We start from the raw sequence: 115343 nt of genomic DNA on the forward strand, positions 1-115343 counted from the left end.
CGTTGAAGACTACGACGTTGATAGGTTGGATGTGGAAGTGCGGTGACGCATGAAGCTGACCAATACTAATTGCTCGTGAGGCTTGACTATACAACACCCAAACAGTTGTTGTACGAACTTCGAAAGAAGTGAGCATCAATTGATTCGATATTAAGCAAAATAACTTGATTTAGTTAACGCTTAAGAACAAATGAGAGTATAATTAAGCACTGCTTAGTTCTACTCGCAAGAACTCAGATATGATCTGTTAATAACTCATTTGACCAAGCAACGGCACTGAAAAGATAAGACCAAATGCAAAGTCATAACAGTTGTGCTGGCGACAATAGCAAGAGTGAACCACCTGATCCCTTCCCGAACTCAGAAGTGAAACCTCTTAGCGCTGATGGTAGTGTGGGGTTACCCATGTGAGAGTAAGTCATCGCCAGCTCATTATTCGAAACACCCCCTGACTAGTGCAGGGGGTGTTTTTTTATGCATGAAATATTTTAGAAATTAGAAAAATTGGAATGTTATAAATAAAGAATATACAGAAAGAGGGCTTGGAGGCTACTAGAAGGCTGGCTCAGAAAGCGTGTAGGGCAGGGCGAGCTATCAGTGTTGAGGATATGTCCATTGCAGTGTTTTTAACGCTAAGAGGCTCAATAGTATGATCGAGTGAGCTTAGCATCTGCAAATCCATTGATCATTCAGCTTATTATAAAGCAGTTAAAATGATGGCTAATATCAATATATCTGTGTGCTCATAATAATCTTATGAGAGCTATAAGGTTAAATTTATAAGTAATATTGCTCATTTATATTTATGCTATTTGGCATTTTTTAGGCTTTCACATGGTAATGGTATTTATTTTTTTAGGCGAAATCTAGATTTTTTCGCCAAATTTGACGATTTTAAGCTCGTTTTTTACATCAAAAAGAGCAATTTTTTGAAAGTAATTTCATTTTTGTTGCTATCGAGGATAGATTTCAATACGACCAAAGTTATGTTTGGCGAAAAAAACAGCAAAAATTGTAATTTTATAAAGTGCGAATCGTATCTCATTTGTAATGTGAAAAACTATCAATTTAATAAGAAAATGTGAAATATAACCAATAAATAGACTTTATTAATACAAAATGACTATTATTTGAAATAGTATGAACTACATCATATTATTCATATTAAATTTGAATAATGATTCAAATTTATAGATATTTATGAGGGTGTTAATGTTTTTTATATTAATATAAGTTTTTGAAAAACAATAAATAAAAATATTTTTAAGCATTCATTGGTCTTCCGATGAATGGCTTTGATTTTTTAGTTCTAATTAACTTTAATATGCTTATTCCCACAGTATTTAATAGCCAAAGGTGATTTATGAGAAATCTTAATTTTTTAGCGATGACACTAGGCTGTTTGTTGTTTACTGGTTGCATGAGTACTACAAAAATGGGTACGGCTGGTGCTGAGCGTAAACAATTTATGGTGATTCCTGAAAAAGTATGGAATGCACAATCGGATAAATCTTATAAACGGTTTGTGAATCAAGCAAAAGATAAGCAAGTTTTAGTGATTGACCGTAAATTGGATCATGTATTAGAAAATCTTAAATCTGAAGCTGATGTTTTTCGTACTGGGGCGAAAGCTTGGAATTGGGATATCAAAGGGAATTTAAATGGTGAGTTAAATGCACACTCATTACCAGGTGGCAAAATTATTGTGAATACGGGTTTGTATTGGGGATTAAAGTTGAATGAAGATGAGCTTGCATTTGTAATTGCGCATGAAATGGCACATTCACTCCGCGACCATAACCGTGAAAAAGCATCAATTATGTTGGCAAGTAATGTTGCGCTATTAACGGCTACAGCTGGCGTTGGCGGTATTGCTTCAGCAGCGGCAAGTGCTGCGAGTCAAACAGCGATGATTCCACAAGGTTGGAACATTGAGGTTGAAGCAGATCTTATTGGTTTAGATATTATGTCACGTGCAGGATATAACCCTGATGCAGCCGTGAAATTCTGGAATAAGTTCCAAGCCGAAAGTATTCGTCGCAAAGCATATAATGTTAAACCATTAATGAATGATGATTTATTTGCAAAACGTATGGCCAATATTGAAAAAAACCTACCTGCTATGCAAGTAAAATATGAACAAGCTTTAGCAGTGAAAGGGCAGGCAGATCGTTATACGACACAAACAATTGTAAAAAACTAATATGTACATGTTCCAAGTTTAGGGCGCCTCCAGGCGCTCTTTTTTTTATGTGTTGTCTGTATGAAATTATAATTATTAGTTAACAGGTTTTGTATAAATTATAATCAAGCAAGCTGAATGGAATTCATGGTAAAATGATCGGCTTTCATCTTTGATCTACTTTTGATCTTCCATCTGCCAGCCGAGAATTGCTAGCCATGTCTACTGCTTATACCATGCAGACAGCGCCTAAAGCGTTGTTTGATTACGACAAATATTGGGCGTCATGCTTTGAACCAGCGCCTTTTTTGCCGATGTCACGTGAGGAAATGGACCAACTCGGTTGGGATAGTTGTGACTTCATCTTTGTTTGTGGTGATGCTTATATCGATCATCCATCATTTGTGACAGGTATTATTGGTCGTACTTTGGAAGCTCAAGGTTTTCGCGTAGGTATTATTTCGCAACCTGATTGGACTTCTGCTGAAGCATTTAAAGTGCTGGGTAAACCGAATATTGCATGGGGTGTATCGGCAGGGAACATGGACTCTATGATCAACCGTTATACGGCTGACCGTAAAATCCGTTCAGATGATGCTTATTCGCCAGATAATCTGCCAAATAAACGTCCTGACCGTGCTGCAACAGTATATTGCCAACGCGTACGTGAAGCTTATCCTGATGTTCCTGTGCTTTTAGGTGGTATTGAAGGTTCATTACGTCGTATTGCACATTATGACTATTGGTCAGATAAAGTTCGTCGCTCAATTTTGATGGATTCAAAAGCCGATTTACTCATGTATGGTAATGGTGAGCGTTCAATCATTGAGGTGATGCATCGTTTAGCCAAAGGCGAAAAAATTACAGATATTACCGATGTTCGTGGTACTGCATTTATTATTAATAAGCATAATCGCGCGTCAAAAGCGAAGTTTGTAGAAATCGCATCCAATGATGTGGATACTATTGGTCGCGTTGATCCCATCATCAACCCTTATGTCATGACCGAAGATTTAGATGGTTGTGAGATTGAACAAGATAAAGGCAACAGCTTAGCCAATTATCAAAACTTCCAAAAAGAATTGGTTGCTAATCCAATTGTGCGTGAAGGTGATCAACTTGATAGCGACACGCAAATTGTACAGCTACAGCCCTCATCGAAAGCAATTAAACACAAATTACCACCGCGTGAGTTAGCTGTAATTCGTTTGCCTGCTTTTGAAGAGGTGGTGAATGACCCAGTGCTTTATGCACATGCTAACCGTATTTTACATTTGGAAACCAATCCAGGTAATGCACGTGCTTTGGTACAAAAGCATGGCGAACGTGATGTTTGGTTAAACCCACCGCCAATTCCGTTAACTACGGAAGAAATGGATTATGTCTTTGATTTTCCATACGCGCGTTTACCACATCCATCTTATGGTCAAGCACGTTTCCCCGCATTTGACATGATTAAGTTCTCTGTGAACATTATGCGTGGCTGTTTTGGTGGTTGTACCTTCTGCTCGATTACCGAACATGAAGGTCGTATCATTCAAAACCGTTCTGAAGAATCGATTTTGCGTGAAGTTGAAAAGATTCGCGACACTGCGCCAGGCTTCACAGGGATTATTTCCGACTTAGGTGGTCCAACGGCAAATATGTACCGTTTGGCATGTAAAGATCCTGAAATTGAAAAGAACTGTCGTAAGCCATCATGTGTATTCCCAGGGGTTTGCCAAAACTTACATACTGATCACGCACCTTTAACTCAGCTCTACCGTAAGGCACGTGCATTAAAGGGTATTAAAAAGATTTTGATCGGCTCTGGTTTGCGTTATGACCTTGCGGTGCTTAACCCTGAATATGTCAAAGAGTTGGTGACGCATCATGTCGGTGGTTATTTAAAAATTGCACCTGAACATACCGAAAAAGGCCCATTATCGAAGATGATGAAACCTGGTATTGGTACTTATGACCGCTTTAAGCAAATGTTTGATCGCTTTAGTAAAGAAGCAGGTAAAGAGCAGTATCTGATTCCTTACTTCATTGCGGCGCATCCGGGTACAACCGATTACGATATGATGAACCTTGCGGTTTGGTTGAAAAAGAACGGTTTCCGTGCCGATCAGGTACAAACCTTTTATCCATCACCAATGGCAACAGCAACGACCATGTACTACACGGGTAAAAACCCGCTGGCGAAAGTCGCGCGTTATACTGAAGATGTAGATATTGTGAAAGGTGAGAAGCGTCGTCGTTTGCATAAAGCATTCTTACGTTATCATGATCCAAATAACTGGCCATTATTACGTGAAGCTTTGAAAGAAATGGGTCGCCAAGATTTGATTGGTAATTCTAAGCAACATTTGATTCCAACCTATCAGCCTGCAAGTGTAGAAGGTGAATACAAGTCAGCACGTAAGAAAAATTCAAGCGTGGCGGGCGATTCACAAAAACGTACTGGTGAGCAAGGTAATCGCACGAAGGCTGCACAAGGTCAACGTCCTTCAAATACCAAAAAACGCCCAGAACAAGGTCAGATTTTGACGCAGCATACAGGTTTACCACCACGTGAAACAGGTGACAAAAAACCTTTTTCGGGTAGTCAAACGAAAGGAAAGTCTAAGCCTAAATCACGTGCTTAAAGTTCATATTAAAATTTAGAAAAAGGATGCTTCGGCATCCTTTTTTTATGTGCAACATGGGGATGCTCTGCATGAACGCTATATTGGGCTTGGTTCACATGTGTTTTAGCGCTGAAAATGCCGTGAGACTTGCATTTGATATGCAGTTTGTCGGAATTGTGGTTGGGTTTTAAATCTGTGCTTGCCAGCTTTTCTGCGAATGATCTACAGTGTGAAATAGGGCAAATGATTTGCCTTTGCTGTTCTAGTCCAATGGATTGAATATTTGAAAGTTACACTATTTTGTAAATTTAGATATGTTTTTCGTGAGGATTGGAAGCAAATTGATGATTTGGACAATTTAAAATAAAACAGACTGTACACTCGATAGAATATCCCAGCGTTTTGATGGTGGGTAAAGCTAGTGGTGCAGTCCGAATGATTATAAGAAATGTAAAGGATTATGTAACATGGCAATTTATATTGTAATAGGGAGTATTTTACTCCTCTGTATGCTAATGATTGCTTGGAAAAGTTTAGAAACTGGAGACAAGCAACAGGATAGCGCGCTTAAACAACGTGCGATCTTTAATATCAATGAGCAATTGACCTATACACGGCTTAAGGAAATTTTACCGAGCCATATTGTATTGGCACATGTTTCTTTTGATGCCTTATTAACAACCAAATATTATCGGACACGTAATAAATACCGTAATATGGTCGCTGATTTTGTTATTTTAGATCAAAATCAACAAGTAACTGCAATTGTAGCAGTGGATGATCCTATGGTTCTCAAACGTCCACAGCTTGCACAATATCAAGATGCGCTATTGGAAATGGCGGGATACCGTGTAGTGCGATATGACGATGTACCAGAGTATTTTCAACTTCGGGAAGATTTCTTAAATCCGAATGCTCCAATTTTAAATACGCCGACTGTCAATGGTTTAAAGAAATATCACCTTTATTCTGATTTAGAGCGCAAGAAAGTGAAGTTATTGAGTTAGCTGTTCAAGTCGGTATATCAATCATTTTTTTAAAAGCATGCAGAAGCATGCTTTTTTATTTTTAAATTAACGATTTAAGCTGTTGCGACTGGCTTAATAGCCACAACGGTCATTTCAACCAATACTTCAGGTAAATACATTTTTGCTTCTACACAGGTGCGGGGTAAGGCCTCGATGTCTGCTACCCATGCATCCCAAACTTCATTAAAAGCGGCGTAGTCTTGCTCAATATCCTTTAAATATATGGTCACAGACATGATCTGACTTTTATCTGTGCCAGCATCTGCCAAAAACTGGTCAATAATGTCGAGGGTTTGTTGGGTTTGGCCTCGAATATCTAAGCTGGTATCTGTGGCAAGTTGACCTGCCAAATGGACTAAATTTCCAGCGATAGCAATTTCAGAAAAGCGCGAAGAGACATGAAGTCTTTGTATGGTCATGAATTTAGTCCTGTGTTTTGTGCATTTAAGGCCTTAAACAATCTTAACGTAGCCAAATCACCAATTAAACTAGCAAATAGCACATTTCATGCTGATCCAAACGGTTGGCAACCCAAGCAAAAAACAGAATGTTTATACAGTGTATTGCACCCATCATGAGGGATAAAGCTGTAGCAATTGACGATAGTAGTGCTAAACAATTTAAAGCGTCTTTATGCGCATATTTTTTTTAAAGCTGGTTTAGCTGAAGGGGGGAGGCAGGAGACATGCAAGAGAAGTGTTCCATGAATGACAGCAGAGATGTCCTGCAATATTCGGATTGATCGTCACGCCAACCACAGGACATTATGCTGAAAGTAAAGGTGATTTTCAGCATCTCAGCGTATACATGGATAAATGCATCGCGCTGATAGATTACTCTATATTGCAATAATGTGAAGTATAAATTGCTTTAATTTTATTCTTTTGTGTAAAAGTTGAGCGTTAAGAAGGAACTAAAGCAGTGAAAGTTGGGCATCGGCTTGTACTTCACTCAATTGATACACGCCAATACCAATTAAACGAAATTGTAAATTTGGAGCGATATGCATTTCTTCTAATAGTTGCGTAAGGGCTTGATGCAGTTCTTGTTTACTGTGTAAGACGTGTTTAAAGCTTTTACTGTGTTGGATGACTTGGAAATTTTTCAGCTTAAGTTTGGCTGATACACCACGGGCGTGCAGTTGTTTTTTTTCGAGGGCGTTCCAGACTTGATCAATCAATTTGGGCCAATAAGGCAGGCATTGTTGTAGATTATAATTTGCATCAAATGTGGTTTCTTTGGAGATTTGCTGCCGTTGACGTTCACTTTGAACAGCTCGCTCATCAATGCCTTGTGCATATAAAAATAATTGTTTGCCATATTTGCCAAAGTGTTGGATCAGCAGATTTTCATCCACTTGTTGTAAATCGCCAAGTGTTTCTAAATTTAGACTTTTGAGTTTTTCTTGCGTGACTTTGCCCACACCTGGAATTTTCTTGAGTGCCAAGTGCTGGATAAATTGCTGTACTTGATTGGGTTTAATTACACAAATGCCATTGGGCTTATTCCAATCTGAGGCAATTTTGGCCAAAAATTTATTGGGCGCAACGCCAGCAGAGGCGGTGAGTCCTGTGGTATTAAAAATATCGGCACGGATCTGTTCAGCAACCGCAGTTGCACTGGGCAGGTTTTGCAAATTTTCAGTCACATCTAAATAGGCTTCATCTAGCGAGAGTGGTTCAATTTGCGTGGTATAACGCTGAAAAATTTGGTGGATTTGTGCTGATACTGCTCGGTATTTATCAAAATTTGGTTCAATAACGGTCACTTGTGGGCAGAGCTTAAGCGCTTGGCTCATCGACATGGCTGAGCGCAGGCCAAATTCACGCGCAGGATAGGAGGCCGCACAAATCACAGCCCGTGGATGGTGTGAAGATACCACCACAGGTAAATGGCTCAGCTCGGGACGCTCTCTTAACTCGACAGAGGCATAAAAAGCGTCCATATCAATATGGATAATTTTGCGCATAGGCGGATATTAAGTGCTTTGGTCGAACTTATTTTGGAGCTGTCTTTTGTTTAAATTGAGGTGGATAGAGGCCATTTTTGAGTAAAAAAGCCTGCCATTGTTTTTGGCTTCCCTGAAACACATTGAGGTCAACTGTGGTGGCAATCCCGCGTATTTGACCTTGATTGGTATGTTGCCAAAATATCCATTCAGGTTGATCTTTTAAATCAGGCTTGCCTTTGTATTCGCGTACCCAAAGTGGGGTATTGCGAAACTCACCTGCCAACACAATATTATAAAAAGACTTCGACACATAAAAGATGGGCTGCTTACCATAGTGCTGTGCCAAACGATCATGCATGTATTGAATTTCTTGCAACATTTGTTGTTTGCTATACGTATTTATACATTGACTGTCATATTCGAGGTCTATGACAGGGGGCAAGGCATCGTCTTTATTGGGTACGGTCGCAATAAAGTTTTCAGCCTGAATTTTGCCATCACGACATAACCGGTAAAAGTGGTAGGCACCAACTAAAAAACCACGTTCACGGGCTTGCAACCAGTTGTCTTGGAACTTGGTGTCTTTGAAGTCGCCACCTTCGGTGGCTTTCAAGTACACAAATTGAAATTTTTCAGGGGAGATTTTATTCCACTGAATATCCTTTTGATGATGTGAAACGTCGAAGCCTTTGACTGGATACTCTTCTGCACTGGCAGGTCGATGAGGCACCAACAGCATATAAATCAGTAGCGCGATCATCGCTAGACCTGTGACACCGATATAGGGTGTGTATGATCTGAGTGCAGATGATTTTTTCATAAGAGATCAAAGTCTTTTAAAGAGATCTCTATGATAGCGCGAAGTTTCTGAGCACACTATGTACTTTCTGCATCGGGTGAGCCGACAGATGATTTGTCGCCTTAAACCGCCGTATGTTTGGGGATTTGCCAAAAAATAAGCGCAGTAATGAGGTTGATGGCTCCTAAACACATTAGCGTGATATGGAATGCATTGAGCACATGCGAGCTGCCATAATAGGCCATAAACATATTCACCAATGTGCCTGCCAATGCCACGCCAATACTCATAGATACCATCATGATCATAGAAAGGAAGCTGTTGCCACTACTGGCATCTTGTTGTGGCAAATCTTTTAAAGTAAGTGTGTTCATAGACACAAATTGCAATGAATTGAGTAGACCAAAAATAAAGAAATGACTGACCAATATCCACGTTGGGGTCGAAGGGGTGCTTAAGGCAAAACTGGCAATACAAACTCCGACCAGTAAAGTATTGACCAATAAGACATGACGATAGCCAAAGCGTTGGATGATTGGACGAATAAGGGGCTTAGAGGCCAAAGAACCTAAAACAGTCGGAATCATGAGTAAACCCGTCATTAAGGGTTCTAAGCCAAAGGCAACTTGGAGCATCAGAGGCAACAAGAAGGGCATGGCATTACCGCCCAAGCGCGCAAAAAAATTCCCCACAATTCCGATTGCATAAATGCGGTTTTTAAACATTTTACTGCGGAATAAGGCATTTTGGTGGGTGTGGGCATGGACCGCATAAAGCAGTGCAGCGATGAGACCTGCAAACATCAGGCCGAGGCTCCACTGCAGTGAATTTTCCACGCTGGCAAATTGTTCAATACCTAGGGTCAGGCCAGCCATGGCAATCACGAGAAGGATGAAGCCTGCAAAATCAAAACGCTGTACCGTGGGTTCAGTCACATTAGGCATGGCCTTGAATGCAATACAACATCCTAAAATACCCATGGGAAGATTAATCAGAAAAATCCAATGCCAACTGGTATTTTCCACCAACCAACCACCAAGTGTTGGACCTAAAAGGGGACCAATGAGACCAGCCAGACTCATTAAACTCATGGCTGATAAAAACTGCGTACGCGGAATGACCTTCAGCATGGCCAGACGGCCTACGGGTAACAGTAATGCACCACCAATGCCTTGAAGTACGCGAAAAAACAATAGTTCATTTAAAGAATTAGACATTCCGCAGCCCAATGAGGCCAAGGTAAAAATGATAATCGCGCTAAAATAAGTATTTCGAACCCCGAAGCGATCGGCTAGCCAACCACTGAGTGGAATACAGGCTGCCACAGCAAGCACATAAGCCACCACCACGCTGTGTAATTGGAGCGGGTCTTCTTGCAGGCTGGTAGCCATGGCTGGAATGGCTGTATTCACAATTGTGGTGTCGAGCCCTTGCATAAAAAAGCCAATAGACACCAGCAAAACCAAAAGTCTAAATTCGGGCTGTAAGGCTTGATGTGTGGGCGTGGCATTCATAAGCAGGGCAAAAAATAACGGAGAATGATGTATAAGCAGTGTACGCAATGTACAGGGGAATAGACAGAAAATCATGTGCTAAAACCGTATCTTGGTTTTAGGCTTTTTAGATCAATTCCTCAAGTTGCTTGAACAGCAGGGCATGCAGTAGATGAGCTCTTAAATACGCGATTTGGGCTACGTTTCGGTTGTAAATACATAAAATACGAGGCTGAAATTGTTTGTCTTGCTATTTAGCTGTCATAATAGCTTCGAGTCCTTCAGTGTATGAGGGGCTTTTTCTGTACGGCAAAGGTATTCTGTTTTCATGACAATTGAAATCTTAATGGTGATTGGCTTTTGCTTAGCAGCCTATTCCATTGTTGGAAATGACGTTCCGCAAACTTTAGGCACGTTTATTTCTTCCAATGCACACCGCCCATGGTGGGTGTTATGGCTATATATCAGTACGATTTTAGTGGTGGTATTGATGTATGGCTGGTATGCATCAGGTACAGGCGATGCATCATACGGACGCTTGGAAACGATTCCATTCCCGAAAGAAGGCATTACGTGGTTATATATCGTGCCGCCGATTTTACTCATATTATTAACCAAATATGGGATTCCTGTGAGTACAACTTTCTTGGTGCTTACAATATTTTCGCCAAGTAGTTTGGGCTCGATGCTGACCAAATCGATGATGGGTTATGCGGTTGCTTTTGTGGTGGGCATTATTGTTTACCGCTTTGTGATTAAACAGATTTCGGTATATTTCAGTAAGACGCGTGATCAGGAGCCCTCACATATTTGGATTGGCTTACAGTGGATTTCTACAGCTTTTTTATGGAGCCAATGGTTAATTCAAGATTTAGCCAATATCTTTGTTTATCTGCCACGACAAGTGCCCTTAAGTTTTATGATTTTTGCCGTGAGCTTATTTGTGGTGCTTCTCGGTGTGATTTTGTACCAGCGGGGCGGGGCAATTCAAAAAATTATTGATACCAAAACTGGGGTTGCAGATATACGTTCTGCTACGATTATCGACTTTATTTACGCCTCAATTTTGTTGATATTTAAAGAGTGGAGCAATATTCCAATGAGTACCACATGGGTATTCTTAGGTTTACTGGCTGGTCGTGAGTTTGCGATGTCGATGCATTTACATGAGGTCAACAAGTACCGCACTTCACGTAATGTGAGTAAGGATGCGATGAAACTCATGATTGGTCTGATTATGAGTATTGTATTGGCCACCACTTTGCCTTGGTTCTATCAGCTTATTTCAGGTTGAGTCGAATAGATTAAGTTGAATGAAAAAAAGCGGACATGAGGTCCGCTTTTTTGATGTTTCATCTGAGAGGTGATGCTACACCACAAATTGTTTTGGACAATTTAGATTTTTTAAAGCATTTAAAATTTGTTTAGAGGAATTGCACACAATCAGTTTGGCACGATGTTGCGGTGGCAAAAATCCTTCTTGTACGGCATGGTCTAATTGAGCAATCAGTGCATCATAAAAGCCATTCACATTGTAGAGCATCATGGGTTTTTGGTGCTGATTCAGCTGCCCCCAAGTGGCAATTTCCAAAATTTCTTCAAAAGTACCTAAACCACCAGGCAAAGCAATAAAGGCACTGGCACGTTCAGCCATCATGGCTTTACGTTCATGCATGGTACGCACCACATGTAATTCGGTAAGGTTGTGGTGTGCAATTTCATAATCCAGCATAAATTCAGGGATTACGCCGACCGCTTCACCGCCATGTTGAATGACCGCATCGGCTACTTGGCCCATCAGTCCGATACTTGCACCACCATAGACCAAACCAAAGCCATGCTCTGCAATATTTTGGGCCAAAGCCACGGCTTTTTCTAAATAAATAGGGTTGTTGCCCGAGCGTGAGCCACAATACAGTGCAACAAGGGGAGTGGTTGTTTTAGGAGAGACTTCTTGTAATTGATTCGACATATTGAATACGCTGTTCATCATTGTTTTTATTACCTTAGCACGTTATTTTTAACGGCTCTAGCCTAACTTTTAAGGATGACGTATTTATGTCGAAGCGGGCTGTTTTGCACAAAAAAACGCAAATAGTCGTTGCATAAAAAAGATGAAATTTTGTCTCATCTTGATATACTAAAAACTTGTTTCACCAGATATGAACGAACATGGGCAGTGATAGTTGTCACTCGGCACGTATAAAATTTTTAGAAATAAATACTTCAATCGCCTCCGCGCGTCTTTTATTCCTCACACAACAGATTTCTCGTTGCGCCATTCAGGCTGAAATTCAGGAGCATCACTCATGATCTTTGAATGGATGTCAGACCCTTCTGCATGGGTAGGCTTACTCACCTTAGTGGTTTTAGAGATTGTACTGGGTATTGATAACCTCGTCTTTATTGCTATTTTGGCGGAAAAATTACCACCAGAACAACGAGATAAAGCACGTAAAGTCGGTTTGTTGCTCGCGCTATGTATTCGCTTAGTGTTGCTGGCATCGATTGCTTGGGTCATGACGCTGATCACACCACTGTTCCATGTCTTTGAGCATCCTTTCTCGGGACGTGATCTGATTCTGTTATTTGGTGGGGTATTTTTACTGTTTAAAGGCACGATGGAACTCCGTGAGCGCCTTGAAAACAAGCCAATGCTCAAAGAAGAAAATCCTGTGCATGCGACTTTCTGGATGGTGATTATTCAGATTGTGGTTCTTGATGCAGTGTTCTCGTTAGATAGCGTGATCACGGCAGTGGGTATGGTGAAGCAACTCCCCGTGATGATGATTGCGGTGGTCATTGCCGTTGGCATCATGCTCTTAGTTTCTAAACCGCTGATGAATTTCGTCAATCGTCATCCGACTGTGGTCATTTTGTGCCTATGTTTCTTAATGATGATTGGTTTTTCGTTATTGGTTGAAGGCTTCGGTTTCCATATTCCAAAAGGCTACTTATATGCTGCAATTGGTTTCTCTGTACTGATTGAATTCCTGAATCAGACTATGCGTCATAATCAGGAAAAAATGGTGACTACGACTGATTTACGTTACCGGACTGCTTCAGCTGTCATGCGTATGTTGGGCGGGAAAAGTGCCTCAGAAACTCAGAACGATAATCATGAAGACGTTTTGGCGACTCGTGCATTTGCCGATGAAGTCTTTGATGAAGACAATGGCGTGTACCACAGCGTGATGGTGCAGGGGGTATTGGGTCTGTCCGAGCGTCCTGTGAAATCAGTGATGACACCTCGTCCAGAGCTGGAATGGATTGATTTAGACGAAGATGCTGAATTTATTCGTGAGCAGTTATTAAGTACAACACATTCACGTTTGATTGTGGCACATGGCGAATTAGACAATATCGCAGGTGTGGTGTTAACGCACAAAATCATGAACGAATATATTGAAACAGGTGAGGTGAACTTTGAAAAGCACCTGCGTGAACCTGTGATTGTGCATGAAAATGCACAAGTGTTGATGGTGATGGAACAAATGCGTCAAGCACCGCTACAAATGGCGATTGTGTTAAATGAATATGGTTCAATCGAGGGGATTGCAACACCAATTGATGTGCTCGAAGCCATTGCAGGTGAGTTCCCAGATGAAGATGAACTCGATACCGTTGCAGAAAGTTTAGAAGATGGTACGTTGATGCTGGACGGTTCAACTGATATTCGCCATGTGTCCTTATTATTGGGCTGTGATTTGGTGGATGAGTCAGAGCAATATTCGACACTTTCTGGTTATATTTTATTTCACTTAGGGCGTTTGCCTGAAAATGGTGAAAAATTAACAGCGGATGATCATATTTTTGAAGTGGTGACGATGGACGGTCATAAAATTGACAAGGTTCATGTGATTAATGTGCATAACCCGAGTGAAGAGCACTAAACTTCAAAGTTAAATGGATCTATGCTTTTGCCCAAATAGCCCACTCAGTTGGGCTATTTTTAATTCAATATTTGCAGAGTAACAAACATGTCAGAAATACAGTGTCCATGTGGTTTAGGCGTGTATGCCGAGTGTTGCCAGCTTTTACATACAGGTCGTGAACAAGCCCAAACCGCTGCCCAGTTAATGCGATCTCGTTACAGTGCTTTTGCCTTACAGCAAATTGACTATATCGTTGCGACGACGGCACAAGGTCAGCAAGCCTTCTTAGATGTCCCTGCGATTACAGCTTGGAGTAAGGACAATCAATGGTTGAAGTTAGAGGTGGTACAAGCCCAAGAAAAGCTCGATAAAACGCATGCGCAAGTCGAATTTAAAGCGCATTATCATGATGGTCAGCAAGCACATATACACCATGAAATTTCACATTTTGTGAAGCACAATACGGCTTGGTATTTTCTCGATCCGACTGTAGAGATGCAAATCACCATGAAACAGCCGTGTATTTGTGGTTCAACGAAAAAATTTAAGCAATGCTGTGCGCAATTTCTGTAACTTTTTCTAAAATTTGACTTAGAATAGCGCGCATCTTTTACCCATCAGCGGATGAAGGGCAATGTTACTCACCATTATTTATATCATTGCAATTACGGCAGAGGCCATGACAGGAGCGTTGTCTGCGGGACGACGTAGTATGGACTGGTTTGGGGTAGTTCTGATTGCTTGTGTGACTGCCTTAGGTGGTGGCTCAGTGCGTGACGTATTGCTGGGACATTATCCGCTGACTTGGGTGAAACATCCCGAATACCTGATTCTGACTTGCTGTGCAGCTTTTGTGACCATTTTAATTGCGAAATGGATGCGTCACTTACGCAATATCTTCTTATTACTGGATGCCTTAGGCCTGATTGGCTTTACCATTATTGGTTGCCAAATTGCATTGGAAATGGGACATGGTTTTGTGGTGTGTGCAGTTGCGGGTGTTTTAACAGGCGTATCTGGAGGGATTTTACGTGACATTTTATGTAACGATGTTCCTTTAGTCTTCCGCCGTGAGCTGTATGCGTCTATTTCCTTTGTTGCAGTCATTTGCTATTGGATCTGTCTAGAACTTGGTTTGTCTCTAGAGTTAACCGTCATTGCCACCTTAGTCTTTGGTTTTAGCTTACGTGTTATTGCTATCTATTTTGGCTTAGAAATGCCGAAATTTATTTATAAAGACGATGACGAACAGTCAGCATCTTCTAAAGACCTATCTTAGTTTCATAGTAGAATGGCTGTGAGTGATCACGGTCATTCTGCATCTCGCACAATACTTAAAATAGCAAAATCATAATTCCTGTTGTGAAAGCAGCATACATTCTTTCACCCCATCAGAGATCTTGTTATGGATTTAGTCTCACGCATACAGCGTCTGCCAATCGGACGCTTTCACTACACTTTATTGTTGGTCATCGGGCTAGGTTGGATGTTTGATGCCATGGATACGGGGTTAATTTCCTTTATCTTGGCCAAAATGGCTGAAGACTGGGCCATGACGCCTGCTGAAAAAGGCTGGGTGGTATCTATTGGTTTTGTGGGTATGGCGATTGGTGCCGTGTGCTCAGGCGCTTTAGCCGACCGTATAGGACGTAAAACTGTTTTTGCTGTTACTTTAGTTATTTATAGCCTTGCGACAGCGGCCTGTGCCTTTGCTCCCAATTTAACTTGGCTGTTGCTGTTTCGTTTTGTGGTGGGTCTAGGTTTAGGTGGTCAGCTTCCTGTTGCCGTGACTTTGGTCAGTGAATATATTCCTGCTCATGTGCGTGGGCGCTTTATTGTATTACTAGAAAGTTTTTGGGGCTTGGGCTGGTTGGTGGCAGCTTTGGTTTCTTATTTTGTGATTCCAAATTTTAATTGGCATGCCGCCTTTTTAATCGGTGGCCTACCTGCACTATATGCCATCGTCATTTGGAAATTTGTGCCTGAGTCTATTCCGTATTTAATTAACCGTGGTCGTCATGCTGAAGCACATGCCTTGGTGAAAAAAATTGAAGCCAAGTGCGGTGTAGAGGTGATTGAAATATTTGAAGTGAAGCCCGTAGCACAGCAACAAAATGTGTCATTTAAACAACTCTGGTCGGGTGTATTCGCACGCCGTACCCTGATGCTATGGCTTATTTGGTTTGGTATTGTGTATTCGTATTATGGCATTTTTACTTGGTTGCCAAGTTTGCTGGTCAAACAAGGCTATACCATTGTGCAATCGTTCGAATATGTACTGGTGATGATTTTAGCGCAGTTGCCTGGTTATATTGTGGCTGCTTGGTTGGTCGAAAAATTAGGACGTAAAGCCACTTTGGCAGGCTTTATTGGCATGTGCGCAGTATCGGCTTATTTCTTTGGGCAAGCTGAAACGGTGACTATGATTGTGGTCTGGGGCTGTTTAATGTCTTTCTTCAATCTCGGTGCATGGGGCGTACTGTATACTTATACGCCAGAACAATATCCAGCCAACATTCGCGCTTTTGGTTCAGGTTGGGCGGCAGCCATTGGTCGTATGGGCGGTATTGTTGCACCTTTGGCGGTAACGCACATGATGGTCATGAACAATGGCTTTAGTATGGTCTTTACCATGTTTACCGCTGTATTGTTTGCAGTTGCCTTTGTGATTTTGGTGTTGGGTGAAGAAACCAAAGGTAAAACGCTTGAATCTTTAGGTTTATAAGAATGATGGGTTTTATTTGTTAAGACCCGTTTGACGGTCATTGATGGTTCGCGTGAAAAAAACGCAATGCTGACCTAAAGCAACGAACAGCAGGTGTTATAGATGAAATGCTATGGCCTGCTGTTTTTTTGTGCTGTAAAAATTAAATTAGAAGTTGAACATTTATCATAAAGTGGATAATTTTACGGCAATAGAACTGTCTGAAGACAATAATTGTCGCTGTGTGTAAGTTTCGCCACTTGTGTCCAGCACGGTAGAGACATAGCATAAGAACCCATATACAAAAACGAATTTATTAGGATTAAAGGTTGTTATGACAAGCCTTGCGCATCATGCGACAGAAAACCGTTCCGTAGCAGAATTTACCGAACAAGCTTATCTTAATTACGCCATGTACGTGATTATGGACCGCGCTTTGCCCCATATTAGTGATGGTCTTAAACCTGTACAACGCCGTATTGTCTATGCCATGAGTGAGTTAGGCCTCAAGCCTACAGGTAAGCCAAAAAAATCTGCACGTACTGTGGGTGACGTCTTGGGTAAATATCACCCACATGGTGACTTGGCGTGTTATGAAGCCATGGTGCTGATGGCGCAGCCATTTAGCTATCGTTATCCATTTATTGAAGGGCAAGGCAACTGGGGTTCACCCGATGATCCGAAGTCTTTCGCAGCCATGCGTTATACCGAGGCCAAGTTATCGGCATATAGTGATTTATTGCTCTCTGAATTGGGTCAAGGCACTTGTGATTGGCAGGACAACTTTGATGGTTCAATGAAAGAACCTGTGAATTTGCCTGCGCGTGTTCCTAATATTTTGTTAAACGGAACAACGGGTATTGCAGTCGGGATGGCTACCGATATTCCACCGCATAACTTACGTGAAGTCGTTAAAGGTACGATTGCGCTGATTCGTAATCCAAACCTAACGGATGAGAAAGTTGCAGAATATATTCCTGCGCCTGACTTACCAACCAAAGCTGAAATTATTACTTCACCCGATGAACTGCTGAAGATTCAAATTACAGGTCGTGGTAGCTACCGTACACGCGCAGTTTATACGATTGATAAAAACGAAATCGTGATTACTGAGCTACCGTACCAAGTTTCTGGCTCTAAAGTCATTTCGCAAATTGCAGATCAGATGCAGGCGAAAAAACTGCCATTGGTCAGTGATTTACGTGATGAATCAGACCATGCAAATCCTACGCGTTTAGTGATTGTCTTACGTTCAAATCGTATTGATGCTGAAGCGGTCATGAGCCACTTATTCGCAACAACTGACCTTGAGTCTAGCTATCGCGTCAACATGAATATGATTGGTGCAGATGGCCGTCCACAAGTGAAATCGATTCGTCGTATTTTGTTGGAATGGATTGAAATCCGTAAGACAACGGTAACGCGTCGTTTGCAATATCATTTAAATAAAATCGAAAAGCGTTTGCATATTTTGGGTGGCTTGATTGTGGCCTACCTAAATATTGATGAAGTGATTCGAATTATTCGTGAAGAAGATCAACCTAAACCGGTATTAATGGAACGCTTTGGGATTGATGAGATTCAGGCAGAAGCCATTTTAGAACTTAAGTTACGCCATTTGGCCAAACTTGAAGAAATGGAAATGCGCCGTGAGCAAGAAGAGTTGGAAGCTCGTGCAGCCATTATTCGTGAACAATTGGCCAATCCTGAATCACTCAAATCATTAATTATTAACGAACTCAAAGACGATGCGAAAAAATTTGGTGATGATCGACGTTCGCCAATTGTGCAACGTGAAGATTCACATGCGATCAATGAGCAGGACATGATGCCAGCTGATCCTGTAACGGTCGTGTTATCGGAAGCAGGTTGGATTCGTTCAGCGAAAGGCCACGACGTTGATGCCGAAAATCTAAATTTCCGCGCTGGTGATCAATACTTAAGTCATGCACAAGGTAAGTCAAATCAACGTGTATATGTCTTGGATGAATCTGGCCGTAGTTATGCTTTAGCGATTAATACTTTGCCATCAGCACGTGGTTTAGGTGAGCCTTTAAGTTCAAAATTATCTCCTGCAAGTGGCGTTGGCTTTAAACAGGTGTTTATGGCAGAGGATGATGCTGAGCTTTTAGCACTGAGTAATAAAGGTTATGGCTTTAAAACCCAAGCCAAAAACTTAGACACCAATGCCAAAGCTGGTAAGGCTTTCCTAACGTTATCTGACGATGCAAATCCATTGCCTTTACATGCGATTGAGCAATATACACATCTTGCACTGCTCAGTTCAGCAGGCCGTTTATTGTTAATTGACCTACAAGATTTGCCAAGTCTGAATAAAGGTAAGGGTAATAAATTGATACAACTTGAAGGCAAAGATCAAATTGTATCCATGACAACACTTAACCTAGATGAAATAATTCAAGTGCTTGCAGGAAATCAGCAATTAAAGCTAAAAGGTGATGACTTGCAGAAGTATATTGGGAAGCGTGCCTCTAAAGGTGTGCTATTGCCTAGGGGATATCAAAAAGCAAATAAACTGTTGATTCAAAGATAACACTAGCATCCATTGATCGAAATACGTTATATATGCATATATTCGAGAAATGGATGCGATATTAAGCAGTAACAAGTTAAATAAAGAATGCTTAGTATTGAGAAAAACAGTTGAATTATTAAGGATTTGTACAGGAGAATTGGGCATTATGGAAAAGATTTGGTTCGCAGAATACCAAAAGACAGGAATTCCAGAGACTGTAGAGTTACCGCAAGAAAATAGCTCATTGGTAGATATTTTTGAACGTAACTTCCAAAAATTTGGTTCACGTGATGCCTTTATCTTCATGGATAAAACCATCACTTTCGACCAGTTAGAAGAAGCAAGCCGTAAATTCGCGACATACTTACAAAGTTTAGGTTTGGCAAAAGGCTCACGTGTTGCCGTTATGATGCCAAACGTACTGCAATACCCAGTCGTGGCTTTAGGTGTATTCCGCGCGGGCCTCGTTCTTGTTAACGTAAACCCACTTTATACCGCACGTGAATTAGAGCATCAATTAAATGACTCTGGTGCAGAAGCATTAGTGATTGTTGAAAACTTTGCTTCTGTATATCAAGCAATTATTGGTAAAACGCCAGTGAAGCATGTGGTTATTGCTTCTGTTGGTGACATGCTTGGTGTATTAAAAGGCACATTAGTGAATTTTGTATTACGTTCTGTACGTAAGCAAATTCCAGCATGGAATATTCCAGGCCACATTCGCTTTAATGCGGCAATGGCAAAAGTGAGCGCGAGCAACTATAAACGTCCAAACTTAACCTTAAGTGATACAGCTGTATTGCAATATACAGGGGGTACAACGGGCGTTTCTAAAGGTGCTGAGCTGACTCACCGCAACCTAGTAGCAAACATGTTGCAATGTGATGGTATTTTCCAAAGCAAATTTGGCCAACAAGATGGCCAGCCAGATGATCGTATCTTCTGTGCATTGCCGTTGTATCACATCTTTGCATTTATGGTGTGTGCACTTTACGGTATGTACAAAGGTCAAGCCAACGTACTTATTCCTAACCCGCGCGATCTTCCAGCAGTCATTAAAGAATTACGTAAATACCAGCCGACGTTCTTCCCAGCTGTAAACACATTGTTTAATGCATTGGTTAACAATGAAGAGTTTAAACAGCTTGATCACAGCAAAATGAAGATGGCGATGGGCGGTGGTATGGCTGTGTTGCCATCTACAGCTGAAGCGTGGAAAAAAGTCACTGGTACGAACATTATTGAAGGCTATGGTCTTTCTGAAACTTCACCTGTTGCAACGGCAAATCCGCCTGCATCAATGGAGTTTAGCGGTACAATTGGTATTCCATTGCCACTAACTGAAGTTGCAATTTTAGATGATGATGGCAATGAAGTTGCTTTGGGCGAGCAAGGCGAAATCTCGATTCGTGGCCCACAAGTGATGAAGGGCTATTGGAACCGCCCAGACGAAACTGCCAAAGTAATGTTTAATGGTTACTTCCGTACGGGTGACATCGGTGTGATGGATCCACGTGGTTATGTGAAGATTGTTGACCGTAAAAAAGACATGATTTTGGTATCTGGTTTTAACGTGTATCCAGCCGAAATTGAAGAAGTGATTGCCAAACATCCAAAAGTGCTAGAAGTGGCGGCAATTGGTGTGGCTGATGAAAAATCAGGTGAAGTGCCAAAACTCTTTGTTGTGAAAAAAGATCCATCTTTAACGACAGAAGAGATTCTTGCATTTGCGAAAGAAAACTTAACTGGCTATAAACGCCCTCGTTATGTTGAATTTATGGATGAATTACCAAAATCGAACGTAGGTAAAATTCTACGTAAAGATTTGCGTAAAACTGCCTAATCTTTCCGATCTAAAAAAAAGCGCCTAAGGGCGCTTTTTTTGTTCATGATGTTAAATACTTTTTTTCATTAGCCAGCGATCGAAGTAGCGTCGGCCTACACCAAAAACACCCAAGAAAATAAACATAGTGCCAAATTGGCGACTGAATCCTGAGCGGTTAAAGGTGCCATAACTTAAAATATTATCGATCAGGCAAAATACTAAAATGGCCAGTGCCCAATGCCAAAGAGGCCAGCGTTTAATGGCTGTGGCATAAAAAGAAATCCACATCATCACAAAGGTCAGTAGGGTAGACCATACATTGAGATTGGCACAAATCACACACAATAAGAAGGCCGCAATGGGAAGAACGACTTTTAATACACGATCAACTTGCTTCTGATGACCGCGTTGTTGCGCTAGTGCATCATAAATTTGCTGTTGTTCTGGAGTGACCATGGCAGAACCTATATACACAATTTAATAAAACACTCTATTTAACAAAATTTATTCACTAAATGCCATGCTATGATGCTTTTAAATACTTTTCATTATGAGAAAAAACAAATGCAAAGCATAAGTGGGATCATTTATCTCATTTTGGGGGCTTGTCTACTCCCTTATGTTTTTACGATGATTGCCAAAAAAGCGGCGGGTTTTACAGCCAAAGATAACCAAAACCCACGAGAGGCATTAGCAAAATCAGAAGGTTTAGCCAGTCGTGCCCATGCCGTACAGCAAAATAGCTTTGAAAGTTTACCTTTATTTATTGCAGCCGTACTGATGGCTGAATATATGGTCATGCCACAACGCTTGATTATGACCTTTGGTATTGCATACTTGGTATGCCGGGTAATCTACGGAATTTGCTATTTAAAAAATTGGGCAGCTTTACGCACAATCGTGTGGTTACTGTCGATGCTGTGTCCTGTGACCTTGTTGTTATTGATTATCAAATTGACGTCTTAAGTTTTTTTAGATGAAATTTTAAGACGAAGATGCAAAATCACAAAAAATGAAACAAAAACCGTTATAATTATGTCGGTTTAAAAAGATTTAACTAGTTTAAAGAGTGATGCTATGAGCTACAGCAATATCCCTGCGGGTAAAGATGCACCAAACGACATCTATGTAATTATTGAAATTCCTGCAAATGCAGCACCAATCAAATACGAAATTGACAAAGATTCTGATGCTTTGTTTGTAGACCGTTTCATGGGTACAGCAATGTTCTACCCAGCAAACTACGGTTATGTACCAAATACATTGTCACTTGATGGTGACCCACTAGATGTATTGGTTGTAACTCCACACCCAGTTGAGCCAGGTTCTGTAATTCGTTGCCGTCCAGTGGGCAAATTGAATATGGAAGATGACGGTGGTGTAGATGCGAAACTTGTTGCAGTTCCACACGACAAATTGACTCCAATTTATAAAGATATTCAAGAATATACTGATCTTCCTCCGTTATTGATCAGCCAGATTGAACATTTCTTCCAACACTACAAAGACTTAGAGCCAGGAAAATGGGTTAAGTTAAGTGGTTGGGAAGGCGCTGATGTTGCAAAACAAGAAGTGTTAAGCTCAATTGCTGCATACCAAGAAGCAAATAAATAATTCCATTTGGAATGAGGCTGGATCAGTTTAATTTTGATTAGGCCAAAAAAACCTGCATCATGATGCAGGTTTTTTTATGTCTATCTTAAACAGGCTGCAAACTTAGAAAAGTTTTACAGGGATGTCTAAGAAGATACGCCATTCATTGGTGTCACCGATATATGCGCCATCGTATGCATTATTTGCACGATAGATTGAGTTGCGTAGACGCAAGCTTGCATCTTTAGCAAAGCCAGATTGAACTGTGTATTTCACTTGGTTGAAGAACTCTTGTTCTTTCCCTTCTTCTGTAGTGCCTGCAACTTTAATATCCCATCCATAAACATAAGCAGATGTCCAGTTCAAGCCAGGAATACCATAGTCAGCAAAGTTCAAATTGTATTGAACTTGCGCTGATTTTTCGTGGTTACCAATAAAGTCTGATAAGTATGAGTTTGCAACGTAAATTGATTGCGCACCATCAGCATTTTCGCCGTAGTCATAACCTGTGTTACCCGTGTTTTGTTGGTAAGCCAACATTACAGAGTGAGCACCTTGGTTCAACGTACCAGCAAGTGACCAAATACTGTTGCTACGGTCATCAACATTTTCATTACCAATTGTAGATGAGTAAGTACTTGCTTGTTTGTCCCACTCTGTGTGATAGCCATTAAAGTCTAAAGTTAAAGAGCGTTGTTCAGCTAAAGGAATTGTATAGTTGGCATTGATGTAATGGCGATCGAGTTTATTTTTAGAATCCATGCCATAGTAAGATGCATTCAGTTGATCATCAAACTTATATTTAGCACCCCAAACGACAGCGCTGTCCAAATGACGGGCATCTGTGCTGATTTGGTCTGAGTATTGGTTTTTGGTAAATTTACCCGCAATAACTTCTAAATTTTTAATTTCACGGCTTTTAATTAAAGTACCTTCAAAGTATTCAGGTACCATACGCGCAGTGTTGCTGGCCAATACAGGCAGGTCTAACACTTGAGTACCGTAACGCACTTCAGTATTTGAAAAACGTGCTTTTACATTTGCGCCACCACGTGCCCAATGATCGTAAGTATCGCCAGCCCCTTTAGTTAACTGACCTTTGCTATTTAGGCCTGTTTCACGTGGAATCATGCCGTTACCTGCATGTTTATTATCGCCCAATTTAACGGATGCATCACCAACAACGCCAACACCAAAACCGACGATGCCTTTAGTATAGCCAGACTCTAAATTGAAAATAGCTGATTCTGCTGTAGAACGGGTATCTTGTACGCCATTTTTTTTGTCACGGTCAATAAAACCAGTACGGAACAGCACAGTACCTTCAGCATCTTCTACAAAGCCTTTAGCTTCGCTTTGTTTGCTCGCGTATACAGAGGAGATTAAAAAGGCATTTACAAGTAAAGCCAGTGTCAATTGTTTTGATTTGAGCATTGGGAGAGAGCCTCATGCAAAAAAGTGTTGTGAAAAGGTATGTCGATTGTATAAGTATTCTATAAAAATACATTACTTTTATTGAATTTATACAACTAAAGTCATGCATTTTTTAGATAAGAAGTATTTGTGATATTTCTAAGCTATTAGAAAGATTGGAAATGTTTTTTTAATAATGAGTAAAAACATAAAGATAATTGAGCTTAATAGTCGCTGGTTTGTAAGTCTTATCATTGCTGGGACGACTAAGCTATAGAGTGACTGATAAGGTATTGAATTTTTTGCTTAATCCTATTTTTATAAAATAAAAATTGAATATTTAATAAAATTTAACGCCATGATTTAAATCATAGCGTGTATTCAATAAATAGAGATAAATAACATAAAATAAATCATTAAAATCTGTACTCATATTCGCACCAGCATTAAAAATCTAAAGCTTTGTTATAAATATCAAGGCTGTTTTTAATTGCTGAACTTTACTCAATGGTAAAGTGAGAATAGAATTCGCACGAAAATTGATACGAAAAAATGCGATAGCACATTTGAATATTTGGGGGGACTCTATCATGCCATTCATTTCACCACGCCGTGCGTTATGTATTGCACTTTCATTTTACGCACTTCCAAGCTTGGCCGCAGAAACGACGGATGCAGAGCCTCATGCGATTTCAGGCAGTGTATCTGTGGTAAATAAATATATTTACCGTGGTGGTGAAGAAAATGATGATGTGACACTACAAGGTGGTGTGCAATATGATCATCAAAGTGGTGTATTTGTGGGATATTGGGGTTCAATGTTGGGCTATGATCCCACAGATGAAACACAAAACAGTGGCTTTGAACACGATGTTTATATTGGCTATGGCGGTCAATTAAATGATCAATGGAGCTATAGTAGCCAAGTAACTGCTTATATTTATCAGGGCGGTGGTTCAGTTTATAACGATGATCGTTCATCGAAGCGCCGTACCACAGGCATAGAGTTGAATAATACACTGAATTACCAAGACCTCAGCTTAGGTTTAGGCGTGTTGCTATCTGATGTGAATTACGGCAATGCTGGCGATGTATATGTCAGTGCGGGTTATCAATATGCGCTTCCTTATGATGTTACTGCAAAAGCATTAGTGGCTGCCTACATTTATAATGATCATGGCGATGATGATTTTGTAGAAACACGCAAAAGCTTCCGCTTTAATGAAGCTCGCTTAGGCTTAAGCAAAGCTTTAGGCAGTACAGGTGCAGACGTTTTTGTTGAACAAGTGTGGGGAGGCAAAGATCGTATGGGTGAGAAATTTGATAATCCAACCTTGGTTGGCCTGAACTATAATTTTTAGTTCATAACGATGATGTGACTAAAACATATTGCTTTTGAGCGTAGAGTGCATAAATGTGAATTTATGCACTTTTTTTATGCATTTTTACAACACTTTGATGAAAAAGTGTGCATTAAAGGCGCTTTAATATATAAATAGTTACATGTTGTCATCGCATTGAAACTTTGGTCGACTTATCCAAATGGATGCATCGAAAAAATATGATTTTAGATATTAAGATTTATTTTTTTATATAAATAATAATAAAAAACAATATTTTATTTATTTCAAAGAACAACTTGAATGCTGAGCTGAGATTTATGAACTCAAAGTTGGCACAGCACTTGCTAATCCCTGTTGAGTATTCAAAATAAAATCGGGTGGGGATTTAAAATGTTAAAAAAACTATTAGCTGTATCTGTATTGGCAACAACATCTGGCGCTGTATTGGCAGAAGATAAAGCTGCAATGCCATTTGGTCTATCTTTTAGCGGTAATGCAGCGATCACAACAGATTATCGTTTCCGCGGTATTACACAAACAGAAACAGATCCAGCATTACAAGCAGGCTTTACTTTAGCGCATGAGTCAGGTGTTTATGTTGGCCTTTGGGGTTCAAGCGTGAACTTTGGTTCAGGTACGCCAAGCTTAGAATTAGATCCTTCTATTGGTTATGCAACAACTTTAGAAAGCTTTAGCAGTAAGCCAGTATTGGATGTAGGTGTGGTTTATTATAACTACCCAAGCGCAAGCGATTTAAATTGGGCGGAGTTATATGGAAAATTAACTTTTGCTGATGTATTTACGTCGGGCGATAGCTTACTCACCAACATTAACTATACCAATGATTATGCTGCATTCGACACCAGTAGCTGGAATTTCACTGCAGGTTATTCGGCACCCATTGGTGATACGGGCTTTGGCGCTGTGGCAGGTGTTGGCTATACTGTTGTAAATGATGAGAAAAAATATTCATTCAATGGCGATGATAATTACATCGATTGGAAAGTCGGTGTGAACTATGGCTTTAAGTCTATTCCAGGTGCTACGGCTGAATTGGCAGCAGTGGGCACAAACATTGATACTAAAGGTTTCACACATGCTCAAGAGCGTGGCGTAGAAACTGGTGCAGTATTTACGCTAACGAAGACTTTCTAATAAAGCTCAGCGTAAACTAGCTTTTAATAAGTTATAACAAAAGCCCTGAATACATTGTGTATTCAGGGCTTTTTTAGCATTGTATTTTTGCTAAGCAAAGATTGATTAGGATGGACTGCGATAGGACAAGGCTTCTGTTAAATGCGCCGTTTGAATCTGCTCGGCCTGTGCGAGGTCTGCAATGGTACGTGCAACGCGTAGAACACGATGATAGGCCCGTGCCGATAAATTGAGTCGTTGTTGGGCCATAGCCATGATGCTTTGCGCTGCCGTATCCAGCTGGGCAAATTGTTCTAATTGCTTAGGGCTAAGTGCCATGTTCACCGTATTTTGCCGTTGTATTTGATATTCGTAGGCTTGTAATACACGTGCGCGAACTGTGGTCGAGTTTTCTACAGCTTGTTGATTATTTAACTCATGTGCATGTAGTGGTGGTACATCAATATGCAGATCAATGCGGTCGAGTAAAGGCCCAGAAATCCGATTTTGATAGCGTTTAATTGCATCGGGTGAGCACTGGCAACGCGCATCTTGGTTAAATGCATAACCACATGGGCAAGGGTTCATGGCAGCCACCAACTGAAAGTTGGCTGGAAAGGTAATTTGGCGTGATGCCCGTGAAATGACAATCTCTTTAGATTCCAGCGGTTGTCTTAAAACTTCTAAGACTTTGCGGTCAAACTCAGGGAGTTCGTCTAAAAAAAGTACCCCTAGATGTGCCAAGGTAATTTCCCCAGGTTTTGGGTTTGAACCACCTCCCACTAAGGCAATTGCAGATGCCGTATGGTGTGGGGCTCGAAAGGGGCGTTGTCCAAAATGATGCTGACTATTGGCGATAGAATAAATACTGGCGACTTCAATGTTTTCCTGCATATTCAGTGGCGGTAATATGCTTGCCAAACGTGAAGCCAATAGGGTTTTTCCAGTGCCTGGTGGACCTTTAAACAATAATGAATGTCCACCTGCAGCGGCAATTTCGAGGGCACGTCGTGGGCGAAGTTGGCCTTTAACATCGGCCAAGTCAAAATTGTATTGACCTATAATGGATGTTCTCGGTGCTGTATAGGCGGTAATGGGTGCTTTTTGGGCCAGATGTGCACATACTTCATTTAAATGCCCTGCAGCAAAGACTTCAAAATTAGGGAGCTGCGCAGCCTCAGCGGCATTTTGTTGGGGCACAATGAGTGGATGTCCCAGTTGTTGGCAGGCAATAGCGATACTTAAGATGCCTGTAATTGGGCGTAAATGGCCATCGAGGGCCAACTCGCCAACAAATTCTAGCCCCTCTGCAGCCTGTTCAGGCAATTGACCAGAGGCAATCAAAATCCCTAAAGCAATCGGAAGGTCTAAACGAGAGCCATCTTTGGGGAGATCTGCTGGGGCTAAATTAATCGTTAGTCGCTTGTTTGGAAACTGAAAACCACTATTGATAATGGCAGAACGGACGCGGTCTTTACTCTCACGAACAGCGGCTTCTGGTAGTCCCACAATAGTTAAAGAGGGCAAGCCTTGACTCAAATGCACTTCTACTTCAATTAAAGGTGCATGTAAGCCCAAGAGCCCTCGGGTATAGATTTTGGCAAAAGACATATTGTTGTTCCATTATAGTGCGTTTTTTTTAATCATTATGCGTCTGTTGCTGCACCTATTTGGTGCTTATTTTTTTGTTCTGTAATTCTTTTTCGAGTTGCTCAACGTGTGCCAAGAGGGCATCTAAGCGTGAATTTGCATGATTTAAAGCTGTACGTTGGCGTTCAATCTCTGCTTGTGAGACCAAATCCATTTTGCTGACAGTTTCATTTAATAGTGCTCGTATATTGTGTTCAATATCTTTTTTGGGTTGTTCAATTTGCTCAAGAATAGCTTGTAATAAGGTTTCAATCATTTTATGTCTAATCCAATCATAAAATAGCGAGTGTAGCATTCACACTGGTTCGGCTATAGCCTTCGGCCGATTATATCGTATGAATCGATACTTAAAATCGTAATTCTTATGGTAAAAACGTCTAATTTTCGCGTTCAAGACGCAATTAAACGTATAAAATAGGTTATACATAAGCTTCGTGTTCAAAGTTTCTATTTTCCCCCGACCTTAGTAACTTTGGCATGAAAATTGAACATAAAACCTTACAGGTGAAATAAGCCGAAGGAAAACAAACATGAAACTTGTAACTGCTATTGTAAAACCATTCAAATTAGATGACGTGCGTGAAGCATTGTCTGAAATTGGTGTTCAAGGGATCACGGTAACTGAAGTCAAAGGTTTTGGCCGTCAAAAAGGTCATACTGAATTGTACCGTGGTGCTGAGTATGTAGTTGATTTTTTACCTAAAGTAAAAATTGAAATTGCGATTAGTGATGAAATGGTTGATTCAGTGATTGAATCAATTACCCGTGTTGCAAGCACAGGTAAAATTGGCGACGGTAAAATTTTCGTGACTAACTTAGAACAAGTTATCCGTATTCGTACCGGCGAAACAGGTGCTGACGCTGTCTAATTAATTGGCACGAAGTTTGCTGAGTACCTAATAACTCACAAAAACTAGGTTGGGGGATACGAATGAAAAAGATGTTGCTTGCGCTCAGTCTATCTGGCGCACTCTTAGGCGGTTCTGTTGCGTGGGCTGAAGAAGCTGCAACAGCGCCGACACCTACAGAAGAAATTTCAGTTGTAGAAACTGAGGCTACTTCAGCGGCACCAGTCGCTGAAACCGTTGCACCGGTGGAAGTTCCACCAGCACCAGCAAAAGAAGAAGTAAAACTGGACACAGGTGATACGGCTTGGATTTTAGTGTCTACTGCACTTGTTTTATTAATGACTATTCCAGGTTTAGCATTATTCTACGGTGGTATGGTTCGTAAAAAGAACGTACTCAGCACTATGGCACATAGCTTTGTAGCAGCTGGCATCGTAAGCTTAACATGGGTTGTTATTGGTTATTCGCTCGCATTTAGCTCAGGAAATGCCTTCATTGGTGGTTTAGATAAAATGATGCTTTCAGGCATTACCACTGATGCACTCACAGGCACAATCCCTGAAATTCTATTTGTTATTTTCCAAATGACGTTTGCCATCATTACCGTTGCAATTATTAGCGGTTCGATTGCAGAACGTATGAAGTTTGGTGCATTCGTTGCGTTCATTACGCTTTGGAGTGTAATCGTTTATGCCCCAATTACACACTGGGTGTGGGGTGGTGGCTGGTTAGGTAACGATGGTGCGCTTGACTTTGCTGGTGGTACGGTCGTTCATATTAACTCGGGTGTTGCAGGCTTAGTGGCTGCATACATGCTCGGTAAACGTATGGGGCTAGGTCGTGAATCTATGGCACCACACAACTTAACTTTAACTGTGATTGGTGCAAGCTTAGTTTGGGTGGGTTGGTTTGGTTTTAACGGTGGTTCTGCATTAGGTGCAAATGGTTCAGCTGGTTATGCACTCGTAGTGACACAAGTGGCAGCAGCAGCAGCAGCTATTGCATGGCTCATCACTGAAAAAGTGGTTCGTGGTAAATCATCGGTACTTGGTGGTGCATCTGGTGCGGTTGCAGGTCTAGTGGTGATTACACCAGCTGCAGGTTTTGTCACTGTAGGCGGTGCCTTAGCAATGGGCTTGATTGGTGGTGTAGTATGCTTCTGGGGTATTACCGCATTAAAACGCGTATTAAAAGCCGACGATTCACTTGATGCATTTGGTTTGCACGGTGTAGGCGGTATTGTGGGTGCGATTTTGACAGCATTCTTTGCCAGCTCTTTCATCATGGGCGATAAAGCACCAACAGACGTGATGCATCAATTATGGGTACAAGTAGAAGGTGTACTTGCAACCGTCGCTTACTCTGCAGTATTAACATTCATTATTCTTAAAGTGATTGATCTTGTGATTGGTATCCGCGTTGAAGCTGATGACGAACGCATGGGTCTAGACTTAAGCCAACATGGCGAACGTGTAGAATAATAATTCGACATTATACTGATGATCTAATATCAATATATTGTGTAAAACAGCCCGAAAGGGCTGTTTTTTTTCTATATGTTGCGTAATGCTCTACAAAGCTCAGAATTTTTGCTACACTCTGAGGCCATTCAAAATTGTTCAATTAACCCGCTATGCATTGTCCATTTTGCAACGCTGCAGACAGTAAAGTGATTGATTCGCGCTTGGCTGCTGAAGGCTGTCAAATTCGCCGACGCCGTGAATGTATTTGTTGTGGCGAGCGTTTTACGACTTTTGAAAGTTATGAAGTGGTTATGCCACGTGTTATTAAGTCAGATGGTAAAAATGAGCCTTTTGATGAGGCCAAATTAAGACGCTCATTGCTACATGCTTTACAAAAACGTCCCGTGACTCAAGAACAAATTGAAACAGTATTGAGTGACATTCAACTGCAAATTCGTCGTTTAGGCGAGCGAGATGTGAAATCACGAACCATTGGTGAAATTGTCATGCAGTCTTTATTTGCCTTAGATCATGTGGCTTATGTACGATTTGCATCGGTTTATCAAGATTTCCAAGATGTGGAAGCATTTCGTCGTCAAATCGAACAGATGCAACACCGCGATCAGTAAGTGAAAGATATAGGAATACGCACAACATGTCAGAGCTGAGCCCAGACCAAATATGGATGCAACGTGCGATTGCATTGGCACAGCTTGGGCAATACTCGACACGCCCAAATCCCAATGTTGGTTGTGTATTGGTAAAAGACGGCCAGCAGGTGGGTGCAGGTTTTCATCCTAAAGCGGGGCAACCGCATGCAGAAGTGTTTGCCATGCGTGAAGCTGGCGCTTTAGCCCAAGGTGCGACGGCTTATGTGACTCTAGAACCTTGCGCGCATTTTGGACGTACGCCTCCATGTGCCAAAGGTTTGGTTGAAGCAGGTGTTGCAAAAGTAGTTGTGGCTTGTCCAGACCCGAATCCATTGGTTGCGGGTAAAGGCGTTCAAATTTTAAAAGATGCGGGTATTGAGGTTGAAGTTGGGGTATGTGAAGCAGAAGCCCACCAGCTTAACTTGGGCTTTTTGAAAGCCATGGCGACAGGTCAGCCTTATGTACGTTTGAAAGTTGCATCGAGTTTGGATGGTCGTACTGCGATGGCTTCGGGTGAGTCAAAGTGGATTACAGGCCCAGAAGCACGCTTAGATGTACAACATTGGCGGGCAATTTCGGGTGTGGTCATTACAGGAATTGAAACGGTATTGGCGGATGATTGCCAGTTAAATGTACGCCAATTATCAGCAGATATAGATCTCAACACAGTTGTACAACCCAAGCGTTTAGTCTTAGACCGTCAAGGTCGCTTAGCTTTAACGGCTAAACTATGTGAACAGCCTGAAACTTTAATGGTCATGGGGCCATATCGTCAGGAACTTGCAGATTTAGGTGTAGAACAAATCGAGGTTCAACCTTTAACGGATTTAATCTCGCTTCTTGCGCAGCAGTATCAAATTTATGACGTGTTGGTAGAAGCAGGTGCAACATTATCGACTGCCTTTTTACAAGAAAAACTGGTAGATGAAATTATTAGTTATGTTGCGCCGACCTTTTTAGGGTCGTCAGCACGTGCCATGTTTAATGCTGAATTTAGTGTGATGGCAGAACAACTTCGCTTTAAGCTCAAACATGTTGCCCAATTCGGTCAAGATGTTCGCTTGAGCCTTATTCCAGAGTCAGTATGAGTACAGAGTCTACGTCTACGGTTTATCATAAACGTCGCCATGCAGCACGTACCACAGATGAATATCTTTTTCATCAATTGGTGCCGTACTTAGGGAACAAACGTCGTTTACTGCATTTGATTTTAGAAGCCCTTGAGCAAACAGGCACATTGAATCGTGAAGATGGTCGAGCACCTATTTTTGCCGATTTTTTTGCAGGCTCAGGTGTAGTTTCACGCTTAGCACGACAAAATGGTTATCGTGTGATTGCCAATGACTGGGAACCATATAGTCATGCATTAAATAGCGCAGTATTATCTTGCGTTGAAGCACCTACATTTAAAGAATTGGGTGGCTATCAAAAAGCTATTGATTATCTTAATCGCCTACCTGAAGTGAAGGGTTGGGTGACGCATAATTTGTGCCCGCGTAATGATGAGATTTACGATCCTAGCCGTGACCGTTTGTTCTTTAAACGCCGTAATGGTATGCGTATTGATGCTATTCGCCAGCAAATTGCCACTTGGCAAACTCAAGGTGCAATTAATGACGTCGAAATGTCGGCACTGTTGGCGCCTTTATTATATTCGGCAAGTTTTGTATCAAATACTTCAGGGGTGTTTAAAAGCTTCCACCATGGTTGGGGCGGTAAAACACAGACTGCATTAGAGCGTATTGAATCTTTATTGTGGTTAACGCCAAGTCGTTTTTGTGAATTGGGTGATCCGAAAAAGCCTGCCGCTGAGATGTGGTGTGTTGATGCACAACATTTGGCAAATCAAATGAGTGGCTTTGAAGTGGATGTGGCTTATTTAGATCCACCTTATAACCAACATGCGTATAGTTCTAACTATCATGTACTTAATGCGCTGACTTTGTGGGATCAGGTAGATTTACCTACACCAGATACCAAAGGCTTTAAAAGTGGTATTGACCGTGCATGGCGTAAAGAGCGTCCGAGTCCCTATAACTCGTCTAAGCATGCCCAAGAAGCTTATGAAAAATTAGTCGAAACAATTAATGCACGTTATATTTTGACTAGCTATTCAACGGATGGAAATATTAGTGCGACAGACTTGTTGCAAGCCAATTTAAAACGTGGCCGTGTGACCTTATTAACACAAGATGTACCACGTTATCGTGTGAGTAAACAGCGTCAGTCTGAGCGTGCACGTGTACTGGAATTTATTGTGATTACAGATACGCATGCAAAGTCAGGCCCACCAATACGCCAATTACTTGGGCAGTTGCATCATTTTGCAGAGCTTGGCGGGGTAGATACAACCGATGTCAGCACACAATTGGCATTGTGGTAAAACAAATACAATTTAGAGAAGCGTATGTTTACAGGCATTATTGAAAGTTTAGGTCAGGTCGAAAGTATCCAAAATGTTGGGGGCGATGTACGTTTACGCATTCAAACTGAATTGGATATGTCGGATGTGCATTTAGGCGATTCAATCGCAACCAATGGGATCTGCTTAACCGTCATTGATTGGGGCTCAAATTGGTATGCAGCCGACGTTTCACGTGAAAGTTTGAATCGAACAACTTTGGGCGCATGGCAAGTAGGCCAGCCTGTGAATGTTGAAAAAGCAATGCTTCCGACCACGCGTTTTGGCGGGCATATTGTCTCTGGTCATGTTGATGTCGTCGGTGAAATTACCTTAGTACGCTCAGATGCACGCTCATTGTATTTTGAAGTGACTGCACCTGCTGAAGTGGCAAAATATTTAGCAGAAAAAGGTTCAATTACAGTCGATGGTATTAGCCTGACCATCAATCATCTCAATGGCAATGTATTGAGTTTAAATTTAATTCCACATACTGCTGAGCGTACCAATATTGGTACATGGAAAGCAGGCACGCGTGTGAATTTAGAAGTTGATGTGTTGGCACGTTATATTGAGCGCTTATTGCTGGGAGATAAAGCAGCAGAAGCCAAGGCAGAATCTAAAATTAGTCTCGATTTTTTGGCTGAAAATGGTTTCCTAAGATAAAAAAATAAAGCGGTAAAAACGAACAGTTTGATTGAAAAATTGGACTGTTTTTTTTATTTTAGGTCATAATGCGCTCGTGATGAACGTGATTGCAGAAATTGGATTGGGTTGATGATTGATTTTTTACTGAATTTAGAACAATGGTTGCCCATGCTGTTAGAGCAATACGGTTTGTGGATTTATGCCATTTTATTTTTGGTGATTTTTGCAGAAACTGGTTCAGTATTTATGTTTTTCTTGCCAGGAGACAGTTTGTTGCTGGCGATTGGTGCGCTGTGCTCAACAACAGAACTAATACATTTACATTATATGATCCTACTTTTGTTTATTGCATCGGTATTGGGATATAGCGTGAATTACTACACGGGAAGTGTATTGGGACTCAAATACTTCAATCAGCATAATCGTTACTTTAAGCCAGAATATTTAGCAAAAACCAATCGTTATTTTATGAAGCATGGTGGCAAAACCATTTTAGTCGCACGTTTTGTTCCGTTTGTACGTTCATTTGCACCTTTTGCAGCAGGTTCGGCGCACATGAATTTTGCCATGTTTAGCTTTTATAATGTGGTAGGTGGTCTGATTTGGATTGGGTTGCTATTGGGAATTGGTTATGGCTTAGGTCATACAGTCTCGGCGGTGGCGGAGCTGATTCCCTAACGGATTGGTGACGGATCAAAAAATTGAAAGCCTGCAATGTTGCAGGCTTTTTACTGTATTAATGTTTGATGACTTGCAGTGATGCAGTGGCATCAGATGTCATGTGGTCAATATTTTGAATTGAAAATAACCCTTTTTCAGCTTCACGTGTTAAAAAAATACGAATGGAGTGAAAGTCGGAGTGGCTCAGCCATAGTGAGCGTGCCGAAATTTCCCAAGTTTCCCCAGTCGGCAATGCCGAAATTTTTTGAGTAATGTCGCTTAAGATGTCCATTTTAGACTCCTGATGAAAGGATGTGGCCAGGCTTAAGGCTGGCCTATGAACATTTTGTTGCAATCATGTGTCAGTTTGATGACAAATAATCTATCCCAAAGAATTTTTTAAGTTGATTTTAAGATTCAATTTTTTTATCTGAAAAATTTGAATTTTTTAAAATATATTCAATTTCTTCTTGGGCTGCAGCTTTGAGTTCTGCACGAAATGCATTGACTGACTTTTCAATCAGGCTGTCTGCCTCAAGCTCTAAACGAACACGAACACTTTCTAATTCTGACAACATGGCATGGTCAGGTATAGATAAGTTTTGGGCAAAATTGAAGGCAATACCTTCAGGGTTTTTATGATAGCGTGCCGTATAAGTCTGAATTTCACGGTCAATATTTTGACGAATCAGCGCGAGGGTTTGGCTCTGCTCAGCATATTGGCGAATTTCATCTTGTTTCAGTCGTTCAACATAAGCCAATTGTTCAGCACGTTTTTTATCCAGTTTTCTTTCAAGTGCGAGCTGTTTACGCAAACGTGCTTCTTCAATTAATTCCGCTTTGCGCTTGGCATAAGCTTCTTCAATAATCTCAAAGGACATTTGCTGTTGCTTTTGGTCGGTGATCAGCCATTCCTGAATTTGACTTTCTGGCTTCAGCACATCACAGATGCGGCTGAGGTCATCAATAAAGGTCTGACGTACAGCATCAGGCACGTTTAACCAGCGCTGTTTAAAATCGGGACCAACATTTAATGCCATTGCAGCATCTCCTTGTATGAGTAATTAAAAGTCGTGTTAAAGCTTATAGGTTTGTGGTGCTATGCCTAAACGACGGTATTGTTTAAACTTTTCACGGCCAATTATTTTGGCGTCGTCATTATTTTCTATAATTTCAATAATGTGACTAAAATGTGAACATTGTTCAAGCGCTTGATTGTTAAAATTAAATACAATCCAGTCATCTTGCTCTGGCAAATGCTCTGAAATGCACACGGGTGCATGGGGTTGGTCTATGCCATGCGGGATGAAGCTGGCTTCGTCAAAAGTCCACAAGCGTTCATCCAACTGTTGTCTTAAGCCTTGGTCACTGCAGTAAAACCAAATACGTGCAGATTGACGAAGGATTTTACGACTTAAACGGCAGGCACTTTCGACCTGCCGTTCGGGACTCTTTTCAAACAAATAAAAGCTAATTTTAGCCATTCGTTACAACGCGATTTGCGAGGAATTGAACCAATAACGGCACAGGGCGACCTGTCGCACCTTTATTTGCACCTGAGTTCCATGCACTGCCTGCGATGTCTAAATGCGCCCAGCGGTAGTCACGTGTAAAACGTTGCAAGAAACATGCTGCAGTCACTGCACCTGCTTTAGGGCCACCAATGTTGGCAATATCAGCAAAAGGTGAGTCGAGTTGTTCTTGGTAGTCTTCAATGACTGGCATGCGCCATACACGGTCAAATGCGGTTTGACCTGCAGCCACTAAGTCGGCAGCCAATTGATCATCTGAACTGAACATACCTGTAAGTACTGAGCCAAGTGCAACCACACATGCACCCGTTAATGTTGCAATATCAATCACAAGGGCAGGGTTAAAGCGTTTGACATAGGTCAGTGTATCGCACAGCACTAAACGGCCTTCGGCATCGGTATTTAAAATTTCAACCGTTTGGCCACTCATTGTAGTCACAATGTCACCTGGGCGTGTAGCGTGGCCAGATGGCATATTTTCCGCAGCTGCAATCGCACCGACAACATGTAATGGCAGTTTCGCTTCACAGAGCGCACGAAGTGTACCCAGTACAGAGGCTGCGCCACACATATCGTATTTCATTTCATCCATGCCAGCGCCTGGTTTAAGTGAAATGCCGCCTGTATCAAAGGTAATACCTTTACCCACTAAAACGACAGGTGCTTCACTACGCTGTGCTTGATATTCAAGTGTGATAATACGACCTGGACGATCTGAACCTTTGCTTACCGCAAGGAATGCACCCATGCCAAGGTCAGCAATTTGTTGCTCATCAAGTACCGTAACTTTGAGTAGCTCTGGAAATTCAGCAGCAAGCGCCAAGGCTTGATCGGCTAAATATTCTGGGAAGCAGATGTTACCAGGGCGGTTGCCAAGGTTACGTGCAAGGCTTTGACCTGATTGGATGGCATGTACCAATTGTAACTGTGTGTCTGTCAGTGGGCTTGATGCTGTGATGAGATTCACTTGCTCCAATGCAAACTCATTTTTTTTCGATTTGTATTCATCAAATGCATAGCCTGCTTGCGTTAGGCTTAATGCAAATAAATAGTGTAGCTCTTGTGGTAAGGCTGAAATATCAACACTGATCTGTTTGAATTTTTTTTGTGAAGTTTTGATAATCGTTTGAGCTAATTTCGCGAGTTTCGCAGGATTGAGTTCAGTCGATTTTGCAAGCCCCACTAAGCTACACATGCGACTTTCAGCGACAACACCATTGAGCGCTAAACTTTCATTGAAGCTTGCTTTAAATTGTGCTGCTTCTATAATATTATCTAAGTCATTGATTTTGTATAAAGTTGAAGCATTTTGAAGCTGCTCAGAATCTACTAATATCAACAAAAATTGGCTAGACGCATTCTCTTGGAATGACGTATTAATAGTGAGTTTCATATGCGGAATTCATGCCTTTTAAAATTTGCAAACCATTAAACCATTGAAACATTTTCATGAATAGAGTTTCAATGTGCAACATGGGTATAGGTTTTATATTTTCAACATTCGGGTAAAATAGCGCTAGTCTTTATTACCCAATTTTCTGGAAGAATTAATTTGATTATTCGGCGTTATTTGGTCAAGCAAGTTGTGTCGACGTCCTTGGTAGTGATTGCTTTACTGACCTTAATCATGATGGGCGGCCGGCTAATCAAGTATTTTGGCGTCGCAGCGCAAGGCCGTTTGGATGCGGGAATTTTATTTAGCATTATTGGTTATCGCTTACCTGAATTTCTCACCTTAATTCTTCCACTGGGCTTTTTTATTGCGCTCATGCTGGTTTTTGGGCGTATGTATGTCGACCATGAAATGGCCGTCATGAATAGTAGCGGTGTCAGTCGCAACCAATTGGCGCGAATTTTAGTGCCAATGACAGCGGTTTTTCTGGTAGCACAAATGTTTTTAATGATGTGGGCCTCACCTTGGGGATTACGTCAGTTCGAAGCATTGACCACCACACAAGCAGTACGTGCAGGTTTTGACTTGGTCCGTCCTAAAGAGTTTATTCCTTCGGGGCCATATACTATTTATGCAGGTGACTTATCTGAAGACCGCAAAAATTTAAAAGACATTTTCTTTTATCAGCGCTCAGCTAAACCAGATAAACCTGACGTGATTATTTTGGCCAAAGAAGCAACTCGTGTGGATGTTGAAGATAATGATGGCGCCAATGTCGTGGATTTGGTCGAAGGGCGTCGTTATGAAATTTACCCTGGGCGACCACGTTATTCGCAAGTGGAGTTTCAAACTTATCGTTTACGCTTAGAAAATAACAAAGAAGCGCAATTTGAAAGTACTGAAGTTGAAGCATTGCCGATGTCACAACTGTGGCATAGCCGTGATGATGCTGTAGTTGCGAGTGAGTTAGGTTGGCGTATATTCGTGCCATTTTCAATTGTGGTGGCATTGATGTTAGCAACCGCTTTATCTGAAGTGAGCCCACGCCAAGGACGCTACTTAAAACTTTTCCCCGCTTTACTAATTTTTGCCAGCTTAATTGTTGCACTTATGGCGATTAAAACGCGAATATCGAAAGGGGAGATGGGCATCTTCGCTTATCCATTGGTGCTGTTGGTGTACGCCGTGGCAGCCGCACTCTTTTCGCGTAAACAAAAATTGGCACCTAAAATTAAGAAACAGATTCAGCGAGTGAGGTCGTAAAATGTTAGCACGCCGTATTGTTGCCAAACATGTGACTAAAACGACTGCACTTGCCATGTTAGGTGCAACCGCCGTTTTGTCGAGTTTGCAGGTTTTATTTACTTATTTAGGCGAATTAGGATCACTGCAACCGAATTATGGGGCTTGGGATGCCTTTATTTATGTGTTGTGGGGTGCGCCGTATTATTTGAATGAAATCCTCCCGATTTCTGCTCTGATTGGTGCAGTACTGGGTTTAGGTACGCTGGCATCCAATAGTGAACTGATTGTCATGCGCTCAGTTGGGGTGAGTCTTTGGCGAATTGTGGGATGGGTGATTCGTTCTGCTTTAATTTTGGTGGTGCTGTCATTTGCATTAAGTGAATGGATTATTCCTTATACCAATGAGCAAGCCAAAGGGGTGAAAAGCCACCGCTCTGTTGCAGAATTAGGCGAGGTCAATGGTTATTGGACTCGTGAAGGCCAACGCTTTATTTATGTGGATTATGCTAACTCAAAAGGTGAGCTTAAAAATATTCAAGTCATTGATTTTGATAATGCATATCGCTTGCGTGGCACGATTGAAGCCGAGCAAGGCCAGTTTGTGTCAAATGGCACATGGAAACTCAACACTGTGCAACAAATGGATGTGTTAAAAGATGGCGATGCCACTTTAGCAAAAAACGCTGAACACCCTTTGTCTTTGGCTTTACAGCCGAAATATGTGCACATGGTGACCCTTGATCCAGAAGATCTTTCACCGAGCCAATTGATTAGTTTTATGAGCTATATGCATGAATATAGTCAAGTTCCAAAAACTTATCAGCTCGCATTTTGGCAAAAAGTCGGTTCTCCATTTGCATTAATTGCTTTGGTAGTGATTGCCTGCTCATTTATTTTTGGTCCCTTACGTCAGCAGTCAATGGGCTTTCGTTTGGTAATTGCCTTATTTACAGGCCTAGGGTTCTTCTATTTACAGGATTTCTTAGGTTATGCCAGCTTGGTGTATTCACCATCTCCAGCATGGTTCGTATTTGTTCCTATTGTATTGATCTTTATGGGTGGTGGTTATTTGCTCCACCGTGCACGTTAGATCAGGAAAAATCGGGTAAATCTATGTTCATGAACAGCATTAACCATGCCTTGAACATAGAGTCTTGACCGAAAATTCGGTAAGATAGCATGATTAATTTATAGACGAAAAAGAGTGTTCAATTATGACGGATGCAAGTGCTCGCAAAATCCCTCACGTTTTAGTCATTATGGATGGTGTGGGTCATCGTGAAGCGATTGAGGACAATGCTTTTTTAGCAGCTCAACGTCAAAATTTAACCGCGATGGAAGCAAAGCATCCGCATGGTTTAATCTCTGGCTCTGGTGAAGACGTTGGCTTACCAGACGGCCAAATGGGTAACTCTGAAGTGGGTCACATGAACTTGGGTGCTGGCCGTGTGCTGTACCAAGACTTTACCCGTATTACCAAAGACATTCGTACTGGCGCCTTCTTTGAAAATGAAGTACTGGTGGATGCTGTAGAAAAAGCCAAAGCAGCCAATGGTGCAGTCCATCTGATGGGCTTGTTGTCTGAAGGTGGTGTACACTCGCATGAAGACCATATTGTGGCGATGGCTGAGCTTGCGTTAAAACGTGGTGCGAAAGTCTATTTACATGCTTTCTTAGATGGCCGTGATACACCGCCAATCAGCGCACAGCCATCTTTAGAAAAATTAGATGCATTGTTTGCTCAATATCCAGGTCAAGGTCGTATTGCGACTTTAATCGGTCGTTATTTTGCAATGGACCGTGACAACCGTTGGGATCGCGTTGAACAAGCTTACCGTTTGTTGACAGAAGGTGAAGCTGTACGTACAGCCCCTACTGCGGTTGCAGGCCTAGAGTTAGCTTATGCAGCTGATGAAAAAGACGAATTTGTGAAAGCAACGCGTATTGGTGATGCAGCTCCAGTTCAAGATGGTGATAGCGTTGTCTTCATGAACTTCCGTGCTGACCGTGCACGTGAAATTACCAAAGCCTTTGTAGAAAAAGACTTTGCAGGCTTTGAGCGTAAAGTTGTACCTGCATTGTCTAAGTATGTGATGTTGACACGTTACCAAGCGACGATTGATGCACCTGTTGCATACATGCCAGAAGCGTTGGTGAATTCATTGGGCGAATACTTGTCGAACTTGGGTAAAACCCAGCTACGTATTGCGGAAACTGAAAAATATGCCCATGTGACTTTCTTCTTTAGTGGCGGTCGTGAAGATGAATATCCAGGTGAAAAACGTATTTTGATTCCATCTCCAAGCGTTGCTACGTATGACTTAAAACCAGAAATGAGTGCATACGAAGTTACAGATGAGTTGGTGGCTGCAATCAATTCAGGCGAATATGACTTGTTGGTGGTGAACTATGCCAATGGTGACATGGTTGGTCATACGGGTGTATTTGATGCTGCAGTAAAAGCTGTTGAAGCTGTAGATACTTGCTTAGGTCGTGTGTACGACGCAGTCATGGCGAATCAAGGTCACATGATTGTGACAGCCGATCACGGTAATGTTGAACAAATGCAGGATTATCAAAGCGGTCAGGTACATACACAGCATACAACTGAATTAGTACCATTCATCTATGCAGGCCCAACGTCAGCAACGATTGTGGAAGGTGGTGTTTTGGCCGATGTTGCGCCTACATTACTTCACTTGATGAAGCTTCCAGTTCCTGCTGAAATGCAAGGTCGCAATCTAATTCATTTAGATGCATAAATATTGATGAAAGGGTAGATGTATGGCGCAAGCACGTTGGATTTCTGGGGTAATTTTTGGCTCACTTCTAATGTGCTTTAGTCATACCACATGGGCTGTTGGCAAAAAGTCAGCAGCCCTTGATTTTGATGGCGATTATGAACAAAGTAATATGGAAGTTCCGGTGGAATCCATACAACAATTTGTTCAAATTTATGGCATTGTTAAAGACAATTATCTCAAAGAAAAATCAGACGATGATCTGTTTCAGCAAGCGATACAAGGCTTGGTCAGTGGTCTAGACCGCTATTCACGTTATCTTTCTCCTGAAGACTATAAACAGCTTTTACAATATACCGAAGGCGATTTGGCAGCAGTCGATTTTGACTTGCACTATGACACGATCGCGCAGCACTGGGTCATTCATAATCTCAAAAAAGATGCTGACTCTGCAAAACAGGGTTTAAGTAATGGTATGGCTGTGTACAAAATGGATGATCAAGAGCTGAAAAAGCTAAGTCATGTACAAGTTAAACAGTTATTAGATGGGGCGATTGGTTCAACATTGAGCCTACAACTGACCACACACAGTAAGCCAATTTATATTGTGCGTAATACCAAAATTGAAACCGATATTGAATCCCGTTTACTCAATAATCAGGTTTTGGTCTTAACGGTAAAAGTATTCCAGCAAGACACGGCCAATGAGATCAAACGCATTATTGAAAGCCATAGTGGGTCGAAGGTCAAAGCAATCTTATTTGACTTAAGAAATAACCCAGGGGGCTTATTGTCGGCAGCGGTAGAAACGGCAGATTTATTTCTCAACCAAGGCGTGATTGTTTCGACGCGAAGTCGCTCCGAAGGGGATCAGCAGTTTCAAGCTTTACCGAGCTTTGAATTTCAAAATATGAAAGTGGGCATTTTAATTAATGGTCGATCTGCCTCGGCAACGGAAGTCTTTACGGCAGCGTTAAAAGAGCATGGGCGAGCATGGGTCGTGGGTGAAAAAAGCTACGGTAAAGGTGTAGTGCAGAAGCTTTTTCCATTATCCAACGGTGCTGCTTTACAAATGACCGTATCGCAGTATTACACGCCCAATGGTCGAATGATTGAAGGCATTGGGGTGCAACCTGATTTTAGCTACCCACAGCATGAGATGAGTGAGCAGCAATATCTTGAGCATGTGACAGAGCAACTGCTCAATAAAAAATAATACTTATTCTTCGTCGGTATCGAGCCCAAATTTCTTTAAACGATAGCGCAAAGAGCGAAATGACATCCCCAGCTTTTTAGCAGCTAAGGTTCGATTCCAGTGCGTCAGATTGAGCGCATTTAGTAGAATTTCTTTTTCGATATTTTCTAGATAAGGCTCTAGTCCTTCTTCAGGCAGTTTCTTTAATGGCATACTGGTAACAGAGGCCATAGCAACAGCCTGAGAGGCATCTGTGTGATCCAGCACAGGTGCACTACGGCGCAGTGGGGCACTTTGCAAATGAGGTAAATCTATGCTGTCTGTGTCGCTGAGCGTGATGGCACGTTCAATAATATTGCGTAGCTCTCGCACGTTGCCTGGATAATATTGATTGAGTAGAAAATCTTGCGCGCGCTCTGTGAGGGCCTTGGCTTTAATATCCCATTCTGAGCAAATTTTTTGAATAAAATGCTGCGCCAATAACAAGATGTCATTGCCACGTTCACGAAGCGGTGGCAATTCTAAGTCCATCACATGAATACGGAAGAATAAATCCTGACGGAAGCGACCCTGTTGCACCAGTCCATCTAGATCTTGATGACTTGCACTGATAATGCGGAAATCGACATCAATTTCATGGTCTGCACCGACGGGACGAATCCGCTTTTCTTGCACAGCGCGGAGCAATTTTACTTGCATGCTTAGGGGTAATTCCGCAATTTCATCGAGGAATAAACTACCACCGTGTGCGGATTGAATCAGACCTTGCTTATCTTGGGTTGCACCTGTGAAGCTGCCTTTTTTATGGCCAAAAAGCTCACTTTCCATTAAGTCGCTCGGAATCGCACCGCAGTTAATGGCAATAAAGGGGCCTTCATTTCGATTACTTAGGCGGTGCACCAAATTTGCGACAACTTCTTTACCCGTACCTGATTCACCAGTAATAAAAACAGGTGCTTGTGAGCGAGCAATTTTTTTCAAAGTGATACGAAGCTGTTGAATTGGCAAGGATTGTCCAATCAACATTTTGTATTCTAGTGTGTCTTCTTGTGGTGCTGTAGAAGGAATTGGTTTATTGAGTGCTTTTTGTAGTAGTTGCTCTAAGTGCTTTGGATTAATGGGTTTGTTGACAAAATCGAAAGCGCCTGCTTTGAGCGCTGCAATGGCAATTTCCATGTTGCCATACGCCGTTAAAACGGCTACAGGCAGGCTTGGGCAGTGCTCATTCATCCATTGTAACAGTTGTAAGCCATTACCATCAGGAAGGTTGAGGTCAGTTAAACAGGCATCGTATTGGTGTTCTGTTAAGCATTGGCGAGCTTCACTGAGTCGGTGTGCAATGTGTGTACGAATCCCCATGCGTGATAAAGACATTTGCATGAGTGTACATAAGTCTTCTTCATCATCGACCAACAGTACCAATGGTTGCTGTTCTGCCATATTTCCCCCCAAATAAAATCGATTAAACGGTCACGGCTAAGCAAGAAACTCTAAAACAGGCCCCTTGTTCTTTTTGTTCTACGTAGGTGAGCTGTGCTTGGTTTGCTTCGCAAAAACTGTGCGCTAGGTACAATCCTAAACCAGTTCCTGTGATTTCGGTACTGAAAAATGGTTGAAATAATGCAGATCGATCATGTTCTGCAACACCAAGGCCGAAATCACGCACATCAATATGTATATATTTTTGATATGTATAAATATTTAATTCGATATGCGGTGTGCTGGGGTCATTATGTCGGATGGCATTGCGCACCAAATTAATCAGGACTTGGCGCAATTGACCTTCATCAAAGTGAATCGCCACAGGCTCTCGCATATTCAGTTGAATTTTATCTTGAATATCCGAAAGATCATCTTGAATGAGCTGAGGCATAAAGTGTTTTAATGGAATCAGTATTGGGCGCGTTTCTTTATTTTTCACCATATTGAGCGTGTCTTGCACAATACGGTCAATACGCACCGATTGTTTAGCAATCATGCTATGTAATAGTTTTTGTTGTGATGGATCACTATCTAAAAATAGATCATTGGCTTGAACGATGGCCGCCAATGGATTACGGATTTCATGTGCAATACTGGCAGAAAGCTGACCAAGGGCTGCTAATTTTAGCTGTTGTACATGCTGATTAATTTTTTGTGCATCCTGCAAGACCAGTAAGGTTAAGGTCTGGTGCGGCACATTCAGTTTTTGTACCCGAACATGAATATGAAAGCGACTTTGTTGGGATTGAAATTGGAATGTATCGCCATCGGGCAGTTCTTCAAATTTCATCAGCTCAAATAAGTCGGGTTGGGTTTTATACAGTGGATGTGTTTCATAGCGATACATCGGCGCAATGCCCAATAAATGACAGGCTTCAGGGTTGCTGAGTACCACATGGCAGTTTTGGTCGAGCACCAAATAGCCCGTTTGAATTTGCTCTAAAATATAACGGTTAATATTTTGCAGTTGGTTTAATTCTAGGGACTGTGAAAAGTTCAAATTTTCCATGATCTGGAAGCGACGAATCGCAATTTGTCCACTTCCATAGACCACAAAAAATAAGAAGGCCAATAGAGCACTATTACCAATATTTTTCAGTGAGGTCAGCTCGAAAATGGAGCCAATAAATACTTGGTAAACGACACTAATGACGGCAATCAGTGTAATGAGTAGAGCTTTTTGTGCATTGAGTAAAAGCGAAGCTGCAAAAATACAAATTACGAACAGCAAGCTGATATGTAAATTTGGACCATCAAGTGCCAAGGTTAATAAGCTAAGCGCTGTAACATCGACAACAAAGAGGCTTACCAGTTGCTTTGGAATATAAGCACGCACGCCACGCATTAAAAAAAACTGTAGGCTACTGATTAATGCATAAGCGCTAAGGACGTATAAGTAAAAGCGCGGATACTGATATTCGACACTTAACTGCCGATAAGTCAGCATAAAAATCAGCAATAAGCCCGTACTGATAATGAAGCGATATGCGCTATACCACAGCCCGAGATGATACTGATTTAATTCCGCATGATAAGAAGGCTGGGGCATAAAGGATGCACTGGTATTTTTTAAGGTTTAATAAGGCCGTAGCGAATGGCTAGGTGAGTTAATTTGACGTCACTGTCTAAATTTAATTTTTCAAAAATACGGTAACGGTAAGTGTTGACGGTTTTTACACTCACAAAAAGCTTATCTGCAATCTCTTGTGCGCTAATACAATTGACCACCATCATCGCCACTTGCATTTCACGTTCTGAAAGTGCATCAAAAGGAGATTGTTGAGTGTCAGATAAATACGAGCTGGCCAATTGCTCTGCAATGTCGGCACTAAAGTATTTACCGCCTTGCATGACTTTGTTAATGGCACGCACCATTTCTGTAACAGGCGCACCTTTGGTGATATAGCCCTTCGCACCTGCTTTTAGGAGTAGGGAAGGATAAGGCTCTTCAGCAAGACCACTTACGGCTAACACTTTGGTATCAGGCGCTGTTTGTAAGAGACGTCGTGTGGTTTCTACACCCCCAATACCTGGCATATTCACATCGAGAAGTACGACATTGGGGTGATGCTGACGCACCAGAGAAATCGCTTCTTCACCAGATTCGGCTTGCCCAATCACTTGTACATCCACATGGTCTTCTAACATTCGACAAATACCTGTACGAACCAACTCATGATCGTCCACCACCAAAACTGTGATCACTGACATTCTCCCTCTGTTTTATACATGTCTTTTTTGTTACATAAAGCAAAATAAGCTTGCAATGAAACGACAAAATTAGCAATCCTATTCTTATCTACGATGAAAATATTTGATACACAATGTCGTGGGTAAAAATTGTTCTGCTATGTGCCTAAATGTAAGGCATATTTATGGTAATAGGCAAATTTTTAGCTAAATTACTAAGATAGAGTTGAGTAAGTAAAAGTGAAGAATTTAAATAAATCATTCGCACACGTGTTGGGCTTTTCATTTTTATTTGGCATAAGCACCGTAAGCTTTGCTGAAATTATTATGAATCCAAACACGAGTCAATCGAATTTGAGCTGGTCATCTGATGATGTCAGCCAACTTTTAAATCAAGATGTTTCATCTGCTACAGATGAGCCATCACCACAGGGTTCGACCAAAATCACCACCAGTGTGCGTAGTTCGAATGGCGTAACGACACAAAATGCACCGTCACAAACGGTACGTATTGTGGATACCAATAATTATGCCAACCAACCGAGCATTAATGCACGTGCGGCGATTGTGATGGATGGTCAAACAGGCGAAGTGCTGTACAGTAAAAACAGTAATGTTGCGCGTTCTATTGCATCGATTACCAAGTTGATGACTGCTGTGGTTATTTCAGATGCCCGCTTAAACATGTCTGAAAATATTACCTTACAGCAAGGTGATTTTTCATGTTCTGGCTGTAAGAGCTCAAGTTCGACTTTACGTGCCGGCGATAGCATGAATCGTGCAGAAGCATTGTTACTGGCGCTAATGAAGTCAGAGAACCCAGCAGCATCGGCTTTGGCACGTACTTATCCGGGTGGTCGTAGTGCATTTTATAGCGCGATGAATGCCAAAGCGCGCTCATTGGGCATGACCAGCACGCATTATGTAGAGTCTACAGGTCTACATCCGGGCAATGTTGCTTCAGCGCGTGATTTGGCGATTTTGGTGAATACAGCATCGCAATATGGTTTAATCCGTCAGTTTTCTACCACACCAAGTTATGACTTTAACTTGGGCTACCGTGTATTAAAATCCAATAATACCAATGCCTTGGTGCGTAATGGTGGTTGGAATATTAATATTTCTAAAACAGGCTATATCAATGAAGCAGGGCGCTGTGTTGTGATGCATACAACATTAAATAATCGTCCAGCTGTTGTTGTGTTACTGGGAGCCGATACCTCTCAAGCACGTACAGATGATGCAACGCGCTTAATGACTTGGGTAACTCAGTTACCAAAACGAATTTAAGGCTTAACTTCTTACTCAACTTGAGCTTTTTATTTTTAGGCTAAATTTAGCCCATAAAAAAACCCTGCTAGTGCAGGGTTTTCTTTATTCAATCAAATATGTGATTACATATTTGACAAAATTGAATCACGAACTTGATCCATTGTTGCATCGATTGACAACATTACGGCATCAGAGCATTGTTTGATTGCAGTATCAGGGTCTTTCAAACCATTACCTGTTACGGTACATACAATCACAGAACCTTCAGGGATTTTACCTGCTTTAAGGTCGCGGATTGCACCACCAATTGATGCTGCAGATGCAGGCTCAACAAATACGCCTTCATACATCGAAAGCATACGCTGTGCATCTAAAATTTCAGCATCAGTCAGTTCATCAAACCAACCTTGAGAATCGCGTACAACTGCTTTTGCATGGTTCCAGCTTTGTGGGTTACCAATACGAATTGCTGTTGCAATTGTTTCTGGATTTGCTACAGGTGCGCCACGTAGGAATGGTGCGGCGCCAGATGCTTGATAGCCTACCATCACTGGTAAACCTTCTGGTTTAGGGCCAGTGAAGGCGTCAGTTGCCGCATCGTAAATCACTTGTTCAAACTCACCTACAGGTTGGTTTGCAACAGCTTCTGTATAACCCATCCAGTGTGCAGTGATGTTACCCGCGTTACCTACAGGTAAGCAGTGGTAGTCTGGTGCACGACCGAGTTCATCAACGATTTCGTAAGCAATGGTTTTTTGACCTTGCAAACGGTATGGGTTGATTGAGTTTACGATGGTTACAGGTGCTTGGTCTGCAACTTCTTTCACTAGGCGCATGCCATCGTCAAAGTTACCGCGGATTTGCATGGTGATAGCACCATACATCATTGCTTGCGCCATTTTACCCATGGCAATTTTGCCTTCTGGGATTAAAACGAATGCTTTGATGCCAGCGCGAGCAGCATAAGCGGCTGCAGCTGCTGAGGTATTACCTGTAGATGCACAGATAATTGCTTTTGAGCCTTCTTCAACAGCTTTTGTTACCGCCATGGTCATACCACGGTCTTTAAATGAACCAGTCGGGTTTAAGCCTTCGTACTTCACATAAATTTCAACATTTTTGCCAATTAAACGCGGAATATTTGCAAGTTTAATCAGTGGGGTATTACCTTCACCTAAAGAAATCGCTTTAGTAGTGGCAGACACTGGTAAACGGTCGCGATAGCGGTCAACTAAACCAGTATAACGATTGGCATTCGACATGATGATGTTCCAATTGTGTATAGAGCTTGGTAAGGGGAGAATTTCCCCTTAACCCGATTAATTATCAAGCGATTCTAAACGAATTCGTACAATTTCGCCATGAATGACAGGCAATGCTTGAATTTGTTGAAGGGCTTCATCCATTTTAGATTCTTTCACTGGATCGGTCAGAATCACGATAGGAATAAGGTCTTTTAAGCGCGATTGTTGCATGATGGCATCAATGCTAATGCCTGCACGGCTTAAAATAGTGGTCACTTCAGCTAAAACACCAGTTTGGTCTTCAGCATTAATACGGATGTAGTAACCTGTTGTCATTTCTTCGCGTGGCAGAATAGGTAAATCGCTTAAGCTTTCAAAAGCTAATTGCGGAATAGTCCCTGCACCATCTTCGGTATAAGAGATGTCACGTACGATATCGACAACGTCAGCAACAACTGCAGAAGCTGTAGGGCCTGCACCAGCGCCAGCGCCATAGTAAAGTGTTGGACCAACGGCATTGGCTTGTACTAATACAGCATTTTTCACGCCATTTACATTGGCAATCAGCTGTTCTTCTGGAATCAGCGTCGGGTGTACACGTAATTCGATACCGTTTGCTGCACGGCGTGCAATACCCAAGTGTTTAATGCGGAAACCTAAATCTTCAGCATATTTCACATCTTGTGCAGTCACTTTGCTAATGCCTTCAGTGAAGACTTTGTCAAATTGCAATGGAATACCAAAAGCGATAGATGCAAGAAGTGTCAGCTTATGTGCAGCATCAATGCCTTCAACGTCAAAAGTTGGATCTGCTTCTGCATAACCAAGCTCTTGCGCTTCTTTGAGTACATCGGCAAAGGCACGGCCTTTTTCGCGCATTTCAGTCAAAATGAAGTTGCCTGTACCATTGATAATGCCAGCTAACCAATCAATTTTGTTGGCAGCCAAGCCTTCACGCATGACTTTAATAATTGGAATACCGCCAGCGACTGCAGCTTCATAGGCAATTTGTACATGATGATCATCAGCCAGTTTGAACAGCTCATTACCGTGCTCTGCGAGCAGGGCTTTGTTGGCTGTCACAATTTGCTTACCGTGTAAAATAGCTTCTTTGATCACTTCATACGCAGGGTGAATACCCCCCATAACCTCAATGACAACATCGACATCAGGTTGGCGAACGATCTCTAAAAGATCTGCGCTTTGTTGAACTGATGCAGGTAAATCAAGGTCAGGACGCGGGCGACGCGTTCCCACATGGGTAATTTCAATTTCACGACCGGTGCGACGTTTAATCTCAGCAGCATTTTCTTTTAGTAGTTTAAGGGCACCACCACCCACAGTACCAAGACCGAGGATTGCCAGACGAACTGGTTTCACGTCACACTCCATTTATTTCAGCAAATTTTTTAAGTGAACCTAGATCATAGCTAAAAAAAGCCTATGACTCTAGGAGATTCACAAATTTATATCTATCTATAAAAAACAGTAATTTAATCAATAAATTTTATTTATTTAAGCGTCCAATTAATTCGCTAGGCTCCATGTAGCCACCCAAATAAACACCGTCGGTATTATAAATTGCAGGAGTGCCATTTACGCCAATATTCAGACCCAATTTGTACATGTCGCGGACTGGGTTTTTGCATGATGCAGGAGGGAGTTGAACCCCTGAAATCGCTTGATTGAAGGCTTCTTGACGGTTTGCACTACACCAAACACTTTCCATTGCCGGCAAAAATTGGTCACCACGTGGCCATGCAATATAGCGAACTTCGATGCCTTTGCTGGTAATCTCATCTAAATGTTCATGCAGTTTATGGCAATACGGACAGCTTGCATCGGTAAAGACGTAGATCACATGCTGTGTTTTACCTTTTGCTTTGTAAACAATGAGATCTTCAGTTTTGAGTTTTGCTAATTCTTTTTTGGTCACTTCAGACTGCAAACTTTCGCTGACATTATGCAAAGTTTTGTCACCTAAGCGGATGACATCACCTTGAATAATGTATTTGCCGTCGGCTGTGGCATACACAGAAGACATGCCTTCAAAGCTTACCCAGAATAAATTTGGGACTTCGGTGGCTTTTACACTGCTAATTTTGGCAGTAATGTTGGCTTTTTTCAGGCCTTCTTGCAGGGTCTGAATGAGACGTTGCTGTTGATTGCGTTCTGAAAGGGTAGAGGCTTCGCCCGTTGCTGGCGCACTTGCGGTTAAAGGCGCTTGTTTTTCTTCATCATTATTTGATTTGCTGCAAGCACTTAAAGCAAGGCCTGTAGCAAGTGTACATGCGATCACAATTTTTGAACGGGTAAATAGCATAAAAAACCCTTTTCTTTTCGCTTTTTAAAAAACAGGTGAGCTAGCATAGCAAAAAAATCGGGTGTGAAAAAAACTTCTTGGTCTGATATGCCATACCGTTAAGCGCGTGGATGAAACTGAGCATGGAGCTGTTGCATACGGACTTGCGCCACATGGGTGTAAATTTGTGTGGTTGATAAATCACTATGACCTAATAACATTTGTACCACACGTAGGTCTGCACCATGATTCAGTAAATGTGTTGCAAAGGCATGGCGTAATGTATGTGGTGAAAGTTCTGCTTGTATGCCTGCTTGTAAGGCGTAACGTTTAATGGCGTACCAAAAATTTTGTCGACTCATAATCCCGCCCAGTTGCGTTAAAAACACATAGTCAGTCGCAGTTTTATAGAGTTGTGGTCGTGATTCATTGAGATATTTTTCGACCCATTCACAGGCAGCCTGACCCATGGGCACCAAGCGTTCTTTATTGCCTTTACCGACAATGCGAATATAGCCTTGCTTCAGATTCATCAACTCTAATCTTAAATTTAAGAGTTCCGTCACACGTAGGCCACAGGCATAGAGCACTTCTAACATGGCACGATCACGTAAACCTAAAGCGGTTTGAATATCGGGTGCCAAAATAAGTGCTTCGACATTGGCTTCAGACAAATCCTTGGGCAGAGCTCGACCGAGTTTTGGGGTTTTATGTGTGCTGACAGGGTTGTCACTGCGCAGTTTTTGCTCCCGCAGAAATTTAAAAAACGAACGCATGGCAGATAAGCAACGAGCAATTGAGCGAGGGCTTTTACCCTGTTGCGTTAGATGTAATAAAACATCAGAAATATCGTCTGCAGACCACGTCGGCATTGGGTGAGTAAGGCATTCACTACATTGGATTAAATCCGATAAATAGGCATTTCGCGTGTGCGGGCTAACGGTCTGTGCGATTAAATCGTCTCGATAACCTTTTAAAAAACTATAGTGTTCCGGAATGCTAACAGGAGTTGGAATACGAGGTTTTTTATTTAGCATGACGCACTCAGAATTAATGAATATAACCGATGGTGATGATTGATTTTATCAAATGTATTGTAACAATTCTTAGTAATCAATGTGCTATAACAGATGCGAATCATTATCGTATCTGATTTGGTAATTATTCTCATTTGTTTGTATACTGTTCAAAATATTTAAGGGTTGGATGCGGTGCGTTTATCTGATTTAAAAGTCAAACAAACTGCCATCATTAGCAAAGTAAATCGTACTTTGGATGGCGAAACTCAGACTGATTTAGTAGCAAGTCGCCTAGAAACGTTGGGTTTTGTTGCGGGTACGAAAGTACAAGTTATCACCAAAGGCATTTTTGGTGGTGATCCTATTTTAATTCAAGTTGGATTTACGCGTTTTGCTTTACGTAAAGTCGAAGCCGAAAAAATTGAAATTTTGCTTGAAGGAGCGTCAGCATGAGTGATGCTCTTCGTATTGCTTTAGTCGGGAATCCCAACTGCGGTAAAACCTCATTATTTAACCATTTAACGGGTACGCGCCAAAAAGTTGCGAACTATGCGGGTGTAACCGTTGAGCGTAAAGTTGGTCAATTTGTATTGCCTTCAGGTAAGCCTGTACGTGTGTTAGATTTACCCGGTACATATAGTCTGAATGCGACCAGTCCCGATGAAGCGATTACCCGTGATGTGGTACAAGGTAAAATTGCAGAAGAAGGCCAACAAGATGCATTTTTATGTGTGGTGGATGCCACAAACTTAAAACTGCATTTGGGCCTTGTCATGGAAATGATTGAGCTGAAACGTCCTATTCTACTGGTATTGAATATGATGGATGAAGCACGTCGTCGTGGCATGCAGATTAATACGCAAAAACTTTCTCAGCGTTTGGGTATTCCAGTGGTAGAAACAGTGGCTGTACGTAATGCAGGCATTGAAAATCTCATGGGTGCGCTGGATGCAGGCACCTTTAGAACACCTGATGCTGCGTTGAGTGACGTGGGCAAAGCAGATTCTGTTCATGCACAAATCGAAAACATCTTAAAAGATGTAGTGGTGTATGTAGACCAAGAAGATAAGCGTTCTGACTTTTTAGATAAAATATTTTTACATCCTGTGTTTGGCTTGATTAGCCTTGCTGTGATGATGTTTGTGGTATTCCAAGCGGTCTTTGCATGGGCTGCGCCATTTATGGATGGTATTGAAGGCTTCTTTGGTTGGTTTGGCGAAACCGTTGGTGCTTATATTTCACACCCAATGCTCAATAGTTTGGTGGTGGACGGCATTATTGCGGGTGCAGGTGGTGTTGTAGTCTTCTTGCCACAGATTTTAATTCTTTTCTTCTTTATTTTGGTTTTAGAAGAATCGGGTTATTTACCTCGTGCCGCATTCCTTTTAGACAAGTTGATGTATAAAGCTGGCTTAAGTGGCCGTGCCTTCATTCCATTGCTATCAAGTTTTGCATGCGCCGTACCTGGCATTATGGCAACTCGAAGCATTAGCGACCCACGTGACCGTTTAACCACGATTTTTGTTGCGCCACTGATGACCTGTTCGGCACGCTTACCTGTTTATGCGCTACTGATTTCTGCTTTTATTCCAGAAAAAATGGTTTGGGGAGTGTTCAATCTACAAGGCTTGGTACTGTTTGGCTTATATGCAGCAGGGATTGTGAGTGCTTTATTGGTTGCGACCGTACTTAAATTCTTCCAAAAAGATAAATCACAACATGCACTTTTAATGGAATTACCAAGTTATCGTATTCCAGATTTTAAGAGTGTTTGGATTGGTCTATTGGATCGCGCCAAAATCTTCTTAAAGCGTGTGGGTGGTATTATCTTTGCGCTTTCAATTTTATTGTGGTTCTTGTGTACCTTCCCTCAACCGCCAGAAGGTGCAACGCTGCCAGATATCGATTATTCATTTGCAGGGATGCTTGGGCATTTAATGCAACCTATTTTTGCACCACTTGGGTTTAATTGGCAGATTTGTATTGCCTTAATTCCAGCAATGGCTGCACGTGAAGTGGTTGTGGCTGCTTTAGGTACGGTATATGCCTTATCTGCAGCAGACGATGATGCTGTGGCACAAGGGCTATCAACACTCATCAGTACGGGTGACTTAAGCTGGTCATTGGCAACAGGTTTGTCACTGCTCGTTTGGTTTATTTATGCACCGCATTGCTTAGCGACATTGGCAACAGTGAAACGTGAAACAGGCTCAATGAAAACAGTTACATTCATGACGATTTACCTGTTTGGTTTGGCATATTTCATGTCATTTTTGACCTATCAAATTGCATCGCATTATTTAGGTTAAAAATTTAGATTAAAACATTTTACTTTGATGGTAAAAGGAGATTGAGATGATTGAAATTCTAATTGTGGCTGCTTTGGTCATTTGGAGTGCTGTCGTGGTGTTTAAAAAGGTATTTCCTCAAACATCGAACTCAGTCTTCACGTCTATTTCAAAAGCTTGTGCACGCCGTGGTTGGTCAAAACTGGCAACATGGTTAAAACCTGCTGCGGTTGCGGGTTGTGGTGGGAGTTGTGGTTGTTCTGCTACAGAAGAAGCACGCCCTCAAAAAGAGCAAGTACAGGCGGTTAAATGGAAGTAATTGCTTTAGCCATTGAAAATATGCTGTGTAAAAGAAAACCGTCATTTTTATGACGGTTTTTTTACGCGCCGACACAAAAAAACCATCATAAAGTTAAAACAGAAAAAGCATTCAAAACAGCAAAGTGCTAACATTTCCACAGTTGTAAAATAGACCATAAACAGAGGCAAAAATGTTAATACAACGTGGTGGATTAAAAGTCGTTGCTGGGCTCGGAATATCTGGTGTTGCAGCAGTTAATTTCTTACATGACAAAGGCTACCGTGTTGCAGTAACAGACTCTCGAGAAACGCCACCCGGACATGACCAAATCCCCAGTGATGTGCAAACCAGTTTTGGTCAATTAGATCAAGAATTGTTATTACAAGCCGAAGAAATTGTCATTAGCCCAGGGCTTGATCCAAAATTAGTAGAAATACAAGCTGCGGTTGCAAAAGGCATTCCTGTGGTGAGTGAAATTCAAATTTTACGCCGCGCAACAGATAAACCGATTGTTGCCATTACAGGTTCAAATGCGAAAAGTACCGTAACCACTTTATTTGGCTTAATGGCTGCTGATGCTGGTAAAAAAGTGGCTGTGGGTGGTAACTTGGGTCGTCCTGCTTTGGACTTAACCAAAGATGATCCTGAGCTTTATGTGCTTGAACTCTCAAGCTTCCAACTCGAAACCACATCCAATTTGGCTGCTGAGGTGGCTGTAGTGCTCAATATGAGTGAAGACCATTTAGACCGCCATGGCGATATGATGGGTTATCACACAGCGAAGCACAGAATCTTTCAAGCTGTGAAAAAAGTTGTATTTAACCGCGACGACTCTTTAACACGTCCGTTGGTGCCAGATGCTACCCCAATGCAAAGCTTTGGCTTAAATGCACCTGATATTAATCAATTTGGTGTGTTGAAAGACGATGATGGCACTATTTGGTTGGCACGTGGTCGTGAGCGTTTACTCAATAGTGCAGACATGTATATTCAGGGCACGCATAATGTAGCGAATGCATTGGCATGTTTAGCATTAGGCGAAGCAATTGGCCTAAGCCTAGACAGTATGTTAAATACCCTAAAAACCTTTAAAGGTTTAGAGCATCGCTGTGAGTTCGTGAAAGAATTGCATGATGTGCGTTATTACAACGACTCAAAAGGCACCAATATTGGCGCGACATTGGCCGCAGTGGATGGCTTAGGGGCTGCCATTGAGGCCAAAGGCGGTAAAGTGGTCATTATTTTAGGCGGTCAAGGCAAAGGGCAGGATTTTACTGCACTGCGTGATTCGCTACAAAAATATGCCAAGGTTGCAGTACTCATTGGTGAAGACCGCCCAATTATTGAAAAAGCAATTACAGGAACAACCACATTAGTACATGCTGAAACTTTAAAACAAGCAGTTGAAATGTGCCAACAACATGCTCAAGCGTATGATGTCGTACTACTATCACCTGCATGTGCAAGTTTTGATATGTTTAAAGGATATAGTGAACGCGGCCATCAGTTTGTCGACTGCGTGAACGCATTGGCTTAAAAAAATGATAAGGAAAGTTGTATGGCTGGGTTAGCTCAGACGACCATAACTAAAATTACCGAGGTATATGAGCGCTGGGCACCACGCGTGCCCGCCGAAATTACCACACGTAATGTGCTCATATTTAGTGTATTGGCATTGCTGTGTATTGGTTCAATTATGGTGGCATCGGCATCTATGCCGTATGCTGCACGTTTACATGAAAATCCATTTCACTATATCACGCGACATGGGATTTCAATTTTAGCTGCTTCTATGGCGGCTTATGCAGTATATAAAGTCCCTTTAAATGTCTGGTTTAATAATACTTTTCCATTTTGGATATTAACCATTTTACTGCTGGCCGTGGTGTTGGTCGCTGGTACAGAAGTCAATGGTTCCACCCGATGGATTAAAATTGCAGGCTTTACCTTACAGGCTTCTGAAGTGGCGAAGGTGATGATGGCCATTTTCACCGCCGATTATGTGGTACGAAGGGCAGAGGAGGTGCGTAATAGCGTCTCTGGCTTAGTGCGCTTAGGTGGGGTCATGATTATCACGGTCGGCCTGATTTTGGCTGAGCCCGACTTAGGGGCAACCGCTGTAATTGTCTTGATGATTTTAGGCGTATTCTTTTTGGCAGGCGCGCCTGCTGTACAGTTTATCGCGTTCATGGCCTTTATTGTGGTGGGCTTAATTGTCGCGATTGTCTTTGAGCCATATCGTTTACAACGCGCCTTATCGTTTACCAATCCTTGGGCCGATCCGCTGGGCACAGGTTATCAGCTCTCTAATGCGTTGATGGCTTTTGGTCGTGGTGAATGGTTTGGGGTTGGTCTCGGTCATAGTATCCAAAAAATGTCCTATTTACCTGAAGCACATACTGACTTTATGTTGGCTATTTTGGGTGAAGAGTTCGGCTTTATGGGGATTACCACCGTGATGATTCTGTCATTCACACTGGTGGTCTGCAGTATTAAAATTGGTCATCGTGCCTTACGTAATCAATACTTGCGTGCAGGCTATTTGGCTTATGGCATTAGTATTATTTTCTTACTGCAAATTTTGGTGAATGCGGGCATGAACATGGGGATGCTACCAACAAAAGGTTTAACCTTGCCTTTTATTAGTTATGGTGGTTCATCTTTAATTATGTGTGCGGTGATGATGAGTTTAATCCTTAAGATTGAAAGCACGACCAATCAAGTAAACCCAAGTAAAGAAGAATCGAGCTTCTAAGCCGTTTAAAGTTGAATCGATCAGCCGAGTAGGGTGAAAACCGTACTCGGCATTTTTATGCCCGTGTGGGCGAATGTTCAGCTTTGCCCTAGGTGTATACACAGAATGAGCGTAATAAGCGCCGTATAAAAGATGGATACAGTTTAAAAAATCTAGGTTATAACAGTATAGAAAGGTAATACACAGGCGTAGCGGTGTGTTTTTAGGTGTAAATACCTTCGAGCATAGTTTGATGTGGAATATATGTACTTGACCACTGTGCAACCGCTTGTTGGAGCATACGTGCAGGGCGGTCGAGTTCTACTTCGGGTTGATGTAAAGCTTTGAGTGCACGTTGTAGCAATTGCGAAGGTTGGCTTAAATCTAAAGCTTCGGCCATATTTTGCTTAGAAAGTTTTTGCCTTTGATCATTCATGGCAAGCGGCAAGTGCATATACTGCAGTGGCGCATAGCCCAAAAGTTGACCCAACCAGATTTGTCGCTCGGTGTTGTCGAGTAAATCGGCACCACGCACCACATGCGTGATCCCTTGCAAATGATCGTCGACAACAACAGCCAATTGGTAATTAATAATGCCGTCACGGCGTTTTAGCACGAAATCACCTAAATCAAATTTTAAATTCGATTGATGCGTACCTTGAATTGGATCTGTAAATTGGATGACTTGATCTGACACTTTAACCCGAATGGCTTGATGGGCTAAATCGAGCTGTAGATCTCTGCACGTGCCTTGATAAATATGATTAGAACCGAGCATTTTACGTGTGCATTGGCAAGCATAGACCAAGCCTTGAGCATGTAATTGCTGAATCACGTCTTCATAAATGTTTAAGCGGTCTTTTTGAAAAATGATGTTGCTATCTGGATCAAATTCAAAGGCATCTATGGCACGTAAAATATGCGCTTCACTGCCAGGATAAATGCGGGGGATGTCGGTATCTTCAATCCGAACCAGCCATGAACCTTGCTGAGCGCGGGCTTCGCAATAGCTTGCAACAGCAGTAATTAAAGACCCAAAATGCAAAGGGCCGGTTGGCGATGGCGCAAACCGACCCACGTAATTCACTTCTTTCCCTTCCTGATTTAAAGGAAGGGGGAGGGATGCATTACTCAATAACATGAATTAACCGTTATTTTGCTTCTCTTTGATCTCTGCCAAAGTCTTACAGTCAATACAAAGAGTCGCAGTTGGGCGTGCTTCTAAACGACGCAAGCCAATTTCGATACCACAAGTTTCACAAAAACCGTAGTCATCGTTTTTAATTGCTTCAATTGATTGCTCAATTTTACGAATCAATTTGCGTTCACGGTCACGTGTACGTAATTCAATCGCAAACTCTTCTTCTTGTGTAGCACGGTCGTTAACATCAGGAAGTGCAGTGTTTTCATCCTGCATTGTGTTTAGCGTACGGTCAACTTCAGACATCAACTCAGATTTCCACGCAAGTAAAATATTGCGGAAATGTTGAAGTTGGCCTTCTGACATGTATTCTTCATTTTTCTTCGGCTGATAAGGTTCAATACCAAATAAGCTTGCAGTAGAACCGCCATCAGCCGACTTTGGCTTAGTTTTGCGTACGCGTTTTACAGACTTCTCTTCTGCAACATCAGTTTGTTCGTCTAAAACTTGATTTTGGTTATCATTCGCCATATAGGGCATTCCTCATCATATACGTAAATGGTTATACGCAAAAAATATGGTGATATGCATGTTATATCCACCCTTTCAAGGAGTTTCCTCCTGTGGGGGTCGTCATCATATAGACTTTTTTTCCTTTTTGATAGTCCCAGATGTCTGGATGTTTTATATCACTTTTCCATTTGAGGACATAAAGTAATAGAAAAAAAACAAATTGAAAAGTTAATAACCTGAAATTTCGACATTTATTTGTGGCTGCGATAAAGCAACACGATGTACTTCGGTTTCAAATTCGCCATTATTCTTTAAGCGTATCACTCTATATCCAGGTAAAACTTGATCTAAAGCAAAGGTTTGGCTATATGGTTTAAACTGGATACTGGTCGAAGGTGTCGATAAAAATTGAATATTATTCCATGTATTCATTGAATCTTGATGCACGTGTCCACAGATCACAATTTTGACATTACTGTGCTGTGAAATCACATCCATCAAATGTGTCGCATTTTTAAGTTTATGCTGATCAATCCATGCAGATTCCATCGCAAAGGGGTGGTGATGGCAAGCAATCAAAATATGCTGTTGTGGGTGATCACTCAGAAGCTGATGTAATTGTTGTAACTGTGTTTCGCTAATCCAGCCATCGACTTTGTCTTTGACTGCACTATTGAGCAAAATCGCACTCCATGCACCATAATGTAAAATGTGTGCTTGATCTTGCTGCAAATGGAATGGAAAAATTTCTGTACAGTCATGATTGCCTGGAATTTGATAGTGGGGAATATCTAATCCAGTCATAAACTGCAAATAACGGCTATAGGTTTCAGCAACAGGGACTTGTGCGAGGTCACCTGTGTGAATAATCGCATCGATATGTGGCACTTGTTGCTGAATGTGATGCATCACTTCGTGAAAACTTTGCTCAGGGTTGACTGAGACAAAATCTAACTCGTGTTGATCCATCAGATGTGTATCTGATATTTGAATGATGGTCCAATCAAACACGGAATCGTGTTTGTGTTGATCATTATTATTAATGAGAGGCATGTCTTTCCCCTTAGACATTCTTCATAGTATCTATCTGCATTTGTAACCATTGCAAGGCCATTATGACAGGCGCATTCTTTAACCGACCATTGGTTAATAATGCTGGAATATCAGTGTAATCGATCAGATGAAGCTGAATATTTTCACCTTCTTCTTCTAAGCCAAAAATACCACCTTGTTCGGGTAGTTGTGTGGCTGCAGCATATAAATGAAAAATTTCAGAGCAAGCACCCGCAGAAGGATAGAAGGTAAATAAATGCTGAAGCTGGTCGATTTCACAGCCTGATTCTTCAAGGCTTTCACGGCGAATACAACTTTCAGGTGATTCTTGACCATCTAATACACCTGCAATGACTTCGAGTTGCCATGCAGAATCTACATCATCAATTGCACCGATACGAAATTGTTCAATTAAGCCAATTTTTTGTTGTGTTGGGCTATACAATAACACGCCTGCGGCTTCTTTGCGTTGAATGAGTTCACGCGCCAAAGTGCGACTATATTGTTCTTGATTAAATAAGCGGTAACGTAAGCTGACTTTTTCAACTTGAATAAATCCTTTGAAGACGTGCTCACGGCTTTCTATCGTAAAATTATTCTGATTATAAGAGGCTTGTTTAATAATATTCATAAGCTTTATTAGGATGAAAAACAGCTGTTTTTCATCCTAACTGAGAATCACTCGAAGATAAAAGATTTTTTGCGTCAATTATACTTTGGAGTATAGTTTTTGACCATGTTCCTGATAAACGGCTTTCATTTCATTAAATCCATGTTCAATTTTTTGATTTAATGTATGCATTTCAGTGCTTTGGCTGGAATTATTTGCCTTGGCATATTCGCGTACATTTTGTGTAATTTTCATAGAACAGAACTTAGGTCCGCACATTGAACAGAAGTGTGCAGATTTATGTGCGTCTTTTGGCATGGTTTCATCATGCATGCTTCGGGCTGTGTCAGGATCTAAGCTTAAGTTGAATTGGTCTTCCCAGCGGAATTCAAAACGGGCTTTAGAAAGCGCATTGTCACGTGCCTGCGCACCCGGATGGCCCTTGGCTAAGTCGGCAGCATGGGCTGCAATTTTGTAGGTAATAATGCCGTCTTTTACATCTTTTTTATTGGGTAAGCCCAAGTGCTCTTTCGGTGTAACATAGCAAAGCATGGCTGTACCGTACCAACCAATCATGGCTGCGCCAATTGCGGAAGTAATATGGTCATAGCCTGGTGCAATATCAGTGGTTAAAGGGCCGAGTGTATAGAAAGGTGCTTCTTGGCAGACTTCAAGTTGTAAGTCCATATTTTCCTTAATCATGTGCATAGGTACATGGCCGGGGCCTTCAATCATCACCTGAACATCATGTTCCCATGCGCGATGGGTTAGTTCCCCTAGGGTGCGTAATTCACTAAACTGCGCTTCATCATTGGCATCTTGTATGCAACCTGGACGTAAACCATCACCTAAACTAAATGAAACATCATAGGCTTTCATAATTTCACAAATTTCATCGAAATGTGTGTAGAGGAAGTTTTCTTGATGATGTGCCAAACACCACTGTGCCATGATGGACCCACCACGAGAGACTATCCCTGTGAGGCGGTTAGCGGTCATTGGTACATAGCGCAATAGCACTCCAGCATGAATGGTAAAGTAATCGACGCCTTGTTCGGCTTGTTCAATTAAGGTGTCTTTAAAGATTTCCCAGTTTAAGTCTTCTGCAACACCATTTACTTTTTCTAAGGCTTGGTAAATTGGTACTGTGCCAATGGGTACAGGAGAATTACGAATAATCCATTCGCGGGTTTCATGAATATTTTTGCCGGTTGATAGGTCCATAATCGTGTCGGCCCCCCAGCGGGTAGCCCAAGTCATTTTGGCAACTTCTTCATCAATGCTTGAACCCAATGCCGAGTTGCCAATATTGGCATTAATTTTGACTAAAAAATTACGACCAATAATCATCGGTTCAATTTCAGGGTGATTAATATTGGCTGGAATAATCGCGCGGCCTTCAGCGACTTCTTTACGCACAAATTCAGGTGTGATTTCCATTAAATTATGTGCGCCAAAGTTTTGACCTGCATGCTGGCGCATATCCACACCTTCGCTTTGGCGTTGGTTTTCACGAATTGCGATGTATTCCATTTCTGGGGTAATAATGCCTTGTTTGGCATAATGCATTTGCGTTACATTTTTTCCAGCTTTTGCACGGCGTGGTTTTTGTATGTGTGCAAAGCGAATCTCTGCCGTACGAATGTCACGTAGGCGTTCTTGGCCAAATTTAGAGCTGAGTGTGTCTAAACATTCTGTGTCGTTACGCTCGGCAATCCAAGCTTCACGCACGTGAGGTAAGCCGACATTGAGATCGATATTGACATTTGGGTCGGTATACACGCCAGAGGTGTCATAGACCATCAGTGCCGGATTTTTTTCCAGGCCTTGCTCGGTTGGTGTATCCGTTAAAGAAATTTCACGCATGGGAACTTGTATATCTGGGCGTGAGCCTTGGAGATATACCTTACGTGATGCAGGTAAAATTCGAGTGAGATCTTTAGCATCTTGCTCATGTTGAGCAGAAAGATCTGTAGCGGTGAGATTCGTTAATTGGTTCATTACAATGATCCTTATGAATGACATCAACGAATCAAGCACGACCAAAAACAGGGGGCAAGTTGTACTTATGGCGCGCCTGAACATATAAAAATATGTAAAAAGCAGGGTATTTCTACCGACCAATAGACAAGATATAGGCTTTCAGTTTTTAGCTGGCTTGATTCCTACGCAGGTATTAACCTGATCAGGTTCAACGGTACTCACCTTTAAAAGCATGTAATGCTTTTAAGTGATCTCAGCGGGAGATTACCCGCGCTCCGTCAAGCGATGCTCTAATTTTAGCGGAGTTGTACTGAAAAACAAAGCACGAAGCGACAGTAATCAGTACGATAAAAATGCTTTGCGAAGATTTAACAAGGTGATGATGTGTATACATCACAGACAGATAGCATCACTAAAACAGTCTTTGCTAGAGTTTTGGCGTGTTAAATCAAGATAATGTATCAATTGTTGTTCGGCAGTTGCAGATGCAGGAATCTTTTGTCTACGTTGCTCTTCGCTCATGTGATAGAACTGAATAAATTTCTTCGCCAATTTTGATAATTCAGAATCATGGCGTTGGGATAGTTTTTCAATTTCCTCCCAAGAGCTTACTCGTACAGAATATTGGTCATGATAGCCTTCTGATACGGGGCTTTTGGGTGCACCAATAAATAAAAAATAACGATATTGTGCGAGAAGCAATTTAGCATCACTTAAGTAGCTACTTTGTGGATATTGTTGAATATAATCTTCCCAATAGAGCGCGCGCCGTGCCACTTCAAAGGGTTCAATGAGCAGGCTTTTGTCTTGAATAGCAGTTTCAATATTTTGATGCGCCAAGTTTTCAATAAATACTTTTTCAGCCTCTGGCATATATGGCGCAAAAATCCGGGCCAGATATTCAGGGCTACGACGGTAGCTCAGTTGTTCATTGCCTGCATCCACCACTTCAACATAGGCTTGTCCTTGGTGTTTGAGTAAGTATTGATCACGGGCGGTCAGCTGTTCAAAATGACTCTGATGAATGGTGGGGTGTTGTGCCATATCAAACGCATAGCGCTCAAAGGCGATTTGCTGTGCAGGGGTACGGGTAACTTGTAAAAAGTTATCGTACATTTTTAAGGATAGGCTTAATAAGGCTTTTTGTTGCTCAAGATTAAGCAAAGGCAAGCAAACTTTTAAATCTTGATTAATTTGTTCTAGGGCAAAAGTGGTACGCTGATCATTAATCTCAGCCATATTTTTTTTAATATTTTGGCACATGAGCGTGAGATCAACTGCCGTATTTTGTACTTTAGGTGTTTCAATTTGCTCTTTAATTGGGTGTGGCTCATCTTGTTGCTGACAGGCAACCATTGCAATTATGCAACCAATAAGGAGAATTCTGTATGGAACAGAAAAAAAAGAACGTAAAGACACAGTCACCCAGTCACAAAAAATTGAAATTTGTCCGATAGAATGTCGGTATTTTATAGCGCCAAAAGCATGAAGAATGTGTAGTATTGTGCATTGCTTTGTTACAGCGTTGTCAGCGTTTATGATTATTTCAGGAAAATACGCTAAATTATAAGAATCACTGTAAAAAATTAATAAAAATCATACGGAAAATTGCATAAATCGCTTTAGTATTTGCTTTGACTTCAGATTGAATGTCAAAGAAGCGATAAAGAATTGCAGGGATTTGCCAAAAAAAATGAAGATAAATTACTTACTCTGTACGTGTGCGTTGTTCTTAAGTCCATGGGCCACTGCCTTGGATTTGGTCGATGCTTATGAACGAGCAAAACAGTCTGATCCTACTTGGCAAGCCAATCAGTTGCAGTATAAAGCCGATCAATTGAACCTTGGTATTGCTTCAGGCAATTTATTGCCCACGATTAGCTTATCGGGCAATGTGACCCGTAAAAACCAAGGTGAAAATACATCAGGTGCATCGGCAGGGTTGAATATGCCTAGCAGTGTGACCAGTAAACAAATTGCTTTAACAGCTCGCCAGCCACTTTTTCGCTGGGATGCATGGGAAGGGTTAAAGCAAGTCAAAACCTCAATTAATTTGAGTGAAATTAGTCTTCGGTTACAACGACAAGATCATATTTTAAATGTCGCGGATTCCTATTTTAATGTACTGCGTCAGCAAGCTTTAACCGTGGCTAATTTACAAGAAGAAAAAGCACTATCTGAACAGCTCAAAATGATGGATGCCAAGCTCAAAGAAGGCTTAGTGGCTAAAAGCGATGTGAGTGAAGCCAATGCGCAGTATCAAAATGCGCGGGCGAACCGCATGGCCACACAAGTACAATTGGTGTTGGCACAAGAAAAACTCCAGCAAATGATTGGCCCTTATACTGAAAATTTAGCCGTGCTACGTGATGATTTTGAATTTCAGAAACCTGTTCCAAGTAGTATGCAGGCTTGGGAAGATTTAGCCATGGGGCAGAACCTCGGTATTTTGCAAGCACGTATGCAACAACGTTATGCCGAAGATAAAAAGCGTGTCGAAAAAGCGGCACTTTACCCACAAATTGAAGCTGTTGGTACGTATGGTTATGCCAAGCAAAGCCCAAACTCGATCATGTCGCAAGATGGTCAGTTTAACCAAGTGGGTGTAGAAATGAATTGGAATCTGTATACGGGTGGGCGTACGCAGAAGTCGATTAAACAAGCCGCAGTGAATGTGCAAAAAAGTGAAGCAGAATTAGACGCAGCTGTCCGTAAAGCCACAACGGATGTCAAGCAAGCCTATATGCAGGTAGACACAGATCAAACGAAGATCCAAGCGCGTAAAGCTGCAATGGAGTCTTCTGCAACGGTGTCGAAGGCTTCACAAGCACAGTACCGTGAGGGCTTAAAAACCATGGTCGATGTACTATTGGCGCAGCGTAACGCTTTTTCTGCTAAGCAAGATTATTTAAATACCAAATATGATTATTTGGTCCATGTATTGAAGCTTAAAGCGGCTGTGGGTAAGTTGAGTGAAACTGACCTTGAAGAAATGAACATCTGGCTGTCTCAACCTACGGTCGATATGCGTATAAATAAACCTTAAGTCGTCATAAAAGCTTCATAATGGATATGTTCTAATAGAGCCTATTAAATTCTCTAAATTTGTTGCTGTGGAGTGCATGCATTGAGCCCAAACAACCCAATTTTAAATCACCATATTTCGTCTCAATTTAATGAAGATTTACAGGGTGTAAACACGAAGTTTATGACCATGGGTGGTTTGGTTGAACAGCAGGTGGCAAATGCAATCCATGCTTTATTGGATACCGATGCCGCGATGGCGATTGATGTGCAATTTCAAGACAATGCAGTAAATCGTTTAGAAACAGAAATTGATGAAGCGCTGACCTTAATTTTGGCACGTCGTCATCCTGCAGCTATTGATTTACGTATGGTGATTGCAATGTCCAAAGCCAATACAGATTTAGAACGAATTGGTGATGAAGCTGCAAAAATTGCCCGTATTGCACAAAGCTTATGTGAAGAGGGTGGTTCACCTCGCGGTTACATGGAAACTCGTCATATTGGTAACCAAGTGCGTGTCATGATTCATGATGCCTTAGATGCTTTTGCACGTTTAGATGTAGATCAGGCTTTAAAAGTACTGTTGGCTGATGCCGATATTGACCGTGAATATCAGTCTGCAACACGTACTTTAATGACCTATATGATTGAAGATCCGCGCCATATTACGCGTGTGATTAATGTAATGTGGGTACTTCGTTCTTTGGAACGTATTGGTGACCATGCACGCAATATTTCAGAGCAAGTGATTTATATGGTGAAAGGTCTTGATGTGCGCCATACCAGTGTAGAAGAAATTGAGTTGAAGGTTCAGCGCTAAGCGACTGAATGAAGCTTAAAAGCCTGCGAATTGCAGGCTTTTTTATTTTTAAGTGCGTATGGTTTGCTTAACTATGTGTTTCTTCTTCACCATCTTCTTCAAAGGTTTTGGCAATTTTTTCAATATTGAGGCTCTTGGCCATCGCATCAAAAATATCTTTATACACACCTTCTTGATGATAAAGCTGATGATGTTCGCCATGTTCTGCAATACATCCATCTTTCATCACATAGGTGTAATCAGCATCAATAATTTGCGACAAACTGTGGGAGATAATGACCACAGTACGGCCTTGCTTAATTTCATCGAGGCTGTGTTTGATTTGCTCAGTGGCAATCGCATCTAAGCTGGCTGTAGGTTCATCTAAAAAAATAATCGGTGGATTTTTTAAAAACATTCGTGCTAAGGCAATGCGTTGTTGTTGGCCACCGGACAGCATAAGTGCATCTGTGTCATAGCTATGTTCGAGTTGCAAAATTTGCTCATGAATTGAGGCTTTTTTTGCAGCTTCAATGACATCGTCTAAGCTGGCATGGGTTTTACCATAACGAATATTTTCAAAAATTGTGCCTTGGAAAATATGATTTTTTTGCAAAACTAAACCAATATGTTCACGTAAATAATGCGTATCGATGTCTTGCAGGGGAATCCCATCAATCTGAATTGTTCCTGCTTGAGGTTGGTAAAATTTGTCTAAGAGACTAATTAAGGTCGATTTTCCTGCACCCGACAAACCGACTAAGGCAGTAATTTTATTGGGTTGAATGGTCATATTGATCTGTTTTAAAGCTTGATGACCATTGGGATAGGAAAAGTCGACATTTTGTAGTTTAAATTCACCCTGAATTGATGGCTTTAAGGGGCCAGAATGTTCAATTTCATCATCCGCTTCAAGAATGCCAAAGAAGCTTTCGGCATAAATCATGGCATCATTCACTTCATCATAGATGCGATGCAAAGAGCGAATCGGAGCTGAAACATTATTAAAGAGTAAAACATGGTACATAATCATCCCAATGGTCATTTGTCCATCGAGCACAAAATAGGCTGTTAATATAATAATGAGCACAATGCCAATTTGTTCAATAAAGGTTTTTAAGCCATCAAACACAAAACTGGTTTGGCGCGTGCGCATTTGGTTGTGGGTGAGTTCTTTTTGTAGTTTTAGCTGTTTTTCTGCTTCAATCGATTCGCGATTAAACGACTTAATGACGGTAATTGAATTAATAATACCTAAAATCCCTTGGCTTTTTTTCTCACGACCGTCACGTAAGTTTCTACGCCATCCCCCGAGCTTTTGCGCTTGTTTATAGGTCAGCCAAAAGTAAATTGGCACAATGCTAAGGGCGACTAATCCGACATAGATGTTGGCATAAAACATGAGCCCGAGCGCAACAATGGCACTGGTAAATAAGGGCAAGATATCAATAAAAAATATTTGCACTAAGCGGGTGAGAGAGCCAATCCCACGGTCAATACGAGTTTGTAATTTACCCGCTTGGTTTGCATCGTGATTAAAAAAAGCCAAGCGATAGGTGAGAAATTTTTCAATAATGCCTTGAGCTAAATCTTGCGATACAAAAATGCGCAGTTTCTCGCCATAAAATTTTTGACCAAATTGCACCACCGCATTGAGGATTTCTTTGCTTAATAAAATGATGCTAATGGTGATTAAGATGCGCCAGCCTTCGGCGAGACCCTGACCAGCCTCTAACAGCGAATTGATCCGATCGACGGCATATTGCAAGGTGAGTGCATTGACTTGTGTTGTTAAGGCGCCAATAAGCGTTAAAATTAAGGTCGCGATAACCAATAATTTATAAGGATGCACAAAGGGGCGTAACTTATGAAAGAGTTGCCAAAGGCTCATGGGCAGTTATTTTTATTGTTGAATTGATTTTAGTGTAAGTATTTCAACCCATACCAACAAGCGACTTCCTTGTATTAAATTGTGAGCAAAATTGCATAAGTATAAGTCTACAGTAGGCCAGACAAAACAAAGTGCCCTCGACCAGAGACATTACTTTTATTGAGACAAGAAAAAAGCCCATAGAAACATGAGCTTTTTACTTCTGAGGAGTGTCTTCTTTATATCGCACAAAGATGTCATGGAACATTATGGTTGATGAAGAACAATAATCATATTATGAGAATCTATCTAAATATTCAACTATTTTTGTGCAATCAAAGATGCTTTTATAGAGGTGAATGCTGTGTTTGCTCAGCCAGTGTATTGACCTTTTTCTCAATTAAACTGGCATTTTCTTGCAAAATCTCAATGAGTTTTTGTAGATTAACAAACTCAAAGCGGTTTTTAGATGCTAACAAGGTCAGTGCGAGTGGTGGTTCTTTGCTGGAAAATTTGATCGGCACGGACAAACCAGAAATATTAGGATCGAGTTCACCTACAGAAAAATAATAGCCTTGCTTTTTAATCTTCTTCATTTTTTCTAAAAACTCATGCTGATCTTGCGCAAAATTGACTGCTGATAATTGTTCTGCAAAGCGTTGATAGTAATCCAGCATCATCTGTTTAGGTAAATGTGAAATCATAACTTTGGCTGATGAACCGACAAAGACAGGACGTGGACAACCGCGACCATACGACAGCAGCAAGGTGTTTTTATACACTTCATCATGTAGATCAATGCAGGAATCATGATTTAAATGCGTTAATAGGCAAGAAAACTCTGTCCGTTCGACAATATCTTGCATAAACGGCGTGCTGATTTGGACCAAGGGATCTGTGGTACGTGAAATATAGTCCAAAACGGCTATTTTTGAGCCCAATGTATAATCGCCAGAGGTTCCACTTAGGCGTTGTAATAGTTCTACAGAGACCAATTCTTTTAAATAGCGGTAGCTCGTGGGTTTTGATAAGCCAAGTTCTTCACTGATGATATCGACATTAATGACGGGACGTGAAATAGAGAATAAGTCCAAGACAGTAAGAATTTTACCAAAACTGGATAGGGCCATAAAAAACCTACTTGCTCAAAATAAGCGGAAAATTTCAAATTAAGAGTTACTTTATAACAAAAACACTGCTGCTCTGCAGGAGTTTTCGACACATTCTGTATGTCAGCTGTGAGCTTCAAAGGAGAATCTTTGGCTCTTGGATTGCATTTTAATTAGAAAGTATGAAGATAAAATAAGTTAAATTATCACTATTGGATAATTTATATTGACTTTAAATGCTAAATTTGAAAAAATGCAACCAAAATATCTAATGGCGAATTATTAACCTTTATTTGGGTTGGTGCATTCTTTCGCCAAATTTCTTTGCTTTTAAACCATATCTACGTAGGCATCGTATTGGATGTTGGACCTGCTCAGGTCGAGTCATCCCTGTGAGTTCGTGGTTTAAAAGCATCATCTTTGAGAAAGACATGTTATTAACCAAACAATTACTTGCATTTCGTCCGAATAAAATGGACTGGATTTTTGCGACTAAAACGTTTTTAGCAGGCATGCTTTCACTTTATGTTGCATTCGCTTTAAATTTGGCCTATCCCATTTGGGCGATTGGCACTGTATTTGTTATTGCCAATCCTTATGCAGGCATGACGTCTTCTAAAAGTTTGTATCGCGTTTTAGGGACGCTATTGGGTGCGGTCGTTTCCGTTGCTGTTACACCGTTTTTAATTAACACCCCTTGGCTATTTACTTTCTTTTTAGCCTTTTGGGTGGGTTTTTGTCTTTATATTTCACTGTTAGACCGAACCCCGCGTAGTTATGTGTGTATGTTGGCGGGCTATACCACGGTGATTATTTGCTACAACATTATTTATAACATCGATACCAGCTCTATATTTGATATGGCTGTAGGGCGGTTTTTAGAAATTACGGTTGGGGTGGTGTGTAGTGCGATTGTGACGACCACTATTTTTCCAATGCATATTGGGCCTGCTGTAAAAACCCGAGTGTCAAAAGCACTTTTAGATACAAAACAGCTTTTTGAAAAAATATTAATAGATGAAAAAGCATTAGAAAATTACAGCACGGCGCTGAGTCATATTGCACGTGATATTGCTGATATTCATGTCATGGCCGTGCATTTGACTTATGAAAAATCAACTTTGAAGGGGATGACCAAACCCTTACAAGAGTTATTGCATCAGCTCAGTATGCTGGTGAGTAATATGGTTGCCATGGCAGAACGCATTAAACAACTCGATGAAATTGATACGAATTATCGACCACAGCTAGAGCTTGCAAGACAACATATTGTTGAATTTTTGGATACACATGAAGATTTTTCTGAGCGTGAATTAAACACTTTACCTGAAAGTTTTGAACAGGATTTTGCCAATATATCGGCGGTGGCAACCTCATCACAACAAGTGGTTATTCAGAGCTTTAAAATGGATATTCGCCATTTTATTCAGAATGTACGTGCAATTAAATTGATTTGGCAGCGCATACAAAAAGGTGATGCATCTTTACCTGAGAGTGTTGCGCCCTTAACCACTACTTATCCAAGTCTACATCGAGATCATGGGATGGCGGTGCGAGGAGGAATTTCTGCATTTTTAATTGTGCTGATTGCCACAGGTTTTTGGATTATGAGTGGCTGGAAGGCCGCATTTATGTTGGCTGAAATGGCGGCAATTAGTGCATGTATTTTGACGTCGATGGATAACCCTGTGCCTGCTTTGAAAATGTTTATTCGTGGGAATATTTATGCAGGGGTTATGGTGTTTATTTATGCCTACGGTATTTTTCCGCACGTCACCGAGTTTTGGCAGTTGGCCTTGGTTCTTGCGCCATTTGTAATGTATTGCTTAATGATGTTTCCTCATCCGCCCTTAACTGGCTTGGCTTTACCTGTCCTTATGGGAACGATTATGGGACTTAACTTTCAAAATCGTTATTCGTTAGATCAGATCTTCTTTTTTGATGCGTCTATTGGCACGGTACTTGGTCCAATTATTTCTGTTTATGTAATTCATTTGGTTCGAGCGATGTCGCCAGATATTACGGCACAGCGTATTTTGGCCTTACATTACAAAGATATCAGGCAAGCCTTATATATCCCTTATGGAGTGAACTTCCGCATTCACCTACGTGGCATGTTCGATCGGATTGGTATTCTCAATACCAAAGTAGTGCAATCAGACTTATTAAAGAAAAAGATTAATTTGGCCCTGATTGAGTCCAGTGCGGTTATTGATTTAACCCGTCTTCAAGAGCTGATTTCTAAGTTGAATGACGAGCCTGAACTTTGCCTAAGTTTGGCAGCGTTACAGTCTCATTTAGATGATTACTTCCGTGCGAAAGAGCTATATCAAGCAGAAGGTCAGTATCGAAATGAAATATTAAGCCAAATTCAAACATTAAAAATTCGAGCTTTAGATATGGAAAATTCGGATCTTTCTCAGCGACTACAGATTTCACTTAACAATATTCAAAGCAGTTTGTGTCATGCAAGTTTTGATAAAACTGAACAAACACATTGGGTGGGAGCATAAATATGGGTGAACTCAATATCTATGGTGTTTATGTCCCCATGCTTTTAGTGCAGAGCGTAATTGCTTACGTTGTGCTGTGCTTAGCGATGTTAGTAATAGACCCCTTAATCGCAAAAGGGTGGATCCCGTTACCTAGCGTTTTCTATTTATGTATTTATGTCATTTTACTATGGCTAATCCATTGGGGTTTTATTGTGTGTTCTGTTTAAGCACACAAATAATTGAAATGAACGAGGTAAAATGAAAATGGCATCTTTTGATTTGCGTAAAATCATACGACCCGTAGGTTTACTGGTTGTTGCGATTTTCGCGATATTGGCAATTACACATATTTGGAACTATTACAATGCAGCGCCATGGACACGTGATGGACGTATTCGAGGTGATGTCATTCAGGTCTCTTCGGATGTTTCAGGTTTAATTACTGAAGTTTTGGTTCAAGACAACCAAACGGTGAAAAAAGGGCAAGTTCTATTTAAAATCGATGTTGCACGCCAATCTCTTGATGTTGAGCAAGCGAAATCTGATTTGGCGAAAGCGAAAGCAAGCCTAGCCTCGGCGGAAGCCTCGTTACTACAGGCCAAAGCCAATGTTATAAAATCTGAAGCCACTAGAAATTTAGCAGACAAAAATGCAAATCGTTATTCAAACTTAATGGATGGCGCAATTTCAAAACAAGAACAAGACCAAATGTTTGCGCAAAGAGACCAATCTCATGCAGAGCATGAACAAATGCAGGCATCGATTGAGCAAGCCAAAGCCAATATTGTTCAGCAAAAAGCATTAATTGAAGTGGCAACCAGTAATTTGCATTTAGCACAATTGAATTTAAAGCGTTCAGAAGTGGTTGCACCTGCAGATGGCACATTATCCAACTTTGAATTAAAAGCAGGTAATTATGTCAAAGTAGGTCAAGCTGTTGCAGCTTTACTTGACCGTGAAGAACTTTATGTGGTGGGTTATTTTGAAGAAACTAAATTGAATAAAATTTATGTGGGCGCACCAGCATCTATTCAATTAATGGGGGATTCTCATAGCTTAAAAGGGCACGTTCAAGGGATTGCTTCAGGTATTGAAGATAGGGAAAGAACTTCAACCACAGGTTTGTTGGCCAATGTGAATCCAACCTTTAGTTGGGTGCGTTTGGCACAACGTGTTCCGGTAAAAATTGTTTTAGATGAAGTTCCTAAAAATGAATTGGCATTTGTTGCAGGTCGTACTGTGACAGTTCATATTTTAGAAGATAAGCAATAAAAAATCGTTCATTTCAAATATTCATCTAAAAATGAAAAAAGCATCTGATTCAGATGCTTTTTTTTATGAATGAAATCTGATTTAAGGTGTTAAACCTTCAGGGTTTCGATACCAACTTTCAATAAATAAAGCAGCTGCAATACTGTCTGCAGAGAGCTTTTTAGCGCGACCTTGAGCTTGATAATGATCGAGTTCATCCCGTGCTTCACGTGTTGTTAAGCGTTCATCCACCATTAAAGTTTCAATATTGGTTTGGTGGCGTAAGCGGCGGGCGAATTTACGTGCTCGTGCAGAAAGCTCTGATTCGCTATCATCCATATTAAGTGGTAAACCCACCAAAAATAAAGTCGGTTGGTATTGCTTCACAATTTTAAGTAAATCATCCCAAACCGGAATTCCATCTTTCATGGGAAATAACGGTAATGGATTGGCACTTTCAATAAGCGATTGGCCAACAGCCATGCCCATTTTTTGTGTGCCAAAGTCAAAGGCCATAATTAAATGCGGTGAAGATAAATCAGGCATGTCCTATCTCGGAAGAAAGCCAATTACGGTCGACGCCCATTTTTTTGTAGGCTGCATCCCAGCGGTCACTGTATGGCAAGTTAAAAATTAAATCCATATCGGAGTCACAAATGAGCCAATCACCACGAGAAATCTCTTGTTCTAATTGGTTTTTGCTCCAGCTGGCATAGCCTAATGCAATTTGATAACGACCAACACCTTCATTGTGTGCAATCGCATCTAAAATGTCTTTTGATGTAGTAATACAGACATTTTCACCTACCGCAATGGATGAATGCCATGTGGGTTGTCCCGTATGAAGTACAAAGCCTGCTTCTGGACGTAAGGGACCACCTTGCAAAACTTCATGCGGATTGACGTTATCCGCATTAATTTCCAGATCGTTGAGCAACTCTTTAATTTGCAGGCCAGAAGGGCGGTTAATGATGATGCCTTGCGCGCCATCTTCATCGTGGCGTGCCAAATAAATCACCGTATTTGCAAAAAATTCATCTTGCATATCTGGCGGTGCAATCAAACATTGATGCGTCAGATATTGTTTGCTCACCGAAGGGCGTCTCCCTATCTCTATGATTGTCTTTATGATCTTTAATTTATTACACGTTACAAGAGGAATAAGATTTCGCCAAATACTTTTTGCATTTGGCGCGTTTTAATTCGTATCTTTTGCTGATTTGGGCTTAAGCGTGTTGAAATTTTAGATTGCGTAACTGTTTAGCATGTTGGAGTGTTGTTTCGCTAATTTCTACACCACCTGTCATACGCGCTAATTCTTGAATACGGCCGTCTTCTTCTAATTCTAAAATTGTACTGCTGGCTGGGTCAGTCTGACGCTTTTTAACCAATAGGTGTTGGTCTGATTGTGCGGCCACTTGTGCCTGATGAGTAATACATAAAATCTGCACATGTTGTGCCAAATCAGCCAATAAACGACCGACGATTTCCGCTGTACCACCGCTAATACCAACATCAATTTCATCAAAAACAATAATTTCGGCATCGGTTTTTTCGGCATTCATCACCTGCATCACCAAGGCAATTCGCGATAATTCACCACCAGAAGCAACTTTTGCCAAGGGCTGTGCAGGAATGCCTTTGTTTGCGGTAAAGAGCAACTGAATGAAACTTAAACCTTCACTCGAGGCTTGCTCGAGTGGTTCAAATTTAAATTCAAAATGTGCTTCAGGCAACGCCAACTGTTTAACTTGCTCGGTTAATTGTTTGGCTAATGGTGTCGCTGCTTCACGGCGAATATGGTCTAAATGTTCAGCTTTTGCTAAAAAGTCTTGGTAAGACAACTCCACTTGCTCTGCAAGGGTTTCAGGGTCTTCCAATTCATGCAATTGCTGTAGTTCAGTTTGCCAAGTATCAAATTGCTCTTTTAAAAGTTCAGGTTGTGTACGGTATTTACGTGCTAAACGATGGAAGACTTCAAGCTGGGTATTGAGTTCTTCCATTCGTTCAGGATCAAAACTTTGACGGTCAATGAACTGGCGCAAGTTTGCTGTCGCATCATCTAATTCACTTTGCGCATTCAGCACAGCATTGTAAATTTCAGACAGTTGTTCACTACGCCCTGCATGCGACTCTAAACGGCGCAAAATAGATGAAATTTCTTGATTAATGTTTTGTTCTGCATCATCTAGGGCAGCCAGACCATAACCACAGTCTTGCATAATATGTTCATGATGACTTAAACGATCGAATTCTTGTTCAATCTCTTTGTAGTCTAGCTGTACAGGTTCTTCGAGTTCTTCAAGCTGTAATTGTAAGGTTTCAATTCTTTGCTTACGTGTCGCTTGTGCATCGAGTGCAGTTTGATGCAGTCGAATATTTTTATGCCACAGGCTATATGCATCACGTACTGCTTGAGCGGGTTCATGGAAGCTACTATAACGATCGATCCAGTGTTTTGGATAGGGCGGTTCGAGTAATTGTTGCTGACTATGCTGGCTATACAGTTGAACCAGTAAGCGCCCTAACTCTTTGAGCTCAGATAGACTGCTTGGTCGGCCATTAATCCATGCTTTGCTTCGACCCGTTGCAAAAATCACACGACGTAAATGGATTTCCCCTGACTCATCATCTAACTCCTGCTCTTTTAGCCAAAGCGCTTCTGGTGAGCCTTCTTGATAACTAAAGGTGGCTGTAACATCGGCTTTATCTGATCCATAACGCACATAATTGGTATCTGTACGTTCTCCTAAACACGCTGAGAGGGCATCCAATAACAAGGATTTACCTGCGCCAGTTTCACCCGTTAAAACGTTAAAACCTTTTTCAATATCAATGGCTAAATGGTCGGCTAATGCAAAATTGATCAGAGTTAAATGTGTCAGCATACACGCATCCGAGCTGCGAAGAGTTTGAGTTTTAAGATAGACAAGTTTTGTTTTTCTCACAAGACGGCTTAGTTGAGATAAGACCGAAAAACAGCATCATTTTAACGCAATTTGGACAAGATGATATAGGAGAAGTGATGATGATCATCATCGCCGATATTTCATGGGGTTAAATATGAGTATTGATCACAATACTGTCATGTTTTGGTCACTTAACTTAGATATAGCTACAGTAATTTTACAAAAAATAAGCTGTTGGTCTAATTTTGGCATGTTCTTCGCTAGTTTATTTTATGATAGCTTCAAGTCCAATGATTCTTTAAAGTGCTCATAGACAAAGTTTTACATGTCATATTTTTGTATCATAAAAAGTGATTTGAGATTCAAAAATAGTTGCTTTAGACTCAGTCTGCTTTTGAAGCAGAATCGTCAATATGGATATGAGCTTTGGCGATGAAGGCGGCATGATCACTTGATTCCGTCTGTGCATTCATTGATTGATTAGTTCAAGTGGCGGAATTAAACTAACTCAATCTAAATATTATAAATATGCTTTATCTGGAGAAATACGCATGTCAGCGCAGTTTGATCATGTATCAGTTGTAAAAAAATCAAATGTTTATTTTGGTGGTCTATGCATTAGCCATACCGTTCAATTTGAAGATGGTACCAAGAAAACATTGGGTATTTTGCTTCCAACGGAAAAGCCACTGACATTTGAAACACATGTCCCTGAGCGTATGGAAATCATTTCAGGTGAATGCCGTGTACAAATTGGCGATAGCGAAGAAAGCGAATTGTTCCGTGCAGGTCAGTCCTTCTATGTACCGGGTGAAAGCCGTTTTAAAATTGAAACAGATGAAGTGTTAGATTACGTATGTCATTTTGAAGGCTAAGCGATTCCGTAGCCAAATTGAAGTAAGGCAAGGAAATTTTGCCCTGAATCAGTTAAACTAATGCTATCGCAAAAATCCTGTAAAGCTGGCTTTGCAGGATTTTTTATTTTATATCTCTCCAATTGTTGTCGTTAAGAGGCCGTTCATGGCAAAACCTGAATATTATTATGGCGTTCATGCAGTGGAATCATTGCTTGAGCTAGAGCCAGAGCGCGTTTTAACTTTATTTGCTTTAAAAGGCCGTGATGATCAGCGTTTACAGCATGTATTTGAATTGGCTGAACCGTTTGGTATTAGCATTCAAAAAGCGAGCCGTGACACCTTAGAAAAGCTAGCAGGTCAGCCTTTCCATCAAGGCGTTGTGGCCGCTGTGCGTCCATACCCTACGCTCAATGAAAAAGACTTAGATACGTTGATGGCTGCTTCAACACAGCCGATCTTGTTGGCGTTGGATCATATTACAGATCCTCACAACTTAGGTGCATGTATCCGTACTGCGGCCGCAATGGGGGTTGAGGCGGTGATTGTACCTCGCGATCGTGCAGCGAGTCTTACACCAACAGCGCGTAAAGTGGCAGCGGGTGGGGCAGAAAAAGTTAAATTTATTCAAGTGACCAATTTGGCACGTACCTTAGCGCATTTAAAAGAAGAGTTTAATGTGCGTGTTGTGGGAACTATGCTGGATGAAAAAGCATTGCCAATCCAACAGTTTGATTTTACAGGCACACCAGTTTGTGTAGTGATGGGCGCTGAAGATACAGGCTTACGCCCAATTACGCAGTCGCAGTGTGATCAAACGGTATATATTCCAATGAATGGTAATTTACAAAGTTTGAATGTCAGTGTTGCTACAGGTATGGCTTTGTACGAAGTATGTCGCCAGCGTAATCACTAATACACTCATATTGAGTGAGTTTGACTTAATTTAAGAAATAAAAGTTTATGTCTCCCCAAAAACAAGGTTATCTCTATGTTCTGATTACAATGTGTATTTGGGGGGGATTTACTCTGACTGCACGGCTCAGTGCAAACTGGGGAATCGGCGCATGGGATATTACCGCACTGCGCTTTTTATTGGCCTTTTGCATATTAATGCCGATCTTAATCTATAAAAAAGACACCGCTTTTTTATGGAAAAAAGAACCTTTTATTTTGGCCATGATTGGTGGTGTAGGATATTGTTTAACCGCATATTCAGCATTTCATTATGCACCAGCTGCACATGCAGCTATTTTTCTCAATGGCTTTATTCCGCTGTGTACAGCAATCGCTGCCTTCGCTTTATTTAAGCAGGCTTTTGATCGGCATACTTGGGCGAGTCTAGTCATTATGATTGGTGCGATTAGTGTCATGAGCTTCTTAATGTATCGTGAAACTGGGGTCGCATTTGGTCTAGGGGATCTCCTATTTGTCATGAGTGCCATTTGGTGGGGTGTTTTTAGCGTATTGCTAAGACAGTGGCAATTAAGCGCATGGCATGCGATGGCTGGGGTTGCTGTATGGTCAGCGATCGTATTTGTGCCAATTTATCTTTTATTTCTGCCTAAGCATTTAAGTGAGCCTGAGCCGATGCATTTGCTGGCTCAAGTTTTATATCATGGCATTTTTGTGGTGATTGTTGCGACCTTAACCTATGTGGAAGCAATTAAACGCCTTGGAGCCTTTAAGGCGGGCAGCATTGTCACACTGGCACCATTTATGGCTGCAATTTTGGCCGTTCCATTGCTGAATGAGCCTTTAAGTTTTGCGATTATTTGTGGTTTATTCGGGATGGCAATAGGTGCTTTGCAGCCATGGCGTTGGTTGCGCCGTCGTTAAGTTGCCGAATGATCTGTGAATGAATGTGCAAAAAAAGCAGTCTGTATTAAGACTGCTTTTTTTCTGCGCGTTTTAAGTATTGTTGATGTAGGGGCGTTAACTGTTGATATAAATGATCGAGATGACCATCATTCACAACAATATCATCAGCCAAGGCGCGTTTATCTGCCCGTGACATTTGTACCTGGATAATATTTTGAATTTGTTCAACACTTTGGCCATCACGTTGGCTGGCACGTTGAATTTGTAGGGATTCGCTCGCATCAATTAAAAGGGTGTGATGGGTCAGTTCATGCTGATTGGTTTCAAACAAAAGTGGTGAAACCAAGATGACATAAGGACTGCTGGCATGCTGTAGTTGCTGAATAATGGATTGGCGAATGGCAGGGTGAGTGATCTGTTCTAAGATTTTACGTGCTTCAGGTGATTTAAAAATATGTTCACGTAAAGCAGGGCGGTTTAATTCGCCATTGTCGAGTAAAACCCAATCACCAAACGCACGTTGAATATCGAGTAATGCACCATGCCCAGGCGCTACAACTTCTCGTGCCACAATATCGGCATCGACTACAGTGATATTTTGAGATTCAAACCATGCACTTGCAGCAGATTTACCGCTTCCAATACCACCTGTAAGACCCAAAATAAATGTCATGCCGAGATTACCTTTATGCTTGACCGAGATAGATTTTCATAATTTTCTCACCCCATAAAAACGCAATCCAACCAGCAATGGCAATATAAGGGCCAAAAGCAAATGGCTGGTTTTCTTTACGAACTTTGAGCAAAATAATACCGATAATCGCACCAACAAAAGAGGATAAAAGCACAATGAGAGGCAACATGAGTGGCCCCATCCATGCGCCTAAAGCCGCTAATAATTTAAAATCACCATAGCCCATGCCTTCTTTGCCTGTAATGAGTTTAAATGCGTAATAGACAGTCCATAAGCATAGAAAACCCAGTAAATAACCCCAAATCGAAGCGGTCGGAGAGACATAAATGGCATAGCTATTAATCCCTAAACCTAGGGCAGCTAGGGGGAGGGTGTAGCGATCTGGCAAAAGCTGTGTATCAAAATCGATAAAAGTCAGTGCGATCAGCATATAAGTCAGCACCAGACCAAAGAGCATTTGTAACGTTGGGCCAAAGACAGCAACAACAATTAAAGCACAGACAGCTGTGAGTAATTCGATACAAGGATAGCGAATACTAATTGGGTTATGGCAACTCCCGCATTTGCCTTTTAAGCTTATCCAGCTGATCACGGGGATATTTTGATACCAGCGAATTGGAGTGTGGCACTTAGGGCAGGTTGAGGCAGGCTTGCTTAATGTGATCTTTGTTTCATCAATGATAGGTTGTTCAGGGTGAAGGAAAAGTGTGCAGTCAGTTCGCCATTCCTGTTCCATCATTTTTGGGGTGCGATATATAACGACATTTAAAAAACTGCCGATACAGAGACTAAAAATCCCAACAACGCAATAAAGCGCTGTTGGGTTTTGAATTAAATATTCTACTAAATCTTGCATTAAACCACGGAACCCATTTGGAAGATTGGTAAATACATGGCAATTACGAGACCACCAACAAGTACACCTAAAACTGCCATAATTAGAGGTTCCATCATTGCTGTTAAGCCATCTACGGCATTATCTACTTCATTTTCATAATGGGTTGCAACTTTGTCTAACATTGAATCGAGAGCACCAGATTCTTCACCAATCGCTACCATTTGCACCGCCATGGATGGGAATTTATTGGTAACGCGCATGGCAAACTGCAATTGTTGACCAGTTGCGACATCATCGCGGATTTTTAAGACCGCTTCTTCATAGACACAGTTGTTGGTTGCGCCTGCGGTAGACTCTAGCGCATCAATTAAGGGTACACCCGCAGCAAAAGTAGTTGCCAGCGTACGACTATAACGCGCGATAATCGCCTTATAAACTAGGTCACCAAAAATAGGAGCTTTGAGTGCAGCTTTATCAAGAAAATCACGGAATTTTTTACTACGTTTTTTCGCTTCAAGAAAACCAGCAATAATGGCAGCAATAACAATAATTAGAATAAACCAATATTGTTGTGTCCATTGTGACATATTCACAACCATTTTGGTGAAAGCTGGAAGGTCTGCACCAAAAGAGGTGAAGAGTTCTTCAAAAACTGGAACAACTTTGACCATTAAAATGATTGTAACAATCAGCGCGACAACAACGACTGTCGCAGGATATTTCATGGCTTTTTTAATTTTTTGTTTGAGAAGTTCACTCTTCTCTTTATAGATGGCTACACGATCCAGCATGGTTTCTAGTGCACCAGACTGCTCGCCTGATTCCACCAATGAGCAGAATAGGTTATCAAAGTATTGTGGATATTTACGTAAAGCACCAGCGAAGGTATTACCACCTTCTACTTCTCCTTTGATCCCTAATACAACTTCGCGCATGGCAGGGTTTTCTAAGCCTTCAGCGACGATTTCAAAACCTTGAACCAATGGAACACCAGCTTTCATCATGGTGGCCAACTGACGGGTAAAGATCGTGATATCTAAGGTTGTCACTTTCTTTTTCATAAAGCCTTCAAGAATATTTTTACGCTTTTCACGAATATTCTTGATGGTAATCCCTTGCTTACGCAAAGTGACTTTTGCCAGCGCCATATTGCGCGCAGGCATTTCCCCTTTAATTTTGGCCCCTTTACGGTCAACCCCTTCATAACTGAAGGTTGGCATCATCTGCCCTTTTTTGACAGCCATGATTTATCCTTATTTTATAAATACTAAATTATTCACTGGTTACACGATTGACTTCTTGTAAGGAAGTCACCCCCTGCATAACCTTAATGAGGCCAGAACGGCGTAAATTATTAAACCCTGCTTTGTCTGAGGCATCTGCAATTTGTATGGCGTTACCATCTTCCATAATAATGCGAGAAATTTCAGGTGTCACTTTCATTACTTCATAAATACCGACACGGCCTTTATAGCCTTCTCGACATTCTGAACATCCGACGGGTTGATAAAGCTTAAAATCTGGATTTGCGAGATCTTCTTCGGTAAAACCAAGCTCGATTAAGCTTTGGTGTGGAACTTCAACGGGTGCTTTACATTGTGAACAAAGACGACGCGCCAAACGCTGTGCAATCACTAAATTGACTGAAGTTGCAATATTAAAAGAAGGTACACCCATATTACGTAAGCGGGTTAGGGTTTCTGGGGCGCTGTTGGTATGCAGTGTTGACATCACCATATGGCCCGTTTGCGCAGCTTTAACCGCAATTTCTGCTGTTTCAAGGTCACGAATCTCACCAACCATGACAATGTCTGGATCTTGACGCAGGAATGACTTTAATGCTGCAGCGAAGGTTAAACCAACTTTGTTATTGACGTTAACCTGATTAATGCCTTCCAAGTTAATTTCCACAGGGTCTTCGGCTGTGGAAATATTGGTGTCCTCTCGGTTTAAAATATTTAAACCCGTATAGAGCGATACGGTTTTACCCGAGCCTGTTGGACCTGTGATGAGTAGCATGCCTTGGGGTTTATCAAGTGCTTGCATGAACAATTCTTTTTGCTCAGGCTCATAACCTAATGCATCAATCCCCAGCATGGCACTAGAAGGATCGAGAATACGCAGTACCAGTTTCTCACCAAATAATGTTGGGAGTGAGTTGACACGGAAGTCGATGGATTTTGTTTTTGATAGCTTGAGTTTAATACGGCCATCTTGTGGGATACGTTTTTCGGAAATATCCATCTGTGACATCACTTTTAAACGTGATGCCAAGCGATTGGCCAATTGTAGGGGAGGGTTGGTGATATTGCGTAATACACCATCTACACGATAACGGACACGATAACTTTTTTCATAAGGTTCGAAGTGTAAATCCGATGCGCCCATACGAATCGCATCAACCAGCAATTTGTTAATATATTTAACAATTGGTGCTTCTTCGCCTTTTTCTTCATCTTCAGAATCTTGTGGCTGGGGTGTACTGGTTCCATCGTCAAGATCTAAATCAAAATCATCATCAAATTCAAAGGTACTTTCTTCGGCAAACTGTTGTTCGATTAGTTTTTCTAGTTTGGCATGTTCAACAATAATGGCTTCGGTCTGCATTTTACTGCTGAATCGAATGGCATCAATTGCATCAATATTGGTTGGGTTACTCGTTGCAACAAAAAGAACATTGCTATGTTTAAAAATAGGTAAGACCCGAAAGCGCGTAATGAGCTTTTCATCTAAGCCCTCACGAATGATTTGGCTCGCATCGTAAGCACTAATATCAAAAACAGGTTCAGCGAATTCAATAGAGATCGTTTCAGCAATGGTGAGGCCAGATAGTCCAATTTCGCTGACAAGATAGGCTACGATGTCTTGGTTGGCTTTTTTTGCACTCAACATAGCTTGTTGCATGTTTTCAGCAGAAATGTGCCCTTCGTCGACTAAGCGACGAATAAATCCTGTAAATCGTGGAGAACCTTGTAATGCTGTCATGCGTAAATAAACCTATGCTTCAATTTGTTTATAATTGGTTTTATTGAAATTATACTTTCGTTAAATAAAAATACCATATCTGAAAATGATGTCACTACCTTAATATCGGGAAAAACTTTGAACTGGGCCTTAATCTAAGCAGAAAAAATGTAAAATAAATTGTAGTCAGTGGGCTCAAATAAAAAAATTATCCTCAAATGTCAGTGGAAATTTTCATTAAATTTCACAATTCCGTGTAGAATGTGCCCGTTTTCATCGAAAGTTTTTATAGGTTATATATGTCGGGTTCGACGATTACGCCTTGGGTGGTTGGCAATTGGAAAATGAATCCAATGCAAGCAGATGCCAAGCAGCTGGTTCAAAACTTAAAAAAATTATTGCAAGATCAAGAAATTGCTGAATCTGCATGTCAGATTGGTATTGCGCCAATCAGCATTGCACTTCAAAGCATTCAAGCAGAATTACAAAGGGCAAATCGTCATATTGCAACGGTTGCACAAGATGTTTCACGTATAGCAGGTACAGGTGCATATACAGGTGAGGTGAGTGCTGAATTACTTAAAGATAGCCAAATTGAGTTTGTACTGGTAGGTCATTCAGAACGCCGTGAATTTTTTGGTGATGCCCCAAATATTTTAAATGAAAAAGTTAAAAATGCGCTTAATGCAGGTTTAACCGTCATTTATTGTGTGGGTGAGAGCCTTGAACAACGTGAAAATGGTCAAGCTGAACAAGTGGTATTACAGCAAATTTGTGATATTGCAAGCGTGGTAAATGCTCAGCAATGGGAAAAAATAGTTATTGCCTACGAGCCAATTTGGGCGATTGGCACAGGTAAAACTGCATCGCCAGCAGATGCGCAAGCGATGCATGCAACTATTCGAGAAGGCATTAGTCAGATCACGCCTATAGGTCAAACAATGGCGCTATTATATGGCGGTAGTGTTAAACCTGAAAATGCAGTAGAGTTAGCTGCTTGTCCGGATATCAATGGTGCACTAGTAGGTGGTGCTTCTCTGAATGCCGAATCGTTTTATAAAATTGCTCAGGCATTTGCGAATACAAAATAATTAGGAGTGCAGCATGCAGACTTTCGTGTTGGTAGTACACATTATCTTAGCCGTTTTGATGATTGTTTTGATTCTGGTTCAGCATGGTAAGGGTGCTGATGCAGGTGCATCATTCGGTGGTGGTGGTGCTGCGACCGTGTTTGGTGCATCAGGTTCAGGTAACTTTTTAACGCGTTTAACGGCGATTTTAACGGCGTTATTCTTCGTAACAAGCTTAACTTTGGCCATTTTTGCGAAGAAACAATCTACAGATGCGTATAGCTTAAAAGCAATTTCGAATGTACCTACTGCTCCTGCTAAATTGCCTGAAACTTCGCCAACTGCACCAAAAAGCGCAGACTAATCAGAATTAGTTCTTTCTTTTTTTGAGTGATGCGTCTAGAATGCGACACAGCTGCGGTGGTGGTGGAATTGGTAGACACGCTACCTTGAGGTGGTAGTGCTTTCGGGCGTGGGGGTTCAAGTCCCCCCTTCCGCACCAACTTATAATCCAGAACATAAGTTGGTGCTTTGTAGCTAAAATCTGTTGATGCGGGATGGAGCAGTCTGGTAGCTCGTCGGGCTCATAACCCGAAGGTCGTTGGTTCAAATCCAGCTCCCGCTACCAATCAACTTTATTTATGAAAACAACATGAATAAACAGCCAATTTGGTTGAGATAAATTGCATGTCGGTGCGGGATGGAGCAGTCTGGTAGCTCGTCGGGCTCATAACCCGAAGGTCGTTGGTTCAAATCCAGCTCCCGCTACCAATTTCTGATCTTCGGTGCAACGCGATCAGGCAAATCATTACAATGTTTTCGATTGAAAATTAGGAATGAATTGTATATAATTTTTGCACGTTGATGCGGGATGGAGCAGTCTGGTAGCTCGTCGGGCTCATAACCCGAAGGTCGTTGGTTCAAATCCAGCTCCCGCTACCAAGTTTCTAAAAGGCTCACAAAAAGGTGGGCCTTTTTGCACAGTGGACTTTAGTTTTCTGTGCAATACTAGGGGCGTTTACGCCCTTTTTTATTGGCTATTGTGCAGTGTCGACATGATTTGGTCATAAAATGACGCTTCACTATAGGTTGTTTTCTGGCTGTTTCTGGCCAATGAATCGCACAAATTTAACGAGAGTAAATGAAGCTATCAAATAAAACTCAGGCACTCCAGGATCTAATCGCTCCAGCAGTGCAGGCATGTGGTGTAGATCTTTGGGGTATTGAATTCATGCCTCAAGGCAAGCGTTCTTTATTGCGTATTTACATCGACAAAGCAGTGGATGACGGCGCAGAACCTGTGATCAATGAAGATGGTGAAGTTGAACAAGGTCGCGGTATTGGCGTGCAAGATTGCGTACGTGTAACGCAACAAGTTGGCGCAATGCTGGATGTGCATGATCCAATTTCAGGTGAGTATGCACTTGAAGTGTCTTCACCTGGTTGGGATCGTCCATTCTTCCAACTTGAACAAATGTCGGGATATATCGGTCAGCAAGTGGCTTTACGCTTAATTAGTGCTGTAGAAAACCGCCGTAAGTTTCAGGCTAAATTGGTGGCTGTAGATCTAGAAAATGAAATCATTCAAGTGGAAGTCGAACAGCAACAAGTGCTTGAAATCGACAGTCATAATATTGATAAAGCAAATTTGATCTACCAAGATTAATTCTATAAATAAGAATCTGAACGAATAGGTGACTTATGGCACGCGAAATTCTTACCGTGGTAGAAACGGTTAGTAACGAAAAAGGTGTACCTCGTGAGGCGATCTTTGAAGCGCTAGAGCAAGCATTGGTTGCAGCGACGAAAAAGAAATTCTATGAAGGCACACATTCGGAAGAAGCGCGTTTACGTGTGGAAATCGACCGTAAAACTGGCGATTACAGCACTTTCCGTCAATGGGAAGTTGTTGCCGACGAAGATCATGAAATGCCTGCATGTCAGGATGCAATTTCAGATGTAGATCCAGCAAAATGGTCTATTGGTGATATTCGTGAGCTTGAAGTTGAATCGATTGATTTTGGCCGTATTGCAGCGCAAATTGCGAAACAAGTGATTGTACAAAAGATTCGTGAAGCTGAGCGTGCATTGGTTGCAGATGCTTATGAATCAAAAGTGGGTGAGTTAATCTACGGTGAAGTTAAAAAACAAACCAAAGATGGCTTTATCATCGACTTAGGTGACAATGCTGAAGCATATCTTGCACGTGAAGAAATGATTGCAAAAGAAATTTTGCGTCCTAAACAACGTGTAAATGCGATTTTATATAGTGTGAACCGTGAAGGCCGTGGTGCTCAATTATTATTGTCACGCTCTAAGCCAGAAATGCTGATTGCTTTAATGAAAAAAGAAATTCCAGAAATTTCTGAAGAAATCATTGAAATTAAAGCAGCAGCGCGTCAACCAGGTGTTCGTGCTAAAATCGCTGTGAAAACAAACGATCATCGTATTGATCCAGTAGGTGCTTGTATTGGTATGCGTGGTACACGTATCCAAGCGGTACAACAAGAGCTTAATGGCGAACGTATTGATGTTGTCGTGTGGTCAGATGATCCAGCGCAGTATATTGCAAGTGCGCTTGAGCCAGCAGATGTATCAAGTATTGTCATTGATGAAGATGCACATACTGCAGATATCATTTTCGCTGCGAGTGATCAATTGGCTCGTGCTATTGGTTCTCAAGGTCAAAACGTACGTTTAGCATCTGAATTGACTGGCTACAAGCTAGACATGATGCTGGAAGAAGAATACTACGCGCGTCAACAAAACGAAGCACAACAATATCTAGATATGTTTGTGACTCGTTTAGATATTGCTGAAGATTTAGCAATGGCGCTGGTAGAAATGGGCTTCACATCTCTCGAAGAAATTGCATATGTTCCTGCAGAAACATTTGATGAGATTGAGCTTGATGCTGAAACTGTTGAATTATTGCAAAGCCGTGCGAAAGAAGTTGCATTGGCAGATGCATTACAACAACAGGAAAATGTTCAAGAGCCGAGCCCAGAGCTAGCTGCAATGGAAGGCATGACACAAGAGATCGCGTATGCGCTTGCTGCTCGCGGTGTGGTAACTGTAGATGACTTAGCTGACCAAGCAACTGACGATATTTCAGATATCGAAGGTTTAGGTTCAGAAAAAGCGGGTCAACTAATTATGAAAGCGCGCGAATCATGGTTTAACTAGGAGGTAATATATGGCGGACAAGTCGATTAAAGAGTTAGCACTTAGCGTGGGTCGCCCCGTTGAGACGCTGCTGGAACAGGTTCGTGATGCAGGTCTACCGCAAGGTAAATCTGATGATATTATTACCACCGAACAACAAGATGTTCTCGTTAACCATTTGAAGAAAGTTCATGGTCAAGACGATGGACATGCAGGAAAAATCACGTTGAAACGTAAAACTACCAGTACTGCTAAAGTGGCAAGTACATCAGGTAAGGCAAAAACGATTAATGTAGAAGTTCGTAAGAAGCATACATTTGTTAAGCCTGATCCAGAACAAATTAAAGCGGAAGCTTTGGCTAAAGCTCAAGCAGATCAAAAAGCGCGTGAAACTGTTGCTCCAGTTGCATCTGCAAAAGAAGAAGCAACTGCTCAACCTGTATCTAAAGCAAAACAAGCTTTAGAAGCAATGCGTGCGGCAGCGAAGCAAGAAAGCGCGAAACAAGAAACGCCTAAAGCGGCGGTTGTTGTAAAACGCAAGTCAAACAACAAGCCGATTTCTAAACCAATTGAAACATTGGCACAGAAAAAAGCGCGTGAAGAACAAGCGGCTCAGTTAAAAGCAACTGAAGAAGCAGTACGTCGTAAATCTGCTGAAGAAGCACAACAACGTACGCTTGAGCAAATGCGTCAAATGGCATCGAAATATTCTGCTGAAGATACGACAGCAACGATTCGTGTAATTGACGATTCTCCATTAGCAGCTGGCCTTGTTGGTCAGGCTTATGAAGATTCATTTGCGAAAGAAGACCGTGAAATTAAACGTGGTACAAACACGAATAATACACGTTCACCTAAAAAAGGCGGTCGCCGTGGTGAAGAGCAGTCTTTCCGTGATAACTCACATAAACGTGGTTTAAAATCAAGCCAAGCAAACAAACATGGCTTTGAAAAACCAGTTAAAAAACAAGTTTATGATGTAGAAATTGGTTCTACGATTGTTGTTGCTGACTTAGCTGCAAAAATGGCAATCAAGGTGCGCGAAGTTATTAAATCACTGATGAAAATGGGTGAGTTAGTTACGCAAAACCAAGCGATTGATCAAGAAATTGCTGCTCTTGTTGTTGAAGAAATGGGCCATAACCCGGTTCTAGTTTCTGAAACTCAAGCAGAAGACAACTTATTTGAAGCAGCTGAAGAAGCACGTGGTGCACAATCTACGCGTGCGCCAGTGGTTACGATCATGGGTCACGTTGACCATGGTAAAACATCGCTTCTTGACCGTATTCGTCGTGCCAAAGTTGCACAAGGCGAAGCGGGCGGTATCACACAGCATATCGGTGCTTACCACGTTAAAACTGACAAAGGTATTATCACTTTCCTAGATACTCCGGGACACGCAGCATTTACTGCAATGCGTTCACGTGGTGCGAAAGCGACAGATATCGTGGTTCTAGTTGTAGCGGCAGATGATGGTGTAATGCCACAAACTGCGGAAGCGATTGACCATGCGCGTGCTGCGGGTACTCCAATCATTGTTGCAATCAACAAGATGGATAAAGAATCTGCAGATCCAGATCGCGTATTGAACGAATTGACAACCAAAGAAATCGTGCCTGAACAATGGGGCGGTGATGTACCGGTTGCAATGGTTTCAGCACATTCTGGCCAAGGTATTGATGAATTACTTGACCTTATTTCAATCCAAGCTGAAATGCTTGAGTTGAAAGCATCTGAAGAAGGTGCAGCGCAAGGTGTTGTAATTGAAGCACGTGTTGATAACAGCCGTGGTGCGGTAACGTCGATTCTTGTACAAAATGGTACATTGAAAGTAGGTGATCTTGTTCTTGCAGGTGCATCTTACGGTCGTGTACGTGCAATGACAGATGAAAATGGTCAACGTATTAAATCTGCTGGTCCTTCGATTCCTGTTGAAATCTTGGGTCTTCCAGAAGCGCCAATGGCGGGTGACGAAGTTCTTGTTGTAAGCGACGAGAAAAAAGCACGTGAAGTTGCTGATGCGCGTATGGATCGTGAACGTCAAAAACGTCTTGAACGTCAATCTGCAATGCGTCTTGAAAACATCATGGCGTCTATGGGCAAGAAAGATGTTCCTATTGTTAACGTTGTTCTTAAAACAGACGTACGTGGTACTTTAGAAGCACTACACGTAGCACTTGCTGATCTTGCAACTGATGAAGTGAAAGTACGTATTATTGGTTCGGGCGTTGGTGCAATCACTGAGTCTGACGTAACACTTGCAGAATCTTCTGAAGCTGTACTTCTTGGCTTTAACGTACGTGCTGACAATACTGCACGTCAAAAAGCAGATGCAGATGGTATCGACATTCGTTACTACTCAGTTATTTATCAATTGATTGATGACGTGAAAGATGCAATGAGCGGTAAGCTTGCACCTGAACACCGTGAAACAATCCTTGGTGTTGCTGAAGTACGTGAAGTGTTCCACTCAAGTAAATTTGGTGCAGCTGCAGGCTGTATGGTACTTGAAGGTATGCTACATCGTAATAAACCAATTCGCGTATTACGTGATGATGTGGTTGTCTTCCAAGGTGAACTTGAATCTCTACGTCGTTATAAAGATGTGGTTGAAGAAGTTCGTGCCGGTATGGAATGTGGTCTTGCAGTTAAAGGCTATAAAGACATCAAAGCTCAAGATAAGATTGAGGTTTATGATGTTCAATTGGTTAAACGGAGTCTGTAATGGCAGGCAGTCAACGTCTGAAGCGAATGGCGGATACAGTACAACGCGAGTTGTCTGAACTGATTCGTCAAGAGCTGAAAGATCCTCGCTTAGGTGGTCTAGTGACCATCTCTGCGGTGAAGGTCAGTCCTGATCTAGGCTATGCAGAAGTTTATGTGACCGTAATGGGTCGTGAACTTGGTGATGACCAAAACGAAGAGGCGAATAAAGAGACTTTAGATGTTTTAAATAAAGCATCAGGTTTCTTACGCCATGAGTTGGGTCACCGCATTAAGACGCGTATTACACCGCGCTTGCGTTTTCACTACGATAAAACCAATGCGTATGGTAACTATATGTTTGGTTTGATTGCTGAAGCTGTGAAGGATTTACCTCCTACAGATGCAACACAAAAAGATGATGAATAAGATCTCATTTGAGATCACATAAAAAAAGCCACCTTCGGGTGGCTTTTTTATGTCAGCAATTATTATTAAATCACAATCGCCAGTAAATTAGAAAACGAAGCTATTTCACTTCATCCTGAGATGTTTTTTGATGAAATGCACGACGGCGCGTACGTTGCCAAGGCAGCGGTCGGTCTAAAGCTTCAGGCACTTCGCCACCTTTTGAGCGTAAACGCAGGTGTAAAGCTGCTTGTGCCATTAAATTGGCAGAAACTGGCGCAGTGATGAAGGCAAAGAGTGTGAGTAGAAGTTCAGGAAAGCCAAACCGGCCTTGAAATGCAGAATAAATCATGGCTGCAATCAAGAAGCTACCGAGACCTAATGTACTTGATTTGGTCGGTGCATGTAGACGCATAAATAAGTCGGGGAGGCGGACCATGCCAATGCCACCCACCAACATAAAGAAAGCGCCACAAATGAGAAAGAACGAAACCAAGATTTCCATTAACAATTGCATGATGGTTGCTCCTTAATCGATCACATGGCCAGTGGTAAAGTAGCGTGCAAGCGCTGCTGTAGAAACAAAGCCTAGCATTGCAACCAATAAAGCACCTTCAAATAAAGACGTACTCATCCAATAAATGCCCAAGATCACAATCAGGCAAGTCGCGTTTAAAAATAAAGTATCGAGTGCCAAAAGGCGATCGACGATTGATGGTCCCATCACTAAACGGATGAGACATAAGAGCATAGAAATGGTCACTGCAATGAGGCAGATTCCAAGTGCATAAGGCAAGATCATCATGCATGCTCTCCTGACTGAACCCCAAAAATTTGCATCAGTGGTTGTTCATAACGCATTTTGATGGTGTGAATTTCTGATTCAGTGTCATCTGTGCTAAGTGCATGAACCAAAATATCACCACGGTCTTGATCGATCCCTGCAGAGACTGTGCCTGGTGTGGTGGTAATGATCATCGCTAATAAGGTGTTAACTTCCTCATGCTGTGTTTCTAAAGGCACACGAAACCATTTTGGGTGCAATTTATCAGTCGGCCCAAGCACCAATTTAGCTACGTGGATATTACTGACAATAATATCCCATAGCACCACAAGGCCTAATTGAATTGCCTTTACCCAATTAATATTGGGTGTACGAGCAATAAAGGGTTTGACTAAGTAAGGAATACCAATGGCGAGGATGACTGCCATGAGTAGTGATGCAGGATCAATACTGTGCGCCAACATCAACCAACTTAAGCCCGTGATGATGGAGACGAACGGATGTGGAAAACAGCGTTCTAGAAACGAGGTGTTTTTCATATTCAAGGTGCCTCCATCGGTTTGAGTTGGTCATTCTCTGGTTGTTCATCTGCTTGATGTTGTCTCTGAATTTGACGCTGTTTAAATTCTGAAATATGCCCACCTTTTAAGGTTTGCTCAGGAATTAAATATGGAATTAGATGTGCATTCGGGTCAACAACTTCACCGCCATACTTGGTCTCTGGAAGATTTTCTGGATCAAACGGTTGTACGCTAATCACTTCACCTGTTTCATCTTTTTTCAATAATAGGCCTTCATACAGGGCATTATTTTGAATCTGTACCGCTGTGCTATGCGTATATTGATAGATGGGTGCGGCAAATGCCATATAGGCGATTAAGCCAGCCAGAAGGACATAAATGGTTTTATCGTTGCGCTTAGGTGCAATTGCGGGCAAGACTTGATAATTGGTATAGGCTTTTTCAGCAGGATTGTCTTCTGGTTGGGTCGCACGCCAAAAAAGAATAAAACCAACACGTGTCATGGCCAAAATACTGAGTAAGCTGACCAAAAGCACCACCAATATAATCAGCAATTGATATGGAGAGTTTGCAGTCGCTTGTAAGATAAAGACTTTACCTAAGAAGCCACTAAAAGGTGGCAACCCCGCCATCATCAGCGCAATAATAAAGTAGGTGAGTGCAACCACTTTGTGCTGTTTCATCTGTGGCGCAATTTTAAAATGATCTTTAAATTCGCCACGCTGAGAGGTAATCCAGCCACAGAGCAAATAAAAGGCTGCACCAATGATAGTACTGTGAACTAGATAATACAGTGCAGCGGCCCAAGCTTGTGTATTCATGAGTGATAGGGCAATTAAGATCGTACCGATAGACGATAAAATCATAAAGCCAACAAAGCGGCGCAGACGTTCTGCACCAATTGCGCCAATCACGCCATAAACAGAGGTGACTAAACCAATCACAAGTAATAAGGCTTGTAGAATGCTGTGGCTCACAGCATCATCAAATACCGTTCCATTAATACGTAAAATCGCATAAATGCCGACTTTGGTCATAATGGTAAATAATGCCGCAACGGGTGTAGTTGCTACGGCATAGGTTTTTGGTAGCCAAAAGCCCACTGGTAACATGGCTGCTTTAATGCCAAATACTACAAAGAGAAGTAATCCACCAGCAACAGCCAGACGATGCTGATCATTTTCTAATAAAGGCATTAAACGTGCGACATCGGCCATATTTAGACTGCCGACACTGCCATAAATTAAGCCTAAACCAATTAAGAACAGTGCAGAAGCCAATAAATTAATGGTGACGTAGTGAATACCCAACTGGAAGCGTGCTTTGCCTTGACCATGTAGGAGCAAGACATAAGATGCCATGAGTAGGATTTCAAAAAAGACGAATAAGTTAAATAAGTCGCCTGTAAGAAATGCACCACATAAGCCCATCAATAAAAAATGGCACATTGCATGGAAGTAGCGTCCACGTTCATCCCATTCTTTACTGGCAAACCAAATCACTGGGAGGGCCAGTGCATAGGTTAAAACCAGCATAAATGCAGACAGTTGATCGAGTACCAAAACAATGCCAAACGGCGCTGCCCATTCGCTCAGATTATAAATATGTACCTCACCTGTACTGGCAAGGATTAAATAATAAACTGAAGTTAAAGCACCTAGAATGAGTGAGAGTAAGCTGAGACCACGGCGCCATGGTTGACGGCGGTCTTGTGCTAATGAACCAGAACCCGGGTTGCCGAGCAAGACCAACAAGAACGCTGTAAACGCAGGAATTAAAATACTAAAAATCGGTGTGTGTTGCGTAAAGAAGTGCATAAAACTAGTCATTATGGCTCATCCTCACGCGAATCGATTGGTGGTATTTCTTCTTTAGAGTCAACGTGGTCTGTTCCTGTTTCATAACGGCTACGCAGCGCCAATTGCACAATAAATGCCGTAGTGGCAAAGCCGATAACAATGGCAGTGAGTACTAAAGCCTGTGGAAGTGGGTCAGTTGCTTTGGTGGTTTCAGTCAATACCGCTGGAGCATTGATTTGAATACGGCCCATGGCAAATAAAAATAAATTCACGGCATAACCAATCATGGCCAGACCAAGAACCACAGGGAAAGTACGTGCACGGAGAATTAAGTAAATGCCTGTTGCGGTCAGTAAGCCAATCGCAGAAGCCATTAGAAGTTCTAAACTGATCATGTGCTTATCCTTTTGGTACTGGGCCAGACATACTTGAGTGACGCGAATCGCCCAAGACGGAAATCATCAACATTGTGGCACCGACGACGGTGATATAAACACCGACATCAAATAAGGCAGCCGTTGCTAAATGCATTTCACCAATGAGTGGTGGCGACACATAAAAATGTGCACTGGTCAGGAAGGGGCGACCAAAGAACCATGCACCGATCCCTGTTAGGCCTGCAATCACTAAACCAATGCCAATCCAAACTTCGTATAAACGTCCTGATTTTGCTCTGAGCAATTTCTCGGCATGGTCTTGACCCAGTGCAATGTACTGAATTACAAAAGCTAAAGAAGTAATTAAACCTGCAATAAAGCCACCGCCTGGTAGATTGTGGCCACGTAAGAAAATGTACAGGCTAATTACAAGTGCTAAAGGTAAAATCCAAGAGGCTGTAATACGGAACATCAGGGGTGATGGATTGAAACGATAGGTCAGGCCTTGTGTAATGCTAGTACCGTGGGTACGCATACCGTCCATCAAGCACAGCGTGCCAATGGCAGCAATGCCTAATACCGTAATTTCACCGAAGGTATCGAATCCACGGAAGTCGACCAAAATGACATTCACGACGTTGGTACCACCACCTAGTGGAATCGATTGTTGCATGAAGAACCATGAAATTGAATTATGATCGCGGGTCAAAATGAGCCAGCTGATCCATGCAATACCTGCACCACCTGCAATTGCAATCAGGGCATCACGCCAACGACGAGAAACACTCGACTCATAAGGTGTAAGCTGTGGTAAAAGCGATAAACTCATGAGGAGCAATACCGTAGTGACCACATCAACAGTGATTTGGGTGAGTGCAAGGTCAGGTGCAGAGAAGCAAACAAAGACCATGGTCACCACAAGACCAACTGCACCACTAATCAATACAGCTTTAATGCGTTCGTGGTGAAACCACAACATCATCCAACATGCAGAGAACAACAATAACCAAAGCACAATCGCAATCAATGGAGCACTGGTTAGCTCACGCGTACCTGTCATTAAGCCTTGAGAAAAGAGCGGTAATGCCATCACAAAAATACTAAACACCACAATCCACATGAGGTAGCGTTGGAGTGAACCTGTTTCAGTGGCGCGTTTAAATTTGCGTGAATTTAATAATAAATGTTTTAAGAACAGCTCAAACAGAACTTTACCTTGGAATTTGCCTAAGATAGGATCAAGGTCAATTTCTCGAATACGCCCATCTTTGGCCAAGGCAAAATAGAAAATAATCCCGCCGACCAAAGCAATGGCACTCATCAGTAATGGCAAATTAAAACCGTGCCAAATAGCCAGATGTGTACCTTCAAAGGCAAAATTTTGTGTACTGGCCTGTGCGGTACGATTAACAATATTTTCGACCAAGAGGGCAGGGAATAAGCCCACTAGAATACATAAAATGGCCAACAATGTTGCTGGTGCACGCATCCCAAAAGCAGGCTCGTGAGCATCTTTATTAGGCACTTGCTTGCCGATTGGGCCATCAAAAAATACGCCGTGAACCAAACGAATAGAGTAAGCCACGGCAAAAATGCCAGCAAAAGTCGCAACCACCGCAGAACCAAACATGATTGGACCCGTTAAATTTGCCAACAGTTCCGTAAAGAACATTTCTTTGGATAAGAAACCGTTGGTCAATGGTACGCCTGCCATAGAGGCTGCAGTAATCATGGTAAGGGTTGCGGTGAACGGCAGTAATTGCCATAGACCACTTAATTTGCGTAAATCACGAGTGCCTGACTCGTGGTCAATAATCCCAGCAATCATAAACAGCGCTGCCTTAAAGGTCGCATGGTTAATGATATGGAAAATGGCTGCGGCCACCGCCAAAGGTGAACCGATACCAAGCAAGCACACAATAAGACCCAAATGACTAATGGTTGAATAAGCCAGTAGGCCTTTTAAATCTTCTTTAAAAATGGCGAAGAATGCAGCCATGCAAAGGGTAAACAACCCGATAAAGGTCACGAGATTATGGTAAAGCGCAGCTCCTGCAAAAATTGGCAGTAAACGGGCAAGTAAGAAAATACCTGCCTTGACCATGGTTGCGGAGTGTAAGTATGCAGAGACTGGCGTTGGTGCCGCCATTGCATTGGGTAGCCAAAAATGAAAAGGGAACTGCGCACTTTTGGTAAATGCACCCATGAGGATAAGTAGGAGCATTGGAACAAAGAGCGCATGACTTTGGATTAAGCCACCCATCGTTAAAATTTGATCTATTTCATAGGTGTCAGTGATTTGTCCGAGCAGGATAAATCCACCCAGCATACACAGCCCACCCATTCCGGTAATGGTGAGTGCCATGCGTGAGCCACGTTGTGCAGCCTCGTAGTTACTCCAATAACCAACCAATAAGAAAGAAGAAATACTGGTCAGTTCCCAAAACACTAACAGCAACATTAAGTTATTGGATAATGAAATCCCCAGCATGGCCGCCATAAACAACATAAGGAGCGTATAGAGTTTGCTGAGTGAATTTTTTGGGCTGAGATAATAATAGGCATAGATAAAGATGAGTGTTCCAATGCCAGTAATGAGCAAAGAAAACAACAATCCTAATGCATCTAAACGAAAACTCAGGTTCAGCCCCAATTGCGGAAGCCAATGCCAAGTTTCTAAAATCACTTGACCATTAAAAACAGCTTTGGCTTGTGTCAGTAGTAGCGTGAGGCTACTTAAACTGACAGCAATTGCCCCAAAGGCTGTCGCTCCTCGTGAGAATTGTTTCAGCCATGGGATAAGGATTGTGCCTAAAACTAAAGGTAATAAGATAATAATCGGCAGCACACTCGTATCCATTGTCGTGATTAGGCCTAAGCCTAGAGTGAATCTCAATCTTTCAAGGACTGAAGGACCGCAAAGAGTAGTCCAAAACTTAATCTTGAAAGCATTTATGTGTTTAAAAATATAAAGTGCTGTATTGCGCAGCAAATAAGCGATAGCAAATTCCGATTTTAATATGAAATTTGCAAGTAAAACCGATCATATTACAGGCAATGCACAACTTCAATCTTTTTATGCAAGAGAAGGTCATTATATACCGCATGCTTCAGTGCATGGGGTGGTGTATTGTACAGTCCGCAAGGCATTTTGGCCGTATTGTAAATGTTAAACTCAAAGTGGCTTGATGGCTTTGGATTTAGAGCAAATGTTGTTGATTGGAATTGTCATCTTCAAATTGTAAGCGTTGTATAAGTTCTAAACGCTGTTGTTCATTCAGTTGTTCGCTAATTTGATTCACTAGACTTTGGATCGGGTTAACGTCGGGTTGTAAGATTTCGATAGGCAGAGGAGTAGCATCCTCTGTTTTAGGGTGATCTTCTAAATGTAGACTTGCATAAATATGTTCAAATTGCTGTTGCCATGCTTCAGGATGAAGACTGTATAGCTGTTTATTTTCCAATTTTAAACATTGAAAACGTGATGCGCGCTCTAAAAGTTCAGGGCGTTCGCCTGTAGCGAGAATTTGTAAGCGCGGAAAGGCTTGATGTAAACGCTCTAAAATTACAGCTGCCATATTGCCATCCAATTGATAATCAATGGCATCAATCATCAATACACCATCACCCTCATCGCAAGGATAGAGGCTGGCAGGGTTTAATAGACATAAGCGTCGAACGATATCGCCAATCAGTGCAACAAGATTGCGGATGCTGTTGGAGAGTTGCTGAAACATCATGATTTGGCCGTCATAATTCACCATAAACTGTAGCTTTGGGTGATATTGCAACCAAACATTGCTGATTTCAGGTAATACGATACGAATGGCATGTCTTAAAGCCGCCAGAGCAGGCGCGTGCATTTCACTATGCGCTTGAAGTAGTCGTTGTTCTATAAAGTGTTGTGATTTATCTGACTCAGTTGCAGTTTGGCTTTTGGCTAAAATCTGTTGGACCAATTGCGCACTTTGAGCATTTTCAATATCACTTACTTCACGGAACCATTCAAAGAAACGGCTAAACGTTGTAAATGGAATAGCCGAAACTTCGTAAGCATAGGCGGCCTGAAAAATTGCTGGATTATTTTTATTTAGCAAATTCACATCATTGACAAAGCGCTCTGCGGGGTAATAAGCAATTAAAGGCATGCCCAAAAGTGGGTCATCACGCATGGCACGTTGATAGATCAGCACCAAATCTTCAAGTTGTTGGGTATCTACCTTACTAATGCCAATACCTTGGCTATTGATAGTTTTGTATAGTTGCCAACGACACAGCTGAGGATCTTCACTGCTTGTATCTGGGCTTTCTGGAAAATGCCCAATATCTTCTGGAAAGCGAATTTGAATATCAATTTTAGACTGCAATCGCGTGAGCATAATATCTTGATCAAGCATCACGACGCCTGCTGTGCGCAGGTCTTTATAGCGGGCCGCAAACCATGTGAGTGCTTGATAGCTCAGACGTAAAAGAGAGGTTTTACCACTACTTTGCTCGCCTAAAATTAAGCTAATAGGCAGGTCGTGGTAATTAAATTCGGCTTTTAGGTCGGTAAAGTGTAAAGCGTGCTTAAGTTGAATTGATTGTATTTTCATAAGACACCTGTTTCTGGCTGGAGCAGGTTATCGGGCGACAGGTCTTAGCTCACAGCTTGGCGCAGTGATTTCGGCATTTCTCGTTTTAATATCTGCACCAAATCATAAATATGATGGATGTTTAAGCTTACTTTAGCACGTGTACAAGCCACGTAAAGTAATCTTAACTCTTCATCACTAATTTTATAGTCTTTCTCATTAAGTCGAAATTGGTAGTCGTCTTCTATATGAACCCGATCCCACTCTAAGCCTTTGGCTTTATGGGCGGTCGAAATAATATAGTCGGCTTGCTCAATAGGGGTGATTTTGGCCAAGGCGCGCTTTAAAGGATCTGTACCATGATCATCCACCAGTTTGACTAAGGGCTTAATGTCGCTACCGTCATTGGTTTCACAGTACTCGTGTACATCGTGCCAAGAGTTAAACCATGCCAATTCAGGTACATCCACGACACGCTTACCTTGTTTTAACATGGCTGCTGCATCGACAAAACGATTAAGCTTGGCATGGTCGGCTTGTAAACTGACTTTGTCACCATGGACTAAGCCTGCCAATAAAAGTTCCATTGCCCGTGCATTGGTACGACACAAAATAGCATCACGTTGCTTGGTATGAGGTTTGTTGACTACTTTGGAATTGAGCAGGGGGTTGCCGAGTAAGGGCACGGTTTCATGCAATGCACCTAAAATGGCATTGGCATTGAGTGCAATTTCTTCACCAAAACGAAATGAAGTGGTGAGACGAGACTCAGGCAAAGGTAATTGCTGCATAGCATTGACTGCGCCACGCCATGCATAAATTTGCTGATGGGCATCGCCCACATAAATCACTTGCGTATTGCGCTGTTTGAGCAAAATGCCCAGCATCAGTGGGTCTGCATCTTGTGCTTCATCAAAGAGCACATAGTCTGCGGGAATATTAGGTTCAGACAATGCCCACAATTTTAAATAAATATCATGCCCAATCCCTGCTTGATGGTGAGGGTCGATTGATTCTAACCAACGGCGTTCAACAGCAGGGTAAAGGTGCTTTTGTAGCGTATCGATATCATCTGCATGTAACCAGCTAGGCGCTTGAATGTGGCGCGGTGCAGGGTACTGCGAACTGGTCGAGCAGAAATAGCTGACGGCATTGGCCACAAGGCTAGCCAAGCGAGAAGGCATCAGCACATATTGTTCATAACGCCCACCCATCATTCGACGTAGCGTAATTGGCGTTAAACGATATTCTTTCGCGATGAAACTTGGGCTTAAACGAGGCAGGCGAAGCTTGTCTGTGACTCCACGTGGAACGCTACGAAAGGCCAAGGAGTGAAAAGTTCGACAGTCGACATTACCATGAAACTTTTGCTGTGCTTCAGTTGCTATGGCTTTGTTAAAGGCCAAGTACATGCCACGTCTTTGTGGCATGGCCTCACTGATCATTTGTAAAGTTGTGGTTTTACCTGTGCCAGCATAGGCAATGACTTTAAAAGATTTCCCCAGCCGTGCGTTATCTATCGCAGTGGCTTGCTCATAGGTTGCGCTCGGCTTTTTGGGATTAGTCACTGTTCAATGCCTAGTTGCTTAGTGGCTACGATTGGCTTTTTCAACCAAGCCTGATAGGCCTTGGCGACGTGCCAATTCGTTTAAAACCAATTGTGGGTCTAGATCGAAATAACCCAACATCACAATGGTATGGAACCACAGATCAGCCACTTCGTAGATTAGGTCGTTTTTATTATCTTCATTGGCTTCAGTTTTAAAATCTTTGGCTGCAATGATGGTTTCAACACTTTCTTCGCCAATTTTTTCTAAAATTTTATTCAAGCCTTTGTGGTATAGCTTAGCCACATAAGAAGAATCTGGGTCTGCAACTTTACGTTCAGCCATCATTTTGCCTAAGTAGTCGAGCACTTCCACTTGTTCAGACTGTGCATTTGAGGCATTCATTGCAATGGTATGTGGATTTGCAGACTTTTCACCATAAATTGCAGATGGATCTTTAAGCTGCGCATCAACAATTTCCCAGCCCGTTGCTGTCAGTTTACGGTAAAAGCAAGATTCACGGCCTGTATGGCAGGCAATACCACCGTGTTGTTCAATTTGAAGCACAATCACGTCAGCATCACAGTCTAAACGGATTTCGTGTACCGTTTGAAAATGACCAGACTCTTCGCCTTTGTGCCACAGTTTGCTACGTGAGCGAGAGAAGTACACCGCTTGATTTTTTTCAGCTGTTAAAGCCAGTGCTTCGCGGTTCATCCACGCCACCATCAAAATACGTCCAGTTTGATGATGCTGAGCAATAGCAGGCACTAAGCCTTGTTCGTTAAATTTTACTTCATCGAGCCATTGCAGATTGTTCATGTGGATTACACCTAAATTTGTTCAAATAAATAAAGTTACTCAATCGAGTCACGATTTAAAAATCGCGAACCATAGTGTACGGCATCATGGCGTAAGAGAGTAACTAAAACTTAAGCAATTTTTAAAGTGTCGAATATTGCCAAAATATTCATAGACATAAAAAAGCCCAATCGAAATTGGGCTTCACTTAAATAGGCTTAGTCATGTAGACCTACAGACTAGCGAAACTTACCAGTGCTCGCCTGGGAATAAGCGCGCGTATGCTTTTTGCACCCAGTTGAGTTTCTGTTGTTGACCCACCGAAGCGCTTGAACTTGGGAAAAGGTTATAACCAATCGACATCAATTTGTTGTTAATGTCTGGCGCAATCGAATAGGTAATCGAGGCTAAACGGCCAAGATTTGTCGCCACTTTTTTCGGGCGCTTCACAATGGCATAGGCAATGAGGTCAGCTGCTTGTTCAGGAGAGAGCGTTGGCACATATTTGTAAATTTTGGTTGGCGCAATCATTGGCGTACGCACTAAAGGCATATAAATCGATGTGATTGCAATTTTATGTGAATGCACTTCTGCAGATAAGCAACGACTGAATGCATCGAGCGCGGCTTTAGATGCTACATAAGCCGAGAAACGGGTCGCATTTGCTAACACGCCAATTGAACTGATGTTAATAATGTGACCATCACGGCGAATCATCATTTGCGGTAAAATGTTCATCACCAAACGAATTGCACCAAAGTAATTCAGCTGCATGGTACGTTCAAAGTCATGGAAACGATCAGTGGATTCGTGCACGGCACGACGGATTGAACGTCCTGCATTATTAATCAGAATATCAATATGATCGACAGAGGCGAGGATTTGCTTTGACACCTCATCAATAGAATCCATGTTGTTTAAATCACATGGAAAAACTGAAGCTTTACCACCTTTGGCTTCAATTTCAGCTTTGACTTCTTCTAGGGTTTCTTGGGTGCGCGCAACCAAGAGCACATGTGCACCTGCATCGGCGAGGCGATGTGCTGCTGTAAGGCCAATACCGCTGGAAGCGCCGGTAATCAAAACAATTTTACCGTTCACTTTGTCTTGAAAGCGTTTTTCTAATCTTTGGTTCACGTTTAATACCCTGATTGAATAAATGTGAGACTGTGCGTTTTTTTTATTACGTGGCTGGCTGTGCTTGGTTAGAGACAGTGGCAGCGAAAATATGCTTGCAATGATAACGTATTTAAAAAGAAAAGATAGGATTTAAGCTATTGAAATTTAAAAATATTATTAGAGTAATTGCTCTAAAATTACTCATTGTTGTGATTTACTTTTAACAATATTTAAGTGCGAAGACAAGGGATAAAATGAGAAAGATCACAGAATAGTGTGGAAAGCATAAAAAAACCCTCTTATAGGGGTGCATAAGAGGGTTTTGAATTGATTTTTAGGGCTGTAACCTACTTGGCAAAGAAAATAAAATTAAACTTGTGCCAGCGCTTGTTCTAAATCAGCAATCAAATCATCAGCATGCTCGATACCCACGGACAAGCGCACCATGTCGATACTCACACCAGCTGCTTTTAACTCTGACTCATTGAGCTGACGATGCGTGGTGGTTGCGGGATGGCAAGCTAAACTTTTGGCATCGCCAATATTTACGAGGCGAGTAAACAGTTGTAATGCATCGATGAAGCGTGTGCCACCTTCAAGACCATCTTGTACGCCAAAGGATAAAATCGCGGAAGGTTTACCTTTCACATATTTTTGTGCTAATGCATGCTGAGGGTGATCTTTTAATCCTGCATAGTTGACCCATTTTACTTTAGGATGAGCTTGTAAATATTCCGCCACCTTTTGCGCATTTTCAGTATGGCGTTCCATACGTAGACTTAAAGTTTCGAGGCCTTGCAAAATTAAAAATACATTTTGTGGGCTAATGGCTGCACCAGTATTGCGTAGCGGTACTACGCGAGCGCGGGCAATATAAGCTGCTTCGCCCAGTGCTTCTACATAATTCACCCCGTGGTAGCTTGGATCAGGGGTATTCAGTGATTTAAAGCGTTCGGGATATTTGCCCCAAGGGAATTTGCCGCTGTCGACGATGATGCCACCGATCGAGTTGCCGTGACCACCAATATATTTGGTGAGTGAGTGCACCACGATGTCGGCACCAAATTCAAATGATTTTTGTAAGACAGGTGTAGCAACGGTGTTGTCGACAATCACTGGGACGCCGTATTCATGTGCAATTTTAGAAATCGCCTCAAGGTCAATAATATTACCCAGTGGATTCCCAATTGATTCAACAAAAACCAGTTTGGTTTTTTCATCAATTAAACCACGCAGTGCTTCTGGGTCTTGGTAATCAAAAAAGCGCACTTCAATCCCTTGTTTCGGTAGAGTATGTGCAAAGAGATTATAAGTTCCACCATATAGGGTTGAAACTGAGGCGATATTATCACCCGCTTCAGCAATGGTTTGAATCGCGTAGGTAATCGCAGCCATACCAGAGGCTAAGGCCAAAGCGCCAATACCGCCTTCAAGCGCAGCTACACGTTGCTCCAGTACCGCAGTGGTTGGGTTCATAATACGGGTATAAATATTACCTTGAACTTTTAAATCAAATAAATCAGCACCATGTTGCGTGTTGTCAAATGAATAAGAGGTGGTTTGATAAATCGGCACCGCAACTGCTTTGGTGGTTGGCTCCGGTGTATACCCCGCGTGAATTGCTAAAGTTTCGTCTTTATAAGTCATGATTACTTCATCTAAGAGAGCTAGTTTTTAAACAGTCTATCACTTATATATATGAATAAAAGTGCTTTATTTATAAAATGAATATCATAATTATTAATATTATTGAAAAATTTTCAGCTAAAGATGAGCGAAATCATGCTTAAAACAGCATGTTTAAATTTTGTTCGCCATTAAACTTGTAACAATGCATTGAAGGCGTGTGCGAAACCTTATTTTTTCACGACTTTATGCGTATAATAGCTGATTATTTTTTCGCTCAATTGAGCAGGGACAACTTTGTGTTGTTCCGTATATGTTTTGACTATTGAGGAGTCCTAAGTGGCCCAATATATTTACACGATGAACCGTGTGTCGAAGATGGTTCCGCCTAAGCGCGAAATCCTGAAAGACATCTCTTTATCATTTTTCCCAGGCGCAAAAATTGGTGTGCTTGGTCTAAACGGTGCAGGTAAATCTACCTTGCTTCGTATTATGGCGGGCGTAGATAAAGATTTCTCAGGTGAAGCACGTGCTCAACCGGGTATCAAAATTGGTTACCTTGAACAAGAGCCGCCATTGGATGAAAGCAAAGATGTTCGTGGTAACGTTGAAGATGGTTTACGTGAGCCGCTTGATGCTTTAGCACGTCTAGATGAAGTTTTCGCTGAATATGCAGCTGAAGATGCAGACTTTGATGCACTTGCAAAAGAGCAAGAGAAGCTTGAAGCAATTATCCATTCATGGGATGCACATAATATTGTGAACCAAATGGATCAAGCGGCTGCAGCTTTAAACCTTCCAGCTTGGGATGCAGACGTATCTAAACTTTCTGGTGGTGAACGTCGCCGTGTCGCACTTTGCCGTTTGCTATTGTCTAAACCAGACATGTTGCTTCTAGACGAACCGACGAACCATTTAGATGCTTCATCTGTAGCATGGTTAGAACGTTTCTTGAAAGACTTCACGGGCACAATCGTTGCGATTACCCATGACCGTTATTTCTTGGATAACGTTGCTGAATGGATTCTTGAGCTTGACCGTGGCATGGGTATTCCATACCAAGGTAACTACTCTTCTTGGTTAGAGCAGAAAAATGCCCGTCTAGAACAAGAGAACAAGCAAGAAGAGTCTTTTGCTAAAGCATTGAAAAAAGAACTTGAATGGGTTCGTTCAAATGCAAAAGGTCAGCAAAAGAAAAACAAAGCGCGTATGGAGCGTTTTGAAGAGCTTAACTCGCGTGAATTCCAACAGCGTAACGAAACGTCTGAAATCTACATTCCACCTGGCCCGCGTCTAGGGAATAAGGTTGTAGAAGTTGAAGGCATCAGCAAATCGTTTGGTGATCGTACGCTTTATAAAGATCTAAGCTTCGTTGTTCCACCATGTGCCATTGTAGGTATCGTGGGTGAGAACGGTGCGGGTAAAACAACTTTATTCCGTATGATGACTGGTGAACAGCAACCAGATACGGGTTCTGTTGTGCTTGGTGAGTCAGTTAAAGTGGCTTACGTTGGTCAGATCCGTGACACGCTTGATGACAACAAAACTGTTTGGGAAGAAGTTTCTGGCGGTTTAGACATCTTGCGTATTGGCGAATACGAAATCGCATCTCGTGCGTATATCGGCCGTTTTAACTTTAAAGGTCAAGATCAGCAAAAACGTGTAGGTCAATTGTCAGGTGGTGAGCGTAACCGTTTACAGCTTGCGAAAATCCTGCAAATGGGTGCAAACGTAATTTTACTCGATGAACCATCGAACGACTTGGACATCGAAACTTTACGTGCGCTTGAGGATGCGATTTTAGTATTCCCTGGTACTGTAATGGTGATCTCGCACGACCGTTGGTTCCTAGACCGTATTGCAACGCACATCTTGTCATTTGAAGGTGAAACACCTGAATTCTTCACTGGTAATTATGCAGAGTTTGAAGAATATCGCCGTAAACGTGATGGTGATGACCTTGTGACTAAGCGTCAAAAATATCGCAAAATTGGCGTTTAATTGCCGATTTTGATGTAAAAAAATCAGCCTTCGGGCTGATTTTTTTGTGTTTTAATTGGTGCTATTTAAGACAAGTCATGAGGTTAATTAAAATTATACAAAAGCGAGTACTGCTATTTCTGCTTCAACGTATGTGATGATGTTTTAAATTCAAGTTTTATGGTGTTCATGTTTTTGATTGGCTGTTTCAATATGATACATAACTGATCTGTTGTTGTAATGGTATTACATCGACAGAAGTTGTTATGCTCAAGTTCGCTCAACGAGTAGAAGGATAATTGAATGTCCGAGCATCATGATCATAGTCATGCCGTTGTAACAGATGAAAATTCGAAAAAATTAACCTTTGCATTATTACTGACCAGTAGTTTTTTGGTGGTCGAAGTTGTGGCGGGCTTTATTACACAAAGTTTGGCTTTGCTTTCAGATGCCGCGCATATGTTTACCGATGCAGCAGCTTTAGCGATTGCTTTAGTCGCAATTAAAATTGGCAAATTACCTGCAGATAATAAACGAACCTTTGGCTATCAGCGTTTTGAAATATTAGCAGCTTTATTTAATGCGCTCATGCTATTTGCCGTGGCTATTTATATTTTGTATGAAGCTTATCAGCGCTTTTCAACCCCTCCAGAGATACAAAGTATGGGGATGTTGATTGTGGCGAGCATTGGTCTTGTCATTAATTTAATTTCCATGCGTATCCTATTTTCTAGCTCTCAAGACAGTTTGAATGTGAAAGGAGCATACCTTGAAGTTTTAAGTGATGCTTTGGGCTCTGTAGGCGTGATTTTGGGTGCTGTGCTGATTTATTTCACCGGCTGGATGTGGGTGGATACAGTGATTGCTGTGCTGATTGGTTTTTGGGTTTTGCCACGCACATGGGTACTGTTAAAGCAGAGTTTAAATATATTATTAGAAGGTGTACCAGAAGAGATTGATATTAAAAAGCTACGTAAAGATTTATTGCAATTGAATGGTGTAGAAAGTATTCATCAACTTAAAGTGTGGGCGATTAGTTCTAAAAATATTCATTTGACAGTCCATCTTTATGCGCCGGGTGCTGATCGTACCAGCTTATATAAAGAGGCGATGGAGATGTTAAGCCATCAACATGGGATTACTGAGATGGTTTTACAGATTGAAGAAGAGGCATGTCTGGCAGAAGAAGGACATCATCATGCCTTGGATGAACATTCACATCAGCATTAATGCTGATGTGAACAAGTGTGGGAATTAAACTTCCCACTCATGATTACAATCGCGGCATTTCCATTTTTTTTGTGACTGCATGAAGGCTTGCATTGAAATTTTGAAATCAGGTAAGTCGCGATAAAATAAGAAACCTGCAATCACGCAAATGATAAAAACCACAACGGTTGCTGTTTGTATGGTGCTTCCTGCACCATTGCCAAATAACCACATTGCAATACTAATGATGACCAGGAGTAACAACACGAAAATTGCAGGGATTAAAAATACCAAACTTTTAGGCACAACAGGGCGTGCAGCGGGTTGGCCTGCTTGCGCAATGGGCATAATTTTAGGGCTTTGACATTGAGGGCAACGGTATTGCATTACAGTTCCATAATTTTGAGCTGAGTATTATTTTAATCGGAATAGTACAGAAAGCAAAAAATACTCAGTAACAGTATAAGATTCAGTGTCTTAGTAAATAGATAAGCAATAAAAAAAGCCCAAGTCATAATGCTTGGGCTTTTTTATAAGCAAACCATATTGATTTGCTTGAATATGGCGTCCCTACGGGGATTCGAACCCCGGTTACCGCCGTGAAAGGGCGATGTCCTAGGCCTCTAGACGATAGGGACAAGTGAGGCAACAGGATCAGTGTTTAACACTGTGTCTCTGTATGGGCGCTATATTATGGATATAAGGCTCATGCGTCAACTAAAAATTCAATTAAGCTTCATCAACTGCGTCATTTTTCGGCAATTTTAAGCTTTCATTGAGTTTTTCCCAAACTTTAAGTTCTTTTTTGCTTGGACCACCAACAATTTCAAGCGCATGGCGTAAGCGAGCGAAAGTTAAATCTGGACCAATCGTGACCATTGTTTGCATGACAGGTGTAGATGCTGTTGAGCCCGCAATCGCAATAAAGAACGCAGGCATGAAATCACGTAATTTCACTTCCATTTGCGCAGCTAAGTCCATTAGCGTTTGGCTAACAGTGTCGTTATTCCAAGTGAACAGACTTTCTAAGCGCCAAATCGCAAATTGTAAGCTTTGACGAACTTGTTCGTCAGAGAGTTTTTTACTCACAAACTGCTCTTGGCTCAGTGTAGGGAAGTGGTTGAAGTAATGTGCAGACCAATTCACAGCTTCTGAAAGTAAGTTAATACGCGGTTGAATGGCAGCAGTAATTTCTTCTAATTTGGCACGATCGGTTTTCCAAGCCAATAATGTATCTAGCAGATCGCTTGGAGAAAGCGCTTTAATCCATTGACCGTTTAACCAGTTGAGTTTTTCAACATCAAAGATTGGGCCACCAAGAGATACGCGTTGAATGTCGAAGTGTGCAATCATTTCTGCCAAAGTGAATTTTTCACTTTCATCCGGCATTGACCAGCCCATACGGCCGAGGTAGTTCAACAAAGCTTCTGGTAAAACGCCGATGTCTTTGTAGTAGTTAATTGACGTTGGGTTTTTACGTTTAGATAGTTTTGATTTATCTGGGTTGCGCAAAAGTGGCATGTGGCAAAGCACAGGCATATCCCAACCGAAGTATTTATACAACAATTGATGTTTAGGCGCTGATGGAATCCATTCTTCACCGCGGATCACGTGCGTGATTTCCATTAAATGGTCATCGACTACGTTTGCTAAGTGGTAAGTTGGCAAGCCGTCAGTTTTAAGCAGAATTTGCATGTCGACTTGTGCCCATGGAATTTCAACTTCACCACGTAGTAAGTCATTAAATTGACAAATACCTTCTTCAGGCACTTTCATACGAATGACATGCGGTTCGCCAGCAGCTAAACGACGTTGTACTTCTTCTGCAGTGTGTTTTAAACCACGACCATCGTAACGTGGAGATTCACCACGTGCTTGTTGTTCTGCACGCATTTGATCCAGTTCTTCACTTGTTGCGAAGCAATAGAACGCATGACCTTTTTCAACCAATTCCAGTGCATATTGCTTATAAATGCCCATACGCTCTGATTGACGGTAGGGTGCATGTGGGCCACCTACATCTGGACCTTCAGACCAATTTAGACCTAACCAACGCAATGAATCTAAAATCATTTTTTCAGATTCAGGTGTAGAGCGAAGTTGGTCGGTATCTTCAATACGAAGAATAAATTCGCCACCATGTTGCTTAGCAAAACATAGGTTAAACAAAGCGATATAGGCAGTCCCTACATGAGGGAAACCAGTAGGAGAGGGTGCAATACGAGTACGAACAGTCATAATCAATTATTAATCAGAATGTAAATTGGGATCTATTATAACGAAAAAGCCTGATCACTTAATGCTTAATTTATCATTCAGTGATCAGGCTTCGAGCCCAAGCAGGGGAATGCATGGGCTTAAAATATGTGCGTTAAAGACTTAAGATGGATTTGTAGAGAATAACGCTTGAACAAAACGGCTAAAACTTTGGTTTTGTGAGGCAAAAAAACTTTGAGCAGGTGCAGTTTTAAGCGATGTAAGTACTTTTAAGCTGTCATCAGATGATTGCGCTTTAGAAGACTCATTTTTTTGTTGTGTTAAGGCTTTTTCAATCGGCGACGTTTTATCACTTGGCAAAGTTACTTTTGCACTGGTCGTCTTGTTGATTGCAGCACTATGCGTGAATTGCAAAGTTGAAAAACTTAAAGCGACACAAAGAAGCATATATTGATTTAATTTCATGTCCAATCTTCCCCTAATTTGATGAATGGAACTTTTATTGGTGTTTTTTAATACTAATACTACGCTTTAACCACGTTAATTGATTAAAAAGTAGAACAACATCACATTTTTTACAAAAAAATAATAAAACACCAAGTTAGATTACCTGAATAAAGCAGATTTCTCCTTAATTGTTACTTTATATCAAATAACTATGAAGATAGCATGGAGAATAGAATTTTGAAGCATTGTTTTAGCAAAAAAATATCAATTCTAAGCAGTTTTTTGCATATCTAAAAAATAGAAATCTAAACAAATTAATCATCTAGCCAAGATATTGTGCAAGAGTATTGAGATTTATATAGTGCATTTCAAGAATGAAATGAGACTTGGCAATGAAAAAAATAATAGCTTCAACTGTATTGGCGCTTTTAAGTGGTGCTATAACTTCTGTATATGCGAATAAAGATTTTTTAAACGTGTCTTATGATCCGACCCGTGAGTTTTATCAAGAATATAATCAGGAGTTTGGTGCATTTTGGAAACAACGCACAGGCCAAGAGGTTAATTTTAAGCAATCACATGGTGGTTCTGGTAAGCAGGCACGTGCCGTGGCGACAGGCTTGCAAGCCGATGTGGTGACTTTGGCCTTAGCCAATGATATTGATGAAATTGTAAATGCAGGTTTAATTAAAAAAGGTTGGCAAAAAGAATTTCCAAATAACTCTGCGCCTTATACCTCAACTATTGTTTTTTTGGTACGTAAAGGCAATCCTAAAAATATTAAAGATTGGAATGATCTGACCAAGCTTGGTGTAGAAATTATTACGCCAAACCCAAAAACGGGTGGCGCGCCACGTTGGATTTATTTATCAGCATGGGGATATGCCTTAAAGCAACCCGGTGGTAATGATGCGAAAGCCAAAGAATTGGTTAAAAAGCTCTATCAAAATGTCAAAGTATTAGATTCGGGTGCACGTGGTTCACTGACGACATTTGCGGAGCGTGGTATTGGTGATGTGTTGCTGTCTTGGGAAAATGAAGCTTTGCTGGCGACACAAGGGCTAGGTAAGGATAAGTTTGATATTGTGTATCCATCGATTTCGATTTTGGCTGAGCCATCTGTGGCGATTGTGGATCAGACAGTGGATAAAAATGGCAATCGTAATTTGGCGAAAGGCTATTTGAATTATTTATATTCTCCAAAAGGACAGGAGCTGGCTGCCAAATATTATTTCCGCCCACGTGATAGTAAAGCTGCAACGAAATATGCAGCTCAATTTCCAAAGCAAAAAACCTTTACCATTGATCAAGTCTTTGGTGGATGGGCAAAGGCACAGCAAACCCATTTTGTGAATGGTGCAATCTTTGACCAAATTTATAGTGATAAAAAATAAGGCATTAATACAGGTTGTTTAGATAAGAAAAATGGATGACTACTGTTATCCATTTTTTTTATATACAAAGCAAAAAACAGTATATATATGGAAAAGGTAAAGTGTTCTTGAAGTTTTATATAAGTAAAACAAGATGATAAAAGAACAAATTATTCTACTTTAACGGATGTTCTTTTAATTTTGTGAATTGCGATTAATGATTTTCTTTCATATAGTTAGCATTAATTTAGATATTTGATTTGTGCTGATATGAAACTTCAATTCAAAGCATTGTTGAGTGGTGCATTGTTGTCGCTAGGTCTAGCGCTTCCTACAACAGCAACTCAGGCGGCAGATCGCCAATTTTTAAATGTATCTTATGATGCAACTCGCGAATTTTATGACGAATTTAACAAGTCATTCGGCGCATATTGGAAAAAGCGTACAGGTTATTCTGTTGATTTTAAACAATCACATGGTGGTTCAGGCAAGCAAGCACGTTCGGTGGTTGATGGTTTGAAAGGTGATGTTGTGACTTTGGCTTTGGCCAATGATATTGATGAAATTGTAAAGTCTGGTCAGATTCAGCCGGGTTGGCAAAAGGAATTTCCGTATAACTCAGCACCATATACATCGACAATTGTGTTTATGGTACGTAAAGGCAATCCAAAGCATATTAAAGATTGGAGCGACTTAACCAAGCCAGGTGTAGAAATTATTACACCAAACCCAAAAACAGGTGGTTTACCACGTTGGGTGTACTTATCAGCTTGGGGCTATGCACTGAAGCAACCAGGTGGTAATGATGCGAAGGCGAAAGAATTCGTCGGCAAAATGTATCACAATGTGAAAGTGATGGACTCAGCAGCGCGAGCATCTATGACGACTTTTGCTGAGCGTGGCATTGGTGATGTGTTGTTAACTTGGGAAAATGAAGCGCTTGTGACCCAAAAAACGTTGGGTAAAGGTAAGTTTGATATTGTTTATCCATCAATGTCTATTTTAACGGAGCCTTCGGTTGCAATTGTCGACAAAACTGTCGATAAAAATGGCAACAAGTGGTTGGCAACAGGTTATATCAACTATTTATATTCGCCTTTAGGTCAAGAAATGGCAGCTAAACATTTCTATCGTCCACGTAATGCGGCTGTTCTAGCCAAATATAAAGCACAATTCCCACCATTAAAAACATTTACCATTGATGAAGTGTTTGGCGGTTGGGCAAAAGCACAGCAAACACACTTTGTGAATGGTGCGATTTTTGATCAAATTTATAATTCGAAGCGTTAATTGATGAATGGATTCATTCTGAAGAGTTAATCGTAGTCGAAGTTATTTTAAAGCCTCTGTTCGCAGGGGCTTTTTTTGTGCCATTGATCTGTAGGCTACTGGTTGAAAAGGATTTGTGTTTGCGGGAGATGAATGACTGTAGCTGTCTGAATTATGGTGTTTTAGTGTGAATATGTAGGGTGATCTATCGCAAACAATAGATGAAAAGCTTGCAACAGTTGGTTTTATAAATGCCTAAAACGGTTTTCTCTATAGAAAGTAATATTTCTGTACAAAAAGTCGTTTGGAGCTTTACTAAAACAAGGTAATAATGTGCAGTTACTTTTTTACTGTCATGATTGATTCTGTATGTCGCATATTTCTGTATTACTTCACGAAACTGTTGATGCCTTGCTTGCTGGGCGTACTACAGGAATCTATGTCGATGGGACATTTGGTCGTGGGGGACATACACGATTATTGCTATCAAAATTAGATGAAAATGCACGTGTTTTTGGCTTTGATAAAGACCCACAAGCTTTGGCAGTGGCCGCAGAATTAGAACAAGAAGATCCACGTTTTAAAATCATTCATGCCAGCTTTGCTGACTTACAACAAGAATTACAATCACGTGGCATCGACCTTGTAGATGGTGTTATGGCCGACTTAGGCGTGTCGTCACCGCAGTTAGATGAAGCAGAGCGTGGTTTTAGCTTTATGCGAAATGGCCCACTTGATATGCGTATGGACAACTCTCAAGGCCCAACAGCTGCAGAGTGGTTGGTGGATATTGAAGAAGAGGAATTGGCCAATATCATCTTTAAATATGGTGAAGAACGTTATAGTCGCCGTATTGCCAAAGCCATTAAAGCCGCAGGTTATATTGCAACTACTGCAGAGCTTGCTGAAATTGTAAAAGTTGCCCACCCAAAATGGGAAAAAAATAAACATGCGGCAACACGGACTTTCCAAGCCATTCGTATTGCCATTAATAAAGAATTAGATGATATTGAAGCTTTCCTACCACAAGCTGTGGACGTGTTAAAGCCAGAAGCGCGTTTAGCGGTGATTAGCTTCCACTCATTGGAAGACCGTTTAATTAAACAGTTTATTCAAAAAGAATCGACTTTGGCTGAAGATACGAGTTGGGGTATGCCACAACAACGTGAAGATACGCGTCGATTGAAAAAAGTATCCCGTGTTCGTGCCAGCGATGAAGAAGTAAAAGCCAATCCGCGTTCACGCAGTGCTTGGTTACGTGCAGCAGAACGTTTAGCTTAAAAGGCAAAGAATGAAAACCGAAGCAATAGAACAAAACACAAAAAAATTAAAGCTAAAAAAAACGATCACATACGCCGTCATGTTGATTTTGGTTTTCGTTAGTGCAATTTTTGTGGTTTTTCAAGTCTTTGAATACCGTCAAGATTATCGTCAATTGAACACCTATATCCGTGAACGTGATGACTTAAACGCGGAGTGGGGGCGTTTGTTGATTGAACAACAAACTTTTGGAGCAACGGCGCAAATTGGCACACGTGCAGTTACACAACTTCGGATGTATTCACCGCCAGTTGCGCAAACGGTGGTGATTTCTTTGCCGCAAACTTCAGAAGAGAAAAAATAAGGCTAGCTGTCAAATGGTTGAAAAGAGAAATAAGCAAACAGCACGAAAAAAACAGCAGTCTGTCACAGGTAAAACCGCCATTAGTGTTGATATGTGGCGTTTTTATTTAATGTGGAGTGTGGTTCTTCTGTGCTTTTTTGCATTGGTTGGACGTGCTTTTTATGTGCAAATTATCAACAAAGACTTTTTGCAAAATAAAGCCAATGCCAATATTTTAAGAACAGAAAAAATTCGTGCGATGCGTGGCGTGATTTATGACCGTCATGGTGTGCCTTTGGCCATTAGTACACCTGTTATGAAGGTGGTGATGGACCCGCGTGATTATTTTGATACCAAAAAACTGTTTGATGAAACCACGGCACAGCTGGCCAATGATCCGCATAACCGTAAATTAAAGCGTCAACTGCCAGATAAAAATTTAAACTTGGATGAACTTGCAGATGCAGTGGGCATGGATCGCGCAGAGCTTCGCAAAAAGTTAAATGAGCGCCCGCGTTCACGCTACTTGGTACTTAAAAAAGAAGTACCACCGCAGCAAGCTGACATGATTATGAAGCGTGAGTTTCAAGCGGTATATACCGAGAAAAACTATAAACGCTACTATCCACAGCCACAGCCGAACTCTCAAATTATTGGTTTGACCAATAGTGAAAGTGTCGGGATTGAAGGCTTGGAAATGCAGTTGAATCAACGTCTTGCAGGCACTGATGGTGAACAACAAATTGTCCGTGATAAAAAGGGCAACCGAGTTAAAGACCCAGAAGTGATTAAAGAAGTTGAACCGGGTGAAAACATTACCTTAAGTATTGATTCGCGCCTACAATATATTATGTACCGTGAATTGACTGCTGCTGGTGTGGCAAACAATGCACGTTCAGCAACTGCAATTGCAGTGGATGTGAAAACCGGTGAAATCTTGGCCATGACCAGTTGGCCGTCGTATAACCCGAATGATAAAAATGGCGTGTTGAATAAGGATGCCATGCGTAACCGTGGTGCGATTGACTCATTTGAACCAGGTTCGACAATGAAGCCATTAACAGTCGCGATGGC

The 115343-nt window shown here is 41.5% G+C and carries 101 protein-coding genes, 5 tRNA genes, 2 rRNA genes and 1 riboswitch (1 of these 109 running past the window's edge); of the genes, 58 read left to right on the top strand and 50 right to left on the bottom strand.

What is annotated here, in order from left to right; genetic code table 11:
• From HYG93_RS00005 to HYG93_RS00025, 5 genes are all read left to right on the top strand, one after another.
• Positions 1–90, top strand: a 23S ribosomal RNA gene (locus HYG93_RS00005); the annotation flags it as partial.
• Positions 91–315: 225 nt separating this feature from the next.
• Positions 316–430: ribosomal RNA gene (gene rrf / locus HYG93_RS00010) — 5S ribosomal RNA — on the top strand.
• A 933-nt stretch (positions 431–1363) separates the two neighbouring features.
• The gene (locus HYG93_RS00015; protein ID WP_227865841.1) at positions 1364–2203 is read left to right on the top strand and encodes a M48 family metallopeptidase; all 840 of its coding nucleotides are present in this window, start codon (positions 1364–1366) and stop codon (positions 2201–2203) included.
• Between the two features lie 197 nt (positions 2204–2400).
• Positions 2401–4812, top strand: a complete 2412-nt coding sequence (locus HYG93_RS00020) for a YgiQ family radical SAM protein (protein ID WP_120363855.1) — start codon at positions 2401–2403, stop codon at positions 4810–4812.
• Positions 4813–5261: 449 nt separating this feature from the next.
• Positions 5262–5801 (top strand): DUF2726 domain-containing protein, encoded by a 540-nt coding sequence (locus HYG93_RS00025; protein WP_120363856.1) that lies wholly within the window; start codon positions 5262–5264, stop codon positions 5799–5801.
• Between the two features lie 74 nt (positions 5802–5875).
• On the opposite strand, the gene HYG93_RS00030 is transcribed toward HYG93_RS00025, so the two are convergent.
• The 4 genes from HYG93_RS00030 to mdtD form a co-directional block, all read right to left on the bottom strand.
• Positions 5876–6241, bottom strand: coding sequence for a RidA family protein (locus HYG93_RS00030; RefSeq protein ID WP_106983832.1), 366 nt, complete (start codon positions 6239–6241; stop codon positions 5876–5878).
• 494 nt (positions 6242–6735) lie between these two features.
• Positions 6736–7791: a DNA polymerase IV gene (gene dinB, locus HYG93_RS00035; protein ID WP_120363857.1), complete on the bottom strand. Its 1056-nt coding sequence runs from the start codon at positions 7789–7791 to the stop codon at positions 6736–6738.
• Positions 7792–7819: 28 nt separating this feature from the next.
• Positions 7820–8533, bottom strand: coding sequence for a glycoside hydrolase family 25 protein (locus HYG93_RS00040; protein WP_228198700.1), 714 nt, complete (start codon positions 8531–8533; stop codon positions 7820–7822).
• Positions 8534–8694: 161 nt separating this feature from the next.
• Complete coding sequence (gene mdtD / locus HYG93_RS00045) at positions 8695–10086, bottom strand: multidrug transporter subunit MdtD (RefSeq protein ID WP_120363859.1); 1392 nt, start codon at positions 10084–10086, stop codon at positions 8695–8697.
• 307 nt (positions 10087–10393) lie between these two features.
• On the opposite strand from mdtD, the gene HYG93_RS00050 reads away from it, so the two are divergent.
• Positions 10394–11359, top strand: coding sequence for a hypothetical protein (locus HYG93_RS00050; RefSeq protein ID WP_106983837.1), 966 nt, complete (start codon positions 10394–10396; stop codon positions 11357–11359).
• Between the two features lie 75 nt (positions 11360–11434).
• Here HYG93_RS00050 and HYG93_RS00055 read toward each other — a convergent pair whose 3' ends face one another.
• Positions 11435–12055: a TIGR00730 family Rossman fold protein gene (locus HYG93_RS00055; RefSeq protein WP_106984090.1), complete on the bottom strand. Its 621-nt coding sequence runs from the start codon at positions 12053–12055 to the stop codon at positions 11435–11437.
• Positions 12056–12374: 319 nt separating this feature from the next.
• Here HYG93_RS00055 and HYG93_RS00060 point away from each other — a divergent pair, with 319 nt between their 5' ends.
• The 6 genes from HYG93_RS00060 to HYG93_RS00085 all read left to right on the top strand — a co-directional run bounded on the left by HYG93_RS00060 (position 12375) and on the right by HYG93_RS00085 (position 21023).
• Positions 12375–13958: a TerC family protein gene (locus tag HYG93_RS00060; protein WP_106983838.1), complete on the top strand. Its 1584-nt coding sequence runs from the start codon at positions 12375–12377 to the stop codon at positions 13956–13958.
• Between the two features lie 87 nt (positions 13959–14045).
• Complete coding sequence (locus HYG93_RS00065) at positions 14046–14513, top strand: YchJ family protein (protein ID WP_106983839.1); 468 nt, start codon at positions 14046–14048, stop codon at positions 14511–14513.
• 61 nt (positions 14514–14574) lie between these two features.
• The gene (locus tag HYG93_RS00070) at positions 14575–15219 is read left to right on the top strand and encodes a trimeric intracellular cation channel family protein (RefSeq protein WP_106983840.1); all 645 of its coding nucleotides are present in this window, start codon (positions 14575–14577) and stop codon (positions 15217–15219) included.
• A 126-nt stretch (positions 15220–15345) separates the two neighbouring features.
• Entirely contained in the window at positions 15346–16665 is a 1320-nt protein-coding gene (locus tag HYG93_RS00075; protein ID WP_106983841.1) for an MFS transporter, read from the top strand.
• A gap of 313 nt (positions 16666–16978) precedes the next feature.
• Entirely contained in the window at positions 16979–19198 is a 2220-nt protein-coding gene (gene parC / locus HYG93_RS00080; protein WP_120365902.1) for a DNA topoisomerase IV subunit A, read from the top strand.
• 148 nt (positions 19199–19346) lie between these two features.
• A complete protein-coding gene (locus HYG93_RS00085; protein WP_120363862.1) occupies positions 19347–21023 on the top strand; it encodes an AMP-binding protein in 1677 nt (558 codons plus the stop codon).
• 51 nt (positions 21024–21074) lie between these two features.
• Here HYG93_RS00085 and HYG93_RS00090 read toward each other — a convergent pair whose 3' ends face one another.
• Positions 21075–21461, bottom strand: coding sequence for a hypothetical protein (locus HYG93_RS00090; RefSeq protein WP_120363863.1), 387 nt, complete (start codon positions 21459–21461; stop codon positions 21075–21077).
• Between the two features lie 108 nt (positions 21462–21569).
• On the opposite strand from HYG93_RS00090, the gene HYG93_RS00095 reads away from it, so the two are divergent.
• Together HYG93_RS00095 and ppa are read left to right on the top strand one after the other, a co-directional pair.
• The gene (locus HYG93_RS00095) at positions 21570–21971 is read left to right on the top strand and encodes an MAPEG family protein (RefSeq protein ID WP_120363929.1); all 402 of its coding nucleotides are present in this window, start codon (positions 21570–21572) and stop codon (positions 21969–21971) included.
• 111 nt (positions 21972–22082) lie between these two features.
• Positions 22083–22619: an inorganic diphosphatase gene (gene ppa / locus HYG93_RS00100; RefSeq protein ID WP_106983845.1), complete on the top strand. Its 537-nt coding sequence runs from the start codon at positions 22083–22085 to the stop codon at positions 22617–22619.
• Between the two features lie 102 nt (positions 22620–22721).
• Here ppa and HYG93_RS00105 read toward each other — a convergent pair whose 3' ends face one another.
• Complete coding sequence (locus tag HYG93_RS00105; protein WP_120363864.1) at positions 22722–24032, bottom strand: OprD family outer membrane porin; 1311 nt, start codon at positions 24030–24032, stop codon at positions 22722–22724.
• Positions 24033–24601: 569 nt separating this feature from the next.
• On the opposite strand from HYG93_RS00105, the gene HYG93_RS00110 reads away from it, so the two are divergent.
• Together HYG93_RS00110 and HYG93_RS00115 are read left to right on the top strand one after the other, a co-directional pair.
• Positions 24602–25372 (top strand): TorF family putative porin, encoded by a 771-nt coding sequence (locus HYG93_RS00110; RefSeq protein WP_120363865.1) that lies wholly within the window; start codon positions 24602–24604, stop codon positions 25370–25372.
• Positions 25373–25744: 372 nt separating this feature from the next.
• Complete coding sequence (locus tag HYG93_RS00115; protein ID WP_106983848.1) at positions 25745–26509, top strand: TorF family putative porin; 765 nt, start codon at positions 25745–25747, stop codon at positions 26507–26509.
• A gap of 105 nt (positions 26510–26614) precedes the next feature.
• On the opposite strand, the gene HYG93_RS00120 is transcribed toward HYG93_RS00115, so the two are convergent.
• The gene (locus HYG93_RS00120) at positions 26615–28099 is read right to left on the bottom strand and encodes a YifB family Mg chelatase-like AAA ATPase (RefSeq protein WP_120363866.1); all 1485 of its coding nucleotides are present in this window, start codon (positions 28097–28099) and stop codon (positions 26615–26617) included.
• Between the two features lie 55 nt (positions 28100–28154).
• A complete protein-coding gene (locus tag HYG93_RS00125; protein ID WP_120363867.1) occupies positions 28155–28394 on the bottom strand; it encodes an accessory factor UbiK family protein in 240 nt (79 codons plus the stop codon).
• A gap of 274 nt (positions 28395–28668) precedes the next feature.
• Here HYG93_RS00125 and glnK point away from each other — a divergent pair, with 274 nt between their 5' ends.
• From glnK to HYG93_RS00160, 7 genes are all read left to right on the top strand, one after another.
• Positions 28669–29007, top strand: a complete 339-nt coding sequence (gene glnK / locus HYG93_RS00130) for a P-II family nitrogen regulator (protein ID WP_004650081.1) — start codon at positions 28669–28671, stop codon at positions 29005–29007.
• A gap of 62 nt (positions 29008–29069) precedes the next feature.
• Positions 29070–30467 carry an ammonium transporter gene (locus HYG93_RS00135; protein WP_106983851.1) on the top strand — a complete coding sequence of 466 codons (1398 nt, stop codon included), beginning with the start codon at positions 29070–29072 and terminating at the stop codon, positions 30465–30467.
• Between the two features lie 152 nt (positions 30468–30619).
• Complete coding sequence (gene nrdR, locus HYG93_RS00140) at positions 30620–31078, top strand: transcriptional regulator NrdR (protein WP_106983852.1); 459 nt, start codon at positions 30620–30622, stop codon at positions 31076–31078.
• 26 nt (positions 31079–31104) lie between these two features.
• Entirely contained in the window at positions 31105–32187 is a 1083-nt protein-coding gene (ribD, locus tag HYG93_RS00145; protein WP_106983853.1) for a bifunctional diaminohydroxyphosphoribosylaminopyrimidine deaminase/5-amino-6-(5-phosphoribosylamino)uracil reductase RibD, read from the top strand.
• Positions 32184–33482: a DNA adenine methylase gene (locus tag HYG93_RS00150; RefSeq protein WP_106983854.1), complete on the top strand. Its 1299-nt coding sequence runs from the start codon at positions 32184–32186 to the stop codon at positions 33480–33482. The genes ribD and HYG93_RS00150 overlap by 4 nt, the downstream gene beginning before the upstream one ends.
• Before the next feature lie 24 nt (positions 33483–33506).
• Positions 33507–34166, top strand: a complete 660-nt coding sequence (locus HYG93_RS00155; protein WP_120363868.1) for a riboflavin synthase — start codon at positions 33507–33509, stop codon at positions 34164–34166.
• A 111-nt stretch (positions 34167–34277) separates the two neighbouring features.
• Positions 34278–34826 (top strand): VTT domain-containing protein, encoded by a 549-nt coding sequence (locus HYG93_RS00160; protein ID WP_106983856.1) that lies wholly within the window; start codon positions 34278–34280, stop codon positions 34824–34826.
• 58 nt (positions 34827–34884) lie between these two features.
• On the opposite strand, the gene HYG93_RS00165 is transcribed toward HYG93_RS00160, so the two are convergent.
• From HYG93_RS00165 to HYG93_RS00180, 4 genes are all read right to left on the bottom strand, one after another.
• Positions 34885–35100: a hypothetical protein gene (locus HYG93_RS00165; RefSeq protein ID WP_106983857.1), complete on the bottom strand. Its 216-nt coding sequence runs from the start codon at positions 35098–35100 to the stop codon at positions 34885–34887.
• Between the two features lie 118 nt (positions 35101–35218).
• On the bottom strand, positions 35219–35848 hold the full coding sequence (locus tag HYG93_RS00170) for a hypothetical protein (protein WP_106983858.1): 630 nt from the start codon (positions 35846–35848) through the stop codon (positions 35219–35221).
• Between the two features lie 36 nt (positions 35849–35884).
• A complete protein-coding gene (locus HYG93_RS00175; RefSeq protein ID WP_106983859.1) occupies positions 35885–36292 on the bottom strand; it encodes a DNA polymerase III subunit chi in 408 nt (135 codons plus the stop codon).
• The gene (locus tag HYG93_RS00180) at positions 36285–37733 is read right to left on the bottom strand and encodes a leucyl aminopeptidase (protein ID WP_106983860.1); all 1449 of its coding nucleotides are present in this window, start codon (positions 37731–37733) and stop codon (positions 36285–36287) included. The genes HYG93_RS00175 and HYG93_RS00180 overlap by 8 nt, the downstream gene beginning before the upstream one ends.
• 159 nt (positions 37734–37892) lie before the next feature.
• On the opposite strand from HYG93_RS00180, the gene lptF reads away from it, so the two are divergent.
• The 4 genes from lptF to HYG93_RS00200 all read left to right on the top strand — a co-directional run bounded on the left by lptF (position 37893) and on the right by HYG93_RS00200 (position 42935).
• Positions 37893–38996 carry an LPS export ABC transporter permease LptF gene (lptF, locus tag HYG93_RS00185; RefSeq protein ID WP_106983861.1) on the top strand — a complete coding sequence of 368 codons (1104 nt, stop codon included), beginning with the start codon at positions 37893–37895 and terminating at the stop codon, positions 38994–38996.
• Position 38997: 1 nt separating this feature from the next.
• A complete protein-coding gene (gene lptG / locus HYG93_RS00190; RefSeq protein WP_106983862.1) occupies positions 38998–40068 on the top strand; it encodes an LPS export ABC transporter permease LptG in 1071 nt (356 codons plus the stop codon).
• A 124-nt stretch (positions 40069–40192) separates the two neighbouring features.
• Entirely contained in the window at positions 40193–41740 is a 1548-nt protein-coding gene (gene gpmI, locus HYG93_RS00195; RefSeq protein ID WP_120363869.1) for a 2,3-bisphosphoglycerate-independent phosphoglycerate mutase, read from the top strand.
• A gap of 22 nt (positions 41741–41762) precedes the next feature.
• Entirely contained in the window at positions 41763–42935 is a 1173-nt protein-coding gene (locus HYG93_RS00200; protein WP_106983864.1) for a S41 family peptidase, read from the top strand.
• Positions 42936–42938: 3 nt separating this feature from the next.
• Here the strand turns inward: HYG93_RS00200 and HYG93_RS00205 are convergent, their stop codons facing one another.
• From HYG93_RS00205 to HYG93_RS00215, 3 genes are read right to left on the bottom strand one after another with little or no spacing between them, the layout of a single operon-like run.
• Positions 42939–44354 (bottom strand): sigma-54 dependent transcriptional regulator, encoded by a 1416-nt coding sequence (locus tag HYG93_RS00205; protein WP_178961616.1) that lies wholly within the window; start codon positions 44352–44354, stop codon positions 42939–42941.
• Between the two features lie 22 nt (positions 44355–44376).
• Entirely contained in the window at positions 44377–45945 is a 1569-nt protein-coding gene (locus tag HYG93_RS00210) for a PAS domain-containing sensor histidine kinase (RefSeq protein ID WP_120363872.1), read from the bottom strand.
• A 20-nt stretch (positions 45946–45965) separates the two neighbouring features.
• Positions 45966–46601, bottom strand: coding sequence for a response regulator (locus HYG93_RS00215; protein WP_106984092.1), 636 nt, complete (start codon positions 46599–46601; stop codon positions 45966–45968).
• A gap of 225 nt (positions 46602–46826) precedes the next feature.
• On the opposite strand from HYG93_RS00215, the gene HYG93_RS00220 reads away from it, so the two are divergent.
• Complete coding sequence (locus HYG93_RS00220; RefSeq protein ID WP_130125643.1) at positions 46827–47876, top strand: D-alanyl-D-alanine endopeptidase; 1050 nt, start codon at positions 46827–46829, stop codon at positions 47874–47876.
• A gap of 104 nt (positions 47877–47980) precedes the next feature.
• On the opposite strand, the gene thrC is transcribed toward HYG93_RS00220, so the two are convergent.
• The 4 genes from thrC to xerD all read right to left on the bottom strand — a co-directional run bounded on the left by thrC (position 47981) and on the right by xerD (position 52441).
• Positions 47981–49120, bottom strand: a complete 1140-nt coding sequence (thrC, locus tag HYG93_RS00225) for a threonine synthase (protein ID WP_106983867.1) — start codon at positions 49118–49120, stop codon at positions 47981–47983.
• 57 nt (positions 49121–49177) lie between these two features.
• The gene (locus HYG93_RS00230) at positions 49178–50482 is read right to left on the bottom strand and encodes a homoserine dehydrogenase (RefSeq protein ID WP_106984094.1); all 1305 of its coding nucleotides are present in this window, start codon (positions 50480–50482) and stop codon (positions 49178–49180) included.
• 127 nt (positions 50483–50609) lie between these two features.
• A complete protein-coding gene (locus tag HYG93_RS00235; protein WP_120363873.1) occupies positions 50610–51425 on the bottom strand; it encodes a DsbC family protein in 816 nt (271 codons plus the stop codon).
• Positions 51426–51523: 98 nt separating this feature from the next.
• Positions 51524–52441 (bottom strand): site-specific tyrosine recombinase XerD, encoded by a 918-nt coding sequence (gene xerD, locus HYG93_RS00240; protein WP_120363874.1) that lies wholly within the window; start codon positions 52439–52441, stop codon positions 51524–51526.
• A gap of 174 nt (positions 52442–52615) precedes the next feature.
• Here xerD and HYG93_RS00245 point away from each other — a divergent pair, with 174 nt between their 5' ends.
• The 5 genes from HYG93_RS00245 to ftsW all read left to right on the top strand — a co-directional run bounded on the left by HYG93_RS00245 (position 52616) and on the right by ftsW (position 57767).
• Positions 52616–52876 carry a FeoA family protein gene (locus HYG93_RS00245; RefSeq protein ID WP_106983870.1) on the top strand — a complete coding sequence of 87 codons (261 nt, stop codon included), beginning with the start codon at positions 52616–52618 and terminating at the stop codon, positions 52874–52876.
• Positions 52873–54732, top strand: a complete 1860-nt coding sequence (locus tag HYG93_RS00250; RefSeq protein ID WP_106983871.1) for a ferrous iron transporter B — start codon at positions 52873–52875, stop codon at positions 54730–54732. The genes HYG93_RS00245 and HYG93_RS00250 overlap by 4 nt, the downstream gene beginning before the upstream one ends.
• A 46-nt stretch (positions 54733–54778) precedes the next feature.
• Positions 54779–55030 carry a DUF6587 family protein gene (locus HYG93_RS00255; protein WP_106983872.1) on the top strand — a complete coding sequence of 84 codons (252 nt, stop codon included), beginning with the start codon at positions 54779–54781 and terminating at the stop codon, positions 55028–55030.
• 172 nt (positions 55031–55202) lie between these two features.
• Positions 55203–56549, top strand: a complete 1347-nt coding sequence (gene murD / locus HYG93_RS00260) for a UDP-N-acetylmuramoyl-L-alanine--D-glutamate ligase (protein ID WP_117006925.1) — start codon at positions 55203–55205, stop codon at positions 56547–56549.
• A 21-nt stretch (positions 56550–56570) separates the two neighbouring features.
• Positions 56571–57767 carry a putative lipid II flippase FtsW gene (gene ftsW, locus HYG93_RS00265; RefSeq protein WP_106983874.1) on the top strand — a complete coding sequence of 399 codons (1197 nt, stop codon included), beginning with the start codon at positions 56571–56573 and terminating at the stop codon, positions 57765–57767.
• A gap of 202 nt (positions 57768–57969) precedes the next feature.
• Here the strand turns inward: ftsW and gluQRS are convergent, their stop codons facing one another.
• From gluQRS to HYG93_RS00295, 6 genes are all read right to left on the bottom strand, one after another.
• On the bottom strand, positions 57970–58887 hold the full coding sequence (gene gluQRS / locus HYG93_RS00270) for a tRNA glutamyl-Q(34) synthetase GluQRS (protein ID WP_120363875.1): 918 nt from the start codon (positions 58885–58887) through the stop codon (positions 57970–57972).
• Positions 58888–58890: 3 nt separating this feature from the next.
• Positions 58891–59418: an RNA polymerase-binding protein DksA gene (gene dksA / locus HYG93_RS00275; protein WP_106983876.1), complete on the bottom strand. Its 528-nt coding sequence runs from the start codon at positions 59416–59418 to the stop codon at positions 58891–58893.
• Positions 59419–59628: 210 nt separating this feature from the next.
• On the bottom strand, positions 59629–60453 hold the full coding sequence (cpdA, locus tag HYG93_RS00280; RefSeq protein WP_120363876.1) for a 3',5'-cyclic-AMP phosphodiesterase: 825 nt from the start codon (positions 60451–60453) through the stop codon (positions 59629–59631).
• A 10-nt stretch (positions 60454–60463) separates the two neighbouring features.
• On the bottom strand, positions 60464–61084 hold the full coding sequence (locus HYG93_RS00285) for an NUDIX domain-containing protein (RefSeq protein ID WP_178961618.1): 621 nt from the start codon (positions 61082–61084) through the stop codon (positions 60464–60466).
• Positions 61085–61162: 78 nt separating this feature from the next.
• The gene (gene thiC, locus HYG93_RS00290; RefSeq protein ID WP_178961620.1) at positions 61163–63064 is read right to left on the bottom strand and encodes a phosphomethylpyrimidine synthase ThiC; all 1902 of its coding nucleotides are present in this window, start codon (positions 63062–63064) and stop codon (positions 61163–61165) included.
• Positions 63065–63208: 144 nt separating this feature from the next.
• A riboswitch (TPP riboswitch) is annotated at positions 63209–63334 on the bottom strand.
• 105 nt (positions 63335–63439) lie between these two features.
• On the bottom strand, positions 63440–64402 hold the full coding sequence (locus HYG93_RS00295; protein WP_120363878.1) for a hypothetical protein: 963 nt from the start codon (positions 64400–64402) through the stop codon (positions 63440–63442).
• A 337-nt stretch (positions 64403–64739) separates the two neighbouring features.
• Between HYG93_RS00295 and HYG93_RS00300 the strand changes: the two genes are divergently transcribed.
• Positions 64740–66092, top strand: coding sequence for a TolC family outer membrane protein (locus HYG93_RS00300; RefSeq protein ID WP_106983881.1), 1353 nt, complete (start codon positions 64740–64742; stop codon positions 66090–66092).
• 81 nt (positions 66093–66173) lie between these two features.
• The gene (gene phoU / locus HYG93_RS00305; RefSeq protein WP_106984095.1) at positions 66174–66893 is read left to right on the top strand and encodes a phosphate signaling complex protein PhoU; all 720 of its coding nucleotides are present in this window, start codon (positions 66174–66176) and stop codon (positions 66891–66893) included.
• A gap of 67 nt (positions 66894–66960) precedes the next feature.
• Here the strand turns inward: phoU and HYG93_RS00310 are convergent, their stop codons facing one another.
• Positions 66961–68763 carry an ABC transporter ATP-binding protein gene (locus HYG93_RS00310; RefSeq protein ID WP_178961622.1) on the bottom strand — a complete coding sequence of 601 codons (1803 nt, stop codon included), beginning with the start codon at positions 68761–68763 and terminating at the stop codon, positions 66961–66963.
• Positions 68764–69089: 326 nt separating this feature from the next.
• Positions 69090–69872 (bottom strand): IclR family transcriptional regulator, encoded by a 783-nt coding sequence (locus HYG93_RS00315; protein ID WP_106983882.1) that lies wholly within the window; start codon positions 69870–69872, stop codon positions 69090–69092.
• A 410-nt stretch (positions 69873–70282) separates the two neighbouring features.
• On the opposite strand from HYG93_RS00315, the gene HYG93_RS00320 reads away from it, so the two are divergent.
• Genes HYG93_RS00320 through HYG93_RS00330 form a run of 3 tightly spaced genes read left to right on the top strand, consistent with a single transcriptional unit; the run spans position 70283 to position 73618 of the window.
• On the top strand, positions 70283–72364 hold the full coding sequence (locus tag HYG93_RS00320) for an FUSC family protein (protein WP_117006919.1): 2082 nt from the start codon (positions 70283–70285) through the stop codon (positions 72362–72364).
• A gap of 2 nt (positions 72365–72366) precedes the next feature.
• Positions 72367–72573 carry a DUF1656 domain-containing protein gene (locus tag HYG93_RS00325; protein ID WP_120363880.1) on the top strand — a complete coding sequence of 69 codons (207 nt, stop codon included), beginning with the start codon at positions 72367–72369 and terminating at the stop codon, positions 72571–72573.
• 37 nt (positions 72574–72610) lie between these two features.
• Positions 72611–73618 (top strand): HlyD family secretion protein, encoded by a 1008-nt coding sequence (locus tag HYG93_RS00330; RefSeq protein ID WP_106984096.1) that lies wholly within the window; start codon positions 72611–72613, stop codon positions 73616–73618.
• 81 nt (positions 73619–73699) lie between these two features.
• Here HYG93_RS00330 and ruvX read toward each other — a convergent pair whose 3' ends face one another.
• The 3 genes from ruvX to recN form a co-directional block, all read right to left on the bottom strand.
• Entirely contained in the window at positions 73700–74143 is a 444-nt protein-coding gene (gene ruvX, locus HYG93_RS00335; RefSeq protein ID WP_106983885.1) for a Holliday junction resolvase RuvX, read from the bottom strand.
• The gene (locus HYG93_RS00340) at positions 74136–74690 is read right to left on the bottom strand and encodes a YqgE/AlgH family protein (RefSeq protein ID WP_106983886.1); all 555 of its coding nucleotides are present in this window, start codon (positions 74688–74690) and stop codon (positions 74136–74138) included. The genes ruvX and HYG93_RS00340 overlap by 8 nt, the downstream gene beginning before the upstream one ends.
• A gap of 133 nt (positions 74691–74823) precedes the next feature.
• Complete coding sequence (gene recN / locus HYG93_RS00345) at positions 74824–76485, bottom strand: DNA repair protein RecN (RefSeq protein WP_106983887.1); 1662 nt, start codon at positions 76483–76485, stop codon at positions 74824–74826.
• A gap of 572 nt (positions 76486–77057) precedes the next feature.
• Here recN and HYG93_RS00350 point away from each other — a divergent pair.
• The 3 genes from HYG93_RS00350 to HYG93_RS00360 all read left to right on the top strand — a co-directional run bounded on the left by HYG93_RS00350 (position 77058) and on the right by HYG93_RS00360 (position 79199).
• Positions 77058–77381: a pyrimidine/purine nucleoside phosphorylase gene (locus HYG93_RS00350; RefSeq protein WP_106983888.1), complete on the top strand. Its 324-nt coding sequence runs from the start codon at positions 77058–77060 to the stop codon at positions 77379–77381.
• 145 nt (positions 77382–77526) lie between these two features.
• The gene (rlmB, locus tag HYG93_RS00355; RefSeq protein ID WP_106983889.1) at positions 77527–78276 is read left to right on the top strand and encodes a 23S rRNA (guanosine(2251)-2'-O)-methyltransferase RlmB; all 750 of its coding nucleotides are present in this window, start codon (positions 77527–77529) and stop codon (positions 78274–78276) included.
• A gap of 47 nt (positions 78277–78323) precedes the next feature.
• The gene (locus HYG93_RS00360; RefSeq protein ID WP_106983890.1) at positions 78324–79199 is read left to right on the top strand and encodes a DMT family transporter; all 876 of its coding nucleotides are present in this window, start codon (positions 78324–78326) and stop codon (positions 79197–79199) included.
• A gap of 46 nt (positions 79200–79245) precedes the next feature.
• Here HYG93_RS00360 and coaE read toward each other — a convergent pair whose 3' ends face one another.
• From coaE to pilB, 4 genes are read right to left on the bottom strand one after another with little or no spacing between them, the layout of a single operon-like run.
• Positions 79246–79854 (bottom strand): dephospho-CoA kinase, encoded by a 609-nt coding sequence (coaE, locus tag HYG93_RS00365; protein WP_120363881.1) that lies wholly within the window; start codon positions 79852–79854, stop codon positions 79246–79248.
• 13 nt (positions 79855–79867) lie between these two features.
• The gene (locus HYG93_RS00370) at positions 79868–80731 is read right to left on the bottom strand and encodes an A24 family peptidase (RefSeq protein WP_106983892.1); all 864 of its coding nucleotides are present in this window, start codon (positions 80729–80731) and stop codon (positions 79868–79870) included.
• Positions 80731–81957 carry a type II secretion system F family protein gene (locus tag HYG93_RS00375; protein WP_106983893.1) on the bottom strand — a complete coding sequence of 409 codons (1227 nt, stop codon included), beginning with the start codon at positions 81955–81957 and terminating at the stop codon, positions 80731–80733. The genes HYG93_RS00370 and HYG93_RS00375 overlap by 1 nt, the downstream gene beginning before the upstream one ends.
• Positions 81958–81985: 28 nt before the next feature.
• Complete coding sequence (gene pilB, locus HYG93_RS00380) at positions 81986–83698, bottom strand: type IV-A pilus assembly ATPase PilB (RefSeq protein ID WP_106983894.1); 1713 nt, start codon at positions 83696–83698, stop codon at positions 81986–81988.
• Positions 83699–83976: 278 nt separating this feature from the next.
• On the opposite strand from pilB, the gene tpiA reads away from it, so the two are divergent.
• From tpiA to HYG93_RS00430, 10 genes are all read left to right on the top strand, one after another.
• Entirely contained in the window at positions 83977–84768 is a 792-nt protein-coding gene (gene tpiA, locus HYG93_RS00385; protein WP_120363882.1) for a triose-phosphate isomerase, read from the top strand.
• 13 nt (positions 84769–84781) lie between these two features.
• Positions 84782–85111 (top strand): preprotein translocase subunit SecG, encoded by a 330-nt coding sequence (gene secG / locus HYG93_RS00390; RefSeq protein WP_106983896.1) that lies wholly within the window; start codon positions 84782–84784, stop codon positions 85109–85111.
• Between the two features lie 53 nt (positions 85112–85164).
• Positions 85165–85249: transfer RNA gene (locus HYG93_RS00395), tRNA-Leu, on the top strand.
• A 49-nt stretch (positions 85250–85298) separates the two neighbouring features.
• Positions 85299–85375: transfer RNA gene (locus HYG93_RS00400), tRNA-Met, on the top strand.
• A gap of 66 nt (positions 85376–85441) precedes the next feature.
• Positions 85442–85518, top strand: a tRNA-Met gene (locus tag HYG93_RS00405).
• A 94-nt stretch (positions 85519–85612) separates the two neighbouring features.
• A tRNA-Met gene (locus HYG93_RS00410) sits at positions 85613–85689 on the top strand.
• A 199-nt stretch (positions 85690–85888) separates the two neighbouring features.
• Positions 85889–86413 carry a ribosome maturation factor RimP gene (gene rimP, locus HYG93_RS00415; protein WP_106983897.1) on the top strand — a complete coding sequence of 175 codons (525 nt, stop codon included), beginning with the start codon at positions 85889–85891 and terminating at the stop codon, positions 86411–86413.
• Between the two features lie 35 nt (positions 86414–86448).
• On the top strand, positions 86449–87933 hold the full coding sequence (gene nusA / locus HYG93_RS00420) for a transcription termination factor NusA (protein ID WP_106983898.1): 1485 nt from the start codon (positions 86449–86451) through the stop codon (positions 87931–87933).
• 10 nt (positions 87934–87943) lie between these two features.
• The gene (gene infB, locus HYG93_RS00425) at positions 87944–90637 is read left to right on the top strand and encodes a translation initiation factor IF-2 (protein ID WP_106983899.1); all 2694 of its coding nucleotides are present in this window, start codon (positions 87944–87946) and stop codon (positions 90635–90637) included.
• The gene (locus HYG93_RS00430; RefSeq protein ID WP_106983900.1) at positions 90637–91044 is read left to right on the top strand and encodes a ribosome-binding factor A; all 408 of its coding nucleotides are present in this window, start codon (positions 90637–90639) and stop codon (positions 91042–91044) included. Before infB ends, HYG93_RS00430 begins: the two co-directional genes overlap by 1 nt.
• A 100-nt stretch (positions 91045–91144) precedes the next feature.
• Here the strand turns inward: HYG93_RS00430 and HYG93_RS00435 are convergent, their stop codons facing one another.
• From HYG93_RS00435 to HYG93_RS00485, 11 genes are all read right to left on the bottom strand, one after another.
• The gene (locus HYG93_RS00435) at positions 91145–91540 is read right to left on the bottom strand and encodes a Na+/H+ antiporter subunit G (RefSeq protein ID WP_120363883.1); all 396 of its coding nucleotides are present in this window, start codon (positions 91538–91540) and stop codon (positions 91145–91147) included.
• 12 nt (positions 91541–91552) lie between these two features.
• Complete coding sequence (locus HYG93_RS00440) at positions 91553–91828, bottom strand: monovalent cation/H+ antiporter subunit F (RefSeq protein ID WP_120363884.1); 276 nt, start codon at positions 91826–91828, stop codon at positions 91553–91555.
• Positions 91825–92346 carry a Na+/H+ antiporter subunit E gene (locus HYG93_RS00445; protein ID WP_120363885.1) on the bottom strand — a complete coding sequence of 174 codons (522 nt, stop codon included), beginning with the start codon at positions 92344–92346 and terminating at the stop codon, positions 91825–91827. The genes HYG93_RS00440 and HYG93_RS00445 overlap by 4 nt, the downstream gene beginning before the upstream one ends.
• A 2-nt stretch (positions 92347–92348) precedes the next feature.
• Positions 92349–94157: a monovalent cation/H+ antiporter subunit D gene (locus HYG93_RS00450; protein ID WP_120363886.1), complete on the bottom strand. Its 1809-nt coding sequence runs from the start codon at positions 94155–94157 to the stop codon at positions 92349–92351.
• Positions 94157–94522, bottom strand: coding sequence for a Na+/H+ antiporter subunit C (locus tag HYG93_RS00455; RefSeq protein ID WP_106983905.1), 366 nt, complete (start codon positions 94520–94522; stop codon positions 94157–94159). The genes HYG93_RS00450 and HYG93_RS00455 overlap by 1 nt, the downstream gene beginning before the upstream one ends.
• Positions 94523–94526: 4 nt before the next feature.
• Positions 94527–97364: a monovalent cation/H+ antiporter subunit A gene (locus HYG93_RS00460; RefSeq protein ID WP_120363887.1), complete on the bottom strand. Its 2838-nt coding sequence runs from the start codon at positions 97362–97364 to the stop codon at positions 94527–94529.
• Positions 97365–97704: 340 nt separating this feature from the next.
• On the bottom strand, positions 97705–99099 hold the full coding sequence (locus HYG93_RS00465; protein WP_106983907.1) for an ATP-binding protein: 1395 nt from the start codon (positions 99097–99099) through the stop codon (positions 97705–97707).
• 44 nt (positions 99100–99143) lie between these two features.
• Entirely contained in the window at positions 99144–100646 is a 1503-nt protein-coding gene (locus HYG93_RS00470) for a UvrD-helicase domain-containing protein (RefSeq protein WP_117006914.1), read from the bottom strand.
• An 18-nt stretch (positions 100647–100664) separates the two neighbouring features.
• Complete coding sequence (gene hisIE, locus HYG93_RS00475) at positions 100665–101447, bottom strand: bifunctional phosphoribosyl-AMP cyclohydrolase/phosphoribosyl-ATP diphosphatase HisIE (protein WP_120363888.1); 783 nt, start codon at positions 101445–101447, stop codon at positions 100665–100667.
• A 228-nt stretch (positions 101448–101675) separates the two neighbouring features.
• Positions 101676–102563 carry an SDR family NAD(P)-dependent oxidoreductase gene (locus tag HYG93_RS00480; RefSeq protein WP_106983910.1) on the bottom strand — a complete coding sequence of 296 codons (888 nt, stop codon included), beginning with the start codon at positions 102561–102563 and terminating at the stop codon, positions 101676–101678.
• A 351-nt stretch (positions 102564–102914) separates the two neighbouring features.
• Complete coding sequence (locus HYG93_RS00485; protein ID WP_120363889.1) at positions 102915–104192, bottom strand: O-acetylhomoserine aminocarboxypropyltransferase/cysteine synthase family protein; 1278 nt, start codon at positions 104190–104192, stop codon at positions 102915–102917.
• Positions 104193–104510: 318 nt separating this feature from the next.
• On the opposite strand from HYG93_RS00485, the gene ettA reads away from it, so the two are divergent.
• The gene (ettA, locus tag HYG93_RS00490; protein ID WP_117006912.1) at positions 104511–106172 is read left to right on the top strand and encodes an energy-dependent translational throttle protein EttA; all 1662 of its coding nucleotides are present in this window, start codon (positions 104511–104513) and stop codon (positions 106170–106172) included.
• A gap of 282 nt (positions 106173–106454) precedes the next feature.
• A complete protein-coding gene (locus HYG93_RS00495; RefSeq protein WP_178961623.1) occupies positions 106455–107381 on the top strand; it encodes a cation diffusion facilitator family transporter in 927 nt (308 codons plus the stop codon).
• Between the two features lie 24 nt (positions 107382–107405).
• Here HYG93_RS00495 and HYG93_RS00500 read toward each other — a convergent pair whose 3' ends face one another.
• The 4 genes from HYG93_RS00500 to HYG93_RS00515 form a co-directional block, all read right to left on the bottom strand.
• On the bottom strand, positions 107406–107747 hold the full coding sequence (locus HYG93_RS00500; protein ID WP_106983914.1) for a hypothetical protein: 342 nt from the start codon (positions 107745–107747) through the stop codon (positions 107406–107408).
• A gap of 175 nt (positions 107748–107922) precedes the next feature.
• Positions 107923–107998, bottom strand: a tRNA-Glu gene (locus tag HYG93_RS00505).
• A 91-nt stretch (positions 107999–108089) separates the two neighbouring features.
• Entirely contained in the window at positions 108090–109598 is a 1509-nt protein-coding gene (gene gltX / locus HYG93_RS00510) for a glutamate--tRNA ligase (RefSeq protein ID WP_120363890.1), read from the bottom strand.
• Positions 109599–109739: 141 nt separating this feature from the next.
• Complete coding sequence (locus tag HYG93_RS00515) at positions 109740–110042, bottom strand: hypothetical protein (RefSeq protein ID WP_117006909.1); 303 nt, start codon at positions 110040–110042, stop codon at positions 109740–109742.
• 374 nt (positions 110043–110416) lie between these two features.
• On the opposite strand from HYG93_RS00515, the gene HYG93_RS00520 reads away from it, so the two are divergent.
• The 5 genes from HYG93_RS00520 to ftsI form a co-directional block, all read left to right on the top strand.
• A complete protein-coding gene (locus HYG93_RS00520) occupies positions 110417–111418 on the top strand; it encodes a sulfate ABC transporter substrate-binding protein (protein WP_120363891.1) in 1002 nt (333 codons plus the stop codon).
• Positions 111419–111667: 249 nt separating this feature from the next.
• Entirely contained in the window at positions 111668–112687 is a 1020-nt protein-coding gene (locus tag HYG93_RS00525) for a sulfate ABC transporter substrate-binding protein (RefSeq protein WP_117006907.1), read from the top strand.
• A gap of 348 nt (positions 112688–113035) precedes the next feature.
• Complete coding sequence (gene rsmH / locus HYG93_RS00530) at positions 113036–113947, top strand: 16S rRNA (cytosine(1402)-N(4))-methyltransferase RsmH (RefSeq protein WP_106983919.1); 912 nt, start codon at positions 113036–113038, stop codon at positions 113945–113947.
• A gap of 10 nt (positions 113948–113957) precedes the next feature.
• Positions 113958–114290, top strand: coding sequence for a cell division protein FtsL (gene ftsL, locus HYG93_RS00535; RefSeq protein WP_106983920.1), 333 nt, complete (start codon positions 113958–113960; stop codon positions 114288–114290).
• Positions 114291–114303: 13 nt separating this feature from the next.
• Positions 114304–115343 carry the 5' portion of a penicillin-binding protein PBP3 gene (ftsI, locus tag HYG93_RS00540; protein WP_117006906.1) on the top strand. 787 nt of this gene lie beyond the right edge of the window, so only the first 1040 of its 1827 coding nucleotides appear in the window; its start codon is at positions 114304–114306; its stop codon lies off the right edge, out of view.

The organism is Acinetobacter sp. SwsAc6 (assembly GCF_013391565.1).
GTDB classification, from domain to species: Bacteria; Pseudomonadota; Gammaproteobacteria; order Pseudomonadales; family Moraxellaceae; genus Acinetobacter; species Acinetobacter cumulans.

Excerpts from the sequence above, each read along its gene's own strand:
- thrC (WP_106983867.1), bottom strand. The coding sequence starts at position 49,120 with ATGTCGAATGCCAATCGTTATACTGGTTTAGTTGACCGCTATCGCGAC.
- HYG93_RS00150 (WP_106983854.1), top strand. The coding sequence starts at position 32,184 with ATGAGTACAGAGTCTACGTCTACGGTTTATCATAAACGTCGCCATGCA.
- HYG93_RS00485 (WP_120363889.1), bottom strand. The coding sequence starts at position 104,192 with ATGACTTATAAAGACGAAACTTTAGCAATTCACGCGGGGTATACACCG.
- HYG93_RS00160 (WP_106983856.1), top strand. The coding sequence starts at position 34,278 with ATGATTGATTTTTTACTGAATTTAGAACAATGGTTGCCCATGCTGTTA.
- HYG93_RS00025 (WP_120363856.1), top strand. The coding sequence starts at position 5,262 with ATGGCAATTTATATTGTAATAGGGAGTATTTTACTCCTCTGTATGCTA.
- HYG93_RS00235 (WP_120363873.1), bottom strand. The coding sequence starts at position 51,425 with ATGCTATTTACCCGTTCAAAAATTGTGATCGCATGTACACTTGCTACA.
- HYG93_RS00115 (WP_106983848.1), top strand. The coding sequence starts at position 25,745 with ATGTTAAAAAAACTATTAGCTGTATCTGTATTGGCAACAACATCTGGC.
- HYG93_RS00200 (WP_106983864.1), top strand. The coding sequence starts at position 41,763 with ATGGCGCAAGCACGTTGGATTTCTGGGGTAATTTTTGGCTCACTTCTA.
- HYG93_RS00350 (WP_106983888.1), top strand. The coding sequence starts at position 77,058 with ATGTCAGCGCAGTTTGATCATGTATCAGTTGTAAAAAAATCAAATGTT.
- HYG93_RS00070 (WP_106983840.1), top strand. The coding sequence starts at position 14,575 with ATGTTACTCACCATTATTTATATCATTGCAATTACGGCAGAGGCCATG.
- HYG93_RS00110 (WP_120363865.1), top strand. The coding sequence starts at position 24,602 with ATGCCATTCATTTCACCACGCCGTGCGTTATGTATTGCACTTTCATTT.
- recN (WP_106983887.1), bottom strand. The coding sequence starts at position 76,485 with ATGCTGACACATTTAACTCTGATCAATTTTGCATTAGCCGACCATTTA.
- HYG93_RS00170 (WP_106983858.1), bottom strand. The coding sequence starts at position 35,848 with ATGGCATTAAATGTTGGTCCCGATTTTAAACAGCGCTGGTTAAACGTG.
- HYG93_RS00060 (WP_106983838.1), top strand. The coding sequence starts at position 12,375 with ATGATCTTTGAATGGATGTCAGACCCTTCTGCATGGGTAGGCTTACTC.
- HYG93_RS00020 (WP_120363855.1), top strand. The coding sequence starts at position 2,401 with ATGTCTACTGCTTATACCATGCAGACAGCGCCTAAAGCGTTGTTTGAT.
- secG (WP_106983896.1), top strand. The coding sequence starts at position 84,782 with ATGCAGACTTTCGTGTTGGTAGTACACATTATCTTAGCCGTTTTGATG.
- hisIE (WP_120363888.1), bottom strand. The coding sequence starts at position 101,447 with ATGAACAATCTGCAATGGCTCGATGAAGTAAAATTTAACGAACAAGGC.
- HYG93_RS00460 (WP_120363887.1), bottom strand. The coding sequence starts at position 97,364 with ATGGATACGAGTGTGCTGCCGATTATTATCTTATTACCTTTAGTTTTA.
- HYG93_RS00330 (WP_106984096.1), top strand. The coding sequence starts at position 72,611 with ATGGCATCTTTTGATTTGCGTAAAATCATACGACCCGTAGGTTTACTG.
- nusA (WP_106983898.1), top strand. The coding sequence starts at position 86,449 with ATGGCACGCGAAATTCTTACCGTGGTAGAAACGGTTAGTAACGAAAAA.
- HYG93_RS00520 (WP_120363891.1), top strand. The coding sequence starts at position 110,417 with ATGAAAAAAATAATAGCTTCAACTGTATTGGCGCTTTTAAGTGGTGCT.
- ruvX (WP_106983885.1), bottom strand. The coding sequence starts at position 74,143 with ATGCCTGATTTATCTTCACCGCATTTAATTATGGCCTTTGACTTTGGC.
- murD (WP_117006925.1), top strand. The coding sequence starts at position 55,203 with ATGTTAATACAACGTGGTGGATTAAAAGTCGTTGCTGGGCTCGGAATA.
- HYG93_RS00500 (WP_106983914.1), bottom strand. The coding sequence starts at position 107,747 with ATGCAATACCGTTGCCCTCAATGTCAAAGCCCTAAAATTATGCCCATT.
- parC (WP_120365902.1), top strand. The coding sequence starts at position 16,979 with ATGACAAGCCTTGCGCATCATGCGACAGAAAACCGTTCCGTAGCAGAA.
- HYG93_RS00495 (WP_178961623.1), top strand. The coding sequence starts at position 106,455 with ATGTCCGAGCATCATGATCATAGTCATGCCGTTGTAACAGATGAAAAT.
- infB (WP_106983899.1), top strand. The coding sequence starts at position 87,944 with ATGGCGGACAAGTCGATTAAAGAGTTAGCACTTAGCGTGGGTCGCCCC.
- ftsW (WP_106983874.1), top strand. The coding sequence starts at position 56,571 with ATGGCTGGGTTAGCTCAGACGACCATAACTAAAATTACCGAGGTATAT.
- HYG93_RS00375 (WP_106983893.1), bottom strand. The coding sequence starts at position 81,957 with ATGGCTGTCAAAAAAGGGCAGATGATGCCAACCTTCAGTTATGAAGGG.
- HYG93_RS00180 (WP_106983860.1), bottom strand. The coding sequence starts at position 37,733 with ATGAAACTCACTATTAATACGTCATTCCAAGAGAATGCGTCTAGCCAA.
- gluQRS (WP_120363875.1), bottom strand. The coding sequence starts at position 58,887 with ATGTTATTGAGTAATGCATCCCTCCCCCTTCCTTTAAATCAGGAAGGG.
- xerD (WP_120363874.1), bottom strand. The coding sequence starts at position 52,441 with ATGCTAAATAAAAAACCTCGTATTCCAACTCCTGTTAGCATTCCGGAA.
- HYG93_RS00445 (WP_120363885.1), bottom strand. The coding sequence starts at position 92,346 with ATGAAAAACACCTCGTTTCTAGAACGCTGTTTTCCACATCCGTTCGTC.
- ribD (WP_106983853.1), top strand. The coding sequence starts at position 31,105 with ATGTCAGAGCTGAGCCCAGACCAAATATGGATGCAACGTGCGATTGCA.
- dksA (WP_106983876.1), bottom strand. The coding sequence starts at position 59,418 with ATGGCGAATGATAACCAAAATCAAGTTTTAGACGAACAAACTGATGTT.
- HYG93_RS00255 (WP_106983872.1), top strand. The coding sequence starts at position 54,779 with ATGATTGAAATTCTAATTGTGGCTGCTTTGGTCATTTGGAGTGCTGTC.
- HYG93_RS00030 (WP_106983832.1), bottom strand. The coding sequence starts at position 6,241 with ATGACCATACAAAGACTTCATGTCTCTTCGCGCTTTTCTGAAATTGCT.
- HYG93_RS00320 (WP_117006919.1), top strand. The coding sequence starts at position 70,283 with ATGTTATTAACCAAACAATTACTTGCATTTCGTCCGAATAAAATGGAC.
- gpmI (WP_120363869.1), top strand. The coding sequence starts at position 40,193 with ATGACGGATGCAAGTGCTCGCAAAATCCCTCACGTTTTAGTCATTATG.
- HYG93_RS00370 (WP_106983892.1), bottom strand. The coding sequence starts at position 80,731 with ATGCAAGATTTAGTAGAATATTTAATTCAAAACCCAACAGCGCTTTAT.
- rimP (WP_106983897.1), top strand. The coding sequence starts at position 85,889 with ATGAAGCTATCAAATAAAACTCAGGCACTCCAGGATCTAATCGCTCCA.
- HYG93_RS00435 (WP_120363883.1), bottom strand. The coding sequence starts at position 91,540 with ATGCAATTGTTAATGGAAATCTTGGTTTCGTTCTTTCTCATTTGTGGC.
- lptG (WP_106983862.1), top strand. The coding sequence starts at position 38,998 with ATGTTAGCACGCCGTATTGTTGCCAAACATGTGACTAAAACGACTGCA.
- HYG93_RS00295 (WP_120363878.1), bottom strand. The coding sequence starts at position 64,402 with ATGGTTGCCTGTCAGCAACAAGATGAGCCACACCCAATTAAAGAGCAA.
- dinB (WP_120363857.1), bottom strand. The coding sequence starts at position 7,791 with ATGCGCAAAATTATCCATATTGATATGGACGCTTTTTATGCCTCTGTC.
- coaE (WP_120363881.1), bottom strand. The coding sequence starts at position 79,854 with ATGACATTTATTTTGGGTCTTACAGGTGGTATTGGAAGCGGTAAATCT.
- HYG93_RS00515 (WP_117006909.1), bottom strand. The coding sequence starts at position 110,042 with ATGAAATTAAATCAATATATGCTTCTTTGTGTCGCTTTAAGTTTTTCA.
- HYG93_RS00125 (WP_120363867.1), bottom strand. The coding sequence starts at position 28,394 with ATGATTGAAACCTTATTACAAGCTATTCTTGAGCAAATTGAACAACCC.
- mdtD (WP_120363859.1), bottom strand. The coding sequence starts at position 10,086 with ATGAATGCCACGCCCACACATCAAGCCTTACAGCCCGAATTTAGACTT.
- tpiA (WP_120363882.1), top strand. The coding sequence starts at position 83,977 with ATGTCGGGTTCGACGATTACGCCTTGGGTGGTTGGCAATTGGAAAATG.
- HYG93_RS00205 (WP_178961616.1), bottom strand. The coding sequence starts at position 44,354 with ATGGCAGAACAGCAACCATTGGTACTGTTGGTCGATGATGAAGAAGAC.
- HYG93_RS00455 (WP_106983905.1), bottom strand. The coding sequence starts at position 94,522 with ATGATCAGTTTAGAACTTCTAATGGCTTCTGCGATTGGCTTACTGACC.
- ftsL (WP_106983920.1), top strand. The coding sequence starts at position 113,958 with ATGAAAACCGAAGCAATAGAACAAAACACAAAAAAATTAAAGCTAAAA.
- glnK (WP_004650081.1), top strand. The coding sequence starts at position 28,669 with ATGAAACTTGTAACTGCTATTGTAAAACCATTCAAATTAGATGACGTG.
- HYG93_RS00085 (WP_120363862.1), top strand. The coding sequence starts at position 19,347 with ATGGAAAAGATTTGGTTCGCAGAATACCAAAAGACAGGAATTCCAGAG.
- pilB (WP_106983894.1), bottom strand. The coding sequence starts at position 83,698 with ATGACAGCATTACAAGGTTCTCCACGATTTACAGGATTTATTCGTCGC.
- HYG93_RS00440 (WP_120363884.1), bottom strand. The coding sequence starts at position 91,828 with ATGATGATCTTGCCTTATGCACTTGGAATCTGCCTCATTGCAGTGACC.
- thiC (WP_178961620.1), bottom strand. The coding sequence starts at position 63,064 with ATGAACCAATTAACGAATCTCACCGCTACAGATCTTTCTGCTCAACAT.
- nrdR (WP_106983852.1), top strand. The coding sequence starts at position 30,620 with ATGCATTGTCCATTTTGCAACGCTGCAGACAGTAAAGTGATTGATTCG.
- HYG93_RS00065 (WP_106983839.1), top strand. The coding sequence starts at position 14,046 with ATGTCAGAAATACAGTGTCCATGTGGTTTAGGCGTGTATGCCGAGTGT.
- HYG93_RS00325 (WP_120363880.1), top strand. The coding sequence starts at position 72,367 with ATGGGTGAACTCAATATCTATGGTGTTTATGTCCCCATGCTTTTAGTG.
- HYG93_RS00055 (WP_106984090.1), bottom strand. The coding sequence starts at position 12,055 with ATGAACAGCGTATTCAATATGTCGAATCAATTACAAGAAGTCTCTCCT.
- HYG93_RS00155 (WP_120363868.1), top strand. The coding sequence starts at position 33,507 with ATGTTTACAGGCATTATTGAAAGTTTAGGTCAGGTCGAAAGTATCCAA.
- HYG93_RS00135 (WP_106983851.1), top strand. The coding sequence starts at position 29,070 with ATGAAAAAGATGTTGCTTGCGCTCAGTCTATCTGGCGCACTCTTAGGC.
- HYG93_RS00525 (WP_117006907.1), top strand. The coding sequence starts at position 111,668 with ATGAAACTTCAATTCAAAGCATTGTTGAGTGGTGCATTGTTGTCGCTA.
- HYG93_RS00465 (WP_106983907.1), bottom strand. The coding sequence starts at position 99,099 with ATGAAAATACAATCAATTCAACTTAAGCACGCTTTACACTTTACCGAC.
- rsmH (WP_106983919.1), top strand. The coding sequence starts at position 113,036 with ATGTCGCATATTTCTGTATTACTTCACGAAACTGTTGATGCCTTGCTT.
- HYG93_RS00075 (WP_106983841.1), top strand. The coding sequence starts at position 15,346 with ATGGATTTAGTCTCACGCATACAGCGTCTGCCAATCGGACGCTTTCAC.
- HYG93_RS00015 (WP_227865841.1), top strand. The coding sequence starts at position 1,364 with ATGAGAAATCTTAATTTTTTAGCGATGACACTAGGCTGTTTGTTGTTT.
- HYG93_RS00090 (WP_120363863.1), bottom strand. The coding sequence starts at position 21,461 with ATGGTCACTCCAGAACAACAGCAAATTTATGATGCACTAGCGCAACAA.
- rlmB (WP_106983889.1), top strand. The coding sequence starts at position 77,527 with ATGGCAAAACCTGAATATTATTATGGCGTTCATGCAGTGGAATCATTG.
- HYG93_RS00105 (WP_120363864.1), bottom strand. The coding sequence starts at position 24,032 with ATGCTCAAATCAAAACAATTGACACTGGCTTTACTTGTAAATGCCTTT.
- cpdA (WP_120363876.1), bottom strand. The coding sequence starts at position 60,453 with ATGCCTCTCATTAATAATAATGATCAACACAAACACGATTCCGTGTTT.
- HYG93_RS00315 (WP_106983882.1), bottom strand. The coding sequence starts at position 69,872 with ATGGCCCTATCCAGTTTTGGTAAAATTCTTACTGTCTTGGACTTATTC.
- HYG93_RS00310 (WP_178961622.1), bottom strand. The coding sequence starts at position 68,763 with ATGAGCCTTTGGCAACTCTTTCATAAGTTACGCCCCTTTGTGCATCCT.
- HYG93_RS00210 (WP_120363872.1), bottom strand. The coding sequence starts at position 45,945 with ATGCCCCAGCCTTCTTATCATGCGGAATTAAATCAGTATCATCTCGGG.
- ppa (WP_106983845.1), top strand. The coding sequence starts at position 22,083 with ATGAGCTACAGCAATATCCCTGCGGGTAAAGATGCACCAAACGACATC.
- HYG93_RS00165 (WP_106983857.1), bottom strand. The coding sequence starts at position 35,100 with ATGGACATCTTAAGCGACATTACTCAAAAAATTTCGGCATTGCCGACT.
- HYG93_RS00360 (WP_106983890.1), top strand. The coding sequence starts at position 78,324 with ATGTCTCCCCAAAAACAAGGTTATCTCTATGTTCTGATTACAATGTGT.
- HYG93_RS00430 (WP_106983900.1), top strand. The coding sequence starts at position 90,637 with ATGGCAGGCAGTCAACGTCTGAAGCGAATGGCGGATACAGTACAACGC.
- HYG93_RS00120 (WP_120363866.1), bottom strand. The coding sequence starts at position 28,099 with ATGTCTTTTGCCAAAATCTATACCCGAGGGCTCTTGGGCTTACATGCA.
- HYG93_RS00040 (WP_228198700.1), bottom strand. The coding sequence starts at position 8,533 with ATGATCGCGCTACTGATTTATATGCTGTTGGTGCCTCATCGACCTGCC.
- HYG93_RS00300 (WP_106983881.1), top strand. The coding sequence starts at position 64,740 with ATGAAGATAAATTACTTACTCTGTACGTGTGCGTTGTTCTTAAGTCCA.
- HYG93_RS00095 (WP_120363929.1), top strand. The coding sequence starts at position 21,570 with ATGCAAAGCATAAGTGGGATCATTTATCTCATTTTGGGGGCTTGTCTA.
- gltX (WP_120363890.1), bottom strand. The coding sequence starts at position 109,598 with ATGACTGTTCGTACTCGTATTGCACCCTCTCCTACTGGTTTCCCTCAT.
- HYG93_RS00285 (WP_178961618.1), bottom strand. The coding sequence starts at position 61,084 with ATGAATATTATTAAACAAGCCTCTTATAATCAGAATAATTTTACGATA.
- HYG93_RS00250 (WP_106983871.1), top strand. The coding sequence starts at position 52,873 with ATGAGTGATGCTCTTCGTATTGCTTTAGTCGGGAATCCCAACTGCGGT.
- HYG93_RS00175 (WP_106983859.1), bottom strand. The coding sequence starts at position 36,292 with ATGGCTAAAATTAGCTTTTATTTGTTTGAAAAGAGTCCCGAACGGCAG.
- HYG93_RS00050 (WP_106983837.1), top strand. The coding sequence starts at position 10,394 with ATGACAATTGAAATCTTAATGGTGATTGGCTTTTGCTTAGCAGCCTAT.
- HYG93_RS00450 (WP_120363886.1), bottom strand. The coding sequence starts at position 94,157 with ATGACTAGTTTTATGCACTTCTTTACGCAACACACACCGATTTTTAGT.